Annotated in this window: 103 protein-coding genes and 2 tRNA genes (2 of these 105 cut by a window edge); 50 read left to right on the forward strand and 55 right to left on the reverse strand. The window is 54.2% G+C overall.

The features are described 5' to 3' along the window. Positions 1 to 677, reverse strand: the 5' portion of a protein-coding gene (locus tag EI42_RS01340; protein WP_111318011.1) for a hypothetical protein. 121 nt of this gene lie to the left of the window's left edge; 677 of the gene's 798 nt are visible here — the first part of the coding sequence; it begins with the start codon at positions 675 to 677; its stop codon lies beyond the left edge, outside the window. Positions 678 to 1,149: 472 nt separating this feature from the next. Between EI42_RS01340 and EI42_RS01345 the strand changes: the two genes are divergently transcribed. Genes EI42_RS01345 through EI42_RS01360 form a run of 4 tightly spaced genes read left to right on the forward strand, consistent with a single transcriptional unit; the run spans position 1,150 to position 4,568 of the window. After that, entirely contained in the window at positions 1,150 to 1,578 is a 429-nt protein-coding gene (locus tag EI42_RS01345; protein WP_170142270.1) for a helix-turn-helix domain-containing protein, read from the forward strand. Positions 1,579 to 1,611: 33 nt separating this feature from the next. Beyond that, positions 1,612 to 2,952 (forward strand): MFS transporter, encoded by a 1,341-nt coding sequence (locus EI42_RS01350; RefSeq protein ID WP_111318017.1) that lies wholly within the window; start codon positions 1,612 to 1,614, stop codon positions 2,950 to 2,952. Then, entirely contained in the window at positions 2,924 to 3,703 is a 780-nt protein-coding gene (locus EI42_RS01355; RefSeq protein WP_170142271.1) for a lipoate--protein ligase family protein, read from the forward strand. Before EI42_RS01350 ends, EI42_RS01355 begins: the two co-directional genes overlap by 29 nt. Positions 3,704 to 3,737: 34 nt before the next feature. Then, positions 3,738 to 4,568, forward strand: a complete 831-nt coding sequence (locus EI42_RS01360) for a PIG-L deacetylase family protein (protein WP_111318022.1) — start codon at positions 3,738 to 3,740, stop codon at positions 4,566 to 4,568. A 33-nt stretch (positions 4,569 to 4,601) separates the two neighbouring features. Here the strand turns inward: EI42_RS01360 and EI42_RS01365 are convergent, their stop codons facing one another. Beyond that, a complete protein-coding gene (locus EI42_RS01365; protein WP_111318025.1) occupies positions 4,602 to 5,528 on the reverse strand; it encodes a C39 family peptidase in 927 nt (308 codons plus the stop codon). Between EI42_RS01365 and EI42_RS33035 the strand changes: the two genes are divergently transcribed. From EI42_RS33035 to EI42_RS01375, 3 genes are all read left to right on the forward strand, one after another. Further along, positions 5,509 to 5,751: a hypothetical protein gene (locus EI42_RS33035; protein ID WP_146505328.1), complete on the forward strand. Its 243-nt coding sequence runs from the start codon at positions 5,509 to 5,511 to the stop codon at positions 5,749 to 5,751. The two genes, EI42_RS01365 and EI42_RS33035, sit on opposite strands and share 20 nt — an antisense overlap. A gap of 39 nt (positions 5,752 to 5,790) precedes the next feature. Next, entirely contained in the window at positions 5,791 to 7,335 is a 1,545-nt protein-coding gene (locus EI42_RS01370; RefSeq protein WP_111318028.1) for an asparagine synthase-related protein, read from the forward strand. A 190-nt stretch (positions 7,336 to 7,525) separates the two neighbouring features. Then, complete coding sequence (locus EI42_RS01375) at positions 7,526 to 8,239, forward strand: metal-dependent hydrolase (protein WP_111318031.1); 714 nt, start codon at positions 7,526 to 7,528, stop codon at positions 8,237 to 8,239. A 47-nt stretch (positions 8,240 to 8,286) separates the two neighbouring features. Here the strand turns inward: EI42_RS01375 and EI42_RS01380 are convergent, their stop codons facing one another. The 3 genes from EI42_RS01380 to folP form a co-directional block, all read right to left on the reverse strand. Further along, complete coding sequence (locus EI42_RS01380; RefSeq protein ID WP_111318034.1) at positions 8,287 to 9,909, reverse strand: long-chain fatty acid--CoA ligase; 1,623 nt, start codon at positions 9,907 to 9,909, stop codon at positions 8,287 to 8,289. A 111-nt stretch (positions 9,910 to 10,020) separates the two neighbouring features. Beyond that, positions 10,021 to 11,442, reverse strand: a complete 1,422-nt coding sequence (locus tag EI42_RS01385; RefSeq protein ID WP_170142272.1) for a bifunctional folylpolyglutamate synthase/dihydrofolate synthase — start codon at positions 11,440 to 11,442, stop codon at positions 10,021 to 10,023. Between the two features lie 50 nt (positions 11,443 to 11,492). After that, positions 11,493 to 12,368 (reverse strand): dihydropteroate synthase, encoded by an 876-nt coding sequence (folP, locus tag EI42_RS01390; RefSeq protein ID WP_170142273.1) that lies wholly within the window; start codon positions 12,366 to 12,368, stop codon positions 11,493 to 11,495. Positions 12,369 to 12,701: 333 nt separating this feature from the next. Between folP and EI42_RS01395 the strand changes: the two genes are divergently transcribed. The 9 genes from EI42_RS01395 to EI42_RS01435 all read left to right on the forward strand — a co-directional run bounded on the left by EI42_RS01395 (position 12,702) and on the right by EI42_RS01435 (position 24,875). Continuing rightward, on the forward strand, positions 12,702 to 13,205 hold the full coding sequence (locus EI42_RS01395) for a B-box zinc finger protein (protein WP_111318040.1): 504 nt from the start codon (positions 12,702 to 12,704) through the stop codon (positions 13,203 to 13,205). Positions 13,206 to 13,343: 138 nt separating this feature from the next. Next, positions 13,344 to 14,459, forward strand: a complete 1,116-nt coding sequence (locus EI42_RS01400) for a polyprenyl synthetase family protein (RefSeq protein ID WP_111318043.1) — start codon at positions 13,344 to 13,346, stop codon at positions 14,457 to 14,459. A gap of 430 nt (positions 14,460 to 14,889) precedes the next feature. Beyond that, complete coding sequence (locus EI42_RS01405; RefSeq protein WP_111318046.1) at positions 14,890 to 16,539, forward strand: putative manganese-dependent inorganic diphosphatase; 1,650 nt, start codon at positions 14,890 to 14,892, stop codon at positions 16,537 to 16,539. Positions 16,540 to 17,121: 582 nt separating this feature from the next. Then, positions 17,122 to 19,380 carry a sodium-translocating pyrophosphatase gene (locus tag EI42_RS01410; protein ID WP_246046300.1) on the forward strand — a complete coding sequence of 753 codons (2,259 nt, stop codon included), beginning with the start codon at positions 17,122 to 17,124 and terminating at the stop codon, positions 19,378 to 19,380. A 268-nt stretch (positions 19,381 to 19,648) separates the two neighbouring features. Then, positions 19,649 to 20,716 (forward strand): phospholipase D-like domain-containing protein, encoded by a 1,068-nt coding sequence (locus EI42_RS01415; protein WP_111318051.1) that lies wholly within the window; start codon positions 19,649 to 19,651, stop codon positions 20,714 to 20,716. Between the two features lie 153 nt (positions 20,717 to 20,869). Further along, a complete protein-coding gene (locus EI42_RS01420; RefSeq protein ID WP_111318054.1) occupies positions 20,870 to 21,157 on the forward strand; it encodes a putative quinol monooxygenase in 288 nt (95 codons plus the stop codon). A gap of 47 nt (positions 21,158 to 21,204) precedes the next feature. Continuing rightward, entirely contained in the window at positions 21,205 to 23,295 is a 2,091-nt protein-coding gene (gene ligA, locus EI42_RS01425) for an NAD-dependent DNA ligase LigA (RefSeq protein WP_111318057.1), read from the forward strand. 1 nt (position 23,296) lies between these two features. After that, positions 23,297 to 24,307, forward strand: a complete 1,011-nt coding sequence (locus EI42_RS01430; protein WP_170142274.1) for a phosphotransferase family protein — start codon at positions 23,297 to 23,299, stop codon at positions 24,305 to 24,307. Next, positions 24,291 to 24,875 (forward strand): GNAT family N-acetyltransferase, encoded by a 585-nt coding sequence (locus EI42_RS01435; RefSeq protein WP_111318062.1) that lies wholly within the window; start codon positions 24,291 to 24,293, stop codon positions 24,873 to 24,875. The genes EI42_RS01430 and EI42_RS01435 overlap by 17 nt, the downstream gene beginning before the upstream one ends. Before the next feature lie 39 nt (positions 24,876 to 24,914). Here the strand turns inward: EI42_RS01435 and EI42_RS01440 are convergent, their stop codons facing one another. After that, positions 24,915 to 26,210, reverse strand: coding sequence for a serine hydroxymethyltransferase (locus tag EI42_RS01440; RefSeq protein ID WP_111318065.1), 1,296 nt, complete (start codon positions 26,208 to 26,210; stop codon positions 24,915 to 24,917). 319 nt (positions 26,211 to 26,529) lie between these two features. Between EI42_RS01440 and fusA the strand changes: the two genes are divergently transcribed. Then, on the forward strand, positions 26,530 to 28,581 hold the full coding sequence (gene fusA, locus EI42_RS01445; protein ID WP_111318068.1) for an elongation factor G: 2,052 nt from the start codon (positions 26,530 to 26,532) through the stop codon (positions 28,579 to 28,581). 70 nt (positions 28,582 to 28,651) lie between these two features. Here the strand turns inward: fusA and EI42_RS01450 are convergent, their stop codons facing one another. The 8 genes from EI42_RS01450 to EI42_RS01485 all read right to left on the reverse strand — a co-directional run bounded on the left by EI42_RS01450 (position 28,652) and on the right by EI42_RS01485 (position 36,368). Continuing rightward, a complete protein-coding gene (locus EI42_RS01450) occupies positions 28,652 to 29,869 on the reverse strand; it encodes an MFS transporter (RefSeq protein ID WP_174843900.1) in 1,218 nt (405 codons plus the stop codon). 224 nt (positions 29,870 to 30,093) lie between these two features. Next, positions 30,094 to 30,747: an LON peptidase substrate-binding domain-containing protein gene (locus tag EI42_RS01455; RefSeq protein WP_111318071.1), complete on the reverse strand. Its 654-nt coding sequence runs from the start codon at positions 30,745 to 30,747 to the stop codon at positions 30,094 to 30,096. Positions 30,748 to 30,937: 190 nt separating this feature from the next. Continuing rightward, entirely contained in the window at positions 30,938 to 31,741 is an 804-nt protein-coding gene (locus EI42_RS01460) for an ABC transporter permease (RefSeq protein ID WP_111318074.1), read from the reverse strand. After that, positions 31,725 to 32,564: an ABC transporter ATP-binding protein gene (locus tag EI42_RS01465; RefSeq protein WP_111318076.1), complete on the reverse strand. Its 840-nt coding sequence runs from the start codon at positions 32,562 to 32,564 to the stop codon at positions 31,725 to 31,727. The genes EI42_RS01460 and EI42_RS01465 overlap by 17 nt, the downstream gene beginning before the upstream one ends. 24 nt (positions 32,565 to 32,588) lie before the next feature. After that, positions 32,589 to 33,620, reverse strand: coding sequence for an ABC transporter substrate-binding protein (locus EI42_RS01470; protein WP_111318079.1), 1,032 nt, complete (start codon positions 33,618 to 33,620; stop codon positions 32,589 to 32,591). Positions 33,621 to 33,667: 47 nt separating this feature from the next. After that, positions 33,668 to 34,834: a sulfate adenylyltransferase gene (sat, locus tag EI42_RS01475; RefSeq protein ID WP_111318083.1), complete on the reverse strand. Its 1,167-nt coding sequence runs from the start codon at positions 34,832 to 34,834 to the stop codon at positions 33,668 to 33,670. Positions 34,835 to 34,851: 17 nt separating this feature from the next. Next, complete coding sequence (gene cysC / locus EI42_RS01480) at positions 34,852 to 35,421, reverse strand: adenylyl-sulfate kinase (protein ID WP_111318086.1); 570 nt, start codon at positions 35,419 to 35,421, stop codon at positions 34,852 to 34,854. 473 nt (positions 35,422 to 35,894) lie between these two features. Next, positions 35,895 to 36,368, reverse strand: a complete 474-nt coding sequence (locus EI42_RS01485; protein ID WP_111318089.1) for a GatB/YqeY domain-containing protein — start codon at positions 36,366 to 36,368, stop codon at positions 35,895 to 35,897. Between the two features lie 407 nt (positions 36,369 to 36,775). On the opposite strand from EI42_RS01485, the gene EI42_RS01490 reads away from it, so the two are divergent. Then, positions 36,776 to 37,186 carry a DUF4383 domain-containing protein gene (locus EI42_RS01490; protein ID WP_111318092.1) on the forward strand — a complete coding sequence of 137 codons (411 nt, stop codon included), beginning with the start codon at positions 36,776 to 36,778 and terminating at the stop codon, positions 37,184 to 37,186. Between the two features lie 81 nt (positions 37,187 to 37,267). Here EI42_RS01490 and EI42_RS01495 read toward each other — a convergent pair whose 3' ends face one another. Continuing rightward, the gene (locus EI42_RS01495) at positions 37,268 to 38,059 is read right to left on the reverse strand and encodes a carbon-nitrogen hydrolase family protein (RefSeq protein ID WP_111318095.1); all 792 of its coding nucleotides are present in this window, start codon (positions 38,057 to 38,059) and stop codon (positions 37,268 to 37,270) included. 94 nt (positions 38,060 to 38,153) lie between these two features. Here EI42_RS01495 and EI42_RS01500 point away from each other — a divergent pair, with 94 nt between their 5' ends. The 7 genes from EI42_RS01500 to EI42_RS32245 all read left to right on the forward strand — a co-directional run bounded on the left by EI42_RS01500 (position 38,154) and on the right by EI42_RS32245 (position 45,226). Beyond that, the gene (locus tag EI42_RS01500; RefSeq protein ID WP_111318098.1) at positions 38,154 to 38,855 is read left to right on the forward strand and encodes a nucleotidyltransferase domain-containing protein; all 702 of its coding nucleotides are present in this window, start codon (positions 38,154 to 38,156) and stop codon (positions 38,853 to 38,855) included. 198 nt (positions 38,856 to 39,053) lie between these two features. After that, the gene (locus EI42_RS01505; protein WP_211325986.1) at positions 39,054 to 40,385 is read left to right on the forward strand and encodes an NHL domain-containing thioredoxin family protein; all 1,332 of its coding nucleotides are present in this window, start codon (positions 39,054 to 39,056) and stop codon (positions 40,383 to 40,385) included. Positions 40,386 to 40,446: 61 nt separating this feature from the next. After that, a complete protein-coding gene (locus EI42_RS01510; RefSeq protein WP_111318101.1) occupies positions 40,447 to 40,911 on the forward strand; it encodes an NUDIX domain-containing protein in 465 nt (154 codons plus the stop codon). 131 nt (positions 40,912 to 41,042) lie between these two features. Further along, the gene (gene pruA, locus EI42_RS01515; protein WP_111318104.1) at positions 41,043 to 42,623 is read left to right on the forward strand and encodes an L-glutamate gamma-semialdehyde dehydrogenase; all 1,581 of its coding nucleotides are present in this window, start codon (positions 41,043 to 41,045) and stop codon (positions 42,621 to 42,623) included. Between the two features lie 13 nt (positions 42,624 to 42,636). Further along, a complete protein-coding gene (locus EI42_RS01520; RefSeq protein WP_170142276.1) occupies positions 42,637 to 43,569 on the forward strand; it encodes an MBL fold metallo-hydrolase in 933 nt (310 codons plus the stop codon). Positions 43,570 to 43,590: 21 nt separating this feature from the next. Beyond that, the gene (locus EI42_RS01525) at positions 43,591 to 44,832 is read left to right on the forward strand and encodes an NAD(P)/FAD-dependent oxidoreductase (protein ID WP_111318110.1); all 1,242 of its coding nucleotides are present in this window, start codon (positions 43,591 to 43,593) and stop codon (positions 44,830 to 44,832) included. Positions 44,833 to 45,076: 244 nt separating this feature from the next. After that, positions 45,077 to 45,226: a hypothetical protein gene (locus tag EI42_RS32245; RefSeq protein WP_170142277.1), complete on the forward strand. Its 150-nt coding sequence runs from the start codon at positions 45,077 to 45,079 to the stop codon at positions 45,224 to 45,226. Positions 45,227 to 45,290: 64 nt separating this feature from the next. Here EI42_RS32245 and EI42_RS01530 read toward each other — a convergent pair whose 3' ends face one another. The 8 genes from EI42_RS01530 to EI42_RS01565 form a co-directional block, all read right to left on the reverse strand. Next, entirely contained in the window at positions 45,291 to 45,914 is a 624-nt protein-coding gene (locus EI42_RS01530; protein WP_137686088.1) for a DUF4388 domain-containing protein, read from the reverse strand. A 143-nt stretch (positions 45,915 to 46,057) separates the two neighbouring features. Next, positions 46,058 to 46,852, reverse strand: a complete 795-nt coding sequence (locus EI42_RS01535) for a DUF4388 domain-containing protein (protein WP_137686089.1) — start codon at positions 46,850 to 46,852, stop codon at positions 46,058 to 46,060. Positions 46,853 to 47,006: 154 nt separating this feature from the next. Then, a complete protein-coding gene (locus EI42_RS34205) occupies positions 47,007 to 47,591 on the reverse strand; it encodes an acyltransferase (protein ID WP_111318119.1) in 585 nt (194 codons plus the stop codon). A gap of 6 nt (positions 47,592 to 47,597) precedes the next feature. After that, positions 47,598 to 48,638: a polysaccharide deacetylase family protein gene (locus EI42_RS01545; protein ID WP_111318122.1), complete on the reverse strand. Its 1,041-nt coding sequence runs from the start codon at positions 48,636 to 48,638 to the stop codon at positions 47,598 to 47,600. Positions 48,639 to 48,701: 63 nt separating this feature from the next. After that, the gene (locus EI42_RS01550; RefSeq protein ID WP_170142278.1) at positions 48,702 to 49,928 is read right to left on the reverse strand and encodes an NAD(P)-binding domain-containing protein; all 1,227 of its coding nucleotides are present in this window, start codon (positions 49,926 to 49,928) and stop codon (positions 48,702 to 48,704) included. Continuing rightward, positions 49,925 to 51,208 (reverse strand): carboxylate--amine ligase, encoded by a 1,284-nt coding sequence (locus EI42_RS01555; RefSeq protein WP_111318128.1) that lies wholly within the window; start codon positions 51,206 to 51,208, stop codon positions 49,925 to 49,927. Before EI42_RS01555 ends, EI42_RS01550 begins: the two co-directional genes overlap by 4 nt. Beyond that, the gene (locus EI42_RS01560; protein WP_170142279.1) at positions 51,189 to 52,220 is read right to left on the reverse strand and encodes a polysaccharide deacetylase family protein; all 1,032 of its coding nucleotides are present in this window, start codon (positions 52,218 to 52,220) and stop codon (positions 51,189 to 51,191) included. Before EI42_RS01560 ends, EI42_RS01555 begins: the two co-directional genes overlap by 20 nt. 21 nt (positions 52,221 to 52,241) lie before the next feature. Then, complete coding sequence (locus tag EI42_RS01565) at positions 52,242 to 53,867, reverse strand: N,N-dimethylformamidase beta subunit family domain-containing protein (protein ID WP_137686090.1); 1,626 nt, start codon at positions 53,865 to 53,867, stop codon at positions 52,242 to 52,244. Positions 53,868 to 54,387: 520 nt separating this feature from the next. Between EI42_RS01565 and EI42_RS01570 the strand changes: the two genes are divergently transcribed. From EI42_RS01570 to EI42_RS01605, 8 genes are all read left to right on the forward strand, one after another. Continuing rightward, positions 54,388 to 55,992 (forward strand): tyrosine-protein kinase domain-containing protein, encoded by a 1,605-nt coding sequence (locus EI42_RS01570; RefSeq protein ID WP_111318137.1) that lies wholly within the window; start codon positions 54,388 to 54,390, stop codon positions 55,990 to 55,992. A 218-nt stretch (positions 55,993 to 56,210) separates the two neighbouring features. Next, on the forward strand, positions 56,211 to 59,093 hold the full coding sequence (locus EI42_RS01575) for a lipid II flippase MurJ (RefSeq protein WP_111318140.1): 2,883 nt from the start codon (positions 56,211 to 56,213) through the stop codon (positions 59,091 to 59,093). Next, on the forward strand, positions 59,086 to 60,390 hold the full coding sequence (locus EI42_RS01580) for a glycosyltransferase family 4 protein (protein WP_111318143.1): 1,305 nt from the start codon (positions 59,086 to 59,088) through the stop codon (positions 60,388 to 60,390). Before EI42_RS01575 ends, EI42_RS01580 begins: the two co-directional genes overlap by 8 nt. Before the next feature lie 2 nt (positions 60,391 to 60,392). Then, positions 60,393 to 61,652 carry a glycosyltransferase family 4 protein gene (locus tag EI42_RS01585; RefSeq protein ID WP_111318146.1) on the forward strand — a complete coding sequence of 420 codons (1,260 nt, stop codon included), beginning with the start codon at positions 60,393 to 60,395 and terminating at the stop codon, positions 61,650 to 61,652. A 43-nt stretch (positions 61,653 to 61,695) separates the two neighbouring features. After that, complete coding sequence (gene asnB / locus EI42_RS01590; protein ID WP_111318149.1) at positions 61,696 to 63,639, forward strand: asparagine synthase (glutamine-hydrolyzing); 1,944 nt, start codon at positions 61,696 to 61,698, stop codon at positions 63,637 to 63,639. Between the two features lie 24 nt (positions 63,640 to 63,663). Continuing rightward, complete coding sequence (locus EI42_RS01595; protein WP_111318152.1) at positions 63,664 to 64,728, forward strand: glycosyltransferase; 1,065 nt, start codon at positions 63,664 to 63,666, stop codon at positions 64,726 to 64,728. Further along, positions 64,725 to 65,963 carry a glycosyltransferase family 4 protein gene (locus tag EI42_RS01600; RefSeq protein ID WP_111318155.1) on the forward strand — a complete coding sequence of 413 codons (1,239 nt, stop codon included), beginning with the start codon at positions 64,725 to 64,727 and terminating at the stop codon, positions 65,961 to 65,963. Before EI42_RS01595 ends, EI42_RS01600 begins: the two co-directional genes overlap by 4 nt. Before the next feature lie 245 nt (positions 65,964 to 66,208). After that, complete coding sequence (locus EI42_RS01605) at positions 66,209 to 67,168, forward strand: SDR family oxidoreductase (protein WP_111318158.1); 960 nt, start codon at positions 66,209 to 66,211, stop codon at positions 67,166 to 67,168. A 64-nt stretch (positions 67,169 to 67,232) separates the two neighbouring features. Here EI42_RS01605 and EI42_RS01610 read toward each other — a convergent pair whose 3' ends face one another. Then, on the reverse strand, positions 67,233 to 68,234 hold the full coding sequence (locus EI42_RS01610; RefSeq protein WP_111319525.1) for a Gfo/Idh/MocA family protein: 1,002 nt from the start codon (positions 68,232 to 68,234) through the stop codon (positions 67,233 to 67,235). A 538-nt stretch (positions 68,235 to 68,772) separates the two neighbouring features. After that, on the reverse strand, positions 68,773 to 69,900 hold the full coding sequence (locus EI42_RS01620; protein WP_211325987.1) for a DegT/DnrJ/EryC1/StrS family aminotransferase: 1,128 nt from the start codon (positions 69,898 to 69,900) through the stop codon (positions 68,773 to 68,775). 441 nt (positions 69,901 to 70,341) lie between these two features. Here EI42_RS01620 and EI42_RS01630 point away from each other — a divergent pair, with 441 nt between their 5' ends. Further along, complete coding sequence (locus EI42_RS01630; RefSeq protein WP_111318165.1) at positions 70,342 to 71,019, forward strand: sugar transferase; 678 nt, start codon at positions 70,342 to 70,344, stop codon at positions 71,017 to 71,019. A 14-nt stretch (positions 71,020 to 71,033) separates the two neighbouring features. Here the strand turns inward: EI42_RS01630 and EI42_RS01635 are convergent, their stop codons facing one another. The 11 genes from EI42_RS01635 to EI42_RS01685 all read right to left on the reverse strand — a co-directional run bounded on the left by EI42_RS01635 (position 71,034) and on the right by EI42_RS01685 (position 82,423). Further along, the gene (locus EI42_RS01635; RefSeq protein ID WP_111318167.1) at positions 71,034 to 71,429 is read right to left on the reverse strand and encodes a hypothetical protein; all 396 of its coding nucleotides are present in this window, start codon (positions 71,427 to 71,429) and stop codon (positions 71,034 to 71,036) included. A gap of 488 nt (positions 71,430 to 71,917) precedes the next feature. After that, positions 71,918 to 72,661: a response regulator transcription factor gene (locus EI42_RS01640; protein ID WP_111318169.1), complete on the reverse strand. Its 744-nt coding sequence runs from the start codon at positions 72,659 to 72,661 to the stop codon at positions 71,918 to 71,920. 576 nt (positions 72,662 to 73,237) lie between these two features. Then, on the reverse strand, positions 73,238 to 73,681 hold the full coding sequence (locus tag EI42_RS01645; protein ID WP_111318171.1) for a divergent PAP2 family protein: 444 nt from the start codon (positions 73,679 to 73,681) through the stop codon (positions 73,238 to 73,240). A 30-nt stretch (positions 73,682 to 73,711) separates the two neighbouring features. Beyond that, entirely contained in the window at positions 73,712 to 73,945 is a 234-nt protein-coding gene (gene xseB, locus EI42_RS01650; protein ID WP_111318173.1) for an exodeoxyribonuclease VII small subunit, read from the reverse strand. 48 nt (positions 73,946 to 73,993) lie between these two features. Beyond that, positions 73,994 to 75,247: an exodeoxyribonuclease VII large subunit gene (gene xseA / locus EI42_RS01655; protein WP_111318175.1), complete on the reverse strand. Its 1,254-nt coding sequence runs from the start codon at positions 75,245 to 75,247 to the stop codon at positions 73,994 to 73,996. 6 nt (positions 75,248 to 75,253) lie between these two features. Beyond that, positions 75,254 to 75,748 (reverse strand): acetyl-CoA carboxylase biotin carboxyl carrier protein, encoded by a 495-nt coding sequence (locus tag EI42_RS01660; RefSeq protein WP_170142280.1) that lies wholly within the window; start codon positions 75,746 to 75,748, stop codon positions 75,254 to 75,256. A gap of 58 nt (positions 75,749 to 75,806) precedes the next feature. Then, positions 75,807 to 76,364: an elongation factor P gene (efp, locus tag EI42_RS01665; RefSeq protein WP_111318179.1), complete on the reverse strand. Its 558-nt coding sequence runs from the start codon at positions 76,362 to 76,364 to the stop codon at positions 75,807 to 75,809. A 12-nt stretch (positions 76,365 to 76,376) separates the two neighbouring features. Further along, the gene (locus tag EI42_RS01670) at positions 76,377 to 77,480 is read right to left on the reverse strand and encodes a M24 family metallopeptidase (protein WP_111318181.1); all 1,104 of its coding nucleotides are present in this window, start codon (positions 77,478 to 77,480) and stop codon (positions 76,377 to 76,379) included. A 207-nt stretch (positions 77,481 to 77,687) separates the two neighbouring features. Further along, positions 77,688 to 78,143: a type II 3-dehydroquinate dehydratase gene (gene aroQ / locus EI42_RS01675; protein WP_111318183.1), complete on the reverse strand. Its 456-nt coding sequence runs from the start codon at positions 78,141 to 78,143 to the stop codon at positions 77,688 to 77,690. Then, the gene (gene aroB / locus EI42_RS01680; RefSeq protein WP_170142281.1) at positions 78,140 to 79,816 is read right to left on the reverse strand and encodes a 3-dehydroquinate synthase; all 1,677 of its coding nucleotides are present in this window, start codon (positions 79,814 to 79,816) and stop codon (positions 78,140 to 78,142) included. Before aroB ends, aroQ begins: the two co-directional genes overlap by 4 nt. A gap of 114 nt (positions 79,817 to 79,930) precedes the next feature. Beyond that, positions 79,931 to 82,423 (reverse strand): CHAP domain-containing protein, encoded by a 2,493-nt coding sequence (locus tag EI42_RS01685; protein WP_111318187.1) that lies wholly within the window; start codon positions 82,421 to 82,423, stop codon positions 79,931 to 79,933. 252 nt (positions 82,424 to 82,675) lie between these two features. On the opposite strand from EI42_RS01685, the gene EI42_RS01690 reads away from it, so the two are divergent. The 5 genes from EI42_RS01690 to EI42_RS01715 all read left to right on the forward strand — a co-directional run bounded on the left by EI42_RS01690 (position 82,676) and on the right by EI42_RS01715 (position 84,786). Further along, positions 82,676 to 82,752 (forward strand) — tRNA-Val (locus EI42_RS01690). A gap of 34 nt (positions 82,753 to 82,786) precedes the next feature. After that, positions 82,787 to 82,860: transfer RNA gene (locus EI42_RS01695), tRNA-Val, on the forward strand. Positions 82,861 to 83,278: 418 nt separating this feature from the next. Further along, positions 83,279 to 83,830 (forward strand): hypothetical protein, encoded by a 552-nt coding sequence (locus tag EI42_RS01700; RefSeq protein WP_111318189.1) that lies wholly within the window; start codon positions 83,279 to 83,281, stop codon positions 83,828 to 83,830. Between the two features lie 312 nt (positions 83,831 to 84,142). Continuing rightward, positions 84,143 to 84,400: a hypothetical protein gene (locus tag EI42_RS33040; protein WP_111318193.1), complete on the forward strand. Its 258-nt coding sequence runs from the start codon at positions 84,143 to 84,145 to the stop codon at positions 84,398 to 84,400. Continuing rightward, positions 84,394 to 84,786 carry a hypothetical protein gene (locus EI42_RS01715; protein WP_111318195.1) on the forward strand — a complete coding sequence of 131 codons (393 nt, stop codon included), beginning with the start codon at positions 84,394 to 84,396 and terminating at the stop codon, positions 84,784 to 84,786. The genes EI42_RS33040 and EI42_RS01715 overlap by 7 nt, the downstream gene beginning before the upstream one ends. A gap of 39 nt (positions 84,787 to 84,825) precedes the next feature. Here EI42_RS01715 and ispG read toward each other — a convergent pair whose 3' ends face one another. The 9 genes from ispG to rpsB form a co-directional block, all read right to left on the reverse strand. Beyond that, on the reverse strand, positions 84,826 to 86,064 hold the full coding sequence (ispG, locus tag EI42_RS01720) for a flavodoxin-dependent (E)-4-hydroxy-3-methylbut-2-enyl-diphosphate synthase (RefSeq protein WP_111318197.1): 1,239 nt from the start codon (positions 86,062 to 86,064) through the stop codon (positions 84,826 to 84,828). Positions 86,065 to 86,081: 17 nt separating this feature from the next. Then, positions 86,082 to 87,275 carry a M50 family metallopeptidase gene (locus tag EI42_RS01725; RefSeq protein ID WP_111318199.1) on the reverse strand — a complete coding sequence of 398 codons (1,194 nt, stop codon included), beginning with the start codon at positions 87,273 to 87,275 and terminating at the stop codon, positions 86,082 to 86,084. A 71-nt stretch (positions 87,276 to 87,346) separates the two neighbouring features. Continuing rightward, the gene (locus EI42_RS01730; protein WP_111318201.1) at positions 87,347 to 88,525 is read right to left on the reverse strand and encodes a 1-deoxy-D-xylulose-5-phosphate reductoisomerase; all 1,179 of its coding nucleotides are present in this window, start codon (positions 88,523 to 88,525) and stop codon (positions 87,347 to 87,349) included. Positions 88,526 to 88,701: 176 nt separating this feature from the next. Next, positions 88,702 to 89,580, reverse strand: coding sequence for a phosphatidate cytidylyltransferase (locus EI42_RS01735; protein WP_170142282.1), 879 nt, complete (start codon positions 89,578 to 89,580; stop codon positions 88,702 to 88,704). Positions 89,581 to 89,735: 155 nt separating this feature from the next. After that, positions 89,736 to 90,512, reverse strand: coding sequence for a polyprenyl diphosphate synthase (uppS, locus tag EI42_RS01740; protein ID WP_170142364.1), 777 nt, complete (start codon positions 90,510 to 90,512; stop codon positions 89,736 to 89,738). Between the two features lie 11 nt (positions 90,513 to 90,523). Beyond that, positions 90,524 to 91,081: a ribosome recycling factor gene (frr, locus tag EI42_RS01745; protein ID WP_111318207.1), complete on the reverse strand. Its 558-nt coding sequence runs from the start codon at positions 91,079 to 91,081 to the stop codon at positions 90,524 to 90,526. Positions 91,082 to 91,155: 74 nt separating this feature from the next. Then, positions 91,156 to 91,890 carry a UMP kinase gene (gene pyrH, locus EI42_RS01750; RefSeq protein WP_111318209.1) on the reverse strand — a complete coding sequence of 245 codons (735 nt, stop codon included), beginning with the start codon at positions 91,888 to 91,890 and terminating at the stop codon, positions 91,156 to 91,158. 14 nt (positions 91,891 to 91,904) lie between these two features. Beyond that, entirely contained in the window at positions 91,905 to 92,501 is a 597-nt protein-coding gene (tsf, locus tag EI42_RS01755; protein ID WP_111318211.1) for an elongation factor Ts, read from the reverse strand. 297 nt (positions 92,502 to 92,798) lie between these two features. After that, complete coding sequence (gene rpsB, locus EI42_RS01760) at positions 92,799 to 93,635, reverse strand: 30S ribosomal protein S2 (RefSeq protein WP_111318213.1); 837 nt, start codon at positions 93,633 to 93,635, stop codon at positions 92,799 to 92,801. 672 nt (positions 93,636 to 94,307) lie between these two features. Here rpsB and EI42_RS01765 point away from each other — a divergent pair. After that, on the forward strand, positions 94,308 to 95,048 hold the full coding sequence (locus EI42_RS01765) for a response regulator (protein WP_111318215.1): 741 nt from the start codon (positions 94,308 to 94,310) through the stop codon (positions 95,046 to 95,048). Between the two features lie 74 nt (positions 95,049 to 95,122). Here EI42_RS01765 and dxs read toward each other — a convergent pair whose 3' ends face one another. After that, positions 95,123 to 97,066, reverse strand: coding sequence for a 1-deoxy-D-xylulose-5-phosphate synthase (dxs, locus tag EI42_RS01770; protein WP_246046303.1), 1,944 nt, complete (start codon positions 97,064 to 97,066; stop codon positions 95,123 to 95,125). Between the two features lie 390 nt (positions 97,067 to 97,456). Here dxs and EI42_RS31825 point away from each other — a divergent pair, with 390 nt between their 5' ends. Further along, positions 97,457 to 97,786, forward strand: a complete 330-nt coding sequence (locus EI42_RS31825) for a hypothetical protein (RefSeq protein WP_146505330.1) — start codon at positions 97,457 to 97,459, stop codon at positions 97,784 to 97,786. 218 nt (positions 97,787 to 98,004) lie between these two features. Beyond that, positions 98,005 to 98,445 (forward strand): hypothetical protein, encoded by a 441-nt coding sequence (locus EI42_RS01775; protein WP_111318217.1) that lies wholly within the window; start codon positions 98,005 to 98,007, stop codon positions 98,443 to 98,445. A 195-nt stretch (positions 98,446 to 98,640) separates the two neighbouring features. On the opposite strand, the gene EI42_RS01780 is transcribed toward EI42_RS01775, so the two are convergent. Next, positions 98,641 to 99,909 carry a Glu/Leu/Phe/Val family dehydrogenase gene (locus EI42_RS01780; RefSeq protein ID WP_111318219.1) on the reverse strand — a complete coding sequence of 423 codons (1,269 nt, stop codon included), beginning with the start codon at positions 99,907 to 99,909 and terminating at the stop codon, positions 98,641 to 98,643. An 18-nt stretch (positions 99,910 to 99,927) separates the two neighbouring features. Next, positions 99,928 to 101,427, reverse strand: coding sequence for an Asp-tRNA(Asn)/Glu-tRNA(Gln) amidotransferase subunit GatB (gene gatB, locus EI42_RS01785; RefSeq protein WP_111318221.1), 1,500 nt, complete (start codon positions 101,425 to 101,427; stop codon positions 99,928 to 99,930). Positions 101,428 to 101,898: 471 nt separating this feature from the next. Here gatB and EI42_RS01790 point away from each other — a divergent pair, with 471 nt between their 5' ends. Together EI42_RS01790 and EI42_RS01795 are read left to right on the forward strand one after the other, a co-directional pair. Then, complete coding sequence (locus EI42_RS01790) at positions 101,899 to 102,483, forward strand: GTP-binding protein (protein WP_111318223.1); 585 nt, start codon at positions 101,899 to 101,901, stop codon at positions 102,481 to 102,483. Positions 102,484 to 102,824: 341 nt separating this feature from the next. Next, positions 102,825 to 103,520, forward strand: coding sequence for a LuxR C-terminal-related transcriptional regulator (locus tag EI42_RS01795; RefSeq protein ID WP_111318225.1), 696 nt, complete (start codon positions 102,825 to 102,827; stop codon positions 103,518 to 103,520). A 99-nt stretch (positions 103,521 to 103,619) separates the two neighbouring features. Here the strand turns inward: EI42_RS01795 and EI42_RS01800 are convergent, their stop codons facing one another. Then, a complete protein-coding gene (locus EI42_RS01800; protein WP_211325989.1) occupies positions 103,620 to 104,072 on the reverse strand; it encodes a hypothetical protein in 453 nt (150 codons plus the stop codon). Between the two features lie 321 nt (positions 104,073 to 104,393). On the opposite strand from EI42_RS01800, the gene glgP reads away from it, so the two are divergent. Further along, positions 104,394 to 106,949: an alpha-glucan family phosphorylase gene (gene glgP / locus EI42_RS01810; protein WP_111318231.1), complete on the forward strand. Its 2,556-nt coding sequence runs from the start codon at positions 104,394 to 104,396 to the stop codon at positions 106,947 to 106,949. A 52-nt stretch (positions 106,950 to 107,001) separates the two neighbouring features. On the opposite strand, the gene EI42_RS01815 is transcribed toward glgP, so the two are convergent. Beyond that, complete coding sequence (locus EI42_RS01815) at positions 107,002 to 107,526, reverse strand: zinc ribbon domain-containing protein (RefSeq protein WP_211325990.1); 525 nt, start codon at positions 107,524 to 107,526, stop codon at positions 107,002 to 107,004. Between the two features lie 57 nt (positions 107,527 to 107,583). Then, entirely contained in the window at positions 107,584 to 107,958 is a 375-nt protein-coding gene (locus EI42_RS01820; RefSeq protein WP_111318235.1) for a YraN family protein, read from the reverse strand. Positions 107,959 to 108,109: 151 nt separating this feature from the next. Here EI42_RS01820 and EI42_RS01825 point away from each other — a divergent pair, with 151 nt between their 5' ends. The 4 genes from EI42_RS01825 (at position 108,110) to ruvA (ending at position 110,987) form a co-directional block, all read left to right on the forward strand. Continuing rightward, on the forward strand, positions 108,110 to 108,811 hold the full coding sequence (locus tag EI42_RS01825) for an alpha/beta fold hydrolase (RefSeq protein ID WP_170142283.1): 702 nt from the start codon (positions 108,110 to 108,112) through the stop codon (positions 108,809 to 108,811). A 200-nt stretch (positions 108,812 to 109,011) separates the two neighbouring features. Further along, positions 109,012 to 109,776 (forward strand): YebC/PmpR family DNA-binding transcriptional regulator, encoded by a 765-nt coding sequence (locus EI42_RS01830; protein WP_111318239.1) that lies wholly within the window; start codon positions 109,012 to 109,014, stop codon positions 109,774 to 109,776. 38 nt (positions 109,777 to 109,814) lie between these two features. After that, positions 109,815 to 110,348, forward strand: a complete 534-nt coding sequence (gene ruvC / locus EI42_RS01835; RefSeq protein ID WP_111318241.1) for a crossover junction endodeoxyribonuclease RuvC — start codon at positions 109,815 to 109,817, stop codon at positions 110,346 to 110,348. A gap of 45 nt (positions 110,349 to 110,393) precedes the next feature. Continuing rightward, on the forward strand, positions 110,394 to 110,987 hold the full coding sequence (gene ruvA / locus EI42_RS01840; protein ID WP_111318243.1) for a Holliday junction branch migration protein RuvA: 594 nt from the start codon (positions 110,394 to 110,396) through the stop codon (positions 110,985 to 110,987). Positions 110,988 to 110,990: 3 nt separating this feature from the next. Here the strand turns inward: ruvA and thiL are convergent, their stop codons facing one another. Together thiL and EI42_RS01850 are read right to left on the reverse strand one after the other, a co-directional pair. After that, positions 110,991 to 111,998 (reverse strand): thiamine-phosphate kinase, encoded by a 1,008-nt coding sequence (thiL, locus tag EI42_RS01845; RefSeq protein WP_111318245.1) that lies wholly within the window; start codon positions 111,996 to 111,998, stop codon positions 110,991 to 110,993. A 7-nt stretch (positions 111,999 to 112,005) separates the two neighbouring features. Continuing rightward, the gene (locus EI42_RS01850) at positions 112,006 to 112,938 is read right to left on the reverse strand and encodes a GNAT family N-acetyltransferase (protein ID WP_170142284.1); all 933 of its coding nucleotides are present in this window, start codon (positions 112,936 to 112,938) and stop codon (positions 112,006 to 112,008) included. Between the two features lie 183 nt (positions 112,939 to 113,121). Here EI42_RS01850 and EI42_RS01855 point away from each other — a divergent pair, with 183 nt between their 5' ends. Then, a complete protein-coding gene (locus tag EI42_RS01855) occupies positions 113,122 to 113,763 on the forward strand; it encodes an antibiotic biosynthesis monooxygenase (RefSeq protein ID WP_111318249.1) in 642 nt (213 codons plus the stop codon). Positions 113,764 to 113,836: 73 nt separating this feature from the next. Here EI42_RS01855 and EI42_RS01860 read toward each other — a convergent pair whose 3' ends face one another. After that, a complete protein-coding gene (locus tag EI42_RS01860) occupies positions 113,837 to 114,244 on the reverse strand; it encodes a hypothetical protein (RefSeq protein WP_111318251.1) in 408 nt (135 codons plus the stop codon). A gap of 80 nt (positions 114,245 to 114,324) precedes the next feature. After that, positions 114,325 to 115,343, reverse strand: partial view of a GGDEF domain-containing response regulator gene (locus EI42_RS01865; protein WP_111318253.1) — the 3' portion only. The gene runs 25 nt beyond the window's last position; 1,019 of the gene's 1,044 nt are visible here — the last part of the coding sequence; its start codon lies beyond the right edge, outside the window; the stop codon is at positions 114,325 to 114,327.

The following is a 115,343-nucleotide window of genomic DNA, read 5'->3' on the forward strand; positions in this document are numbered from 1 at the left end:
ATCAGGGCAAAGCCATCAGCCGGGGCAGCCGCCGTCACCACACTGAGCGTATAGGCAAGTGAGCGCCGCAAGGTCCGGAATTCCTCCTGCTTGCGCTCGCCCTCGGGAACCTGTCGCACACGCTCAAGCACGGTACGCTGCATTTGAAGGGCACCCGGCACAATGTCCAGCGATTTCAACAAAATGGGCTCGGCAACGGCAGCAATGGCAGCACGCTGCTGTAACCAGTTCCCGGTTTCGGCCAGACTCTGTAAATGCGCAAGCGTCTGCGTGGTGTCTGCCTGCAAGAGGTGCTGAAACGCGATGGCGACCCCCTCGCGCACCCGCCAGCAAGGGCTACAGGCATAATGATCGAGTGTCATAAAGGTTTCTTCCCGCCAGTCAGGCTGCACGGAAGCACAGACCCCTAACCCGATAATACCGCAGAGCATGAGGAACTCAGAGGGTGAATTGCTGGTAACCATCTTCCGTTCACCATTGACGAAATAGTGCAAAAGAGAACGGACATTATCTGGACACCTGGAAACAAAAGAGGCCAGCAGGTTGCTTACATCATCCGCTAACTCCAGATTTGCACGTGGGCCTGGTAAACGGCTGTTATCGCGCAGGTAGAACTCCAGGGGACGGTGATTACCAGTTAAAGCCCTCTCTACCAAGGCAGCCAGAGTATCATGCATATGGCACTTCCTTGTTTTTCCAACTAGGTTGACGGAGTTCGTCAGGCGGTAAACGCTATGACTATTGTACCACAGGGTTAGGGAATCTTGACCGCTTTTGCTTCTTCTCTCCCCCGATATTCTTCCTTTTCAGCAGCATGCAGGCACCTATCAAGCCAGTCAGACGCCTGCCTCCAACTCGCCTCGTACACTGCTTCTGCATAGTCACATCCTCGGCGCGTATTGCTTTGACGTTTACGTGAAGGTTATGCTATACTAAGGATGTACTTATACATATATGTGCAACCACACGGGAACCCTTTACCCACTTCAGTGGTCTTTCGCCACCTCAACGCCGCAGGAGAATCCGCGAAACGAGCCTTTGTCTGCTTTGGCCTCGACCCTGTTTCCCGTGTTCCAGCAATATATTTTGATATGCGCATATGCACACCGATTGAGACTTATCTGTTTTAGAAGCGCACAGCAATGCATTATGTATAGAGATCTCAGCACCGACAAAAACAGTTATAGTATAGAGGATGTCGCCCGGATCACGGGTTTGACCAAACGTACGCTCCGTTACTACGAAGAAGTAGGCCTGCTGCCACCGACCGACCGCACCGAAAGCAACTATCGCCTCTATAGCTCACACGACATCACCAGATTAGAGCAGATTAAAAAACTCCGTGATTTGCTCGGCTTCTCACTTGCCGAGATTCGTGAGCTCTTGCAGGAAGCAGACGGGCAGGTCAGGACAGCTCATCCTTCCAATGGCGAAACACATATCTGCAATGATGCAGCCTATTACCGGGTAATCCGGCTGATTGAGCAGCGCATCAGCGAACTGGAACATATGCGTTCAACGCTGCTCACCCGGCTGAAAAGCCAGGAATATCTACAAGGGGGTAATACACCATATTAGGTATCTGTTTTGTAATATTAGAAGGGAAGTGGCATGACAACAATCTCCACAAAAGAGGAGGAACTACAAGAACAGGATTTAGCCAGGATTGAGGCAAAGGTTGAGAAAGCGACAAAAGGGTTTCTTCGCACCTTCGCAGCCCTCAAGCATCGCAACTATCGCCTCTTCTTTACCGGGCAAATGATCTCACAAATCGGAACCTGGATGCAAACAACCGGCCAGGCGTGGCTGGTCCTGACATTGACCCATAGTGCCTGGGCCCTGGGCGTCATCGGGGCGCTTCAGTTCCTGCCCGTTATGATTTTCTCCCTCTTTGGCGGCGTCCTGGCAGATAAGCTACCCAAGCGCACCGTGCTTGTTTTTACCCAGACCGCTGCAATGCTTCAGGCCGCACTCCTCTGGACGCTGGTCATCACCGGAACCGTTCAGCTCTGGCACCTCTTCATTTTTGCTACCCTGTTAGGTCTGACGAACTCACTTGATATGCCGACGCGTCAGGCATTTGTTGCCGAGATGGTTGGTCGCGAGGATCTTCCGAACGCGGTCGCCCTTAACTCGTCACTGGTGAATATGGCGCGTGTCGTGGGACCTGGCATCGGGGGGCTTTTAATCGCCTGGCTCGGCAATGCGCCACTCTTTCTGTTGAATGCGATTAGCTTTATCCCGGTGATTCTCGGTTTGCTGTTGATTGACGCGCGCAAGCTACATACGCATAACCTGTCCAATCATCCGAAATACGGGCGCAAGGTCAGCACCTTCCAGAGCCTTGCAGAGGGCTTTCGGTATATTGGCAAAACACCAATTATCTTGCTGGTCATCCTGGTACTTGGCAGTATCTCACTCTTTGGTATCAACTTTAATATTCTCATTCCCATCTTCGCGACCGATGTACTGCGGGGCGGTCCGGAAAGCTATGGTTTCCTGAGCGCAGCGTATGGGATCGGCTCGCTGATAGGCGCTCTTCTGCTTGCCTCGCGGAGCACTCGTTCACCGGTGGCGCAATGGTTGCTGCTCGGGATGGGTTTTAGCACGCTAGAAATCATGTTCGCATTCTCACACTGGTACTGGCTCTCGCTCATACTGATCGCGTTTGTGGGCCTGACACAGGTCTCCTTTACCGCGACAGCCAACACCACACTTCAGACAGTGTCACCCGATCATCTGCGTGGTAGAATAATGAGCGTCTACATGTTAGTATTTGCCGGGAGCACTCCTCTTGGTAACCTGCTTATGGGCGGTCTGGCAAATACCATCGGCGCCTCTCTGGGGCTGGCCGTTGGTGCGGTCCTCTGCCTCATTTCCGCCTTTATCGGCTGGGCCCTGCGTGCGCCCGCGGAGAAAAACATTGAACAGGTTTTGTACGCAAAACGCTAACTGGAACATTATCCCGCTGACCATTACCGATCAGCAACAACATATCGACCGCTATGAAACGCTCTTTGATAGCATTCGGCCCGGCGACCAGCCTATTCTGTACTGGTCGCTGGCCGAACGCCCCGGTCTGGTACTGGGCTTCTCACAGAAACAGGAGCATCTGAACCAGAGCGCCCTGGCCGAGCTTCAGATCCCCGTCTATCGCAGGCGTTCAGGCGGCACAACCGTCCTTGTGGGCCCCCAACTTCTCTGTCTGGATGTCATCCTGCCCCCCGATCACCCGCTGATTCAACATGATATCGTTGAATCCTACCGCTGGTTCGGGGAGGCCTGGGTTGCGGCACTACACCGCCTGGACATCGACACGGAAGTTATTTCACCGGAGGCGGCGCACGCGCAACGCGCCCTGCTCAAGCAGCCCGAAACGCAGGCATATGAGCGCCTGATGAACCGGGCCTGCTATGGCACGCTCTCACCCTATGAGGTTGTCACCGGACTGCGCAAAGTGGTCGGGCTCTGCATGGTACGCCGCCGCAGTGGAAGCCTGCTTCAAGCAGGGGTAGTGATGCACTGGGAGAGCGAGCTACTGGCCCAAACGCTCGGAACCACACCGGAAGAACAGGCTCTTCTCCGTGAAGGTCTCCCCAAAAGAGTTGCAGGACTGGATGAACTTGCAGGTCGAGAGGTCGGAATAAATGAGGTAATCAGAGCGTTTGAAGAAGTAGTCACGCCCGTACCCGAGGGCGCCTGACATCCTTCAATACTTTAGTGTGAGGTTCATTTTTATGGGAGATCGAAATGCTCCGGGAGCAGTACAGGTAGTCACCACTCCCGATTATGAGGCAATGGTCATCGGCGCTCATCCAGATGACGCGGACTTTGGCACAGCCGCTACAAGCGCTCTGTGGGCCAAGCAGGGCAAAAAGGTTGTCTGGGTTGTAATGACCGATGGTACAGAGGGTGGAGAGGTTCCCAGTATCCCCGATACCGAGTTTATGCTGATGCGAGAGCAAGAACAGAGGATGGCAGCGGAGGTGCTTGGCGTCAAACAGGTTGAATTCCTGCGCTTCCCCGATGGGCATCTGACCAATAGCGAGGCCGCACGCAAGGCAATCGTCAAGCTGATTCGCAAATATCGTCCCCGTGTTGTATTTACGCATGATCCTTCACAGCATATTCTTGCGCCTGACCCCAACACCGAACCCAACGCGACCGCCTATCTCAATCACCCGGACCACCGCGCAACCGGGAATATCGTCCTTGACGCCATTTTCCCGGCAGTCGGAAATCCTCGCGCCTATCGAGAATTACTGACAGAAGGATTAGAGCCCTATCGCGTTCATGAGCTCTATCTTTTCTTCAGCGCACAGATCAATACCTACGTTGATGTAACCGAGACGATTGATCTCAAGGGGAAAGCGCTTGAGTGCCATGTCACCCAGTTTGGCCCTGATGCTGATATGCACACGTCGATCAAAACTCGGGCGGCTGAGATCGCACGAGAGGCGAAAGAGAAGATGGGGCTGGATATGCAGTATGCAGAGGCATTCCGCCGGATCAAATTACACGTTCCACCTGCCGAGCCGCAGGAAGAGGCACCGACAGAAATGGCCTGATCAGGAGCAGGGACTACGAAGTCCCTGCTTTCTTTATTTTGGACTGGCAACAACTGCGAAGCCGACCCAGTACTTCAAGAAGGTCTTATAATCCATCACCTGCATGTTCAGGCTGGATGAGTCGGCCAGAAACACCTGTTGCTTATTGGTATCTCCACCACGCACCACCAGCAAATGACCACCAGCCCAACGCTCAGGCGGAAAACCGATAATGATCGGATGGCCGCTGTTCGCGATCTTCACCAGATCAGCGGGAGAGGCCTTATTGAGCCATGTGGTCTTGAAGTTGAAGCGAGCAACTGTTCGGTCAATCCCCTGTGGTTCCAGCAAGCCCAGTTCAGGCGTGATGGCATGCACCGCGATCTCTTCCTTGAGGATGTCAGTAACGCGATACTGCTTATTTGCGCCATTCGCCTTGTTATACGAGTTGATTACCATCGTCATCGAGGCAGCGGAACAGGCCGAATATCCCCACGTCTCAAATTCCTGTTGCGAGCTGTATTGATTCGGGTCAAGCTGACTCAACCGCGTCAGGAACTTCGAGGCAGGTCTTGCAGGGGGCATAATCGGTGAGGTGCTCGCGGAAGTTGGCGGTGTCTGCGAAACTGCTGCATCCGGCCACTGCATTGGCGTAATGCCCACATTGCCGGGCAGGACGACCTTATAGACCCAGAGGCCTGCAACCGAGAATGCCAGCAACAACAGAATCAGGCTCACGACCGTACGCGGCTTATGTAAGCCCAGAACCTCAGCCGCAGGAAACACAGAGGCGCTCGGTCCCGCTCGATAACCAGTTGTTGAGAGTGCGGCCCGAGGAGCCCGCACCAGCGCCGTCGAGCGACGCTGTACATTCCTGACTGTGTAGCGAGGAACGGAACTATGAAAGCGAGGGGAGAGCCAGAGGCCAAGTGCAACGATGACCAATGAGATGATGAGGAGTATGACGACGAGGCTAATCATCTTTCTCCTTCCCTGTAGAAAGCATGCCGGATGGGCTTACCATGCGCGTTCTCCTTATACCCCGGAAGTAGCCTGGAAGCGCTACGGGTATCCATTTTCTTTTAATCAAACTATACCATTACTTGCCAATATCGATCAATGGGCCGCTTCTGCTCCCCCCAATGGTCCCCTCTCCGCTGCCAAAAAGGGACAAACGTGCTATATGATGATGGTAGCAAGGTGAGGAGTCGCCCTGTAGAAAAGATGGTGAAGAGGTTCATTTATGGTACGACTGGCAGGCTGGATTACTGGCGAACAGGTTCCTGAAGATATTATTCGTGAGGCTCTGGAAGCAATGGGGACAGTGCTTGGTAGACATGGGACAGAGCCAACCTATAGCATTACTCCCGGCGCAGGACTGTTGACCTGTGTCGATCCTGCATATGCAGCACCCCAACGACACGAACCGCCTCTCCTCGACTGGGTGCCCGAACATCGCACGCTTACCTATCGCCGCCCCCTGAACGGTCAGCATGTGCTCTATTTTCTGCAAGATTGGCCCGCACAGGGGAATCTGGTCTTTGCCAGCGAGATCAAGGCGCTGCTGGCGCTCAACCCGCCACGTCGGCTCAACCTTGCAGCCCTGGCAGCGCTGCAACACTACGGCTTTCTGCCCGCCCCTTTGACCGCCTTTCGAGATATTCAGGTTGTGCCCGCAGGTGCGCTCCTTCGCTGGCAGCGTGGTAAAGTAGTCCTCAATCGAACAAGCGATCTCCTTCCAAAGGAGCTGGCCGAGGTCCCACTTGAAGAGCTCTATGACCAGCTTCAGCAGGCTACGACCGAGTATCTTTCCCCCGAACTGTTGCCCGTGGGTCTGGGAAGCGGAGGAAGCGCCTCAACCCTGGCGATTGCTCTCGCTGCCCATCTGCGCCCCTTTACCGTCGCCTCAATCGGCTGGAAGAAGCATGGTCCAGAATGGCAAATTGCCGAGCAGGTTGCAGAAGCCTGTGGCCTGCCCTGGCTGGCAGTTGGCAGAGTCGATCACCCGGACTACTGGGCCGCCACTATCGCCAGCCTGGAAAGCCCCTGTGTTGATGATACGGCGCTCACGCTCCATCAACTCCTGCATACGGCTGCCGTCGAGACACAGGCCCGTATCGCGCTTTCCGGGCTTGGTGCACGCCTGCTGCTTGGCGAACCAAAGCGCCCCACGAAAAGCAACGGCACACACTCTGAAAACCTTTTTTCGTACTATAAGAAGCAGCTCGGCATGACCACCGGCTCACTCTGGACGCAAGATGCCACTCGCATGCTTGAGGCTGAAACTGCCTGGGAAAAGACGTTATACGCTCGCAAGCTGGAACGTGCTGCCGGAAAGCTGGATGATCCGACCGCCTACCTTGAGTTGCACATGCGCCTTCCCGACCAGGTGGTGACACCGGCTCAACATCTGGCCTCACAGGAACAAATGGCTCTGCGCTCTCCTTATCTGCATCCGCATGTCATGCCACTACTGGTTCAGCTCTCACAAAAAACTCAAGCCTATACACGGCGCGATCACCCCATTGCCCATCTGGTCAGAAAGCACGTCGCCAAAGGATTAGAAGCCAGATCCTCGCTCTCGCTTCATGGGCCCGTGACAACGCCGGAGAACCTGGAGCTGGTATATGATCTGATCGGGCCTGCGGCACTCCGTCAGACCGGTCTCTTTGATCCTGAAGCGCTCAAGGCCATACTCAAGCGACCTCAGACGGAAGAACATCGGAGAAAGCTGCTGCTCGTGTTTACCACACAGCTCTTTCTGCGTATCTTTCACGTGAGTATCTAGCAGGCAATAAAACGATAGCCCCATGCAAAACGGCGAAGGCCCCAGGGACGTGAAAGCAAGAGAGCATGCAACAGGGAGCAAATCCACGCTTATTGGACAGTTAGTGCAGTGGAGAGTATGATAAAAGGGGAGGCCTTCCTGTAGCGGCACTCTCAGAAAATCAATGACTGCAACCGACGAAAGGAGCGTTATGACACTACAATTGCAAGGGGCAAAAATTACCTGGCTTGGTCATGCCACATTCAAAATCACAACCCCATCAAACAAGGTTATTTTGATCGATCCCTGGCTAGAGCATAACCCCGCCTGCCCGGCAGAGGCGCGCAAGTTTGAGCACCTCGACCTGATACTTGCCACCCATGGGCATTCCGACCATATCGGGGATGCTGTGGCAACCGCAAAGCAGTATAAGCCGCAGGTCATCGCTATCGTTGAGCTTGCGAACTGGCTTTCCAGCAAGGGCGTCGAAAACACGATCGGGATCAATAAAGGCGGTAGTGTGGTCATCGACAATATCACGATCAGCATGACTCACGCGCTACACACCTCCGGGCTTGAGGATGGCTCTTATGGAGGCGAACCAGCAGGCTATGTGATAGAGCTTGAGAATGGTCTGAAGATCTACCATGCAGGCGACACCATGCCATTCACTGATATGCAGATTATTCGCGAACTCTATGCACCTGATATCGCGATGCTACCTATCGGCGATTTCTTCACGATGGGCCCCCGCGGGGCAGCGCTGGCAACCCGGCTGCTCGGCGTCAAGCATGTGATTCCGATGCACTATGCCACCTTCCCGGTTCTGCGCGGCACCCCTGCCGAGCTACGCGAGGAACTGGGTAAACTCGGTCTGGATCAGGTTGAAGTCATCGAAATGAAGCCCGGCCAGACCATCAGCTAGAGTTCATACAAACACCTCCAGGGGCTTTCCCTGGAGGTGCGGACTGCTTAATCCAGCGGATAGGTTTCAAAGCGCTGGCGCAGCACCTTCTTATCGAACTTGCCTACACTGGTCTTCGGAATCGCTTCCACAAAAATGATCGCATCGGGGAGCGCCCATTTCGCCACCTTCGGGCGAAGATGCTCAAAGAGCTCCTCCGTAGTAATCTGGTCCGCGTATTCTGGCTTTGGCACGACACAGGCAAGCGGGCGCTCCCCCCACTTTGGATGAGGCACACCGATCACACAGGCCTCAAGCACCTTCGGATGGCCCATAATCAGGCCCTCAAGCTCGACAGACGAGATCCACTCACCGCCCGACTTGACCAGATCTTTCGTGCGGTCGACAAGCTGTAACATCCCGTTCTCATCGACCACAGCCACATCTCCCGTACGCAACCAGCCATCCGCGAACCTGGCAGCGGACCCGGTATCTTTGTAGTAGGCACGGGCTACCCAGGGCCCTCGCACCTGCAACTCTCCATAGCTCCGCCCATCCCAGGGCACTTGCTGACCGGTCTCCATATCCACAACGCGAAAATCCACACAGGCCGAGATGGTTCCCTGCGTGGCCTTGACCCGAAAGAGCTCGTCCAGCGACTGTTCAGCCTGTAAGCGCCGCGGACGGGCCATACTGGCCAGCGGAGAGGTTTCGGTCATTCCCCAGGCATGCAACAGATTGATCCCTTTGCGCGCCAGTCCCTCAATCAGACTCCGGGGCGCCGCTGACCCACCACAATAAATGGCGCGCAAGGCCGAGAGGTCATACTGCTCTCTTTCCAGCAGATGCAACAGCCCGATCCAGATAGTGGGAACTCCGGCGCTGATCGTTACATGCTGGCTCTCCATCAGCCGGGCCAGCCGTGCAGGGTCCAGAAAGCGCCCCGGAAACACAAGGCTGGTCCCGGTGAAGGCTGCGGCATGCGGGATTCCCCAGGCGTTGGCGTGAAACATCGGCACAACTGGCAACGCCACATCCTGCTCACAAAGCCCCATGCCATCAGCCAGGCAAACACCAAGCGAGTGCAGGAAAATCGAGCGGTGACTGTAGACAACGCCCTTCGGGTTCCCGGTCGTTCCCGAGGTATAGCACATCGCGGCGGCGGTATCTTCCTCAAGCTGCGGCCATTCGTACACAGCAGGTTGCCCGGCCAGGAACGCTTCATAATCAACAGCCGGCTGTAGGGCCCCGGTACCATATGGCGCTTCTCCCATAATGACATAGAGTTGGACAGAGGGAAGCTGTGGAGCCAGTTTTTCCAGGAGGGGAACAAGGTCGCCATCGACGAAAATAAACTTATCTTCGGCCTCATTGATAATATACAGCAATTGGTCGACAAAAAGGCGAATATTGAGGGTATGCAGGACCGCCCCCATGCAGGGAACCGCGTAGTAGAGCTCAAAATGACGATACGTGTTCCAGCCAAAAGTAGCCACTCGATCACCCTGCTGCACGCCCGCCTGTCGCAGTGCGTTCGCCAGTTGCATCACCCGCTCACCCCACTCTTTGTAGGTGTAGCAGTGGGGCTCTCCCTCGGTCTGGGTGACAATCGTATTCCGCGAAAAAATGGTCGTTGCACGCGTAAAGGCATGTTGCAGAGTGAGAGGGTAATTCATCATTAACCCTTGCATGTTTTCCTCCTCGCCTGGTAAACAGCCAGAATATGCGACGATCTACACGCAAGATTATATCATTACCCTCTCAAAATATCGATTGCTACAGCATATTCACATACAGCAATCTTATGGATGGTCTATCCCCTCTATTTCACCCTTCGATCGTTTATCCCCATGTGCAGCCGCCCACCGGAGCGCCTCACCGGTCAGGTACACCGAACCCGTCACGCAGACCAGCGCATCGGTTCCGGCCTGACGCACTGCGAGATCAATGGCTGCGCTACTTGGCTCCGCGCGAAACAGCTTCACCCGGGGAGCGTACTCCTGAAAGAGCGCTTCCAGTTCCGCGACAGGAGTGGCACGCGGATTCTGGACCGCCGTCAGTACAACCGTATCCACATCGGCCAGCGCGCGCACCATGCCGGACTGATCCTTATCGCGCAACGTCCCGAGGACCATCACCAGCCGCCGCGGTTCAAAGGAAGTATGAATTGCCTGAAGCAGCTTTTGCAGCGAATCGGTATTGTGGGCCGCATCCACCACAATCGTCGGATGCTGTCCGACAACCTGAATGCGTCCTGGCCAATGCACCGAGCGCAGGCCCTCGCGAAGCGCGGCCTCATCCCAGACAATTCCTTTCTGGCGCAACTGTTCCAACGTTGCCAGCGCCGCCGTCGCATTCTCAAGCTGATGCTCACCCGCCAGCGCCAGTTCAAGATCAGAATAGACATGCTCAGGCGTCCAGACCGTAAAGATCTGATGCTCGCCTCGCCTCTCCTGAAGCCGATAGCGATAGTGAAGCGGAGGCAGAGCGCCGCTTTCAACCTCGGCCTGCGCCGGGTCAACCTCCGCATGTCCTGCACGAATCAGCCGAGCCTGACGCAGGGCCGCAATGCGCGCAATCGCCAACAACGCCTCAGGAGCCTGAGCCGATGTGACCACCAGCCCATCTGGTTTGATAATGCCAGCCTTCTCGGTCGCGATCTTCTCAAGCGTGTCTCCAAGCACAGCCATATGATCATAGCTGATCGAGGTAATCACCGACACCAGCGGATGCGTGATATTGGTGGCATCGAGCCGCCCACCAAGCCCGACTTCAACCACGGCATGTTGTACCTGCTGACGCGAGAAGTAGAGGAAGGCCAGCGCAGTACCAATCTCATAGGTGATAAACGGGCCAAACTCCTGCCGGGCCCGTACGGCCTCCACAGCCTGTTGAATCGTCGGGATCAGGGACGCAACCTCATCTTCACTGATCAAGCGCCCGTTGACGCGCATGCGTTCCCGGAAAGTATGCAAATCGGGTTGCGTATACAGGCCAGTGCGTACAGCAGCCGCCCGCAGCACGCTCTCAATGATTGCAGCGGTCGAGCCTTTGCCCTTTGTGCCCGCAATCAGAGTATTGGTATAGTCCTGGTGGGGATTGCCAAGAGCCTCAAGCAGGGCCGCAATGCGCGGCAGATTCTCCCCACGGTCACGCGTATACTTGCCACTGCGCTCATAGTCGCTAAAGCCGTAGATATACGCAAGTGCATCCTGGTAGTTCACGAGTTCCACTGATTCCTTACTAGCAAGTTTCTGGTTTGCAAGATCCCGCGTTACTCAAGGGCAAATGAGCCACGCACCACAGCATCGCTCATCCTGGCAACGCGTAGCATTTCACGTACATCATGCACGCGCACAATATCGGCACCCTGCGCGATGCCAAGTGCGACCGTCGCGGCAGTCCCTTCCAGGCGCTCGGAGGCAGGCAAGCCGCCAAGAATACGCCCGATATGCGACTTACGCGAGGTGCCAAGCAGGATGGGGCGCCCAAGCGAACGAAGCTCCCCGAGCCGTCGCAGCACCGTAACATCCTCTTCAGGCGTCATTCCGAAGCCGATTCCGGGATCAATAATAATGCGCTCCCACTCCACGCCGGCGGCCAGAGCCTTATCAATGCTCGTCGAGAGAAAGCGCAAGATATCACTGATAATGTCACGTTTCTTGGGGATGCCACGCATATTCGCCATCAGCACCACAGGTACACCCTGTTCTGCCGCTACGACCGCCATATCAGGATCATACTGAAAGCCCCAGATATCATTGATAAGATTTGCTCCCGCAGCGATCGCCTGTTCCGCCACAATCGCTTTATAGGTATCAATCGAGATGATCGTCTCCGGGGGAAGCTCTTGCCGCATAGCGCGAATCACCGGAATCACGCGGGCCAATTCCTCCTCAGCCGAGACCCTGAGAGCATGGGGACGCGTTGACTCGCCACCGACATCGATAAACGTCGCGCCCTCCCCGGCAAAGTGTTGCGCCTGGGAGACTGCTTGTTTGACCACCTCCTCAACGGTTAGATCAGCCTGCTTGAGACCATCACCTGAAAAAGAATCGGGGGTCGCATTGACGATTCCCATGATATAGGTCCGAGTTCCCCACTCCAACTGGTAGGGGCCCCAGGTTGTAGGTGCTAGTGATTGGGACATGGACATATCCTCACTTACAACAGCTTCAAAAAGAAACAAGGATACAATAATACCATCCTTTATCATAACCTGTGGGCAAAACGAAGGCAAACAAAAGCTGCTGCTTCTTCCTGCTTTCACCCCCTCTTACCTCTCTTCAGCCAGAAAACAGGAGGGCCAGAGAACAGAGCAGAAGGCAAGCTATATGCCGATATGCCCATTCTTCTCTTTTCCCAATAAGCAACATGCTATAATAGCAGAGAGAAACCTTTCCATACGGCCTCTACGTAAGAGAAGAGAGCGCCACTAGAGCGCTCTGCCTGAAGATACAAAGTAAAGAAAAGAGAGAAGCATATGCCGAAGGTGAATCGCACAATACGCGAGGGCAGACAGCTCCATAAGGTCGTTGCCTCACGCCGCTGCCGGGAATGCGAAGAGGAAGCCCTGGGGCGTTGTCCCGACTGCAATCTGAGCTTCTGTCAGGAACACTTTCCGAAACAGCATCATTCCCCCTGCGCGGAACGCCAGATGAGGCTCGCACAGGAACAGATCTGTTATGTGTGTGGCATTCAGGTCTACCCCGATCAGTGGTCAATCTCCCATACCTCACACTTTGTCGATAACTTTTTCTGTCGCGGCTGCGGACGGCATATCTGTGACGAGCTGCATACCCAGCGCAAGTCAGAGGATGTCACGATTATTCGCGACGGGATGCGAGGCCACCGTTACCAGTATGTGAACCGATATTGTGACCTCTGTTCACCCCTGCACTTTGTTGGCGGCCTCAAAGGGCTGGCTCGAACCCTCGTTGCTCTAGGAACTGTTGCTGCCGCTGTCTTCTTCTACTTCCATCCCTAAAAAACTGCTATAATCTAATAGAGAAGTCACGGGAGAAAAATACCCCCTTCCTCTTTCCAACACAAAAGCAGAGAAGCAAGCAAGGAGAGAGGAAGGGCCGTTCTTCATTATTCAAAAACAGGGAAGAATTCTGTTAGCATGACCTTATCACCAACTCTCTACGCGACATTAACGCGCTATCAACAGCGCATCAGTGACGCTCTCAAGGCCAGCTTTGAGCGCATCGCGGCAGATCCCGCCACCGTCCAGAGCGCGAACGACCTCGCCCCCTATTACGGGCAGATGCGTTACCATCTCGGTTGGGTTGATGCCAGCTTCACGCCGACCAGCAGCAATCCGGGCAAGCTCCTGCGCCCGACCCTGTTGCTCCTCGCCTACGAAGCTGCCGGGGCCTGGGGACTGTCCAACGAGCAGGATTATCTTGAACGGGCGCTCCCGGCTGCCGCCTCAGTCGAGCTGACCCATAATTTCACGTTGATTCACGATGATATCGTTGATGGCGATAAAGAACGACGCCACCGCCGCACTCTCTGGAGCATCTGGGGAGCCTCACACGGCATTAACAGCGGAGATGGCATGTTTGCCCTCTCACGGCTTGCCCTCTGGGATGTGCTGGAAAAAGGCGTTGAGGGCGAGATTGCAGCGCGGCTCGGGCGTGTCCTCGACCGAAGCTGCCTGACCCTTGCCGAAGGCCAATATCTGGACATGAGCTTCGAGGATCAGACCGAGGTCTCGACAGCCATGTACATCGATATGATACAACGCAAGACCGCAGCGCTCATGGCCTGTGCAGCCGAGATGGGCGCGATGCTTGGCACCCGGGATCAGGCCACTATTGAGAGCCTGCGAACCTTCGGCGAAGCAATCGGTCTGGCCTTTCAGGTACGCGATGATCTGCTTGGCGTCTGGGCAACGACTGCCGAACTGGGCAAGACTGAAGCAGGCGACATCTATCGACGCAAGAAAAGCCTGCCCATCCTTCATGCGCTCGAACAGGCCAGCGCCGAGGATCGAGCAAGGCTTCAGCAGATCTACCAGCAGCAGGAGCCACTGAGCACCGAGCAGGTTCGTACCGTGCTGGAATGCATGGAGCGCACAGGCACCCGGGCGTATTGCCGTACTTTCCTGAGTCAGTATTGTCAGCGGGCATACAAGGCCCTTGCACAGGTTCCCAGACAGAACAATCCGGTCGCTCAACGCGCACTGGATGATATGGAGGTCATGGTGCGCTTCGTCGAAGAGGCGGCACACTAAAACCAGACTCGATGAGGCCTCTCCTGTCGGGGAGGTCTTTTTCGCTTGTTTGTGTGACAGAACAGGCCAGCGAATGGAAGCAGGCATTTCACCGTCTTTCTACCACTCTTTATACTAAAAATGGAGGGGGTAAGATGCGGACAGCAGAGGGGCCTGATCCATGTGCTGGCGTGCTCTTTCAGCAAAGAAGCAAGAAAGCGGCATACTGAAAAGCATCTTTCGACACAAATCGGCTTGTAAAGAGGCTTCATCTATCAGCAAATGGCTGTGGTAAAATGGGGCAGATCTACGTAAGAAATCAACTCACGCGTCAGATACAGCTAAGATAAGCTTGACGGCATGCCGCATTCAAGAGATAATTCGAGAGTCACCAATTCCCTACATCAAAAGTGACTAGAAAAGACCCCAAAATTTCGGAGTGAGTAACCAAATGGCACAGCCAATATACGTAATTGGACATAAAAGCTCAGATATGGATTCGGTGGCCTCAGCATATGCCTATGCTCGGCTTCTACAGATGCAGGGAAACGAGAACGCCATTCCCGCCCGCAATGGAAAATTGAAGCCGGAAATTCGCTTTGTGCTCGACCGCTATAACGTTACGCCTCCTGAAGCTCTCGACGATGTCTACCTGCAAGTCAGAGATGTCATGCGCCGTGGCGTTATTTCTGCTCATATCGATCAGCCCTTACTTGAAGCAGGCCAGCTCCTTCAGGAGCATGAGCGCCGCTCAATGCCCGTCATCGATGCAGACAACAAGGTCCATGGTATTATCACCAACGAGGACTTCGCCAAGCTCTTCTTCAATGATCTTGATCCACAGTCCGTTAACCGGATTCCCCTGCATAAAGAGAATCTGGTCAAGGTGCTGCGTGGTCGCGTGCTGGTTGAGGGACGCAAGCCATTAGGCAACCGCATCCTTGTTGGCGCGATGGAAGCCGAGACCATGACCGAGTACATTGAGCCGGGATGCCTCGTCGTGGTTGGCGATCGCGAAGACGCACAGCTCACCGCCATCGAAAATGGTGCCGCCGCCCTGGTCATTACCGGTGATCTGCTCGTCTCAGAAAAGACCCTCTCTGCCGCCCGGCAGCATGGAGTTATGGTCATCAGCACAGGGCATCACACCTTTACCGCCGTTCGCCTGATCAATCTGAGTATTCAGGTTCAGGATATTATGAACCGCGACTTTGAGTTCTGCCACCCGGAGGATCTGCTTAGCGAGATCAAGGGATCCATCATGCGACACCGCTCGCTGCCCGTCGTCGACGCTGACAACCGGCTGGTTGGCTACGTGTCCCGCACAGACCTGATCAAGCCGCGTCCGAAGCGGGTGGTTCTGGTTGACCATAACGAGCGCTCGCAGGCCGTTGATGGCATCGACGAAGCCGAACTCCTCGGCATTATCGACCATCACCGCATTGCCGATGTCTACACCAGCAAGCCGATCATGTTCCGCGCTGAACCGGTAGGCTGCACCGGCACAATCATCACCAAACTCTATCATGAAGCGGGGATCGCCATTCCGCGCGAGGTTGCCGGACTCCTGCTCGCTGGTCTACTCTATGACACGCTGATCCTGCGCTCTCCCACCTGCACCCCGACCGATGAGCAGGTAGCAGCCGAGCTGGCCGCCATCGCCGGAGAAGATATCGAGGAATATGGACAGGCCATTTTTGCCGCCGCCGCCAGCGAGCTCAACGAGAAGGACGCCGAGGAACTGCTGACCTCCGATTTCAAGGAGTTCAATGTGCGCTCCGGTAAGTTCGCTGTAGGCACCGTCGAGACCGCCAGCCCGGCCACTGTCGAGAAGCGCCTACCTGAACTGCTCGATACGATGAAACGGCTCTCCAAAGAGCGCAACTACACCGCCTTCATGTTCATGATCGTTGACATTCTGAACATGCGCTGCCGCCTGCTGCTCCACAACTGCGAGGCCGCTGCCTCCGAGGTCTTCAATGCGCCATTGGAGAAAGATGGTCACTCTATCGTGGTTGAGGGTCTCGTCTCGCGCAAGAAGCAGGTTGTACCGGCCCTGCCACGGATCGAGGCCGCGATGAACACCAAAGACGAGAAATAATGTCTGCTTCGTCTGCCACTCGCCTGAGTCGCGGGTGGCATAGCCTTTTTTTGGAAGCGTTTTTCATTTGAGTGAGAATAGAAAAGCGCTTCCATTTTCCACTACTATGAATTGAAATATCAATATACTGTCCCCTTGCCGGCCCTGCCCTTCTCAACACGATTCATGCCTATTTCTCTTTCTTCTAAGCAAGGAACACACTCTTCTTCTATTTTCTCAGAAAAGCACATCTATACAAATTTTTCCCTTTATACTCGACAAATATACACGTATTTCCGGCATTGCCTGTATAATCAAGCGAGCAGAAAGCGCCCGATCGACAGGAAATTTACCAGAATAGATTCATTACAAAAACCATATATGTGTAAATAGGATAAAATTCTCTTGTCACAGAATACGCGCATATGTTACACTATCTTTCGATTCTCCCTCTCTACCAGAGAGAGGGAAGCTGCATCACCTTTTTTTACAATGATTGTAGGAGGGACGTTCAGTCATCGTAAGACACAAGCCGAATGCGTGAGTGTCAGCGCTCACGCGGCTTCGCTTCGAGTCAGGCTTCGTGAAAGGAGGCTGTCTATCGTGACCAACTACATCTGGGTTCCCATAGGCATAGGGCTACTGGCAATTCTTTTCGCGGCCTTCCTTGCCAACTATGTTTTACGTAAGGATACCGGCACCCCGGCCATGCAAAAAGTGGCAGACGCTATCTTTAAAGGGGCAATGGCATTCTTGCACAGGCAATATCGCACCATCGCCGTACTCTCCATCTTTGCCGCAATCCTCGTAGCAGGCGTACTGTATCTCTTGAGTCAGGGGAGTCTGGCCCAGAAATGGGATCTGGCCTGGCACACCGCGGTTGCCTTCCTGATCGGCGCTCTCTGCTCTGGTATCTCTGGCTACATCGGCATGTACGTAGCGGTCAAATCCAACATCCGTACAGCCAGCGCGGCCCGGCGGAGCCTGGGAGAAGCGTTAACTGTGGCCGTACGAGGCGGAGCGGTCTCCGGCTTTCTGGTTGTTGCCCTCTCCTTGCTTGGTGTCTCCCTGCTTTTTACTGCCTACGGAGGCCTGACCAACCCGCAGCTTGCCCCCTCCCTGATTGTCGGGTTCGGTTTTGGCGCGAGCTTTGTTGCCCTCTTCGCCCAGCTCGGCGGCGGCATCTACACCAAAGCGGCTGATGTTGGCGCTGATCTGGTCGGCAAAGTGGAAGCCAACATCCCCGAAGACGACCCACGCAACCCGGCCGTGATTGCTGATCTGGTCGGCGATAACGTGGGAGACTGTGCGGGCCGTGGCGCCGACCTCTTTGAGTCAACCGCCGCCGAAAACATTGGCGCGATGATTCTGGGCGTCAATCTCTATCTGGCGACACATAATATTGGCTGGATTCTCTTTCCGCTGGTCGTTCGCGCCTTCGGGCTGATCGCCTCGGGCATCGGCATTATGTGGCTTCGCCCCTCAATTGTGACCGAGCCGGACAAGGCAGCAGGTCGCGACCCCGGCGAAATCGCCATGAAGCAGCTCAACGTCGGCTACTGGATTACCTGCATCCTCTCGGCCATCGGCGTTGTAGCTGGCAGTTATCTCTTGCTGCAAGGGACGGGCGTCACCGGCAACTACAACATTCCCGGCTGGCTCTGGTTCGGTTTCTCGGGTATCGTGGGCATTTTGCTGAGCGTTGCCTTTGTCTACATCACCCAGTACTACACCGCCGGTACCTGGCGTCCCGTGCGCGAAATCGCCGCCTCCACGCTGACCGGGCCGGCCACGACAATTATTACAGGCATCGCCATCGGCTTTGAGTGCACCGCCCTGCCAGTGCTGGCGATCAGTGGCGCACTGGGCCTCTCCTTCTTTTTAGGGAGTCAGGTCACGATGCCAGCGGTCGCGGGCGTGCCGATGGTCATCAGCCCGGGTGGCATTTTTGGCACTGCCGTCGCCACAATGGGCATGCTGATGAGCTGCGCGTACATTCTGGCAATGGATACCTTCGGGCCTATCACCGATAACGCGGGCGGCATTACCGAAATGGGCGGACAGGCCGAAGCAGTGCGTGACATTACCGACGCACTCGATGGCGTGGGTAATACCACCAAAGCCCTGACCAAAGGGTACGGCATCGGGTCCGCGGCACTAGCAGCCTTTCTGCTCTTTACCGCCTACCTGGACGAGCTCTTCCGCCACAACCCGACGCCTGATGTCTATCGGGTCGATCTGGCTGATATCTCGGTCTTTATTGCCTCGCTCATCGGGCTGACATTGATCTTCTTCTTTAGCTCGTTAGCGATTCAGGCCGTGGGCAAGGCAGCAAAAGCAATGATTGAAGAGGTGCGGCGTCAGTTTCGCGATAACCCCAAGATTATGGCCGAAAATGTGGCCGATCGAGCCGACCCCGACTATGCCCGTTGTGTTGATATCAGCACGAAGGGCGCGTTGCGGGCAATGGTCCTGCCCGGACTGGTGGCCGTACTGACACCAATCGCAGTAGGGGTAATTCTCGGTCCTCATGCCGAAGCAGGCCTGCTGATGGTCGGGACAATGGGCGGCATCGTGCTTGCACTCTTCCTGAATAATGGCGGCGGCGCCTGGGATAATGCCAAGAAATACATTGAGGCGGGATATCTCCGTGTCAATGCTCAGGGCGAGATGGTCGACCGTGCCGAAGCCGGGGCGCTGGTTCTGGGCAAAAAGAGCGAGCCCCATAAGGCCGGTGTGGTCGGTGACACCGTTGGTGATCCCTTCAAGGATACCGCCGGTCCCTCGCTGCATGTGCTGATCAAGCTACTGAGCACGATCACACTTGTGCTTGCTCCTTTGTTTATCGCCCTCCATCCGTAAGATGGTGCAAGGGGAAAGCTCGTTCGGGCTTTCCCCACCTGATTCGTGCCGACAAAGCCCTGTCGACATGATATGATGTGACTGCACCATCTGAAAGATCCGCCACTCTTTCAGCAAAAAGGATATCCATTTCCGGTTTTCTTTCATTAAGAACATATACCTGTTTCGTGAACAGGAGTAGGGATGCACAGCGCGTAAGCGTTGTCAAGAACGGGATAGAAAGGAGTGCCTGTCGGGCACAAAAAGCGTAGACAGGTATCAAAAACACATGACACAGAACCACTCCCGGAAAAAGTCAGTAATTGCCAGCACCTTTCTGGCATTACTGCTGCTCTGTCTGATTCTGGCCAGTTGCACAGGAAATCCAACGACAAGCGGACAAAACCAGCAGAGCGAAGACAACACACCAACCTCGTCAAATGGCGCAAACGATGTTGATGTGTTTGTTGAGCCAGACGCGGGCTATCAGGTCATCACCGATGCGATCAGCAGCGCGAAAAAGTCAGTCTGGGTTCAGGTCTATCTCCTGACCGAGCCAAACGTGATAAGCGCACTGCAATCGGCGGCGAAAAAAGGCAAAGACGTGCGGGTAATGCTGGAAGATAACCCCTATGGCGGTGGTGGTGCAGCCAAACCACAGGAGACAATGGACAAGCTCAAGGCGGCGGGAGCACAGGCAAAAGCGACCAACCCCAAATATCGCCTGACCCACTCCAAGCTCATGATTCTTGACGGCACAACAGCCTACATTATGACGGCCAATCTGACCAAGTCAGCGCTTGGCGGCAGCAGCAGCGCAGCGAACCGCGAATATGGCATCATTGACAAAAACCCTCAAGACGTGAAGGTCCTCATCGACATGTTCAACGCCGACTGGGATCGCAAGGATTTCTCGTTTGATAATCCAAACCTTGTGCTCAGTCCGTTGAACTCACGCAGCCACTTCCTGTCAATCATCAACAATAGCAAAAAGACCTTGCTGGTCGAGGCAGAAGAGATGCAGGATGATGAGGTTGAAAACGCTCTCATTGCAGCCGCCAAGCGAGGCGTTCAGGTACAGGTCATTGTGCCAAAGCCACGTTCAATGGACAACAATGACGAAGGTATCAAGCATATCAAGAAAGGCGGCGTCAAGGTGAAGTTTGCGGGCAAGCTCATCATGCACGCCAAGATATTCGTTGCCGATGGACAGCTTGGCTTTGTCGGCTCCGAGAACATCTCTACCTCGTCGCTGGACAAGAACCGGGAGGTTGGTATTCTCGTTACTGACCCCGATGTCCTCTCCACGTTGCAAAAAACCTTCTCGACAGATTGGGATACAGGCAAAGCAGCCTGAGCCACAGAGCGAGAGCAGGGGCTTCTGCTCTCGCTCTGCTTTTCTCTCACACCCTATACCAGACAGGCAATTCATGATAGGATATCAAGAGGCTGAAGCAGTGCGGTCTTCTCTCGCCAATTGGAACGTCTTAGTATCAAGGGAGGATGAAACATGGTAACAGAGATTGCCCTTTTTACCGCTATCCCGGGCAAAGAAGAGGAACTAGGACAGGCAATTATCAAAGGACTGGATACGATCCGGGAGCACCCTGACTGTATTTCGGCTCACGCAACCCGCTGTATTGAGCATCCCGGACGCTACATGGTTACAAACGTCTGGACATCCCTTGAGGCACATACCGTTGATTTTCGGGGTGGTCCCCTCTTTACACAATGGCGCAAGACAATCGAGGGCCTGTATGAAGGACAGCCAGACGTTTTCCACTATCAGGCCTTCTAAAAAGAAGAGAAGATCAGGCATAAAAAAATCAGGAGCAAAGAGAGAGAATGCAGAACGAGACGCCTGAAGGACAGAAGCAAGCGGCAGGCACTCAGGGGACACTCTGGGAACAGCAACCACCAAAGGATGAAAATCAGCTCGCCGCTCATGTGGAGAAGCTGCGGCATCAGATCGAGGAGGCCAACTATCAATACTATATCGAGGACAACCCGACCCTGACTGATGCCGAATATGACCAGCTCATGCGGGAACTGCAACAGATCGAGCAGGAACACCCCGAGCTGGTCTCACCAGAATCGCCCACACAGCGAGTCGGCAGCACACCAACACAGGAAGTTCCCCAGCATCGGCATCCGGTCCCGATGTTAAGCCTCGCCAATGCACGCAACGAAAAAGAGCTGCGCGAATGGTACAAACGCGCAAAAAACATTCTTCCCGACGCGACCTTTTCTTACGTCTGCGAACTCAAAATTGATGGTCTGGCAATGGCTCTGACCTATGAAAAAGGAAAGCTGACAATTGGTGCGTCCCGTGGTGATGGTATGGTCGGTGAGGACTGGACCCCCAACGTGCGCACCATTCGCACCATCCCGCAACGCCTGCGCGGCGACAGAATCCCAGATCGAGTCGAGGTGCGCGGCGAAATCTATATGTCTATCGATAGCTTTGAGAAGCTCAACGCCGAGATCACCGGTGGCAAGCTCTTTGCCAATCCACGGAACGCCGCTGCCGGCTCGCTGCGCCAGAAGGACCCGCGTATTACCGCGAGCCGTAATCTGAACTTCTTTGGGTATCAGATCGGCTATATTGACGGAATGCAGGTTCACTCGCAGTGGGAGACACTACAACTGCTCAAAGAATGGGGCTTCCCTGTCAACCCGAATATTCAGCTTGCGCACTCGCTGGATGAGGTGCTTGAGTACTGCAACAAATGGGAAAATGAGCGCTTCAACCTGCCCTATGAGATTGATGGCGTGGTTATCAAAATTAATGATCTGGCACAGCAGGAAGAGCTGGGGGTTGTTGCACGTGATCCTCGCTGGGCGATTGCTTTCAAATATCCACCAACACAGGTAGCAACCAGGCTCCTGGATATTCGCGTCAATGTAGGACGCACCGGCTCGCTGAACCCGTGGGCCATGCTTGAGCCGATCAACATTCGTGGCGTGACCGTCTCGCGGGCTGCCCTGCACAATGAAGAAGATATTCAGAGGAAAGACCTGCGCATTGGTGACTGGGTACTGGTGCAGCGCGCCGGTGAAGTGATTCCCCAGGTCGTCAAGCCCGTCATCGAGCGCCGAACCGGTCAAGAAGAGGTGTACCATCTACCGGAAAACTGCCCGCGCTGTGGCACGAAGATTGTGCGTATTCCAGATCAGGCAATGGCTTATTGCCCGAATCCGCACTGTCCGGGACGCAACTTCGAGAGCATCACACACTTTGTCTCGAAGCCTGCAATGGACATCGATACTATCGGCGAAAAGACCTGCGAGCAACTTGTTGATGCGGGCCTGATCCAGACCGTCTCTGACTTCTACAACCTGACAAAAGACCAACTCCTGCAGCTTGAGGGCGTCAAAGAGAAGAGCGCAAACAACATGATTGGCGCGATCGAGGCCAGTAAGAGTCGCCCGTTCTCGCGGTTGCTCTTCGCTCTGGGCATTCGCTACGTCGGTGAGAAGACCGCGCAGATTCTGGCAAACACCTTCGGCGACATCGACCAGCTAATGAATGCCTCTGAGGAGCAGATCAACGCCATTCCGGGCATCGGTCCGAAGATCGGCCATAGCGTCTATACATGGTTCCAACAGCCCGCGAATCGGGACCTGATTCAGCGCCTGCGCGCGGCTGGCGTGAATATGAAGGAAGAGCGTCACGGTCAGGATGGCCCGCTTGCCGGTCAGACCTTCCTGCTTACCGGTCGCCTATCCAGCATGTCACGCCCGAAGGCAGAGGAAGCAATCAAGCAGCTCGGCGGCACCATCGCAACGGGTGTTAGCAAATCGCTCAATCATCTGATCGTCGGAGAAGATGCCGGTTCCAAGCTGGCAAAAGCACAAAAAGCCGGCGTCCCCGTCCATGACGAGCAGTGGCTACTCGATCTGCTTGCCCAATATCAGCAGAAAGCCGAGGCATAGCGTGGAAGAAACCTGGGGAAGACTGCACGCCTTTGTCCGGCTTGAACCCGAGACGCTTCAGGAGCTGTTGCAACCAGTCTTCCCCGGGAAGCGCCCTGCCAGCATCGAGCTGCTGACAGAGGGACATTGCAATACAAACTATAAGATCACCTTCCCAGACTCCACAGAGGCCGTTGTCCTGCGGATCTATATGCGCGATCAGGGAGCCTGCCGGAAGAATCTCAACCTCTTCCGCCTGCTCTATCCGCATGTTCCGATACCGGAGGTGCTCTATGCGGACCCCGACATGCAGCGCTTTGACAAACCCTACGCAGTGCTGCGCTGGATTGAAGGTCCACTGTTGAGCAAGATACAGAAGCACGGCACCGAGGCAGAGCTTGCGATCTGTGCCTATGCCGTCGGCCAAACGCTGGCCCAAATCGGAAGCTATCGCTTTCCAGAGGCGGGTATTCTTGGCCCCGAGCTGACGGTGATAGAGCCATTCCAGCGGCCTGACACCTTTCTCACACTACTTGAGGAGATCTGGACGGATAGTCCGGCTGTAGAGCGCCTCGGCTCAAGAGAAACCACGTGGCTGCTGAACTTTGTGCAACGCAATAGTTATCTGCTTGTGTCTGGCTCCGACGCTATCCCACGGCTGACGCACGGAGACTACAAGGGAATCAACATCCTGGTACGGCCACAGAACGGAAGCTGGCAGACAGCCGCCGTGCTGGACTGGGAATTCGCCTTCGCGGATACACCACTCTTCGATATTGGCAACATGCTCCGCTACGCGCATCGGCTGCCGCATAGCTTTGAGCAAGCCTTTATTCGCGGCTATCGTGAATATGGGGGCTTTCTTCCGCCAGCCTGGCGTATCATCGCGAAACTGCTGGATCTGCTCAGCCTGTCGCAATTTTTACAGCGGCCCACCGCCAGCGCCGGCATGATCGCCGAGGTCAGAGAGTTGATCCTGCATACACTGCACACATTCGATAGAAAAGAAGAGATGTATGGTACAGATTCGTGATCTCTCCCTCCAGGATGAGGCCGCTGTGGAAGCGGTGGCGCGTATCCTGATCGCCGGTTTCGCAGCCTCGTCTCCTACGTCCTGGCCCGATCGAGACAGCGCCCTGGAAGAGATTCGTGAAAACACCGGGGATGGCTTTATCAGCCGCATCGCCATCGATGAGCAGAACAGCGTGCTTGGCTGGATCGCCGGAAGCAGCGCCTATCACGGCAGAGTCTGGGAGCTGCACCCGCTGGTCGTTGATCCTGTCTGCCAGGGGCGCGGTGTCGGGGCGGCGCTGGTCCGTGACTTTGAGGAGCAGGTGCGCCAGCGCGGCGGCCTGACCATCACCCTGGGCAGCGATGACGAGACCGGAAGAACTTCGCTAGCCGGAATCAACCTCTTTCCGAATATCTGGGAGCATGTGGCGCGCATCAAAAACCTGAAGCGCCATCCCTATGAGTTCTACCAGAAGCTCGGCTATCGCATTATCGGCGTTATTCCCGATGCCAACGGCCCCGGCAAACCAGATATTTTGCTCGGGAAATCGCTCTACTGGCCGGAGCAGGAATACAATAAAAAAGGGTAACGAGCAGAGCACCCGTTACCCTCGCTTCCCTTCAACATGCTAGACATATTTCATGTCAAGGAAGCGGCTTCGCAGCCTGTGGACCTCTTCTTTCACATCCTTCCCGCGAATGGCATCATGCATTAACTGCGCCAGTTCGCCCATCGCCTTCTCATCCATGCCGAAGCGGGTCATCTCTGACGTGCCGATACGCAAGCCAGAGGGGTTCCGAGGATCGCTATCGCCGGGCAACATGTTGTAGTTCAGAATAATATCGTTCTCCTCAAGGCGTTTGGCAACCTCGACGCCGCCACCCCACTCGGCGACATTGACCGCGATGATATGGCTCTGTGTGTACCCGAACTCACGTGCTTCGACTGGCGTTCCCAGTTCGTCCAGCGCACGTCCGAGAGCCTGCGCATTGCGAATAATCTGCTGTGCATACTCGCGACCATACTGCTTCATCTCGCGAGTGGCGACAACCAACCCGGCCAACGAGTGCAGATGGTGGTTACTGGAAGAGCCGGGGAACACCCCGCGATCAGCCACCGCCCAGTACTTCTTCTCGGCCTCGGGACTCTCAAGATTGCTCAGAATCACGCCACGCTGCGGGCCGGGGAAGGTCTTATGTGTGCTGCCCGTCATCCAGGTCGCGCCCTCACGCAGCGGATCTTGAAACTGGCCGCCCGCGATCAGGCCAAGCACATGGGCCGCATCATACAACACAGGGATCTTCTTTGTTTGACAGAACGCCGCCACCTCAGAGAGCGGCTCGGGGAAGAGGAACAGGCTTTTCCCCATAATCACCAGTTGCGGAGAGACCGTATCGATCAATTCGATCGCTTTCTGCGCGTCCACGTGATAGCGATCCTCGGTCAGGGGCAAATAATGAAGGTGGACGGACTTCTCCGAACCAAGCTTGAGAAGCTGCCCGCGGTTCTGAATACGACGTCCGATCACCCCGACCGGTCCGTGACTGATATGGCCGCCTGCATCCGTTGAGTTCGCGACAACAGCATCACCACCACGCAAATAGCCAAGCGCGATCGCCGTATTGGCCGCGTTTCCACTAATCGGGCGCACATCTGCCTGTTTCGCGCCGAAAAGCTCGCATATTTCACGGGTCACCATTGACTCGATCTCATCAATATACTTTGTGCCCTGGTAGTAACGAAGCACTTTCCCGGGCTCATTGGGGTGGCCTTCCGCATAGCGTCCCATAAAATCGGAGTTCTGCACACGACGTACAGCGGGGCTCTGTGCGTTCTCACTGGCAATCAGGTTGATGGTCTGCTTCTGCCGCCACTCCTCCTGACGCGCCAGAATGGCTTCAAGGTCATGTATATCTACGGTCATGTATTCAACTCTCCCGTACGCTAAAAAAAGAACTGGTAGAAGGTCCGATTCAAGTATAGCAGGGAAAGGACAGTGAAACAATAGACAGTACGATGCCCCCTGACAAGCACTGAGGCATAGGATACCCTGTTGAATAAACTGCACATAGCTGATATACTAATCCTACTACACAGGATATGTATAGCAGAAAACGTTCCTGTACCAGCTAACAAACCGGCCGAAGAACAATGTCACGCGTTGCAAAAGGTGGTCTATGGTCAGACCCCGATGCGGCCTGACAGACCGCCTCTTGCTAGAAAGACAGGAGGATTTCGGGCTTATGAAGGTATATAGTGCGGAACAAATTCGCAACGTAGCGTTAATTTCCCACGTTGGAGCCGGAAAAACGTCGGTTATCGATGCAGCGCTGTATGATAGCGGTGCGGTGACTCGTCAGGGCAAAGTCGATGACGGCACCTCGATTCCCGACCACGACCCCGAGGAACTCAAGCGCCGGATGTCCTTAAACACGAAGGTGATCCCCGTCGAATGGCATGACCACAAACTCAACTTCATTGACACCCCCGGTTATATGGACTTTGTCGGCGAAGTCAAAGCAGGCTTGCGCGTCGCAGATGCAGCCCTGGTTGTTGTGACTGCGGAAAAAGGGGTAGAAGTTGGTACCGAACTGGCATGGCAATATGCGAACGAACGCAAGCTCCCCCGCATGGTCCTTGTGAATAAGCTCGATCGTGAGAATACATCGTTTGAACGCGCCCTTGAATCGCTTCGAGCCCAATTCGGACATTCAGTGGTTCCGCTGCAAATCCCGCTCGGCGAACAATCCAGCTTCCACGGTGTGGTGGATCTGATTTGCAGGAAAGCCTACACCTTTGAAGGCGGCAACGCCGTGCAAGAGGTATCCATCCCCGCCGATTTGCAGGATACCATCAATACCTATCGTGAGCAGCTCATTGAATCGGCTGTCGAGAACGATGACACCTTGATGGAAAAGTTCCTCGAAGGCGAAGAACTCTCCGATGATGAATTGCTCTCGCTCGTTCGACAGGGAACCCACGCGGGCCAACTGATCCCCGTACTTTGCGGCTCAGCGACAAAAAATATCGGCATTCAGACGCTGCTTGATGCCCTTATCGATTATCTTCCAAGCGCGGCAGAGGCCGTTCCAGAGGATGCAAAACGCTTCGGGGACGAGATGTCGGCGCTTGTCTTCAAGACATCAGTGCAGCAGGTTGGCACAATTACAACCTTCCGTGTGTATACCGGCAGCCTCAAGCCCGATACGCTCTTCTACAATATTCAGACCCAAACGCCCGAGCGTATTGGACAGATGACCGTTCCGCGTGGCAGATTACAGGCAGAGCCCACAAACGAGATCCCGGCTGGCGATTTTGGTGCAGTAACCAAACTAACCAACACCCATACAGGCGATACCCTGACCAGCAATAAAGCGGTTACAACCCCGCTGGGCCCGATCGACTTCCCGCAGCCCTGCTTCACACTTCGCGTGACACCAAAGAGTCAAAGCGATCTGGATAAGATGGGACAGGCTCTTTCTCGTATCGTTGAGGAGGATCGCACACTCCGCGTGGCCCGCGACCCGGAGACGGCAGAGACTCTGATCTCCGGTATGGGCGAGACGCACCTTCAGATCGCGGTCGAGAACATCAAGCGCAAGTTCGGCGTTGACCTGCAAACCGCAGAGCCACATATCCATTACCGTGAGACGATCCGCAAGAAGGCAAAAGCCAACGGTCGCCATAAGCGCCAGACAGGCGGTCACGGCCAGTTCGGTGATGTCTGGCTGGAGATTGAGCCACTTCCACGCGATAGCGAACAGACCTTCATCTTTGAAGATCGCATCGTGGGCGGTGTTGTGCCGAACCAGTTTATCCCGGGCGTTGAGAAAGGCGTGCGCGAATCGCTCAAGCGCGGCTTTGTGGCAGGCTATCCGATGGTCTATGTCAAGGTCGCGCTCTATGACGGCAAGTATCACCCGGTTGACTCCTCGATTCAGGCCTTTGAGGTCGCAGCCTCACTCGCCATGCAAGAGGCGGTCCCCCACGCGAACCCCGTGATCCTTGAGCCGATCATGGATGTGTCCATTGTGGTTCCTGAAAACAATATGGGCGACGTCATGAGCGACATCAACACCAAGCGCGGGCGCGTGATGGGCATGGAGCCACTGGAAAACGGGATGCAGAAGATTACCGCTCAAGTGCCACAGGCCGAGATGCTGCGCTATGCGACCGACCTGCGCTCGATCACTCAGGGCCGAGGCTCCTTCACGATGGAGTTCGCCCATTATGAAGAGGTGCCAGGCAACGTTCAGCAAGCCCTGGTCGCAGAACATCAGAAGGCTGCCAGCTAGACATCTGAAACCTCCCAGAAAAGAATGCGTCCTCCCCGTTGGGGAGGGCGCATTTCTTGTTTTCGCTGAATTACATCTTGCGGCGCAGGCTGTTGACTCCGTAGAGCAGCAACGCCAGCACCAACAGAATACAGGCAATCAGGCAGACACCATTCCACTTCGCAAAGCTCCACCCAAACGCTCCAAGCGCTGAACCAATCGAGCCACCGACAAAATAGAACACCATATAGACCGTGTTCAATCGATTGCGCGCAGCCGGGTTCAAACTGTAGATTCGCGCCTGATTCGAGACCTGATTCGCCTGTGAGCCCAGATCCAGCAGGATCACGCCAATAATCAGCCCCCAGAGGAACTGGCCGGTCAGCCAGAAGATCACAAACGAGACCAGCACAATACCAAGCGCAAAGCCAACCGTCAGGCGCGGATTATGTCTATCCGCAATCCGGCCCACAAGCGAGGCAGCAAGCGCTCCAACAACGCCAACCAGCCCGAAAGTTCCTGCAACATCGCTGCCATAGTGGTATGGCGGCGTCTCCAGGAAGAACGAGAGTGTTGCCCAGAACGCACTAAACGCACCAAACACCAGCGCACCGATACAGCTTGCCTCGCGCAACACCGGCTCGGTGCGAAACAGGCCCCAGAGCGATTTAAGCAGTTGCGGGTAGCTCATATTCGCCTGCGGGTACTCTTCGGGTAGCAGGAAATGCAGCGCTACCGCCAGCAAGATCATCATGGCTGCCGCGATCCAATAGACGACTCGCCAGCCGAGCTGTGCACTTATAAAACCGCTGAACGTTCGCGCAAGCAGAATACCAATCAGCAGCCCGGTCATCACCACACCAATCACGCGCCCGCGCTCCTGAGGATGCGCCATTCCCGCCGCCATCGGGATAATCAATTGTGGCACAATCGTGGTTGCACCAACGGCAAAGCTTGCAAGAGACAAGATCAGAAGCGATGGAGAGATCGCAACGGCGACCAACGCCAGCGCAACCAGCACCAGCATCAGACAGATCAGCAAACGCCGTCGATAACGATCCCCAAGCGGGATAATAAAGAGCAAGCCAGCGGCGTAACCAAACTGTGTCAAGGTCGCCACAAAGCCGATTTGCCCTGCTGTTACCGAGAATGTTCGCCCCATATCAGGCAAAACCGGTTGAATATAGTACAGGTTCGCGACCGAAACGGCACAGGCAAAAGCCAGCAACCACGCGAGCTTGCGCGGCATCCGTGTTTCTTTTGCCTGTGCGGTCTCAGCCGCCGCTGTCGGGGCTATCACATCAGACATGGAACTATCGACCTCCTTCGATCTATCCCGAATACAACGCCGAAAAGAAAAGAGGAAAAAAGACAAAAAAGAATCAGAACGGCGAGCGCCGCCTGATTTTCAGTAGACCCCACTACATTTTTGCACCATCTGGCTCCACACTGAGGCAAAGATGATGCAAGCAAACGATGTGATACACGTTATATCACCCGACCTCGACAGACGTCAACCGGAAAAAACGTCAGCTAATTCAACATGCAACGTTCCTCTGATATTTCTTTCGAGAGTATTTGCCGCATAAAGGGAACCTCACGCCGCAAGATTTCAATCTCCTCTTGCAGTCGCTGGCGGGTGGATGTCAGCTCCAGCAGGTGTTGCTTGACCTCATTCTGAATCTCAAGGAAGTACGCAATAAAGTATGAAAGATCCTCGGGCAATTCAGGGAGCGCAACGGTGTTCCCTTCTTCGTTCATGCACTCAAGGACCATATTCAGATAGCGAAGAAAGAGCGAGTTCGCTTGCGTCATAGGTGGATACAGCATCTCATCCGGCTCTGCGTCGTCATATAACAGCTCAACAACACCTGATAGGTAGGGGGTTGTCCGATGCAACTCGACGATCCGAAAACGCTGTGTGCCAACCGCCATCAGCGTATAGCGATCATCGGGCAGTCGTTCCAGATTATGAATCACAGCCATCGTGCCTACCGAAAACGGTTCCTCCTCCAGATAGACACTTTCCGGCTTCGCCAGTACCACCCCGAACGGCATATGATCCCGCTGACAATCCGTAATCAGCGAGCGATAACGCGCTTCAAAGATATGCAGCGGCAAAGCCGTTCCGGGGAAAAGGACGACATCGAGCGGGAACAGCGGTATCTCAATATCCGACATCGACATCAGGTCAGCGCTCCTCTCAAGCAAGCCTTATCTCATTCGCCACATGCATCAATCACCGCATCACGAACAGACCCGCGAGTTTGTCGTATTGCTCTATTGACGCGAAACGATTCAAAATCCACAGACATTATACCATGTTGTAGAGAGTCGTCTTGCTTGAGCCCCTGCGCCCTCCGCCTGAGCCATGTGCTTAGCGCTGTAACCCCCATCGTTCTCGCAATCGCCGTTCCAGCGTCGCAAACAGCAGCGAATCGATAATCACACCAATAGCGATAATCACCAGCATCACTGCCAACACCTTCGCGGCATCATTCAGGTCGCGACCCGCCTGAAGCTGGTTTCCCAGACTCAGCGAGGCGAAAAGCAGTTCACCGGCCATCAACGAGCGCCACGCGAAGCCCCATCCCTGCTTAAAACCATTCAAAATCGCGGGCATAGCAGCAGGCAGAATCACCTGAGTCGCCAGTGCGATTCCCCGAGCTCCAAGCGTTCGAGCGGCGTTCAGGTAGATGGGCGGCGTGTTCTTGATGCCGTTCACCACACCAAGCGTGATCGAGAAGAGCGCACCCATCACGACCACAAAGATGATAGCCTGCTCGCTCAAACCAAACCAGAGCACAGCCAGCGGCAACCAACACACGCTTGGCAGCGCCTGTAACCCCATAACCAGCGTCCCAAGAGTCTCTTCAGCGACACGTACCCGCCCGATCAAGATGCCAAGCAGCACCCCGATCACCATTGAGATCGCGTAGCCAATAAGCATGCGTTGCAGGCTTACCAGGCTTGCCAGCACAAACAGCCCCGACTGAAGACCGAGAATCAGTGCATTTAACACTTCCAACGGCCCGGGTAGGGCATATTCCGGCCAGATGTGCAGCGACACAATGCCCTGCCAGAACAACACTACAGCAATATAGAAGACAATCCGTCGCACCCATGTGCCGACCGACAGACGCCGCTCCGCCGGTGCCGCTACCTTAATCGCTTTCGCCATGCTTCACCTCACCCATTGCCTCTTTCAGGACCGCCAGAATCTCGCTGGCCTGTTCCATCAATTGATAGTTCTCAAGGGAGCGCGGACGCGGCAATGTAATGCGGAACTCGCGCACAATACGCCCCGGACGCGGCGCGAAGACCAGCACCCGATCACCCAGAGCAACAGCTTCCCGCACGTTATGGGTCACGAAGAGGATCGTCTTGCGCGTCGATGACCAGATCTCTTCCAGTTCGGCCTGCAAGCGGTCGCGCGTCAGTGCATCCAGCGCGCCAAAGGGCTCATCCATGAGCAGGATCGCCGGGTTGAGCGCCAGAGCCCGCGCAATCGCGACACGCTGCCTCATGCCGCCCGAGAGCTGATGCACATAGCTCTTCTCAAATCCATGCAAATGCACCAACTCAAGGAAATGTCGGGCCTGCTCGGTGCGCTCTTTCGGCGGAACCCCTGCCTGACGCAAGCCAAACTCAACGTTACGCAATACGTCGAGCCAGGGGAACAGGGCCGCATCCTGAAACAACAGGACCCGGTCCGTACCCGGGCCCTGAATCAACTTGCCATTTGCCCGGACCTGCCCGCTACTCGGGAGCTCTAACCCCGCGATAATACTGAGAAGTGTCGATTTACCGCATCCGCTCGGGCCAAGCAGACAGACAAATTCGCCGGGCTTCACATCCAGATCAACCGGCAAAAGCGCCTGAACAGCTCCCGTTCTTCCATGATAGAGCTTTGATACCCCTTCCACCTGCAATGAGATGCCGCCCGCAGGCTCATGCTTCGATTCGATATCATGTTTCTCTTTGACCAGTTGTCGCTGAAACATCGCCCATTTCTCTCCTGTGCGCTTTTACGCTGCTATCTCTTCCAACCCCTTTGAACGCAGTACGGTGTTTAACTCCTGAAGCTGAAAGATCCCCTCAAGCTTTGGCTTCTCCTGCCCGAGAAAGCCCAGCGTATACGCCCGCTCCGCAGACTGCACGATCGTCTGCGCCAGTGGATCATAGGTTACATCAAGGCGTGCATAGGCAGGATCAAGGATCTGCGCCGGGAATGGCTTTCCGGTAACACGCTTGATCTCCTCATTGACAAGCCGTTTCGCCAGGGAAGGATCTTTCTGTATCGCGAGCACGGTTTCAACATGCGCCTGTAAAAATTGCCGGACCAGGTCGGGATGCTTCGTCAGGAACTGCTTGCGTACAACAACAATGGTGGTCGCGAACTTGCCGCCCGGCCAGAGCTGACGTTCATCCACAAGAATACGCCCTTTCCCCTCAACGATCAGGCGACTGGCCCAGGGTTCAGGAACCCACGCGCCATCAAGTTCCCCTCGCTTGAACAACGACAGGATATTCGGGTTCTCGGTCGGGACAACCTGCACATTTCCACCTTTATCGGTGGTTTGCAGACCATTCTGTTGCAGGTAATAGCGTAGCGCCACGTCCTGCGTACCGCCAACCTGAGGAGAGGCAATCTTTTTATTCGCCAGATCTTTCGCCGTCTGAATATGCGCATCTGGACGAACAACCAGCAACGCCCCACCGCTGGAAGCTCCGGCAATAATTGCCAGCGCATCGCCATGACTCTTGATATACCCGTTAACCGCGGGATTCGGTCCCACATAGCCAATATCAATATCACCCGCAAATAAGGCCTCAATCAAAGATGGACCAGCATTAAACGCTGTCGTCTTCAGTTTCAGCTTCTCCCCGATAGCCTTTTGATACGAGCCCTGAGCGATTCCCACGATCGCAACCGCATGCGTGAGGTTCGGGAAATAGCCCAGGCGCACTTCAGAGGGATTGTCACCGCTGGCCGCGGTTTGCCCTCCACAGCCAGCGATAACAACCAACATCAAGGGAAGAAAGGAGCTGAGAAACATGAATCTTTTCTGTCTTTTGTACACAGCTCTACCTCTTCTCTCACCGGTCAGGCGACATATTCGCGCATTGCTTCAATCAGAATGCGAGCCACTTCAGGACGTGAGAATTCACGTGGAGGCATCTGCCCATCACGCAACAGCTGGCGAACCTTCGTTCCACTCAAGATCACATGCTGTTCCGCCGAATGCGGGCAAGTCTTCGCCGAGGCCATCCCCTCGCAGGCCCGGCAATAGAAGGTATGGTCAAAGAAGAGAGGCGTTATACCAAGCGCATTCGCGTCAAACTCGCTAAAAATACGCTGTGCATCATAGGTTCCGTAGTAGTTGCCGACGCCCGCATGATCGCGCCCCACGATAAAGTGCGAGCAGCCATAATTCTTGCGCAGCAGCGCGTGGAAGATCGCCTCACGAGGTCCAGCATAACGCATTGCAGCGGGCAGCACCCCCAGAATCACCCGATCAGCGGGGTAATAGTGTTCCAGCAGGACCTCATAGCAGCGCATTCTCACCGTTGCCGGGATATCGTCGCTCTTGGTCTCGCCGACCAGTGGATGCAGGAAGAGCCCATCAACCGTCTCTAAGGCGCATTTCTGGATATACTCATGTGCTCGATGCACCGGATTACGTGTCTGAAAGCCAACCACGCGCCGCCAGCCTCGTTCTGCGAAAAGCTGCCGACTCTGTTCAGGGGTAAAGCGATAGTGGGAAAACTGCTGTTGTTGCAGCGCCACGACCTTTACCGGTCCACCAAGCAGCACATCACCCTGCTGATAGAGCGCCCGAACGCCTGGATGCGCTTCCTCATCGGTGCGATAGACCTTCAAGGCCTCGTGCTTTTTGTTGTACGGATACTTCTCGTGCAGGGTCAGGACCGCCTGAAGCGTTCCAGCCGCATCGACCAGCGCGACCTCACTCCCCTCATGCAAGGCCGTTGCCTCTTCTACAGACACCGACAGTGTGATCGGAATCGACCAGGGAAGCCCGTTGGGTAAATGGAGCTCATTGACGACGCTCAGATACTCGTCACGAGTCAGAAAGCCGGTCAGCGGACTATAGGCCCCATTGGCCAGCAATTCCAGATCGGCAAGCTGTCGTGCACCGACGACAAGCCGAGGTAACGATGCAGCCCGTTCCAGCAAGGCGGCTCGCTCATCCTCTGCAGCCAGATTGCGAACCAGGGTTCCCCCATGTGGAGCAATCAAGTGTTCTGCCATATTCCCCTTTCCCCTCTCTATGCAGATTGTGCAGCGACCCCGGCGGCCACCTCTTCTGGCACAAGATACCCGAGCTCAACCAGGCGAGCAAAGATACGCGCAACACTTTCTTCCAGCGTCTCTTTATCTGTCTCAACGATCAATTCGGGATTTTCGGGAGGCTCATAGGGATCATCGACTCCGGTGAAGTGGCGAATCTTGCCCTCATCCACCAGCTTATAGAGCCCCTTGACATCACGTTCCCGGCAGACATCGAGCGGGCACTTCACATATACCTCCACAAACTCGCCAATCTGCTCACGGGCCCACGCTCGGGCCTCGCGATAGGGAGAAATAGCAGCCGAAATCGCGATCACTCCATTGCGCGAGAGCAAGTCACACACAAAGGCAATGCGTTTGATATTGGTATCGCGATCCTCACGGCTGAAGCCCAGGCCCTTACTCAAATGGGTGCGCACCACATCGCCATCAAGGATCTCAACCTTGCGCTCCAACGTACGAAGGCGCCTGGCAACCGCTTCCGCCAGCGTGCTTTTTCCGGCACCCGAGAGCCCTGTAAACCAGAGAGTAAAACCTTTCTGAGACATCTGCTTCACAACTCCTTTGACCTTTGGTATCGGTACCTACACCGATGGCTTCTCCCCATATACTGTAATCAGCAGGATCGATCATCAGTATCTATTTACGTGCTTGCAAGAACAGCCGTTGTTCCGCCTTGGTCAGCACCCCATTGTTGACTTAGTTTATCAACTTACACAACTTTCTGACCTAATGAGAATATACAGTACGCCTGAGGATATTGTCAACCTTTTTTCTGCCTTCGTGGTAAACTCCTGCAAATGCACACCGCTGATGCAGCCAATATACCCGAAAGAACGGAGCCGAAAGAGAAGGGGCATGATTCGAGGAACGAATGAAGAGCAAGCTGCTGAGGGATATTACCGTCAGAGGAGCAAAAGACCAGAAGCAAGCGTGTTTAGACGAGGAAGAGAACGGCTAGAAAGGGCCGCGCCTGCCTGAAACGCCAGCCCTTTCCGGATTTGTGCCTTTTGAAACGGTTTTAAGCGGTCAGTTCACGCACGATGCGGTTCACGCGAGCGCCATCAGCTTTCCCCTTCAGTTCCTTCGCGGCAAGGGGCATCACCTTACGGAACTCTTTTCCATGCTCGGCGATCAGGCGGTTCACTACCTCACGAACCTCGTCATCACTCAACTGAGCGGCGCTGATATAGTGTTCCAGAATCTCCATCTCGCGCTGCTCCTTCTCCACCAGATCAGTGCGTCCACCTTGCTGATAGAGAGGAATTGCCTGCTTGCGTTTCTTGACTTCCTGTTCCAGCACGCGATAGCAGTCGGCCTCGGTCATCGGTTGACCATACTCGGGATTTTTGCGGTCAGTACGTGCAACTTCAAGGTTATGAATGGCGCTGATTGCCATCCGGATCGTATCGAGCCTGACCTGATCGCGAGCCCGCTGAGCATCTTGCATGTCCTTTCGCAATTGCTGTTCTATCGGAAATTCTTGCCGAGCCATAACAAAAACATCTCCTAACCTTTAAAACTAGTGCTTTGTGCGCCTCACCAGTATACTATGTCCGTCAAAAAAAATCAGCAGGAAACAGGCGGTTTTTTCGGGAGGCAGCATACGCAAGCAGAAGCTACCGAACCGAATATAGTATCACGCGAACACGTTCGACTTTTCCAGAAAAAGACCCAACAGCGAAGCACAGCATTACTGGAATGCTTCTCATATATGTGTCACTTTTCCTATAAGAGACACGTATCTATAGTTAAGAATAGAGAAATCCAATGAAAAGCAAGCAACAAATCAAGGAGGTGTGTCGTCGCTCAATAAAACCCGGTCCTGTCCAGGGAAGACCCTCTATTGATCCAGGTACGCACTGTATTCCACTTGTTTCACCGTAGAAAGGGAGAGCGTATATGATCTGGACGGCAAACCGAATTCTTTCCCTGATCCTGGGCATTGTGTTCACGATCATTGGTATAGTCGGTTTCTTCTTTTCATCAACGATGCGTGTGGCAAATATGGGTGGGTTCGATGTCGATGTTGTACACAACATTGTTCACCTCGTTACAGGAATAATCGCCCTCATTGCCACATTCATGCCCTGGTCAAGACTCTTTAACCAGATCTTTGGCGTTGTTTACACGCTACTGGGCCTGGCAGGGCTTGTGTACCCGGCATTCTACTTTGACCATAGACTGCTCGGGATCATGCATGTCAACGCTGTAGATCATGTACTCCACCTCGTTGCAGGTATCATCGCTCTGGCAGTGGGCTTCTTCGTTACCGGCACCGAGATCAGGCGTACACCAACCCCTACATCTTAATCTGTAAAGACAACAACTCTACACTCAGAGAGCAAACAGGCAGGAGAGGAATCGCGCACCGCTCCTGCCTTCCTTTTTGCTTTAGAGTGCCTGCCCTTTGTAGGAGAGCGAGACCACATCGGTGCGGCACTGACCGAGGTACCAGCGAGCATTCTGTGACAGATCCAACGTTGCCCGAAGCGTCTCTGGCTGCTCCTTTGTTCGCGCCTCCTGAAGCACTGCCCCACTGGGAGCAACAATCATTGTCGGGCAATGCTGGTGCGGATGTGCCACATTGGAGCTCACCACAAAACGTTGATTCTCAGCGGCCCGACTGATGAGATGCGCGCGCCAGACCCCATCAACCTCCTGCGGGTTTGCGGCATTGGTCAGATAGAGAAAAAGGTCAGCACCGCGATGCGCGAGATATTGCCACTGCTCGGGGAAACGCAGTTCGCGACAGAGCTGAAACGCCACACGGACCTCTCCCCCTGCGAAGCACATTGTGAACAGCGGGAGTTCGTCCCCTGCCTGAAAGATCGGACGCTCTGCATATGCCAGGTTGACCTTGCGATAGATAGCCCGTTCTCCCCGAGGCGAGAAATACAGTGCAGCATTGTACCAGCAGTCCCCTTCAGGCAGACAGGAACCGGCCACCAGGTGCACGCCACGCCGCTGTGCAGCCTGCGTCAGGGTCTCGAAGGCAGCAGGCAGGGCTTCCCGCTCAAGGTGCAGCATCGGCTCCAGTGCATCGATATAGCCAGAGATCGCCCCCTCATGAAAAACAAGCAGTTCATCGGGTGTAGCTTCTTCCACAACCGAAAGCATTGATTGAAGGTTCTGCGCAATAACAAAAGAATTTGGGAATTGACATAAATGAATATTTATATACATAAGACCTCATTTCTTCTTTTTTCTCTGTCGCCAATATGATACGATACCATTCCAAATCTTCTTCATCTGCTTCTATAGGGGAGTTTACACAACGATGCAATCACTCTACCAGCGGCTTCTTGAGCGCCTACAGCAGGAATTTGGCGACGATCTGGAAGGTGTCCTGCTTACCGGCTCCCGGATCCATAGTACACCCGGCCCGAACAGCGATCTCGATGTGCATGTTGTCATCCGACAGCCACGCCGCAAACGCCACAACTTCTTGCTTGATGGGCACGAAATAGAGATGTTTATTAATCCAGCGAACCAGTTGCAACGTGAGATTCATAATGGCAGTCCTGTCAATCCACATATGTTCGCATTCGGGCACATTCTCTATGATCCACAGGGTGTGCTTGCAGAACTCCAGGAGGAAGCACGGCAGGTCTGGGAAGCAGGGCCACCAGAGCTACAGCATCTCTGGTCTATTCGCTACGCAGTTGCCGATACCCTGCGTGATATCGAGGATGTGGCGGATGATGAGGCTACCGCCACGCTTCTGATCAGTTCTCTCTGCCAGTGGCTGATACAGGTTCATTTTCAGCTCCAGCATCGCTGGTGGGATAAACCGAAGCGGCTGTTACAGGAGCTTGCCCGATGGGATGAGACCGCAGCCCGAGAGGCCAGAACCGCCCTCACAAGTGGTCCCCTCCTGGAGCGCGTAGCGGCCCTGCGCCGACTTGCAGAGTATATCCTGAAGCCGGTTGGCGGGCCTATGCCACTGGAATGGGAAATTGACTGGTCAGACGTGTCATAATAGAAACATCCGTTGTTGTTAGCAGCCTGGATGAAAGAGAGGTGACTTTTGGGACGTTACCGAGGAGAAGTGAGAGCACCAGAGTTCCCTGCAGGTCTGGATTGGATCAACAGCGACCATCCTTTGCGTTTGCAGGAACTTCGTGGACATATCGTTATTCTTCACTTCTGGACATTTTGTTGAATCAACTGTGTCCATATGCTTTCGCAGTTGCGAGAGCTCGAAACCGCCTTCCCAGATACGCTGACGGTTATCAGCATTCACTCCCCCAAATTTCCACGGGAGCAATTCACTGAAAGCGTACGCGAAGCCGTGCTACGCTATGGGATCACCCATCCCGTTGTCAACGACCGCCAGATGAACCTCTGGCAACAGTACGCAGTGCGGGCATGGCCCACGCTGATGTTTCTGGACCCTGAGAACCGGGTTATCGGCAAGCACGAGGGCGAGATTGCGCCAGAACAGGGCAAACAACTGATACAGCGCATGATCGACGATTTCGATGCCGAAGGCTTACTGACCCATCAGCCGTTGCGTTTTGCCCGCGAAACAGCACCGGAATCGTTTCTTGCCTTCCCGGGCAAAGTGGCCGTTGATGGACAACGCATCGTTATCAGTGATACCGCACATCACCGGCTGATCGAGGCTGATCTAAAAGGTACTGTTCGCCAGATTATCGGGACAGGCAAAGAGGGCAGAGCCGACGGGCCGGCAGAGCAGGCAGAATTCAACCGTCCACAAGGGATGACCCTCACAGGCCACACACTCTACGTCGCCGATACCGAGAACCACCTGATTCGGCGGGTAAACCTGGAAACACAACGGGTTGAAACCATTGCCGGAACAGGACAGCAATACGGCATCGCCAGAACGGCAACCTCGGGAGAGCCGCTACAGGTCGCGCTCAGCTCGCCCTGGGATCTTGCCTACCAGAATGAGCGGCTCTATATCGCTATGGCCGGCGTCCATGCGCTTTACATGGTGCATCTACAATACAACGAGATTCGCATTTTCGCCGGAGCTGGACCGGAAGGCCTGCGCGATGGCAGTTATGACGAGGCCTGGTTCGCGCAACCCTACGGGCTCTCGATCGAGAACAACATCCTCTATGTCGCGGATAGCGAAACCAGCGCCGTGCGTGCAGTCGAGCTCGATGGCAAGCGCCGCGTCACCACGCTGGTCGGGACGGGGCTGTTTGATTTCGGCGACGTCGATGGTACAGGTGATAATGCACAATTACAGCATGTGCAGGCTGTCTGTGCCTCTCAAGGCCGCGTCTATCTGGCCGATACCTATAATAATAAGATAAAAGTGCTTGATCCGCTCACCCGTGAGGTCAAAACGCTGGCCGGAGATGGTCAGGCCGGGTACCGCGATGGCAGCTTTGATGAGGCCCAGTTCAACGAGCCCGCAGGACTGGCCGCATATGGGCAAAAGCTCTATGTCGCTGATACCAACAACCATGCTATTCGGGTACTCGATCTGGAAGCTCGAACCGTCGAGACCCTGAAGCTTCTCCGACCGGCATAAACAGGCAGGGATGGGCAGCGCCCCATCTCTGCAACCCCATCAACAAAAGGATCGTGTATCTATGAAAGTGGTCTATGGAGAACGCATCGGCCAAACGGCCCGACTCTCCGTCAGTTGCTCGGCTGTAATCTTCGATGAGGACCGACAAAAGCTTCTCCTGATGCGTCGGGATGACAACGGGCGCTGGAGCCTACCCGGTGGACACATGGATGCCGGAGAAAGCGTGACAGAGGCATGTGCCCGTGAGGTGCTGGAAGAAACCGGGCTGCATGTTCAGGTCGGTAAGCTCATAGGCGTCTATTCCAGCCCGGACATGATTTTGCAGTATGCCGACGGGAATCGCTATCAGACAGTGCACTTCTGCTTTGAGGCCCGCCCTCTTGCAGGCACACTGACAAGCGGCACTGAAACACTCGAACTGGCCTATTTCAGCCGAGAAGAGCTTGCTCACCTCGATATTATGGAACACCACCTACAGCGGATCGAGGACGCCTGGGCAGGAAATCTGCTACCGTTCATGCGTTAAACAGGGTTCTTTTCTCTTGTACTTCAACATCTCAAGGACAAGCAGTCCTACCAATTGCCCACCATTTTGAGATACAATAAAGCTGTCCAATCATTCAAACACGATGAAGTGTTTCATAAGGAGATATCTACATGTCACAGGTAATGGAAGACGTACAGACTCGTGCTCAAACCCCTTTTAAGAATGAGCCACTTACCGATTTCAGTAAAGAAGAGAATCGCCGCGCCCAGGAAGCCGCTCTCGCGCAGGTGAAGAGCGAACTGGGGCAGAAATATCCGCTTATCATTGGCAACAAAAAAATCACCGAAGGCGAAACCTTCGCTTCAATTAACCCTGCAAACCCGGATCAGGTCCTCGGCTATTTTATCAAGGGTACCGCTGAACAGGCAAAGGAAGCCGTAGGAGTCGCAGCCGAAGCCTTCAAAACGTGGAAGAAAGTGCCTGCCACGGAACGCGCAGCCTATCTCTTCAAAGCAGCCGACATCATCCGCGAGCGCAAGTTCTACTTTAACGCCTGGATGATCTACGAGGTCAGCAAGACCTGGGTTGAGGCCGATGCCGACACCGCCGAGGCGATCGACTTCCTCGAATACTATGCCCGCCAGATGCTCAAACTGGCCGCCCCCCAGGATCTTCCAACCACACCCGGAGAGGACAACGAGCTTGTCTATATTCCGCTCGGCGTTGGCGCAGTGATTCCACCCTGGAACTTCCCGTGTGCAATCGCTCTCGGTATGACCTCCGCCGCGATCGTTGCAGGCAACACGGTTGTACTGAAGCCAGCCAGCACCGCCCCGGCGATCGCCTACCAGTTCGTCCGTGTGTTTGAAGAAATCGGCCTACCAGCAGGCGTGATCAACTACCTGACCGGCTCGGGTGCAGCCATTGGCGACACGCTGGTTGATGATCCACGCACCCGTTTCGTGTCCTTCACTGGCTCCCGCGAGGTTGGCGAGCGCATCTATGAGCGCGCCGCAAAAGTGGCACAGGGCCAGATCTGGCTTAAGCGCAGTGTGCTGGAAATGGGCGGTAAAGATGCGGTTGTCGTCGATGAGACCGCCGATCTTGATGCCGCCGCGGATGGCATTGTCTCTTCCGCGTTTGGCTTCCAGGGGCAGAAGTGCTCCGCCGGTTCCCGCGCCATCGTCGTCGAGCAGGTCTACGATCAGGTACTTGAGAAAGTGCTTGAGCGCGCCAAAAAGCTCACCGTGGGCGATGTCACGCAGGATCCGACCGTCAATCTGGGTGCCGTCATCGACGAGAAAGCCAAGAAGAAGATTCTCGAATACATCGAGATTGGCAAGAAAGAAGGGCGCCTTGTTCTCGGTGGCGGAGAGAAGGGCCCTGGCTACTTCATCGAGCCAACCATCATCGCCGATGTTGACCGCAACGCACGCATCGCACAGGAAGAGATCTTCGGCCCCGTCCTTGCCTTCATTAAAGCGAAAGATTTCGCTGATGCGATCGATATCGCCAACAGCACCGAGTATGGCCTGACCGGCTCGCTCTACACTCAGGATCAAGAGCGCATTGAGCAGGCGAAGGAAGAGTTCCACGTTGGGAACCTCTACTTCAACCGCAAGTGTACCGGAGCACTGGTCGGCGTCCATCCGTTCGGCGGCTTCAATATGTCCGGTACCGACTCCAAAGCGGGCGGCCCGGATTACCTGTTACTCTTCACACAAGCGAAGGCCATTTCAACCAAAAAGTAAGAAAGAGGAGTCCGTGACGACGGTTACCCAACTCAGCCATAAGCTCTGGCACATCTCTCTTCCGTTCCAGGGTGAACATGGCGTGCTGGGTTGTTATGTGTTTGCCGGGTCAGATCAGCTCGTCCTGATCGACCCCGGCCCACAAACAACCGCGGCAGCCCTGATAGAGGGACTCGAAGAGCTTGGCTTCCAGGCAAAGGATGTCACCCACATCCTTGCAACACATATCCATCTGGATCATGCGGGCGGAGCAGGAACGCTGCTTCAGCAAATGCCTCATGCGACGGTCCTGACCCACAGCAAAGGAGCGCCCCATCTGGTTGATCCCGCTAAACTGCTTACCAGCGCGACTCGCATCTATGGCGACCGAATGAACGAGCTCTGGGGCACGGTTGAACCGGTGCCAGAGGATCAGGTTCAGGCAATTGACCACGGCGATGTGCTGACGCTTGCTGATCGCAGGCTTGAAGTCCATTATGCACCAGGGCATGCCTCACACCATGTCATCTTTTTCGATGTGCATTCAGGCGAGATGTTTACTGGTGACGCCGCTGGCGTGCGTTTGCCGGGCATCAATTATAATCGGCCACCGACGCCCCCACCGGACCTTGACCTCGAAATCTGGACTCACACCATTACCATGATGAAACAGCTCCACCCCGATGTGCTCTATCTTGCTCACTTCGGACCAAGCAAGGAGCCAGTCGCCCATCTCGATCAACTACGCGAGAGGCTATATAGCTGGGGCGAGCTCGTTCTACAGGCAATGCGCGAGGGGAAGGATGAGGCCCAGATCACCGAGTACCTGATTGCCAGTACACAACCAGAACTGGAGCGGCTGACCGATGATCCCACAATGGTACGACGCTATGATCTGGCAATCAACTATCCAATGACAGTTCAGGGATATATGCGCTACTGGCGAAAGCAGGGAAAAGCGTCATAGAATGCAAGGAGACGGGAAAGAGTGCAAAAGGAACCTGAAAGGAGCTCTGTTTCCTACTGGCAAAGCACACTTGCCGCCTATCCATTAGAGACGACACCGCCCACAATCGCAGATGTCGTCGTTGTCGGCGGGGGAGTCCTGGGATGCTCCGCCGCCTACTGGCTTGCAAGAGCAGGCTTACATCCAGTCCTCCTTGAACAAAGCGCCGTCGCCTATGGAGCCACTGGACGCAACGGCGGCTTTATTTCATATCACTCAGCCCTCGGTTTCCTGGCAGAAAACGAACTACTCGGGCACCAGACTGCGCTTGCTATCCTCCACCTGACGCGGGAGAATCAGCGCTTGCTGCGTCAAATCCTTGAAGAGGAGCAATTGGACTGCCAGTATCGCGAGCCCGGAATCATCTCACTGGCGCTGAACGAGAGTCAGAGAGAGCATATGGCCCGCAACGTTGCCGCACTTCAGGCCGAGGGCATGAGGATTCACCTGCTGGACCGCCAGGGCTTGCAGGAATATATCGCGACGGAACTTGGCCCGGAGATCGTCGGCGGCGAGCTCTATGCTGAGGCCGGGCTGATCCACTCGGGACGACTGGTCCAGGGGCTCGCTCAGGCAGCACAACGCCACGGCGCTCGGCTCTATCAGGCCACAGTCAGGCAGGTGCAAACAAGCGGGAATACCGTTCGTCTCGATACTGAGCATGGCACTCTTGAGGCCAGAGCTGCCATTATCGCCACCAATGCATGGACAGCGAATTTGCTGCCCGCCTTGCGTGGGCTGGTCGTGCCAGTACGGGGCCAGGCACTTTCTTACGCACCGAGAGAGCCTGTCTTCCATACCGGTCTGGGAGCAGGGGTCACCGCAACCGGCGAGTACTGGCAACAGACAATCGATGGTTCTCTTCTGCTTGGCGGATGCCGCGAGGTCGCACCAGAGCAGGATAAAGGTGTCACCATTCAACAGCCAACAGCGGAAGTACAACAGGCGCTTGAGCAGGTCTTCCCGCGTCTCTTCCCGCGGCTACAAGGGCTTCAGGTACAGCGTCGTTGGGCCGGACTGATGGCGTTCACACCAGATTACCTGCCGATTATCGATCAGGCTCCCGAGATGTCCACTGTCTGGGCAGGCTGTGGTTTTTGCGGGCATGGCATGCCTTTCGGGATTCGCGTCGGGCAGTTACTGGCACAAGCAGTACAGCATGGAAGCACTCTGGAAGAGCTTGCACCCTTCTCGCTTCGGCGCCCCTCATTGAAGCGATCATAACACTATTTCCTACAAACTCCCTGTATTGATCGATAGCTATTCGACAATACAGGGAATTTTTGAGCTCTTTTGATTCCCTCTCATTCCTCTTCTAAAGCTGTATCAACCCTATTTCCTGTTTCATAAGAGCAACTTTTCTTTTTCAATTTCTCTTTTGAATCACGTCTTTACTTGTATGAATAACAGTAAAACAAGATACATTATCCGGAAAACATTTGAACAGGCAGAGAGGAGCAAGAACGGTATGAGCGCAGTCACTATCTTTCTGATGGGATTACTTATCGGTATGCTTTTATGCTGGGCAGCAACGCAACGCCAGCGTCAATTGCTGCGGCGCTACCGCCAGCAAGCTCGAATACTCTCCAAGTGGAGCAGACCAATCATCGAAGAATAACAACATGTGTTCCTCCACTGGTCTCGAAGGTGAGGAGAGCAGGCGTCCGGCTCTCCTCGCTTTTTTATTCCGGGCGATCTTTAAAGCGCTCCTGTAGCAATTTCTCGGTGCGGATAACGGCCAGTCGAGCCGTCTCCTGAGCAAACTCTGTCGCCCGTCGGAATGCCTGCTGCAACGGTAGAAATGGAAGGGCCGGGGACGTGTCCTGGAGCTGAGGGAGCGCCCGAAGCCGTTCTGTTTCGCGTTCTCGGGCGTGTACTGGAAGATCAATCGGTCGCCTCGGGAGCACAATAAGGAGGTGCATCAATATCCTGTGCACAGCATGACGTGGCATACCCTGAACAACGGCCCGCATTTCCAGCAGCGCTAACCAGTGCGCGAACACTTCCGCCTGCTGCCACGAAACATCATCACACTCACAGATAACGGCGCTATCAAAGCGCACTGAGCCCTTCTTCCAGCAAAGAAGGTCCTGCAATACCTCTACCGAAGCACGTTTGTCACCTGTGACATGCACAAGGCGAGCCTCCTTAAAGTAGAGATGAGCCACGCCAAACCGCTCACCATTGCGCAACGCCAGGCGTCCCGATGCACGACGACTCTGGATATAGCCCAGAGCCAGCACCACATCAGCGAAAAAGTTTGTAGTCAGAATTGTAGCGAGTGACCTATCTGGAGAAATGTTCATATCAGCCAACCTTACCACGTCTTTTACAAGCCACTGTTTTCTCTTTTTGATTATACTTCCTGCAAAAGCATGTTTCAATATATATATACCTTTAAGAGGCAAAATTCATACATCCATATACGCAATTCCATATATACGACAGGTTATCCCTGAGAGAGGAGCGGACGTTCTATGCGCAACACCCCAAGCCCGCTGAGCGCTGGAGCGAGCTCGTGCAGGGCCTGCATGGTCAATGTATGCGCCTCCCGTTCACCAACCAGCGGGGCACAAAAATAAAAGCAGGTCTCAATCAAAGCGGAGAAGCCTTCTAGCAGCTCATTACGCGGGTAGCGATCCAGCAATGTCTGATCGGCGAGCTGAAGATAACCGGCAGAAGAGAACTGCAAATGAGCAAAGAGAGGAAAAGCAGTAGAAAGATCGTCAAGAATATCGCGGAGTACCGCCAGTGCCTCTTGAGAGCCGACCAGACGCGCAATGACAAGAGCAGCGCGCCGTGTCCCTTCGATCAATATGCGCCACTCAAGCGGTGTAAGCAGCGCTTGCGTCTCGCTGACCGTCACCGCGGTGCCCTCCACCACACAAGGTACGGTCGGCATCTGGATAACGCCGCTACGGTGAAGGCGCTGTAGTGTCTCTTCAAACAGGCGCTCATGTGTCTCGTTCAGCGTCACATCTCGGGTAATCGCGCCGCGTTCAAAGCGCACCATCCCCTGCGTCCACGCCTGTAACTCTTGCAGCGTCGAACGAATGTCGCCACGATTACCGATGCAATGCACCAGTTTTCCGGCCCGGAAATAGAGATGAGAGATACTCAGGCGCTCTGTATTGCGAATTGTGAGCCGACCAAATGCCCGAACCCGCCTGACCTGATAGACGATCAGCGCAAGATCACGCAAAGGTCCCTGCCACAAGGAGCCTGGAAGACCAGATTGCGGCACAACACCATCCACTTTCTATGCACCAACGCGCAAAAACACGCATATAAACTTCTTCTTGTGGAACTATGATACCGAGAAGCAAGAAGAGTGTCAAGAATTTCTGGGTTCTACACGACTTTTAGCGTATCGTGTATCCTGCAATCTGGTCGTTTCCTTAAAAAGTGATATCACCACAGCGCTCACAGTGCCCGATGCGCCCCGCCTCACTCTCGCGGATCTCGCGTAAAGGCCGCGCACAGCGACAAACGTAGCCACGAGGCCGCGCAGGGTTCCCCAGAACCAGCGTATGCGGCGGCACATCACGCGTCACAACAGAGCCCGCACCGATCAACGCGAATTCCCCGATGGTCACGCCACACACGATCACTGCGCCCGCGCCAATCGAAGCCCCATACTTCACTAATGTTGGAGTCACCTCCCAATCCTCTGCCCCCTTCAGACGCCCATCCGGCGTAATCGCACGAGGATACATATCATTGGTAAAGCAGACGTGCGGTCCGATAAAGACGCCATCCTCGATAGAGACGCCCTCAAATAGTGAAGCATTGTTCTGGATTTTGACGCGTGAGCCGATACGCACATGCGTCTCCACATACACGCCCTTGCCGATATTACATTCCGCGCCAATCGACGCATACGAGCGGATATGAGCATGCCGCCAGATCCGCGTTTTGTCACCGATCTGTACATGCTCTTCTACCTCGGCCAGCGGATGCACAAAAAAGCTCGATTCGGTCATTGGCGCTTACCTCGAATTTGTAAAGCGATTGCGGATAAACGGGATCCAGCGCAGGCGTGAGAAGAAGCCCCAGAGCCCGGCGACCTCAGCCGCAACGACCAGCCAATGCTGATCAATATCAGCCTCCACCCGATGAAGCAGCAGCGGATCAGCCTCCGGTGTGTTGTCGCCATAACGTGTTGTCAGGGCCCAGGAATAGCCCGCCTCACGTACTGCCTCCACCACCTCAGGACTGATATGCTGCATCTGCCCGATAGGATAGGCAAACGAGCGGACCGGGTGCCCGAGGCGCTCTTCCAGCACACGCTTACAATCGACAATCTCACGTCGCACTTCTGCGGGGTCAGTCAGCGCGCTCAACACCGGATGATGCAAGGTATGTGCTCCGAAAGAGACAAGCTGACTTGCATCCATCTCCCGAACCTCATCCCAGGTGAGCGGCATTCCCGGTTCTTCCGCCGGAAGCACCGCAGATGGTGCCTGCAAAGCTTCACGCACCATTGTCAGAAAGCGTTCTCGCTCTGCCACCGACGGTGCAAAGCGCAGCCGCTGATCAATCAGGTGCGACAGCTCATCCACCTCCTGCGACTCGCTGAGGCGATAGACCTTCCCCTCAAGCTGCACCTTCGACACACGAGCCCGCTGTACCAGCCGTTTTCCCTCGTCCCACCAGAAATAATCACCACTGTCGATATAGTCAGGAATCAGATAAATCGTGAACGGGACACGCAATTGAGAGGCCAGCGGGAAAGCATAGGTATAATTATCGCGGTAGCCATCATCAAAAGTGACTACAACCGGAGAACGTGGATCTCCGTTCGATTGCGCATCGGGCGCATACACCTCATCCAGCGCCTCTTCAAGTGGCACGATCCGATAATGACGCTGAAGATAGAGCCAGTGACGGCGCAAATGACCGCCACTGGCACGATGATAATTCAGCACCACGACACGCTTTTTGTCCCGTCTCTTCAGCGAACGGGCCAGCGCAACCAGACCACTATAGTACATACAAGCTGCGATAAAAACGAGAATACGTCGGCGCATAGCGTTTCTATTCCTTTAGCAATTGTTCTGGCGTGAGCACATCATCCATTGAAGCGCCCTTGACTACAAGGCACGAACATAACGCGGAACTGCAACAGCAAGACGACGAGCCGCAGCGTCAGCACCCAGGACGAAGCGATAAAGCGGCCCGAAGCTTCTTACCGATGAAAAGCCGATAAAGTACAGCCCGGTCACACCGCTCTCGAACCAGGGATTGAGCACAGGAGCCCCCTGATACGTATGGATCTCTTGTAGCAGCTCAGGAGCCAGCATTGTCAGACGCTTGAGATTGGTTTTGTATCCGGTTCCCAGTAAAATATGATCTGCCTCAAGCTGCCGGCCACTGGCAAGCTGCACGCGAACCGTCTCGCCAAGTGGCTCAACCGCATCGACATATTGATGCTCAAGCATCTCCACTTTTCCCAGAATGCGGGGCTTCAGCCAGGGAGCCCCCTTCGGGCCATGCTTGGTATCAACAATATAATCGACAATATCGCGAGGGAAACGCTGCAAGCTATAGGGCAACTTCTCCAGAAAGACATTGAGCCAACCACCACCAAGCGCGGAATCTGGTGCGCGCAATTGACGCAGCACAGGTGGCAAGCTGCCGTGACCGGTACCAGAGATCCAGTGTACTGATCGGCGTGCCAGCAACTGGACCGTTGCCCCATTCTCGTTTAATAAGGCAGCCGTTTCCAGCGCCCCCTGACCACGCCCCACAACAATGACCCTCTTCCCTTTGAACTCAGCCATATCATGGTGATCAGCACTGTGCGAGACCAGAGACGCCGGCAAACCCTGATACTCTTTTGGATAATAGACAAAGTACTGAAGTCCGGGAGCCATCACGACTGCCCGAGCAAAGAGCACGCGCCCATCCTCAAGCTGCACCTTGAAGAGGCTCCCCACCTTTGAGATCCGCTGAATCAGCGTCTCATCAACATCTGGCACGACGTTCTGCTGAAACCAGAGCGAGTAATCCACGAAATCTTGAATAGGCAGGATCTCCGGCTCTCGCTTCCCCTTGAGCAGGAAATAGTCTTTGAGTTGATAGCGACCTTCCGGGTCTGAGAGATTGGTTGCCCACCAATACGAGCGAAGCTGCATCCCCTTTGGCATATGCTCACGCCAGAAACCGATAGGCTTGCCAAAGACAGCGACATTCAGCCCTCGCGCACGCATATGTGCGGTAGCAGAAAGGCCATATGGGCCAGCACCGAGGACAACGACATCATAAGAAGCCAGGGCAGTTCTCCCCTGAACAGTATTCACATCCAAAGACACATTCACTGCATATTCCTCCTGGAAGATGGGCCCCTTATCACTCGCTGGACGCCACGGTGCAGAAAATCACGCGTTGCAGTCCAGAGAGGACGTATATCATCCTTATCTAGATAATCATAGGCAGCGGGTGTAAAGAAGGCCGCAATGAAGTCCAGTAGAGATTGCGCCGGAGGGGCCACACCCGGTCGTCCTCTTTGTGCAAGCGCCTGCACCGTCGTCAAAATATCGCCTTCAAGGAAGCGCATCCAGCCCCCCGTTTGATAGGACGTCACCCGCTCAAGCTTCTCCCCACGAGCCCACTGATAGAGCAGATAGGGGAAATCAACGCCCGCACGGACCGCGACTTCAATAGAGGCTGACAACCGAGGATTGATTTCCATTAAATAGGGACGACCTGCACTGTCACGCCTGAACTCAACCTCACTATAGCCTTCCAGTTCTATTGCACGCACCAGCCGCTCCGCTTGCCCGGTAATATCCTCGGGTAGCGCGATGCTCTGGCGATAGACCGAGGTTCCCCCCAGGGGCGGTTGGGTTCGTTTGGCCCACTGAGCGAAACGTGCGTACATCGTACCATCAGCGTAGAACAGGCTGATGGCTTCTCGTCTTCCATCCAAAAATTGTTGAAAGAGGGTACTGCCTCCATATTGTGTCAGCTTTTCGACAGCCTCCCGTGCCTCATCATGTGTTGTGACCAATTGGCTGATGACCCGCACACCACGCCCCTTGCCCCAGAGCCAGGATTCCACCGGCTTCACCACTGCAGGCAGGCCAACCGTACGCACCGCCTCAGGAACCTCATCTACATGCTGAACAGATACCCCCCGGGGAATTCCGATGCCGAGTCGGGATGCTATATCCAGCGTTTTTTCTTTATCGGTCGCAACGGCCAGAGCCTCTTCTTTCGCCAGGGCAAGCTGTGCCCTCCACGCTACCGTCTCGCGATGCGCCCGTAACACTTCAAGCGTTCCATCGGCGGACGGGATCACGACCTGAGCGCCGGTATGGTCCAGAATGTGCAGCAGATAGTCAAGGAAGGCGTCGGTCTGTTGCAGATAGGAGGGCGCAACATAAGCCCGCCGACACCAGCGAGAGGCAAAGGCTGGCACATGCTTTGACTGTTGTAGCACATCGGCGACCTCCAACGCGGCAACCGTCAAGCCACGGCTTCCCAGGGAGCGCATCGTCACCAGTGATTGGCGCAATTTCGCATCCAGAACCAGCGCATCATAGAAAGTGGTACGCCGCGCTTCTGGCTTTAGCAGATTATCGAGATGTGTTCCCATGTTTCAATCTTTTCTTGATACGTGATACTATGCCCAGTAAGCCAACCAGCTCAGCGGCCAGAATCAGCCAGGGCTGTTCCAGATCTCCCGGCAAGCGAGCAAGGAGCAGAGGATCACTGTTCGGCGTGTTGACCTCTTCTACGGTCGTAACTGCCCACGAGAATCCGGCCTTCCTGACCGCCTTCACGCCCGCCTCACCAAAGTGTTCATCCTTTCCGATTGGATAGGCAAAAGTTCGTACCGGATGCCCGAGTTTCTCTTCAAGCACCCGGCGCGACTCCGTCACCTCATATTGAAGCTCTGCTGGATCGCTCAGGCGGCTCAGAACGGGGTGCCACATCGTATGAGCCCCAAAGGAAACCAGCCCGGTGCGCTCCATTTCGCGTGCCTCATCCCAGGTAATGGGTAACGCTGGCTCGGTTGTGCCCTCACGCGAACGCTCCGGTAAGCGTACCTCAAGCTCCTGCTGGATCTGCTTCAAGAAGGTTTCACGTTCCGCCACCGAGGTAGCCTCACGCACTTGCTGATCAATGGCCCGTGCAAGGGCGGCTCGCTCCCCGGCTTGCGCCAGTTGATACGTTTTCCCGCCCAGAGTCACCTTCTCGACCTTCGTATGACGTGCCAGATAGTCACCGGCGAGCCACCAGAAATAACGCCCGCTCTCGGTATAGCCAGGGATCAGAAAGACCGTGATGGGGATCTGGAACTGCCGGGCAAGCTTCAAGGCGCAGGTATAATTATCCAGATAGCCATCATCAAATGTCAGCACAATGGGCGGACGCCGATCAGTCACGGGTTTATGTGTGTATAACTCTTCCAGCGCCTCCTCAAGATGGAGCACGCGATAATGGCGGCTCAGATAGCGCATCTGGTGCCGCAGGTTCTTACCGGCAGCCCGATGATAGTTCAGGATGATCAACTGCCGCCGCTTTCGGGAACGAGCCAGCGCGATCAACCCGCTATAATAGAGACCACCCGCCACCAGAAGCCGCGCACGTTCACGCAAAGACATATTGTGCTCCTTCCTATCCATTTACAGCGCATTCGGCGAGTGGCGCTCTACCAGCTCATGAAACACATTTGCCAGTAATGCCTGCATCTCCGGTGACTCCGTGTCGCCGCACTCCCAGTTTCGGTCTGGCAGGTACGTCGGGCGGTAGTTGTCGAGCGCATAGGTCCAGTAGGTGGAACCGGTTGCGAAGACCATCGCCCCCGACTGGGAAATATAGTAGGTTGTATTGCTGACATCCTCTTTATTGTTTTCGTTATGGACATTTGATGTCGCAAGCACTTTCAGGTTAGCCGGTGAAGAATCCCGATACACCCGGTCCCAGAGATAGCCTACATAGCTACATCCGTAGCCTTTGCCGGGCTGAATGCCGGTGTTCTTCAGCAAAGTCTGGTCCGCGTCCTTGTTCACCTTCCATGCAAAATCAACCTGCCCACGCGACATATCGGAGTACATCACGCCAATCAGAGTACTTTCAGGCTGGTGGAGCACAGGATCTCGCCATTGGGCCGTCACACGTGTGTGATCAGTCGCATACATCGGGTCTCTACTCAACGTGTTTTCCTCTGAGGAGACCTTGTAGCAAATAACCGTGCGATCAGGGGTTCCTGTGCTGCTCGCCTCAAAGCGCATCTGCCAGACCCCGTCGGCGGCTCCCAGAAAGGCCAGACCGACGCCCTTATCCCGCGCCGCTTCATAGCCCTGCCGCATCTCAAGCGTCCAATAGGCATCATGACCGATAGAAATAGTGGCTTTGTGGCGCTGAAGCTGTTGCGGCTGCCGATGCAGATCGACATTGCTGATATAAGAAAGATCATAGCCCTGCCGTTCCATCCAGCGAATGGCGTTCAGTTCCAGCGACACGACCTGGCTGGCTCCGGCATAGTACAAATAGGGACGATCAAAGGATACTTTTGCGGCAGTCGGAGCAAAACTATTCTCGCTAAAGAAGCCGCTTCCCATATCATACAGGCTCTTGCCTCCCCACTCGTTAGAAGCAGCCATTGTGGTATCTGGCGTCACCACAACATAGCGAGAATTGGGGTTTCCATGCACGACAAAAGGAGCGTAGGTTTGCCAGCCACTCGCATCGGTAAACTTTGCCAGATAGACACCACTTGTCCAGTCCTGCGGCACCTCAAGCGTATATGAGGGCTTCCAACGAGCCTCAATCAGCCCATCCGTTCCCTGGTAACAGGTAGAGCAGGCGACCAGCTTGCGCGTGCGCTCTTCATAGTATCCCTGCGCCTCCCCTTCCTGATTCTGGACCAGTTTCAGTAAGCGACCGCCAAAGCCTGAGTACCAGCCCAGCCGAAAGATTTGGATGGAGTAGGGAGTTCCGGCCTTCTGGGTGCTCACATAAAATTGCAATGATTGTCCTGGATCTACCGATACAGCCCCTGCGTAGGCCTGAATCTGAGTTGTGGCCTCTTTCCCGGCAGGAATACGCCACTCATTTGAGCCGGGCTGAGCGTTTTCCTTCACAATCGGGTTTGCGTCCGCGGGAACTGAGGTCGGCGCAACCGGGGGACTGCCCGAACCAGATGATTGAAAGGCCTTCATCATCATAGCTGGATCACCCAGGAAGATAGCCAGCACCAGACTCACGATAATGAAGAGCACTATAGCACCTGCGATGCGAAACTTCATGCAGGGGATACCTCCCGTTTGCTTGCGTACTTGTTTATCTACTGCTTGTTCGTTGGCATGTTTTTCAGACTGTAGCAACCATATAGATTGCGGCACGCCACATCCCTCCTGTGGGATGTGAGAGAAAATGCAGGCGTGTGCACTTCTGCACTAGAACGATAGCATACGCCTGTGGTAAAGCGATGCACATTCGGGTGGAGAATTAGTAGAACTCTGGAACAGGGTGTAGAGAAATCCATGTTCTCTGTGGCCGAAAAAAGGGCAGAAAGACGCGAAAAAGAAGAGTAGGGATGTGCACCAGTCCCTCGCATTTTCCACGCCATCTCAACACCTGTAACAACCCGAATCCAATAGATAGGATAGTATCTTTTTAATGCGTTTCCCTCAAAGGTGGGGGTAACCCATTACAAAAAGCCTATATCAGATACAAATTTCAATTTTTATTGTAAAAAACATAATGGAGGCGACTCGTTTTTCTCATACACGATTCCGATTTTAACGAGGTAAGGACGGTATATACATGCGAATATCTCTCAGTCGCTACATACTGCTTGCCAAAAAATGGGTATGGCTGGTAGTTGTAGGGGTCGTTATTTGTGGTGTGGGCACCTTTGCCGTATCGAAGTTGTTTATTAAACCAACCTACAAAGCATCTGCAAGTATCGTGGTCACGTTGCAGACATCATCATCTCCATCGGACAACGCCACGGCAGCCCTCACGCTGCTCCCAACCTATATCGAGCTGGTCACCAACCCGACAGTGTTGCAGCCTGTAGTGAGCAAGTATCACATGCAATCGGCCAACGAGCTCGCCAGCAAGATTTCAGTCAAGCAGATAGGTGGCACCCAGGTGATTGAAGTTACCGTCAGCGATGAAGACCCGAAGATGGCAACCAACATCACCAATGATGTAGCCCAGAACTTCGCTCAGTACCAGAACACGCAGCTTGGTGGCGTCTCTCAGTTGCGCGTGGTACCGGCGATCGAACCCACTCGCCCGAGCAAGCCTCAGCCAACACAGGACGCTATTGTTGGTGCCCTGGTAGGGTTTGGTCTGGCAATCGCCTTGATAGTTGTTTTTGAATGGCTCGATGATCGCGTCCCCAATCCAGAAGAGATGCAGAAGCTGCTGGAGGCCGACGCGTTGACTATCATTCCCGAGCTCTCGAAGAATCAACAGGGCAAGAACGCGGAGGACACACCCGAACTGGCGGAAGGCTGCCGTGTGCTCTGTTCCAATATTGCGACCGCTCAGACTCAGCAGCCATTTAAGCTGATTATGCTAACCAGCGCCCTCGCCGGTGAAGGAAAAAGCACCATTGCGGCCAATCTCGCGACCTTTCTGGCGATGTCAGGCAAACGGGTGCTGCTGGTTGATGCCGATCTGCGCAACCCCGTGCTAGACAAGCATTTCCATATCAACAATCAGAACGGTCTGGCACAGATCCTTATGGGTGTCTGGGGAAACAACGAAATGGCGCTTGATGGCATCCCGACAGAGATCCCTACCCTGAGGCTAATGCCTGCTGGCACACGCCCGCAGAATCCCGCGGAATTGCTGATCTCGGACACGGCGCGTCGCCTCTTCAAGCACTATCAGGATACGAACCGCTTTGACTACGTTATTTTTGATACGCCGCCCTTGCTCCCGGTTGCTGATGCCCAGATTGTGGCCTCTTATGCTGAGGTCTCGGTACTGGTTGTAGCGGCCTCTCGTTCGCCGCGTCGTTTGTTGAATAGAGCCATGCAAATTTTACGCCGCACGGGAACCCGCGTTCTGGGATTGGCGATCAACCGCAGCCAATGGCCTGAATATGGCGATATTCATGACTATCGCGGCTCGGTCCAGACACAAGGTGCACCGCTACTTAAGGCTGCTCCGGCAGCACAACAGCGTGTGCCCCAGCAGGCCAGTCCGGTAGCGAACCAGCCACAGATGCAGCCTGCCCAGATGCAACCTATGCAGCAGATGCAGCCCGGTCACCAGATGGCACCCAATTCACCGTCAATGATGCCCAATGCCCCTTCAATGGCTCCGGGCTCGGCACCAATGATGCCGCCACTGAACGGATCAAGAGGGCTGCTCTCGCAACAGCAACCACAACAGAACAACCAGCGCCGCTAAACGCTTTCAGCTTGAGCCAAACGGGGGCTCGAAGCTCCCGCAACGCTCAAGCGGCTGCTCGCTGCTTACCAGTGAGCATTATACCGTCTCTCGTTTCGCCAGCCCACGAGGAAACAATAGCAAACAAGGTACAGTGTATTGCCAAAAGGCGCTTCTACAGTCAACAATATTCAAGCTGAACTATGAAAAATTACGTATAAGAGAATGGTCGGAAAACAATGTCCCAACCGCCAAACCTTACACAGAGTGGTCACGCTGTAGCAATCGACAGCCAGAGTACAGGAACAACAAGTGCACGCCTGGTGGCGGTACGGCTTAAATCGGCCAATAGAAATATCTTTCGCGCCCTGCTCAGTCTGGCCTCGGCAAATCTTTTATCGCGCATGATGGGTATGGTACTGCTGCTGGTCGTGACAACAATCTACGGCCAGGGAGCAGAACTGGATGCCTACTATGTCGCCTCGGTTGTCGCATTGCTGCTTCCTGACCTGCTATCAGGCTCAATCGAATCGTCCATTATCCCGGTCTACACAAAAGCGCGGCTGAAAGGGAAAGAATACGCATCCCGGCTGATCAGCACGGTGTTTTTTCTCTTCATTATCGGGCTGATTGTCTGTACCGGCATCATGCTCTTGCTGCGGCAACCGTTGATCTTCCTCTGGGGTCCGGGTCTGAAAGAGACGACCTCGCAGCTAGCGGTCAGCCTGGCCCCCTGGATTTTCCCGGTGATTATCACCTCGACCTTGAGCGGTTATATTGAGTGTCTGGTCAATGCCGAGGGGCAGTTTGGCTGGGCTGCCTATTCACGCCTGCTCGTGCCAATTACTACCGCCCTGTTTATCGTTATTGGCAACAAGCAATATGGCATTGTGATGTACTGTGTCGGCTATCTAACAGGCACCACCTTCCAGCTTGTCATCACAATGATCCGACTTTTTCAGACGAAAATCCGTCTGATCCCGGTCATTGATCTACGCATGCAGGAGCTGCCCGAGATCTGGCAGACGGCCTGGCCCGCGCTGGTTGGGGCCCTGATCAGTCAGGCTGCCCCCTACTTCGATATGCTCTTCTCGTCCTTTATCCCGCATGAGGGAAGCGTTGCCGCGCTCAAAAACGCTGAAAAGCTGGTCGGCGTCTTCACCGGTGTGATCTTTACCTCGGTCGGCCGGGCGGCTCTACCATACCTGTCGCGACAGGCAGCGATCAAGGATATGAAGGCATTCAAAGAGACGCTGCGTCTCTACCTCTGGGGTCTGGGCATCGCGGTTACAGTGCTCTCGCTCATCATGATCGTACTGGCAACCCCTATCGTGCAGTTGCTCTTCCAGCGAGGCCGCTTCCATACCGAGGATACCGCGCTCACGGCGAACATCCTGATAGGCTTTGCGATCGGCTTAACCCCGATGGCCTTTGGCTTTACCGTCTCACGGGCCTTCAGCGCTCTGCAAAAAACACGCGTCCTGTTGATGATGACCACTATCAATATCATCTTGAACGCGCTGTTTGACGCGGTCTTCAGCTTTTTCTGGCAGAGCTTCGGTATTGCCCTTGCGACCTCGGCCTATTATTTCGTCTCGATGTTCATCCTGCTTATCACGCTGCGCCGCATGATCGGGCCGCTGCACCTTTTCCAGCCGCCGAAACAGATTCTGACGGTGCTGCTCAAGCTCGGGCTTGGTCCCTATTACGATCTCTGGCGTGAGTGGCGTGAAGAGAACGGCATGGGCCGTTCACAATTGCTCAGGCAGGTGTTCAAGATCGGGGCCGCAATTGTCGCCTTTGGAGCCGGCATTGTCGGTACCGTGACAAATAGCAAGCTGGCAATTAGCGCCGCATTTGGCTCGATTGTGCTGATGTTCCTGATGCAGTCCCCCTATATCCTGCTTCTCAGTTGGGTGGGATTGGATGCACTGATTGGCTCAACCATTCAGATCTTTAACGGGCATAACCTGCTCTCGGGACTGACTTTCCCAACACTGGCTTTGATGCTGGTTACGCCAATCAAGCCCGCGTTCCGCTGGATGCCGCCACTGGCAATCCTGACAGCCTATGTGCTCTGGATGCTTCCCGGGCTTCCCTTTATCCGTGTGAGCATCTCTGAGTTTATGACGATGTGGCTGGTTCATCTGGCCTGTATCGCAGTCCCGATCCTGATGATGCATCATATCAACACCCGCAAACGCATGCTGCTGCTGGTTGATGGCATTCTGGCGATGACCGTCTTTATCTCGCTCTACGGCATCTATGGCTACTTTACTCATACTGACGGCCACTATGATAACGAGATCGCGGGACTCTTCCGCGCGGGCTCAATCTTTGCTGCGCCCCCGACCCTGGCGCTTTTTGAGGCGCTCACCATTCCACTGGCGATCTACCGTTTGTTCACGCTCAAGACGTGGCCTACGCGCCTGCTTGGTGGTATTGTGCTCGGCCTGATGCTGGCCGGTCTGGGCGTCACGTTCACCCGCACCACGCTGGGGAGTGTGGCGGTCAGCATTTTCCTGATGCTGATGCTGCTTCCCTACAAGAAGCTACGTGTGTGGCTGCTTGGCGGCGCCGTTGTCCTGTTCATCCTGGCGCTCATTGTGACCTCTGCCCTGAACATTCCGGTCTTTGAGCGGTTCTTCAGCAACGACATCTTTACCCTGAATGGGCGTACCTATCTGTGGCAGGCAGTGCTTGAGCACTTTAACCCGGCAGCTATTTTCGGCGAAGGCCTCTATAGCTCAAATATTCTGCTGATTGAGCAACCAGTCTCAATTGGAGCGGGTATCGTGGATAACGCGCCGCACAATGTGTTTCTGGAATCGATGTACGATCATGGCTTTATCGGGCTAACAATCCTGCTGCTCCTGATGATCTCCCTGCCCTGGACAATGATCCGGCGCATGCGCGATGCCTCACCGGAGCACCGGCTTGTGCTGGCAATGGGGGTAGCCGTTTTCTTCAATGTCTTTGTCCATGCGTTTGTAATCACGGTGATGTGGAGCCAGCAAGTCAGCATCTATATCTGGATGATCCTTGCGCTTCCCTTCCTGCCTTACTGGAACCAAATCTCGCGCCCCCAAAGCGTGGAGGCAATGGAGGTAACTCATGCCTGAACAACCAACCCCCGGCAAACGCCTGCGTATCTGTGTCTTTTCGTTTATGTTTCACCCATTTGTTGGCGGCTCGGAGGCACAGGCCGAAAAACACGCGCAACAACTTCGCGCCCTCGGGCATGACGTGACGGTGATGACACTGCGGCACTATAAGCACTGGGATAAACGCTCCATACATAACGGTCTGCCGATTCTGCGCATCGGCGGCCTCTACTATCCTGACGGGCGGCTCCGCATCGGGCGTACCGGGCATCTTCCCTATGAGCTGATGACCTTCATCAAGCTCTGGCGCATGCGCCACCATTTCGATGTGATCCATATGATGCAGGTTGGCACGCTTGGCGCAATCGCCGCGTTTATCACCCGTTTCACCGGGACGCCGCTGCTCATCAGCGTGCAGAGCGCAGGACCAACACAGGAACAATTGACACGCATTCGTCAGCAGGGTGCAATGCTGATGGCCGACACGCTGAAAGGGAAGCTCCCGCCCGAGCTCCTGCGCGTTCCCGATGGCGATTGGACCGCTGGCGATCTGGACGATATGAAGCGCTCTATTTACTGGGGTGGGCTCTTTCAGCGTTATCTAAAGCGCTCTCATGCCCGCTATCAGGTGCTCAGCCATCGCAGCGCGGCCTATCTGATAGCAAACGGGATCGCGCAGGAGAAGATTTTCCGCATTCCTAACGGCATCGATACCGAACAGGTCAGGCCAATCGAGCGGCGCCCCACCCCTGAGCAGCGAGAGCGCATTATTACCTGCGTCGCCCGCATGGAATATCCTAAAGGGGTTGATGTGCTACTTCACGCCTGGGCCCGCATGATGCGGGAATGGCATTCCGATATACAACCCCGCCTGCGACTCGTCGGGGAAGGAGCTTTTCGCCCACAGATAGAGCGGATCGCAAGCGAGCTCGGCATTCTGGACAGCGTTGAGTTTCTGGGACTTCGGCGTGATGTCATGGACCTGCTTCATCAGTCATGGGGGTTCGTGCTCCCCTCGCGCTGGGAAGGCATGCCAAACGCGCTGCTTGAGGCGATGGCGTGCGGGCTCCCCTGCGTGGCAACCCGCGTCAGCGGCAGCGAAGATCTGATTGTCGATCAGGAGAACGGACTGCTTGTACCGCCAGAAGATCCCGTGGCGATGGCACAAGCACTGCGACACCTCATCGAAGATCATGAACACGCTGAACGCATGGGACAGGCCGCACGAACAACCGTCGAGCGCGACTATAATCTGAAAGCAATCGTTCACCGTACCGTTGAACTGTATTATTCACTGCTGACTGAGAAAAAATAAAGATGTCTCAAAAGAAACGTATTTATCTGGTTATCGCGACATTTCACCCATATGTGGGTGGTGCTGAAACACAAGCGCTGCTTCAGGCCCGGATCTTGAGGGACCTCGGGCATGAAGCAACCGTTGTGACGTTCCAACACAAGAAGGAATGGGCCTCGCGTGAGATTGTCAAAGGCGTTCCGGTCATTCGTGTTGGTCGCTCGGTGCTTGTGGGAAGAGAAAGGCTGCCGCGCCTTCTTCAGCGCCTGATGTATTTCCTGGCTCTCATTATGCTTGGCTGGACACTCTGGAAGCATCGAAGCCGTTATGATCTCCTGCATGTCTACCAACTCAGCACGTTGACGCTTCCAAATGCACTTGTAGCTCTTTTTGCTAGAAAACCAATGCTGATCCTTGTTTGCAGCACGGGCGGCGATAAGCGCAATGGACCCGTAAAGCTCCTTGCCGGCCCACTGCCTCCCGAAACCCCTTGTCTGCATCTGGATAACCAGAACTGGATCAACGGGGATCTCGAAGGCCTGGTACGTTTGGGGCGGCCCTTTGTCCTTTTGGCCTATCAATTGCTGAAAACGGTCAATGCCAGAGTTATTATTACCAGTTCACGTATGTGGAACTATCTCAAAGAGAATCATTTCGCCCTGCCCAATACGCACCTTATTCCGAGCGGCGTCGATATACAACGCTTCCATCCGGCAGAAAAAGAGCTGCCTGAAAAGTCCCGAACAGTTGTCTGTGTCGCCCAAATGCGGTATGAAAAAGGTATTGATGTCTTGCTTCAGGCGTGGAAGCTGGTGCAGGCGCAGCGCCCCGACACCCGGCTGATCGTCTTCGGCGATGGTCCACTGCACCGGCAGCTCACCGAGCTGGCCCGGGCCCTTAAGGTGCAGGAGAGCGTCGAGTTCGCCGGGGCACGGAGCGATATACCGCAACAGCTCCATCGTGGAGCCCTTTCCATTCTCCCCTCACGCTGGGAGGGAATGCCAAACGCAGTGCTTGAAGCAATGGCCTCGGGCCTACCCTGCATCGCAACGCGTGTCAGTGGCAGTGAGGACATCATTCAGGATGAGATCAATGGTCGCCTGATCCCGGTCGACGATTATCATGCCCTTGCTGAGGCTATTCTTGATCTGCTTCAAGACCCCGAGAAACTCAAGCGCTACGGTCAGGCGGCCAGGAAACGAATTGAACAGCACTATTCCCTGGATCTTATCACCCATACCTATTTAAAAATGTATGACGAAATGATATCGGCGAAACGGTAGAAAGCAACAGGCCCCATCCAGGGCTTATGAGGAGAGCGAAATTATGTGCGGAATTTGTGGATACTACAACGGAAGCAGCGGTGAACCGGCCTCACAAGCAATCATAGAGCATATGACACAGCTTATTCACCACCGGGGCCCCGATGACACCGGCTATCACCTGGATGGGCCCCTCGGGCTCGGTTTTGCCCGCCTCAGCATTATTGACCTTGAGGGCGGCCACCAACCAATGTGCAACGAGACGGGAGAGATCTGGCTTGTCTTCAATGGCGAGATCTGGAACTATCAGGAGCTCCGCAAAGAGCTCATCGAGAAAGGACATCGCTTCAGCACCAGCAGCGATTCAGAAACAATCATTCATGCCTATGAGGAATATGGACTCGATTGCTTCACCCGGCTACATGGCATGTTCGGGCTCGTGCTCTGGGATGCTCCCCGCAAGCGGCTGCTGCTGGCGCGTGATCGGGCAGGAAAAAAGCCGCTGTACTATACGCATGTCAACGGGACACTTGTCTTTGGCTCGGAGATCAAGGCGCTGCTGGCACATCCTGGCGTCAAACGCGAGCCCGATATACAGGCAATGGCAGATTTTCTCAGCGTGCGCTATGTGCCAGGCCCGGAGACGCTCTTCGCCAATATCTATAAGGTGCAACCCGGGCACTGGCTGCTGTATGAGCACGATACCCTTCAGGAAAACTGCTACTGGGATTATCAGTTCGGCAAGATCGAACAGCAGGCCGAGGAAGACTATATTCAGGGCATCCGTGCCCATATCTGGCGTGCCGTCGAAGAGCGGATGATGGCGGATGTGCCGGTAGGCGCGATGCTCAGCGGTGGCGTCGATTCAAGCATTATCACCGGCATTATGAGCAAGCTAACCAACCAGAAGGTGAAAACCTTTGCCGTTGGCTTCGATCACCCCGACTATAGCGAGCTTCCCTATGCGCGGCTGGTCGCCCGTCACTTTGGTACCGACCATCATGAGCTGGTGGTGAAATCCTCTGATATGACGCAATACTGGCCCCTGCTCACCTGGCACCGAGACGAGCCGGTCAGCGAGCCCTCTGATCTGGGCGTCTATCTTATCTCCAGATTGGCACGCCAGTACGTCAAGGTCGTGCTTTCAGGCGAGGGAGGGGACGAGCTCTTCGCGGGCTATCCCAAATATGTCGTTGACTGGATCGCCCAGTATTACCATATCCTGCCACGGGTCGTACGCGATAACGTCATCCAGCAGCTTCTTGACAGGCTCCCCTATAGCATGCGCAAGCTGAAAAACACGGCTCGCACCCTTTCACAGCCTGCTCCACAACGCTGGATGTCCTGGTTCGGAATCTTTAACGGGCCCATGAAAAATGAGCTGCTCAGCAAGCACGTCCTGAGTTCCATCAATATGGATGCAGCGAGGGCCTTCCAGCGCTGGTTGAGCAAGAACCCGCAACGCGATGACCTGTCGGCAATGCTCTATCTCGATACCAGGATCTGGCTCCCGGACAACCTGCTGATGAAGGGCGACAAGATGACAATGGCAGCCTCGCTAGAGTCACGGATTCCCCTGCTGGACTATCACCTGATGGAATATGCCGCCAGCATCCCTTCACATAACAAAATCAAGCCGTTCCGCGCCAAATATCTGTTGAAAAAGGCCTTTACCGATTTCCTGCCGCATCCCATCCTGACCCGAAAGAAAATGGGGTTCAATGTGCCCACCGGCATCTGGTTCCGGGGTGGCCAGCGCAACCTGATTACACAGTTGCTGCTCTCCGATCGCCTGTGCAGCCGAGGTTATTTCAATGAGGAGTTCATTGCCAGAATGCTCCGCGAGCACCTTGAAGGGCGCACCAACTATCAGGCACAACTGTTCACGCTTGCCAGCCTGGAACTCTGGTTCCGCATCTTTATCGATAGCCCGAAGCTGGAAAAGCCCGAACTCTCGGTCGAGGAGTTGCTTGCTGAAGATCAGAAGGTCGCTGTCAGTCTCTCTTAATGTCAATTGAAGGGGTAGTAATTCGTGTCTGCACTCAACGCATCGCCTTATCGCATTCTTATGGTCACTGGCATCTACCCGACCCCCGCACGGCCCCATAAAGGCACCTTTATCAAGGCCTGGGTAGATGCATTGGAGGCGCTTGGCCATCAGGTTGATATCATTCACCCTGACCCCGCCCTGCCAACGCCGATACGCTATATTTCGACCGCGCTCCAGGTCTTTTTGAAGACGCTGACAGGTCGCTACGATATCATCAATGGTCACTACGGTCTCTGGTGTCTGCTGGCTCGTTTACAGTGGACCACGCCCGTTGTTGCCGCATATCTGGGCGACGATCTGCTTGGCACCGTCACCCCACAGGGAGGCCATAGCAAGAAGAGCCTGTTTGTTGTCGCCGTCAGCCGCTGGCTCTGCAAGCACGTCGATGCGGTCACCGTGAAGACAGAGGAGATGAAACGCGCCTCTCGCTTTGCCGACGCGGTCGTGATTCCTGATGGGATCAACTTCGAGCTCTTTCAACCGATTCCGCGTGAAGAGGCACGCCGGGCCCTGGGATGGGATCCTGACCGTTTCTATGTTGTCTTCGCCAATAACCCTGAGATCCCCGTCAAGAATTACGCACTGGCGCAACAGGCCATCAAACGCTTGCGCGAGAAGACCGGGCTTGAAGCAGAACTGGTCGTCGCGAATGGGCTGCCGCAAACAGAGGTGACGCGCTATATCAACGCCAGTAACGCGCTGATTCTGCCCTCGGTGCAGGAAGGATCACCCAATGTTGTCAAGGAAGCGATGGCCTGCAATGTCCCGGTTGTTGCAACCCGCGTGGGGGATGTGGCCGAGGTGATCGGTCGGACTGCGGGCTGTAGCGTCTGTGAGCATAATGCAGAGTCGCTGGCTGATGGACTGGCAAAGGCTCTGCGCCACCCTGAGCGCACCAGCGGACGCGAAGATATCTGTCATCTCAATCACATGACCATTGCCAAAGATGTGCTTGCGCTCTATACCCGAGCCATTCGTCACAAGGAGCAAAAGCGAGCGCAGAGGCTCCGGGTACGCTTTTTCAGCGTTGAGGGAGGCAAGCGATGAGACAGCTTCCCAAAGTGCTGATGCTGGTAGAAAACCTCTCAGTTCCCTCTGATCCCCGCGTCTGGCGCGAGGCGAAGACGCTCCAGCAACATGGCTTTCTGGTCAGCGTGATCTGCCCGAAAGGCAGGACACGTGATCAGGCCAGCTATGAGTGCATAGACAACATTCACATCTATCGCTATGCCCAACCCCAGCAGGAAACAGCGCTCGGCTTCATAATGGAGTATCTGGTCTCGATGCTGCTGACCTTCTGGCTGAGTCTGGTTGTCTGGCGCAAGCATGGCTTTGATGTCATCCACGCCGCCAACCCACCCGATACCTTTTTCGCAATCGGTCTGTTCTACAAGCTCTTCGGCAAGAAATATATTTTCGATCAGCATGATCTGGCGCCGGAAATGTTTCGAGTCAAGTTCGGTGGGCGCATGAAGTTCCTGTATCATATCCTGTTGCAACTGGAAAAGTGGTCCTATCGCACTGCCGATCTCGTGTTGACAACGAATGAGTCACAGAAGCGGCAGGCAATCAGGCGCGGAGCCTGCGCACCGCAGAAGGTGATTGTGGTGCGCAATGGCCCAGAGCTTGCCCACTATACTGATATTCCGTGTGAGCCCGCCCGAAAGCAGGGACAGCGCTTTCTGCTCTCATATGTAGGAGTGATGGGGTCTCAAGATGGAGTCGAATATGTGCTCCATGCGCTCCACACACTGGTGCATCGCTATCAACGGCGCGATCTCCTGCTTGTCCTGATGGGAGAAGGTGAACAGCTTCCCCGACTCAAACACCTGATGCATGAGCTTCAGCTAGAAGCCTTCGTTCACTTTACCGGCTGGCTGCCCCGGCCTGAGATGTTGCGCTATCTTGCCGTGACAGATATTGGCCTTTCTCCCGATCCGAGCAACCAACTGAACGACCAGAGCACCATGCTGAAAACAATGGAATATATGGCAATGGGGGTACCCGTGGTGGCATTTGATCTCCCGGAAACCCGCTTTTCCGCTCAGGAAGCGGCTCTCTATGCCACACCGAACCGCGTTGAAGAGTTCGCCGCCTGTATCGAACACCTGCTTGAAGATGCAGCTTTGCGCGAGGCACTGGGAGCCTATGGCCGCCAGCGGATTCGCCAGCAGCTTTGTTGGGAGAAAACCCGAGAACCATTGCTTCACGGCTATCGCCAGCTCTTCAACATAGAAGCATTGAGCGATGCCGCTCCAGAAAAAGATATGGTGACAGTCTAGCCTATCAAAAAAACTGAATACATAAACTCAACAAAGCCGGTCACAATCCCCTCTCAGTTATCCTCTTATTGACCGATATATATATACACGCACGAAAAAATCTGTTACAGTAATAGACAAATGAGCGTGATAGAGACACGCCATAATGCGTAGATACCGAATTACCGGTATGCATCTACGGCAATTTCGAGGTATCCACTAGAAAGGGGGAGGCGCACCTTGAACAAGTGTGCGGCCATATTTTCATGACCAGATATCTGATTACCGGTGGAGCTGGCTTTATTGGTTCACATATTGCGGAAACGCTGCTCGAACGAGGTGAAGCAGTCAGGATCTTTGACAGCCTCGATGTTGGCAAGGCCGAGAATCTCACCTTGTTGCGGCAGCGCTTCGACGATGTGGAATTCATTCAGGGAGACATACGTGATCTCGATGCACTCAAAAAAGCAACGGAGGGCATCGAGATTATTTTTCATCAGGCAGCATTGGCCTCGGTACCACGCTCTGTCATCGCCCCAACTGCCTCCCTGGAAATCAATGTCAATGGCACCCAGAACGTCTTGATTGCCGCCCGAGATTCTGGTGTCAGGCGTGTTGTCTACGCAAGCTCATCATCGATCTATGGCAACGCGCCACAGCTCCCCAAACAGGAGCATATGCGCCCTGAGCCAATCTCGCCTTATGCAGCACACAAACTGGCAGGCGAGACGCTCTGCCATGTGTTTACACGTATCTATGGGCTGGAAACCGTATCTTTACGCTACTTCAATGTATTTGGCCCCCGGCAAGATCCCTATGCGGAATATGCTGCCGTGGTCCCGCGTTTTCTAGCCTCAATTCTGACAGGCAGGCGGCCTGTTATTTTCGGCGATGGGGAACAAACACGCGATTTTACCTATATTGAGAACGTTGTTCAGGCGAACCTGCAAGCCGCGATAGCGCCCCGTGCAGTAGGAGAAGTGCTGAACATCGGTCTTGGAGAGAGTATCTCACTGAATACGATGCTCTGCATTGCCGGAAAGCTGCTGAATCGAGAGATAGAAGCAGAGTATCGTCCGGCTCGCCCGGGAGATGTGCGTAACAGTCTGGCAGATATCAGCAAAGCCAGAGAGCTCATCAACTATCACCCGAGTGTGCGCTTTGAGGACGGACTAGCACGCACTCTTGCCTCAATGCAGTCACCAGCAAGCCTGCTGGCAGGATAAGCATCTTTCCGAGGTACCTCCTGAGAGCACCGAGGCTTTCAGGAGGTTTCATGAAATTCGGCGATCAGGAAACACTGACGCTCATCGAGGCTGCTTGTTGTCGTAACGCCTCCTGCGCTGCCTCAAGTACCCGCACAACCGCAACCCCTACTTCACCACTCGCCCGTGGGGATGTCCCCTTCAGAATCGAGTTCACAAAGTCTTCGCACTCCAATCGCAGCGGCTCAATCCAGTCAATATGGGGAATCGTAATCGCGCCATAGCGATAGGAGACGACCGGGTCCGCATGGACATCGGCCCCTTTGTTGTAGACCTTAATCATCTCAGCAGGGTTGGTATCATCATAGACAACCATACGAGCGTCACCGATAATAGTCACGCGCCGCACCTTGCAAGGATGTAACCAACTGACATGAATGTGAGAGGTCATTCCATCGGCGAACCCAAGATCGATATGCGCAATATCATGAATATTTGCCTGAAGGTGAGCGTGCGCCTGTACCTTGACCTGCTCTGGAAGCTGCCCGAAGAGGTACAATAGAATTGAAACATCGTGCGGTGCCAGATCCCAGATCACATTGATATCATTGCGGAATAGCCCCAGATTCAGCCGTTCGGTTTCCACACAGTAAATGCGTCCGAGCTCTCCGGCCTGCACCAGTTTGCGTAACTCATTCACGGCAGGGCTATACTCAAACGTATGCCCGACCATCAGCACACAGTTCATCTCCTTTGCCAGAGCAACAAGCTCTTCAGCCTCGGCCACACTGGCCGTAAGAGGTTTCTCTACAAGGACATGCTTGCCACACAATAAAGCCTCTTTAGCCAGCCGATAATGTGTTTTTACCGGGGTGGCAACCACCACAGCATCAACATCGGAATGCAATAACTCCTCGACATCTGTCGTTGTATGTATCCAGGGCTGATGAGCATGTATGGGGGCAAGACGGCGCTCATCCAGATCAGCAACCATCGCCACAGAGGCCTGTGGCAAGCTGTCCAGATTACGCGCAATTTTTGGCCCCCAGTAGCCCCAACCAATGACACCAAAGCGCAACTTCGCCATCTCACACATAATCCTTCTTTTGTGTGTGTTGTAAACGTTCCTCAGAAATGCAGTCAAGTATGGGTATTCACTGTCACTTTTCGCTTTTCATCCTTCTCCCAATATGAATAGACATATTGTGAAAGCACCATTTCAAGAGAAGATTGCTTACCCGGTTCCGTCACAAACGGTTTGGCAGGTAAAAACAGGACTATATGCAGAGCCATGAGTCTCGCCTGCTTTCACATAGTTCCTGCGGCCTTCATATCAGAGAGGAGAAGGATGTGCAGTTCACCCCCATGCCTTTCTACGTAGAGGCATACATGAGCCTTGCTCGCATTTCTCAATACTGTGTCCGTTTGTTTCTGTATGTGTCTGTGCTACAATCCTCAGCAGACTGTTACAAGCCTCTCCTTGACGAGAGCAAGAAGGACTTCACCTCTTTTCATGGTCGCGTCTCCGCGAGCGGTTGTTCCATGAACGCGCATGAAAGCTCCTTCCACATGTTCCCCGTCCAGTTCCCCACAAACCTGTTCATCTGTACGAGAGAGGGGCGTGTTTATGCTTGAGCGGCCAACAAAGAGACATTTCGCTTCACAGCATCAATAACCATTTGCCTCTGTTCCGGGGTCAGTTCCGGGTACATCGGTAAAGAGACAATGCGCTCAGCAGCGGCTTCCGTCACCGGCAACGACCCACGCTGATAACCATAGCGGGCACAACATGGCTGGAGATGAATCGGGATGGGATAATGAATATTCGTGCCGATTCCTTCCTGCTCCAACGCCTCACGGAAGCGATCACGCTGCGGAACCTGAACGACATAGTAGCAAAACACATGCGTTCCCCACGGTCGCTCTACCGGGACTGCTTCCACCACATCACGCAACTGTTCGGTATAGGCACGAGCATGGACCTGGCGCGCTTCGTTCCAGCGCTCAAGGTGAGGGAGCTTGACCAGCAGCGCAGCCGCCTGTAGTTCATCCATGCGCCAGTTTCCCCCGATCAGATCATGATGATACTTCACCCGCGAGCCATGATCGCGCAACATCCGCATTTTCGCCGCCAGCTCAGCATCATTGGTCGTGCAGATACCCGCCTCACCAAAGGCACCGATATTCTTACTGAAATACAGACTGAAACAGGCTATATCACCAAAGCTGCCCACGCGCTGCCCCTGATAGGTGGCACCATGCGCCTGTGAGGCATCTTCGATCACACGTAAGTTATGGGAACGGGCAAACTCCATAACGGGTCCCATTTCCACCGCGTGCCCATAAAGATGCACGGGTAGAAGTGCCCGCGTGCGCGGCGTTACCACCCGCTCCAATTGACGCCAGTCCATTAAATAGGTTTCTGGATCAACATCCACAAAAACTGGCGTAGCTCCCACCTGTGCGATGGCCTCAACGGTTGCGATAAAGGTGTTGGAAACGGTGATGACTTCATCACCCGGGCCAATATCGCAAGCACGAAGCGCCAGGGCCAGAGCCTCGGTACCGGACGAGTTGCCGACACCATAGCGACAGCCACAGAATGCCGCAAACTGTTCCTCAAAGGCCTGTGTCCTGGGCCCAAGAAAGAGCTGCATGCTATCCAGAACCTCTTCAAACGCACGCAAAATCTCACCTTTGAGCGTCATATACTGTGCGCGTAAATCAACAAGAGGCACTTTCAGAGAAGGCACTTACCTTTCACTCCTTTAGCTAGTTCAACAGGGTTGATTTGTTTCTATCGCAACTGTAGCACACGAGAGTAGCAGAGAGATGCTCAAACAGGTAGAAGATAGGTAAATCTACCCAATCAGAGTTGAGAAGACTTGACACTGATCGCTGCGTTCTCCATTTCCGTCTGCACGCTTCCAACCTATCCAACAGGAAAGGACAGAATGCGCCATTCTCCCCATAAAAGCAAACCGGAAGAAAAGAGATGCCTGCTGTCTGAGCCGCTCCCCGCTATTCAGCATGAGAAAGAACTTCCGGCCAGGCCCCATATCGACGTATTTCCACCAAAGCCCCTACTTTTTACCATATCTCCATACATTTTCTCACCAGTTATACACCGAGGCGCGGTAAGATGACATAAGGAACCCGGATCTCATGATGCCACCGAGGGAGGAACGAACCGTATGGCTGTATTGCAGCAAGAACAGGCCAGTATTATCACATTTAATCCTACGTATCTCAAAGTAAAGCGGCTTCTGGATATTGTGATTACATTGCTTGCAGCCCCTCTTCTCCTGTTCGTCGTCATTTTGATCGCCATCTGCATCAAGCTTGACTCAGAAGGACCGGTCTTTTTCCGACAAAAACGCATCGGACAGGATGGCCGTGTCTTCGAGATGCTCAAATTCCGATCTATGTATGTAAACAGTGACCAGAACATCCACAAAGAGAAGATCAAACTCTTTATGAACGGTGGCAAACTCGACACCTCCGGTGATCCCTCTCTCGCTTACAAGTTCCGTAATGATCCACGCGTAACCCGCGTCGGGCGCATTATCCGCAAGACGAGCCTCGATGAACTGCCACAGTTCTGGAACGTACTACGCGGTGAAATGTCGCTGGTTGGCCCACGGCCTCCCCTGCCCTATGAGGTCGAGATGTACACCGAACGAGAATGGCTCCGCCTCTGTGGCAAACCGGGTTGTACTGGCACCTGGCAGGTCTACGGACGTTCTCGTGTCTCCTTTCAAGACATGATTGAAATGGATATCGAATACCTTCAAATGCAGTCAATCTGGCAGGATCTGAAGCTGATCATCCTGACGATCCCGGTGATGATCCTGGGACGCGGAGGCGCGTAAGATCAGCTCTTCTCCTATTTTGAGAGATGGCAGGGAAGCAGGGAGAAGAGCGGACGCACACGAAGCGGATGATAGGGAGAATAGGGGTCGACCAGTCGCGTGCGTTGCCGCTCAAAGCGTTCAACCCGTTGGAGCAAAAGATGCATACGGAACGGATCAATCAGCACAAAGAATGGCGCACAGCCCGTTAACCGATAGATAAATCCATATAAATCAACCTTTGGCTGAGCTACCACCGCAACCGTCAATAGCTTCCCCTCTTTTCCAATCACTGCACATTGATATTTCTGCATCACCTGTAGAGGCAATAACCGCCGATAGCGATGAGGTATATGGCGTAAATCACGCAGGCCAGGAATAACAGCGGGACGTGTGATAGGCTTCGGGAGAGCCTTCGATTTTACTCGCATGTGTACCATTTTCCGACTTTGCTTACCTCCTGACCAGAAATACACAAACAAGGAAGAGCGCCTCTTTGCACCGTCTGGCATGCAAACAGCCCTCGGTTGCTGTCTCCACGGTAGCAGACAGCGGACATCCAGTCATTACAGGATTCAACAGGGCTTTTCTGCTCGCCTTTCGCGCGATGCGCTTGATTGCATCCCTTCGCAACCCTTGTGAACGCACGACCGCCGTCCGAACAGTGCCAGATGACACCTGCTCTTTTACCGGAAGCGAGCTCAACGCTATGAGCCCAAGAGCTCAACCTTTCGCATCCCGGTTTCATTCACAAAACCGCCTCGCCACTCTCACTACCAACCTTACCTTATCGATGTGCAGAGGCGATAGAGAAAGGTGAGAAAAAATGGTGATATGCAACACGGGCATGTTGAGAGTTTGCAACTTGGCATAAAAAAAGAAGAGCTTATACCACGCTCTTCTTTTCACACGCCTTTTGTTACAGCGCCGCTACACGCAAAGAGCAGGCGTCAGAAACGCTCTCCTGGTCGAGATCCTCATTGCGCCGGATCAAAGTATATCCCACGCCAGGCACGGTCAAAATATAGCGAGGATTCCCGGGGTTGGGTTCGATCTTCTGGCGCAAATGACGAATATGCGCCTTAATTAAACAGGTATCTCCATCCCCATCATAGCCCCATACATGGGTTACAATCTGTCCAGCAGTACACACATCATTAGCATTGATTGCTAGCAGATGCAGCAGCTTACTCTCGGTGGGAGTCAAGCGGGCGGTTTTACCATGAATCGTCACTTCATTATGCAGGGAGTCAACACAAAGAGGGCCAACCTTGATAATGGAGGAGGGGCGGCGTTCCAGCGTTGCGCGTGAGCGACGGCTGATAGCGCGAATTCGGGCCAGCAACTGCGAGGGGAAAAACGGCTTACGCAGATAGTCGTCGGCCCCGGATTCCAGACAACGTACCTCGTCCTGTACATCTTTCCCATCGGTCAAAATCAGGAGGAGGGCGTCATGCTTGGTGCGCATTTCACGATACAATTCCAGAATGTCAGCGTCACGCATCGCAGGATCAGCAATCACCAGATCAGGGCGACGTTCTTGCCATTCGATTCTCGCCTTCTCTTCGGTAAAAGCTCGATACACCTCATGTCCCAATGTCTTCAACCAGCTTGTTAGCATTTCGACAAGATCGCGATCACTATCAATAATTAATAATTTCATCGCATTTACTCCCCTTATATAAGACAATCACTCTCATCCAATAAGAGCGTAAGTAGTAGCAGGGTATAAAGGGCAAACATCTATTGTGCTTTTCAGGAATGCATGCAATGACATCAAGCAGATATGCGGCCTCGCATTGCATCAAACGAAGCATAAGACAGGATCAGACAACCGGTAGAGTGCCTATATATAATCGTACTATCCCTTGCTCGCTCTATCTCGGTAGTCCCGATACTCTAGAGGTAACTATAGCCGATCCATTTGCACTTTTCAATAATGGACATGAGGTGCATAGAACTATTTTACCACCCATGAAAAGTGCAACGTCCGCACAATCAAAGAGATGAATCAGGAGCAGCAGAGCCCCCTGCAAAAGATCACCAACCAGAGAAGCGAGACCAGAACCAAGAGGGCTTCAAACAGCCACAGAAGCTGCTTCACTTACAATATGATAGGGGGTTTGGCAGACAGTAAAGTAGATAAGACTGCTTATCAGTTTTCGTCGCAGGAGAGACTCCGAAAACGACGAAAACAGGAAGCGTATGACTACTCAAAAGTACTAATGGAGGACAAGAATCAGACCGTCATAAGAAGGCCGATGCATACTCCAAGCAGGCCGCCCACAAACACCTGAAATGGTGTGTGGCCGATCAGCTCACGCAGGCGTTTTTCAGCAAACGGTCGTCCTTGAAATGCCTCATCTATCATCTGGTTCAGAATTCGTGCTTGAATACTGACCGCCCGCCGGACACCAGCCGCATCGTACATCACAATCCCGGCCAGAACCGCGGCAATGGCAAACTCCGGAGAACCAATGCCAACAATACGAGCGGTTGCAGTTGCCAGGCCCGTGACCAGCGCCGAATGAGAACTTGGCATGCCGCCAGAGGAGACCAGACGCCCGAGCAGCAATCTCCGTTCGCGAATCACCTCATAGATAGTCTTACTGATCTGGGCAATTGCCCATGCAAGAACCGCGGCCCATAAAACTCGGTTATCAAACAAAGAGTTATTCACCATCTGTCAGTAAGGAATCTCTCCTCATTCCTTTTATTCGTTCAATCCATCCAGCGAGTGCACGACCGGCGAGCCGCTGTCGTCAACAGAGAGCTGTTGCACCGTGAGCTCGGCCTGCTGGAGCATCTCATTACAATACTGAGCCAGAGCCATTCCCTGCTGATACGTGCTGAGGGCCCGTTCCAGGGGAAGTTTGCCATCTTGCAACGCTGCAACCGCCTCTTCGAGACGTGCAAACGCTTCTTCAAATGAAAGCTGCTCTTCCATTATTTCACCTCATGTGTTTTTGCCCGGCAGAGCGCCTGACAAGCACCTTTACCCGGTAGACTGGATGTGCTCAGCGAGAACCTGTACAGGAATAGTGCCATCTTGAACCTGAATCGTCAAGTTTTCACCCGCCTGGACCTGCTGAGTACTAGTCACCGGTTGCTGATCCCGGGCGCGCCGCACCACGGCATAGCCGCGAGCAATCGTCAGCAGAGGACTCAAAGAATGAAGCTGAAGCGCCAGACCGTGCAAACGTTCCTGATATAACGAAATATGATGCCGCATCGAGATTTGCAAACTGGCGGTCAGACTATCAATTCGCTGCTGATAAGCGTCGATCATATTTAACGGGCTGACACGCTCAAGCTCCCGCTGCACGCTCTCAACCTCGTCTGTGAGCTCTTTCAGGCGCTCAAGCATAGCATCCACGAGTTGACGCTGAAGCACTGTAAGCTGCGCCTGCCAATCGGCGATATCGGGGACGGCCACTGTGGCCGCTGCCGTTGGTGTGGGCGCCCGATAATCGGCCACCAGATCCGCAATGGTAAAGTCTGTTTCATGGCCGACAGCGCTAATCACAGGGATACGAGAACGCGCAATAGCCCGGGCGACTACCTCTTCATTAAAGGCCCAGAGTTCCTCAATGGACCCCCCGCCCCGACCCACAATGATGACCTCGGCCTCATCATGCTCGTTTAGCAGATCCAGCGCCGCCGCGATGGAAGCCGGGGCGTCTTCTCCCTGCACCAGAGCAGGCGCCAGAATCACCCGCGCCAGCGGATATCGGGTTCGGAGCATATAGAGCATATCGCGCAACGCAGCCGCCTGAAGCGAGGTCACGATACCGATCACCTCGGGCTGCGCTGGCAGCGGTCGCTTGCGTTCCGGAGCAAATAGTCCTTCCGCTTCCAGCAGTTCCTTCAAACGCTGAAAACGCTCAAACAGCACTCCCGGCCCCTCATGTGGCGTAACATTCTCAACATAAAGCTGTAGCTTGCCATCGCGATCATAAAATGAAATCCGTCCCTCTGCGGATAAGGCCATGCCATTCCGTAGAGTAGGGGCCTCAGAGCGCAACCTTGCCTGTTTGAAGAAGACGCAGTTGAGCTGCGCGTCCTGATCCTTCAGTGTAAAATAACAATGACCGGAGGGATACGTCTTACAGTTGGAGACTTCGCCATGCACCCGAACGTATCGCACAACATCATCCGTCTCCAAAAGCTCTTTCAGGTAACGGGAGAGAGCCGAAACGCTCCATTCATCGGCAAAGCCCGGCAGATACCCGGGATGCATGGCAGACATAGCTTCCTACGCCTCCTCAGCGATATCAAGAGTCACCAGTGGCTGGCCATATTCAACCGGCTGCCCATCTTGAACCAGCACTTCCAGCACTCGGCCAGCAACCGATGTCTCAACCTCATTCAAGACATTCAGGGATTGAATCGTACCGATCAACTGCCCGGCTTTGACCTTATCGCCAACAGAGACCAGCGCCTTTCCCTTTGGTTTGGCCCAGGGGTGGAAAATGCCAACAAGCGGAGCGGTCACGGTAAACTTCTTCTCAACCTCGGGGGCTTCTTCGCTCTCCTCTACAACCTCTACGATATCCTTTGTGCCACTCTCTGCGAGTTTGGCCTTCCGCAGGACGAGACGAGTTCCCGCCGCACTCTGCTTCACCTCTATCTCAGATACATCGCTTTTGTCCATCATCTGGACAAGGCGCTTCAATTGCTCTACCTTAATATATTCTTCCTGTGAAACGCGGTAATCCCCGTTCGAGGAAGCCAGTGTACCGCTATCCATAATGCCTTTAGACTCCATATACTAGATTTTTTGTCAGAGGGAGGAGGGGAAGAATCCCCTACACTCGCTCTACATACTGCCCGGTAGACGTATTGACGCGGATCGAATCTCCGATATTTACGAACAGCGGAACCTGAACAACAAAACCGGTCTCAGTTGTTGCTGGCTTGGAGCCACCGGTAGCAGTATCACCCTTGAAGCCGGGCTCAGTATATGTCACCTTGAGAACGACTTTTTCAGGAAGCTCAACCGAAATTGGCTCGTCGTTGTAGCGAACGATATCCAGTTCCATGTTATCAATGAGATAGTTCTTCGCGTCGCCAAGCTGCTCTTCGGTCAGGGCGATATCCTCATAGGTGCTGTTGTCCATGAAGTGATAGAACTGGCCATCATTGTACTGATAGATAACATTCGAGCGATCCAGATACAGTCTCTTGAAGCGCTCACCAGCATCATAGGAGCGATCTGTAATCGCGCCAGTGCGCAGGTTGCGGGTCTTCAAGCGCACAATTGCACCACCACGGCCCATCTTAATATGCTGCCAGTCAAGAATCTGGCAGGGCTGCCCCTCAACCTCAATTGTTAAACCCTTCTTCAGGTCGCCTGTCGTAATCATGCATTACTCCTTCTATTTCGGAAGTACCATCACGCATGGTGACTTCGTTAAAATCTCGATTCCATTTTCGGTTATCAGCGCAGAATCTTCAAGGCGGACGCCACCCTTGCCGGGAATGTAGACTCCGGGCTCAATAGTCACGACCGAGCCAGCGGGAAGCTCGACATCCTGCGGAGCGCGTTGTGAGAGGCTGGGAGCCTCGTGAATCTGTAAGCCCACGCCATGTCCGGTGCTATGCACATAGTATTGTGCCAGATTCTTCATCTCCAACGCGTTCCGGGCAAGCGCATCCGCCGCCACACCATTGACTCCGGCACGCAAACCGGCCTCACATTCCTTCATCGCGAAATGGACAGCCTCCCAGACCTCGCGCATCTGGGGATCGGTCGGCTCACCAAGCGAGAAAGTACGAGTCATATCGGCATGATAGCCCTTATAGCGAGCTCCCATATCAATCGTGATGAACTCGCCACGCTGAATCTGGCGCTCAGATGGCTGCGCATGCGGCATAGAGCCATTAGGGCCAGAAGCAACAATTCCCCACAGGCCGGCAGAATCGCCGCCAAGCTCAACGATTTTGGTGTAGATCTCCCAGAGGACTTGCTTCTCGGTCATCCCCGGCTGAATCCACTCACAAATATGGGCGAATGCGGCATCGGTAATCTCAAAAGCCTTGCGGAGCAGATCAAGCTCATGCGGCTGCTTGACCACGCGGCTGGCTTCAATGCTGCTGCTCTCATAGGGGTGAAGCGTGTAGACACTTTCACCAAGAGACCGTAACTGCTCATACACAGCAAAGCTGAGCGCATGCGACTCAAAGCCAATCTTCTTCCAGCCATGCTTCTGCGCATGGGTCACGACTGCCGCCGCGTATTGGCGCGCCTCAGGAAGTACAACTGTCCAGCCTGCCGCCTCTTTTTCGGCCTCTTCCGCGTACAGGTGATTAGTCAAAATATACTGTTGCTCCGGCCCGACCAGCAACCAACCCGCACTCTCGGTATCTTCGTTATACCAGCCGCTCAGGTATGAGCGATTCATTGCATCGGAGACCAGGAAGGCATCAAGTTCCTGTTCAGCCAACCATGTACGTAGCTCGGCGAGACTCTTCTGACTCATAATACCTTCTCTTCTTTTTCTTTTTTCTTTCAACCCTCAGCAACCGTTCAGGCGCTGCAAGCCTTCATCTCGATATGCGAAAGGGATACATACTGTCGTATCAGGGGGCGCAGGCAACGACTCGCTGTTCCTGGAACATCAGCGGGGTCGCCTTTCAAACCTCCTGTTTCGTTCCCGCAACGGGAATCTTTCTTCAATATGCCCTCATTATACCGCCCGCTCAACCCGGGATTGAAGCTGATCAACCAGTGCTTCCAGAGCCAGGACATAGCCACGCCAGCCAAGCCCGGCAATATGTCCCTGACAGACCGCCGCGATGACGGAGTGATGTCTGAACGGCTCGCGCGCATAGATATTGCTGATATGCACCTCAATCGTCGGAAATGGCAGCGCGGCAATCGCATCACGGAGAGCAATGGAATAATGGGTCAGAGCCCCTGGATTGATAATCATGCCATCCGCCTGTTCAGCATGCTGCTGCATATAATCAATCAGGGCTCCCTCATGATTGGACTGAAAACATTGGACTGAAACCGAGAGCTCCCTACCACGCGCACAGATCAACTCCTGTATCCGCTCCAGAGTCATCGAGCCATAAATGGCAGGCTCACGCTTTCCCAGCGTATTGAGGTTTGGTCCATTCAGCACAAGAATAGACTTCATTCGCCTTGCGATCCCTTCTTCTGCCCAAAGAAAGCTGTCACCACACGAGTTACCAGTTCGTCGGGCATCTCGGTAATCTCTACCTCTCCGATACGGCGGGGCATAATCCAGCGCACACGCTTTCCCACGACCTTTTTGTCAAGCTGTATTTTTGCCAGAATATCTTCTGCCCGAACATCTCCCCGATATTCGGTCGGCAGCCCGAGTGCAGCCAGCAGCGCGTTTTGACGCGCCATCTCTTCGGCAGAGAACATCCCGGCCTCATAAGCAATGGCAGCAGCCGCGACCATGCCAAGCGAGACAGCCTCACCATGCAGCCACTCACCATATCCGGCCACGCTTTCCAGCGCATGCCCGATGGTATGACCATAGTTCAGAATCGCACGCAGCCCCTGCTCTCGTTCATCGCTCTCGATCACGCTCGCCTTGAGATCAATACTACGAGCAATAATCTGTGAAAGCAACGCAACAGGCGGAGGAGAGAATTCCCGCAACGAGTCCTGGTGTGCCTCCAACAGCGAAAATAACTCGGCGTCCACAATCATACCATATTTAACGATTTCTGCCCATCCCTCCGTTCGAGGGCGCACAGGCAGCGTAAGCAGCACTGCGGGATCAGCGAGAACCAGACGCGGATGATAAAACGCGCCAATCAGATTCTTGCCCCGGGGATGGTTGATCCCTGTTTTGCCGCCAATTGCCGAGTCCACCTGGGCAAGCAGCGAGGTTGGCACCTGCACCAGAGGAACGCCGCGCAAATACGACGCCGCCACAAAGCCGATCAGATCCCCGATGACGCCGCCCCCAAAAGCGATCAGCGTTTCGCGCCGCTCAGCTCGCTGCTCGACCAGCCAATCATAGATAGCGCCAAGCTGTGCCATGGATTTGCTTTCTTCACCGGCAGGAACCACATAGAGGTGCGGTTCAAAACCCGCGCCAGTAAGATTCTGTAGCAGCGTGTCGGCATAGAGCGGCGCAAGATGGCTATCGGTAAACAGAAAGACGCGAGATGATGCTTGTACCTGCTTGAGATACTGTGGTAAACGACCCAAGCCACCCCATTCAACAATAGCATCGTATCCAGAGCCAGCCTGTATATGACGCACAAGCGGCTCAGCCCCTTCCAGAGCACCCGAACTCACGAGCATGGCTATAATCTCCGATGTAATCTGTTCAACAGATTTTCCCTGAACGTGGCAGGTATGTTCGGCCTCCGCATACCACTGATGGCGCAATGCGAGCAGGTTTTGAAGCCGCGCCAGTGGATCAGAACCCTCAAGCAAGGGGCGTGTTTCTGGTTGCTCTCCTCGCTCTATCGCGGTCCTGTGCTGAGCGAGCAAGCGTTGCAAAGCTACTTCCGGCTCAACATACAAGAAGACCCTCACTCCATGCTCGCTCATAAGGGCACGGTTGGCAGCCTCGCTCACGATCCCACCGCCGGTCGCAATGACTGCTCCTGCCTGCTGCTGCACCGCCTCGGCCAGAACAACACGCTCACATTCGCGGAAATAGCGCTCGCCGTGTTGCGCAAAAATGGCGGGGATGCTCATACCTGCCTTTTGCTCGATCAACAGATCAAGGTCGAATAGCGGACGCTGTAGCCGCTGCGCAAGGAGACGAGCAATCGTACTCTTGCCACTACCTGACAGTCCGATCAAAAATACATTTCGCATGTACGCTATTGTATCACGAGGCATCCTCCGGAGCGAGACTCTTTCTGATCTTTCTGTACCCTTTCAGATCAGCATATCCGTCGGAGGATGCCTTTCCAGAGCTCTTACGGTTCTCTAGTAGAGTTCCTCATCTTTGATCGAGGTCTGGATGGTTGAGATCAAGTCAAAGGTTGTTGTATCCTTCGTTTCAATGTACTGCTCCGAGGCAATACCATGCCGCTCAAAGGCTCGCACGCGGTTGTCAAACACTTTGACCTTGCGGCCAAAAGAGAAGACATAGTACTGCATCTTGCCCGTTTCCCGGTTCAACACGAGAATCGCGTCCTGCTGCAAGCACTCTTTCTCGGTTTGTTTGGTACAGTGCGAGCGATCAACAAACGCCCCGATCAAAATCTGATAGCGTTCATCCCAGCTCTTCGTGACATACATCTGCTTCACCTGAAGCGAAGCATCGAACGTCATAAAGGTGCTGCGCCCCTCCTGCGGATCATAGAGCATGACGCCAAGAGCGGGTGTACCGAAATGACCAACATAGAGCACAAGATGCGAGTCCCAGTCGGTAAAAGTCTTTGTTTTCTCAAGCGTCAGTTTGGGATTAAAGCCCAGTATGCGCGCGTGCCCGTTCTCGGGATCATAGAGCAGCAATTGCGCACGCCCGGTATTGAGAAAGTCGCCACTGTAAACCATCCAGTTGCCTTTGATATCCTTGACGTTCTTGGCATAGCGTAACCCCAGTTGATCGTTAAAGCCGATCATGCGCCCCTTGCCAGAAATACGATCATACAGGAAGACGCCGTCCTGCTCGTGACTCAAGAAGCGTCCTGTATAGACCTCCCAACTGGAATGCCAGAGCGTATACACCTGTCGGTGCTGCACCTTCAGATCCTTATCGAAGTCGAGCAGTATCACGTTTGGTTGTCTTCCCTGCTTCTCCCATTCCTGAAGCTTGCTTTCGCTCAGCTCACCCTCGGTCGTTGCATTGGTGGGCTGTAGAGGCAAAGTCGCATTGAGGGCAGAGAGAGCCACAGGAGAACCCTGTATGCTCGATAGGGTTGGTGACACCGTCGGTGTGGGTATCGCAGGCACCGTTGGATCTAACGGAACAGTGATCGATGGCGTCGCCTTCAGGCCGGGTACCGTCGTTGGTGTCGGCGTAACGGTAGCTGTTGGCTTTACCGAGGGCGTAGGTGATGGCTTCGCCGTTGGTGTTGGAGATGGTTTCACAGTCGGTGACGGAGATGGTTTCGTCGTTGGTGTTGGCGAAGGAGCCTGCGTCGGCGAAGGAGTTGGCGTCTGGGTTGGCTTCACCGAAGGCGTAGCCGTTGGCTGTTTGGTTGGTGATGGCGTCGGCGAAGGGATCTTCGTTGGCGAAGCTGTAGGTGTCTGGGTTGGCGTCACCGAGGGCGTGGGCTGCGTCTCCGTCGGGCCGGGCTGATACGCCGAAGGATTCGCCAGACGATGATACATGAAGAGGGCACTCCGTTTCCCATCGAATTTCCCGGCATACACTTCCCAGCCCGGGCCCTCACCATTAAGCACCGCATGCTGCTTGATTTTCAGCTCGCGCGTAAGAGCCAGGAGATGTATTTTTCCGGTATTGCGTTCATACAGCAGAATATCGGTTGTCCCTGAACCGTCAAAGTCTCCGAGATGCACATCCAGCATCGGGCCCCATTTTCCAGCAGGCGTGATTGAATCACCCAGCTCCACCACCTTCAACTTGTCTTTCTTCTCTTTCGCAAGATGCAGGACCTTGAGCGTTCCCTGTTTGCGATTATACAACAAGAGATCGCTGGTCCCCGTCCCGGTAAAATCAGCATTATATTCCTGATCGGACGAGGCAGGAGAAAGGCCAAGCGCGACCTTATTCTGCATATTTTTTGATGTGTCTGCCTGCTGTGCCTGCATCAATTGCTGATTGGCTTGTGCAATCGACTCGGCGGGATTACCATTGATGCCGGGCAGATGCGCAAAAAGCGTCAGGTCGATCTCACGCGGGAAATAAATAAAGCGCAGGCGGCCATTCTGATACTGTGGTTGATTGATATAAGCAGCATTGTACCGCCTTCCGACATACATAGGTGTTGGATCACCATAATTTTGATAGGTGACATCGAAGGTCTGCCCATCGGGATAGACGTTCGTCACAAAGGCTACATGCCCGGGGAGACCATACGCCCATACACCATCGGCACGCGGAAAAACGGCAATAGCGCCAACACGAGGCGTCGTCCCCATTGGCAGTCCGCTTCGCTGCGCATCGACCACCCAATCAGCCGCATTTCCCCAGTTTCGTGGGAGATCGTAACCGAGTAAATGCCACTGCTCCCAGGCCCACCAGACACAATTTCCACCAACAGGATAGGGGCCGGGGCAAATAGGAAATGGGTTCCCGCTCGGAGAAAACCCGACACGGCTGCAATTCTCATCTCCCGTCTTCACGGTATGAGAGTCAATACGTATCGGCGAAGCCTGCACAGGCAGGACCGGTAACAGCGAGGCAAGCAGCAACAACACTACTCCGGAAATATGAAGCGCCGATATTCGATGTCCTACAGTTGCTTTTCTACACCACGCTACCAGTTTACAAGCTACGACGAGCAGCATAAAACCAGCCTTCCTTAGCCGAATTGAGAATGAGCGCCAGACAGACTTCAGTTCAGAATTCCGTTACTAACAATGTCATTTGCGCTACCATTGTAAAAATGCGAACGCAACAAATAGTACATTTTTCAATTATAGCATTCTCTCCCGATATTCCCAAATCAGTAGGAGGAAGTTGCAGGCATTCGTCCCGGAGAAACCTGTACAAAATCTATTGACAACCGAATCTACCCATGCTATCATAATAGCCACCGAGGGCGATTAGCTCAGTTGGTTAGAGCGCCACGTTGACATCGTGGAGGTCACAGATTCGAGTTCTGTATCGCCCACCAGACAGTGATGAACTGTCCCGAACAAGCTATACCCGGGCGGTTAGCTCAGTTGGTTAGAGCGCCACGTTGACATCGTGGAGGTCACAGATTCGAGTTCTGTACCGCCCACCCAGACCTGACAGTTTCAATGTCAGGTTTTTTCTTTTTTGGCTGCGAGCATTCTTCCTTCTTTTACAGCTCTCACCTATTTCTAATCTTCGCAGTAGAACTCTTCCCTTTTGCCGCCCGTATTTCATTACAGATAGGTATTTCAGAATTGAGAAAAATTTTCCTCTTTTACCTGTGATATGTCTATACAGCAGAGGTGAGATGCAATGGGAACAATGACCCGACCAGAAAATACATCTATTCAAGATCCGGCGATAAAGCGTCTCAGCCGCGAGCGTCTCTTCCCCATTTTTACTTGTTTTTTGCTCTGTGCTACATCGCACTGACCATCTCTATCATGGTTACATTTCAAACCCGTAGTGTTACTTTTGCACTGCCAGGTCTGCTCATGCTGGCAGGAAGCATCAGCAGTTGTGTCATGCAAATCAGCAAGGAACGCTTCTGGAAGCGCATCGCACAACGGCGGGCCCTCGCGCTACATGACGCGCAATCCTTTATTGCTGCCAGTCAGCCGTGGCCTATTGAATCAGCACAACTTCCCCAGACCATCCGCGTCAAGACGAACTTCAAACTGCTTCTGTATGGTGCATTGATTCTGCTTGCAGTAGTCACTATATTCGTTGTCCTGCTGTCATTGAGCACCCTTAAATTGGAAAGTATCCTTATAGTCCTATCCAGCATACTGCTCCCATGTGCTCTCCTTATCATTCTCTTTCCGCTGATCTATGGACGGATCTACTTTCAGAGCATCGAGGTCACAGAAGAGGGAGTCACTACCCATTACCTGGGAGAAACACAGCATATCCGTTGGGAAGATGCACGCCTCTTTGCTCGCTACGACGCCATCAATACCCAGGGCCGCAACCCGATCTTCCAGACGTATGAGCTGACAGATGACCAGACCGTTGTGCGCTGGAACAATGTTGCAATCAACCTGCCACTTATGAGAATCGAGAGCAATCAGGGGTAACAAGAAGCGCATAAACTGTTTCGCCTGGTCACGGGCATTGTCAAAGCGCGAACACAGCCACCACTGCTCGATTTCAATGATAAACAGCCGCTCCGGGATCCTTCCCCGCTGATCGGCATCATGATCCTCAGGAAGTCACCTTCTCAAGCCTCTCAAAGGCACTCTGGTCATTCGTGTTTCTGGGCATAATGGGCCTCTTTTTCCTGGCAACAGGCATATACCAGTTCAGCTTTACCAGACCATCTGAAACCTTCTCTCTGACCTTGATTCTGATAGGAGCATTCTTGCTGCTGTGCTCACTTCTCCTGCTCATTGTTCCCCGGAGCCCGACACTACTATCAGCGCCTCCGCAAGGCGCGCGTACGAGCATTTGAGCAGCAAGAACAGTTCGCGGCAGAAGAGCAGCCAATTGCGGTTCAGGAACTCCCTCAACCAGAGACGATTGTGCAGCGAACCAGCTTCCGAGCAACCCTCGTCTCAATGCTTATTGCAACTCTTGTCCTCTGGTTGCCGCTCTCGTTTATTCTGTACCCCAAAAAACCGCTCATAGGGCCGCTTTCAGTGTGCTGATTCTGGGAATCTTTCTGAGCATCACCACCTGGCTCATAAAGCGCAAGCAGGTCGTCCAGGATATTGACGAGCAGGGAATCAGGGTCCATTTTCAAGCAAAAACCAACGAACTGCGCAGGAACGAGGCCCGGCTGTTCTCTGTCTATCGTTCTCCGGCTCTCTCATTCTCACGGAAGAAAGGGCCGTATTACGAACTGGCAAGCAAGGAGACAGTCGTACGCTGGCAAAAGACCTTCAGCCACTTCTGGGAGCCAGACCTAGACCCAAAGATGAGCCTTGACGACTATCACCGCTGGCAGGATCAACTCAATGGCTTTATTGTCGCTCGCACGAAGCTTCCGCTGGTCGATCTTGATAAGGCTATCATCAAACAGGCAAAAAAGTGAGCCTCTCTTGTAATCCGAGAGGCTCTTTTTTCGTTTGCTTCAGTTTCTGGCAGCAAGCGGGAGGTTCATGCCCTCATCGCGCGTGCGGTGAGTATACGTAATATCCTGAATGCCACCCTCTGGATAGACCAGCCTGGCCTCGTGCTCGGGCAGCAGAGATGCCACCTCTTTAAGCACTGCGTCAAGGAACTGATCCTCGGGCACTGTGCGAACGACCTTCCCCTTGCGGAAAATGACACCCTTTCCTTTTCCGCCTGCCAGACCCACATCTGCATCACGCGACTCGCCCGGGCCGTTCACCACACAGCCCATAACCGCGACATGAATCGGAGTCGAAACCTTCGAGAGGCGCTTTTCAACCTCATTTGCCACACCGATCACATCAATCTCAACACGGCCACAGGACGGGCACGACACAAAAGTAACGCCGCGGTTCCGCAGCTCCAGCGCCTTCAAGATCTCATAGGCAACCGGGATCTCTTCCTCGGGCTCGGCGCTCAGGCTAACGCGCAATGTATCACCAATCCCATCAGCAAGCAGCATCGTCATACCGACCGCAGACTTCACCGCGCCTGTCACCAGAGTTCCCGCCTCGGTAATACCAAGATGCAACGGATAGTCAGAGCGCTCCGCAAAACGCCGATACGCCTCGACAGCGGTCAACACAGTGGAGGACTTCAGCGAAACGATCACATTATGGTAGTCCAGTTCCTCGCACCAGCCAATATATTCAAGTGCCTTGTTGACCATCCGCTCGGCGAGTCGCTCACGCTCAATGCGACGGGCCTCGGCAGGATCAGTCTTTTCAAGCGTGCCATCGGCGCGGAGACGAACCTGAATACGCTGCATCTGTGCCTGTTTGTCCAGCGCATCAATAGAACCGGAGTTCACACCGATACGCATAGCAATATCGCGCTCCTTCGCCGCACGCACGATTCGTTCAAAAGAGGTGCGTCCCTCAAGCAGGTTGCCCGGGTTAATGCGAACCTTATCAACGCCCTGGCGAATGGCTTCCATTGCCAGCTCAGGGTTATAGTGAATATCGGCAACCAGAGGAATGCGGATCTGCTTCTTGATCTCGCCCAGGACAACGGCATCTTCCATCTCAGGAACGGCGACACGCACAATTTCGCAGCCGACGTCTTGCAGGCGATGAATCTGCTCCACCGTTGACTTGACATCACGAGTATACGTCGTTGTCATCGACTGCACCACAACAGGAGCATCGCCACCAACCAGAACATTACCGATACGAATTTGACGGGTCTTTCTTCGCATGATTGTTATAACTCCATTTAATGGCTCAAGCGGAGGATATCACTGACGGTAACCACAGCCATAAGAGCCAGTAAAATTGCCATTCCAATAAGATTAATCAACATTTCGCGTTCTGGCTTCAGACGTTTACCACCTCGCACAATCTCGATCAGGACCAGCAGCACACGACCGCCATCCAGAGCCGGGAAAGGCAGAATGTTCACGATAGCCAGATTCAAGCTTAACATAGCAGTAAGATTCAGGATATACCACCAGCCGACCACGGGCACCGTTTCGGCCACCTGTCCGGTAAAATGTACGATCCCGACAGGGCCCATCAGATCGGGCTTAATCGCGCCAATCACCATCTTGCCAAGCGTGGAGATAAAGAGGCCGGTCGTATTGAATGTCGCCACAAATCCTTTTATCGGCGCTTCCCAGAGGGGCACCGTTGCATAAGCTGTTTTCGCCACAACACCAAGCCGCCCCTGGTTCTCTGGTGGATTCACCCGCGCCTGAATCGTGATAGATATCGGCTGAGGTGAGCCCGGACGTTCAATCTGAAGTTGAACAGGAAGCGTCTCTTTCCCCTTTGCTGCCGCGGCGGCTTTATCCACGATATCCTTCAGCTCTGCATAGGTCGTGATCTTCCGCCCATTGACGCTCAACACCTTATCTTCAGGATGCACTCCCGCTACCTCCGCAGGAGAACCCGCCGCCACCTGGCCGATCACTGCGGGAGATTGCGTCGTGGGTAGAGGCTCACCCTGTCCATAGGCAATGGTAAAGAGTACCAGCGCGAGCAGGACATTCATCAACACGCCCGCCACAAGCACCACAATACGCTTAAAAGCCGGTTTTGCCGCAAAACTATTGGCATCGTAATTTCCCTGCTCATCGTACATCGAGCCATCTTCACCGAGCATACGTACAAATCCACCGATAGGCAGCAAATTTAAAGAGTAGAGCGTATGATGGTGAGCAGCCGCCGATTGCTCCCCCGATGCAAGAGGAGAAGTTTCCTCCGATTCTGCATAGCGCAAAGCTCCGAACCAGACGATTTTCCAGCGTCCCCGGGCATTGCGGCGGAACCCGATCAACCGGGGAGGAAAGCCCAGTCCAAATTCTTCGACGCGGATGCCCGCCCACCTGGCAGCGAGAAAATGCCCCAGTTCATGAACCAGCACCAGAACGCATAAAACCGGAATCGCAGCTAGCAAGTACCAATTCATTCACAAATCCTTCTTCAATCGTGTCTTGCAATGCTCCCTCAAAGAGCTCCTGTTCACCGCCGCCTGCTTGCTTACACAAGCTTTTGAGTGCAGAGATCGAGTGCCATCTTTCGAGCCCAATCACAGACCTCAAGGGTAGTTGCCACATCGGGCTGTGCGATAGGATCATGCCGCTCCAACACCTGCTCAATTACACGTGCGATCCCCGGAAAATCTATCCGGCCCTCCAGAAAGAGCGCGACAGCCTCTTCATCCGCGCCGACCAGGGCTGCGGGATAGGAACCACCACGGCGCCCGGCCTCGACAGCGAGGCAGAAGCACGGGAAACGTTCAAGTGCCAGTTCCTCAAAATGAAGTTGGGCCACCTGCGGCCAACTCAGCTCGCGGATCAAGCCTTTGTCGGCGGTATTCGGTCGCAGCGGATACGAGAGCGCATGGAGAATGGGGAGATGCATCGTAGGTAAACTGGCCTGCATCTTGATCGAGCCATCCTGAAACTCGACCATCGAATGAACAATGCTTTCGGGCTGAATCACCACCTCGATCTGTTCATATGGTATATCAAAGAGCCAGTGAGCTTCAATTACTTCCAGAGCTTTATTCATCAGCGTTGCGCTATCAATGGTGATCTTCTGTCCCATCCGCCAGGTCGGGTGTGCAAGCGCCTGCTCGACCGTCACCGCCTGAATCTCCTCAAGTGAGGCCGTGCGGAATGGACCGCCAGAGGCAGTCAGAATCAATTTCCGAATGTCCTCGGTCCGTTCACCATGCAGACACTGCCAGAGCGCGCTATGCTCACTATCAACAGGGACAATGGAGACATTGTTCTGCCGCGCGGCCTCCATCACAATATGACCGGCCATCACCAGCGTTTCTTTATTCGCCAGCGCGATCGACTTGCCAGCATTAATAGCCGCCAGCGTCGGGCGCAGCCCCATCAGGCCAGAGGTTGCCGTGACCAGCACATCGGCCTCTGCCAGCGTTGCTACCGCCAGCAACCCCTGCTCACCCAGAACGACGCCTGGCAAGAGTTCACATGCCTGCCGTTCTACCTCGGGCGTATCGGCCAGGCAAGCAACCAGCGAAGGGCGAAACTCCTGTACCTGCTCGGCAAGCAACTGCACATTACTGCGGGCTGCCAGAGCGACGACCTCAAAGAGATCAGGGAAACTGCGCACAATATCAAGCGTCTGCCGACCAATCGAACCTGTACTACCCAGTAAAGCAATACGTTTTGGAAATTGAACCATAAAATCAACCTGCGATCTTTACACACAAATTTTCTTCCGGCTTGCCCTCAAAAGCGCAGCAACTGACGAGACTCTCTCACTCAGATTATAGTGTATAAATTGAACCCTCAGCAGCCACAAAGGACGGCTGCTCTTCACGAGCGCTCTCTTTCCGGCATCCTGTCACAGGTACAGCGCTAGAGTCTGACAACCGAAGCAAACAGGTATACCACGATCACCGCAAACAGCAAGCTGTCCGTCCGATCCAGGAGCCCCCCATGACCGGGCATAATCTGCCCACTATCTTTGACATGCGTTTGACGCTTGATCAAAGATTCGGCCAGATCACCCACTGTTGCCGCCACGCCGATCAGCAGCCCGAGCAGGACCGCCAGATACCAGGGAAGCCCAAGGGGGCCAACGGTACACAGGAGCGCGGCCAGCACTGAGAAGATCAGGCCACCGGCAACCCCTTCCCAGGTCTTTGCCGGACTGATCCGGGGAGCCATCTTATGTCTTCCAAAGAGGCGACCCGCAAAGAAAGCAGCAGAATCAAAACCCCAGACGCCAAGTAACAGCGCCAGCGTCCACCAGATGCCAGAGGGAAGTGAGAGCTGAAGGCCATTCCCCAGATGCACCTGAGGGATCTCATTTCCTCGCAGCAAAATAAAATAGCTCGAAGGCCAACCAAGATAGAGAGCGATAGCCAGTGTCAGCGCCCAATCAACCATAGCCCCTTCTAACCGTTCACGGAAGAAGAGCCAGAGAAAAGAGAGCACCAGCACCCCACCCAGACCGAGTTCGAGAAGAAATAAACGGTGCGAGGGAAACATAGCCGCAAGAAGGAAGAGGAGGCCCAGGGCCAGACTCACCCAGATCAAGGGGCGATAGCCAGCATGATGAAGCATATTGTAGAGCTCAAAAGAGCCAACCAGAACCACGAGAGCGGACGCAGCAAAGACAGCCCACCCTCCAAACCAGCCGCAGAGCAACACAACAGGCATAAGAACAAATGCGGTCAGCAACCGCTGACCAAGAGCTGCCTTTTTTTTGTTGTTCTCCGGGGAAGTAGGCATCTCAGCGCTACCCGAATCCTTATTTCTACTAGCCCTGCGCAAACAAAGGCCCTTTCCCTTAAACTGACAAAGACAGATCCAAAAAGAGAACGCACATACGGAAGTAGGACGGCACATGGCACCGCCCTACAACAATTGTACTCTCTGTTCTCTATCTACTGAGAGGCAGAAGGAACACGCCCGAACTTGCGCTTACGCTGATAGTAGCTCTCGATCGCTTTCCGCAGATCCTCTTCGCTAAAATCCGGCCAGAGGGTGGGTGTTGAATAATACTCGCTATAGGCGCATTGCCAGAGCAAGAAGTTACTGACCCGCATCTCTCCGGCAGTACGGATTAATAGATCAGGGTCTGGCAGATTGCTTGTATAGAGATGAGAAGCAATCAGCTCTTCAGTGATGGCATCGGGCTGATAGCCTTTGGCGATAATCTGGCGCACAGCATCGACCAGTTCAGCCCGACCTCCATAGTTAAAGCACACATTCAGGCAGATACGCGTATTGTCTTTGGTAAGTTCCTCAGAATCGCGTACCGCTTTTTGTAACTCAGGAGAAAGATCATACAGACGACCAAGATGGCGCAAGCGCACACCTTCGCGATGCAACTTCTCAACATCAGAGCGAATCGTCTCCCAGAGGAGGCGCATCAAACCATCCACCTCAGCGCGGGGACGCTCCCAGTTCTCCGTTGAGAAGGCATAGACACTGAGCATCTCAACATTCAGATCAGCCGCGCATGCGAGCACACGGCGTAGAGCACTCACGCCCGCCTTATGTCCGGCCAGACGTGGTAGATGCCGCTGAGTTGCCCACCGACCATTACCATCCATAATAATCGCGATATGGCGGCAAGGATGAGCGTGCTCAGGGGCGACAGACTGTGGCTGCGTCGAAACCTTCTCTTTCCTCTTATTTGAGGACAAGAGATTGTACATCCTGGTCAAAGTTAGACCTCCAATATCTCCTGTTCCTTCGTCTTCCCGACCTTATCCATCTCAGCGATGTAGCGGTCGGTGAGCTTCTGTAGCTTGTCCGTGCTACGTTTCAGCTCGTCCTCGGAAACTTCCTTTTTCTTCTCTCGATCACGAAGCTTTTCCTGGACATCCCGCCGAACATTGCGAATCGCCACTTTATGCTCATCGAGCTTCTTATGCAGCGTCTTGACCATCTCTTTGCGGCGTTCCTCACTCATAGGAGGAATGTTCAGGCGAATCACCTGACCATCATTCGTCGGGTTAATCCCCAGGTCCGACTTCTGAATAGCCTTTTCAATATCAGGGATCATCTTCTTATCCCAGGGCTGAATCACCAGCAGGCGCGCCTCAGGGACAGTGATAGTTGCGACCTGATTGACAGGCGTCGGGGTGCCATAGTAATCAACGGTAATGCGTTCAACGAGGGCTGAACTTGCACGGCCAGTGCGGATTGAACCAAGATCATGCTTGAGAGCCTCAATGGCTTTCTTCATGCGTCTTTCCGCATCCTCAAATAAGTCAGCAGTCATAAAGTATTACCCCTTTTTCAATGGATGCTGTTTTTCACCCCGGAGTAGACAAGCGCCACAGGAGCATGACCCGTCTACACGGGTTCCTCTACATCACTAGTGACGAGTGTACCACACTTTTCGCCACGAATAATGGCTTCAAGCGCACCGGGCTGGTGCAAATTGAAGACAATAATCGGAAGACGATTATCTTTACAGAGAGAAAGCGCGGTACTATCCATGACCTTCAACCCCATAGTGAGCGCCTGCATATAGGAAAGCTCATCGAACTTACGAGCGCTCCTATTGCGCATGGGATCATCATCATAGACGCCATCTACTTTGGTAGCTTTCAGCAATACCTGCGCATTGAGTTCCACAGCTCGCAGGGCAGCGGCAGTATCCGTCGTAAAGAAAGGATTTCCACTTCCTGCCGCCAGGATCACCACTCGGCCCCGTTCGAGATGCCGCACCGCCCGACGGCGAATAAACGGCTCAGCAACGGGAGGCATTTCGATAGCGGTCTGAACTCTGGTGACCATGTCAAGCTTCTCCATCGCGTCCTGCATCACCAGCGAGTTCATCACCGTCGCCAGCATCCCGACATAGTCGGCGGTGGCTCGATCAATTCCGGTAGCAGCAGCGTCAGCGCCACGCCACATGTTACCGCCACCGACAACTATCGCTATTTCTACTCCCAGGCTGTGAATGCGCTTGACTTCACTCGCGATGCGGCGAACGGTTTCGGCATCAATACCGAAACCCTTCGGGCCAAGCGCCTCACCGCTCAACTTCAGGAGTATACGCTGATACTTGAGATCGGATGCCATAAAGAGTCCTCGCCTTACTCGCCCAGTTTGAAGCGGCTGAAGCGGCGCACCACGATATTTTCGCCAGTGTCAGCGATAGCCTTGCGCACCAGATCGCCAATGGTCACGGCCTCATCCTTGACCCAGGGCTGAAGCATCAGTACCTCGGTCGCGAGCGCCTTATTCAGCTTACCGGTGACAACAGTCTCGCGCTTTGCCTCGGGGACGCGCTCCATCGAGGGATCTTGCAGGATCTCCTGCTTCTTCGCCTCGATCACCTCCGCGGGGACATCATCCACTGTGATATATTTGGGCGCTACACCTGCGATTTGCAGAGTCAGCTCATTTGCCAGATTGCGGAAGGTCTCGCTGCGTGCAACGAAGTCGGTGCTACAATTGAGTTCCAGCAGAACGCCGACGCTATTGTTGTGATGGACATATGCGAAAACGCCACCCTCGCTGGTCTCGCGGCCAGCTCCGGTCACTTTCTCTGCCTTGCGGCTGCTGCGGGCCTCAAGATACTTGACAGCCTCTTCCCAGCTCTTCGACTCGGTCAAAGCGGTCTTACAATCGGCAAAGGTTGCACCGGTCTCTTCACGCAACTTCTTCACATCCGCTACCGTGTAGTTCATTGTTTTCACTCCTCGAAATCTTGATGTATCATACTCAGGCTGCGCTTCAGTCGCAATGCCTGCTGTTCATTGTTTTTGGGCTCTGAGTGCTTGACAAAATCGGATTCGGCTTTTGACGCCCAAAGCGACCCTTTTTTGTGGGGTAGACAGGCATCCGTCTCACCTGAAATGGCTAGTCTTTTCCAGGCCGCATGGAGCCGATCTGCAAGCAGAAAGAAATCTTTTTATACAGGAAAAAACGGGCGGCAGGAGGCATCAGCCCCTGACCCCCCGCTTGACGGTTTCTGTGAAAAAATGCTATTCCTTCGTCACCAACTCAGGCTGTGTGGAATCGCTCTTCTTCTCTTCGCTGGCTTCAGCCGTGGCGGCAGGCGCTTCTTCAGCCTTCACCTCGGGCTTCTCCTCGCTGGCGGCTGGTGCCTCAGCGATCTCCGCGCCCTCGGTCTCGTCCTTCATCATCGCTTCACGCTGGCGACGGCCCTCAACGGCGGCATCCGCAATCTTCGAGCAGAGCAGGCGCACGGCGCGAATCGCGTCATCGTTTGCCGGGATTGGATAATCCATCTCGTCGGGATCACAGTTGGTGTCAGCAAGCGCAATGATGGGGATCTCAAGGCGGCGTGCTTCCAGCACAGCGGTGCGCTCTTTACGCGTATCAATAATAAAGAGGGCGCTGGGGAGCGACTTCATATCTTTAATGCCGCCAAGCACACGCTCAAGGCGCTCGATATCTTCCTGCAACTTCAGGGCTTCCTTCTTGGGCAGGCGCTCAAACTCGCCGTTATCGCGGCGGCGCTCAAGGTCGCGCAGATAGCGGATACGAGCCTGAATGGTCTGGAAGTTGGTCAGCATACCGCCGAGCCAGCGATGATTAACGTAGTACATGCCACAGCGCTTGGCCTCTTCCGCAACAGCTTCCTGTGCCTGCTTCTTGGTGCCGACGAACAGGATAGTGCCACCATCAGCAACAAGCTGCTCAACGAACTTGTACGCCTCGTTCAGGCGGCCGACGGTCTGCTGCAAGTCAATGATATGGATCCCGTTGCGGTCCATGAAAATGAACTGCTGCATCTTCGGGTTCCAACGGCGGGTCTGGTGACCAAAATGGACACCGGCCTCAAGGAGCTGTTTCATCGAAATGATGTTAGCCAAAAACGGACCTCCCTTGTTCCTCCGCTCTCCAGATGTCAAATATCAAGGCCCCAGGTATGCCTGCTTCCACATAGCGCGGTATAAACGGACCCCAGGGGGTGACGGCTTGGAGAGCGTGTGTACTTGATTATGTTTTTGTACTGATAAACTGAAGCGGAAAAAAAGTTTTCCCGCCGATTGTGAAGTATAGCACAGAGGGTTTGCATACGCAAGAAAAAAACTACTACCAGACGTCAAAGAAGACAGTAGAAAAGGGGACTAGCCTCATTGGTTCTATGTACTCCCCAAAAAGGACAAAGTAAGGTATACTGAAAGTTGAACGGAAAAAGGTGTAGTGGGTGGAGGAAGATCGTGCGGGGGAGGACACGTATTTCCCGGATACGCTTGGTAGCTTATGAGTTTACCGTCAATACTTCATGGCATTGTATCCGGCGAGCTCCAAGTCCGATCCCGACTCCTGCTCCTTTTCTGATACCGTTCAGGCGGAGGCTTTCGTTGCAAAAGCTTCACCTGATCCCGGTACAGGCGTCACAATCGTACTTTTCTAAAACACCGTTTGTTTCTTGAAGAGGTGCGTATAGTGTACTGTGTATTACGCATTTCTCACATCCACAAATTCAGGGGTAGTCGAAGTAGAAAGGGTTTGAACTCACTATGGTAAACATTATCATTGCAGATGACCACTCGTTAATGCGTCGCGCCGTGCGCGAAGTTCTTGAGAAAGAAGGAGGTTTTAGCGTCGTCGCGGAGGCTTCTACCGGCCAGGAAGCAGCAGAAAAGGCAGAGGAACTCAAGCCCGATGTTGTCCTGATGGATATGGATATGCCCGATTGTGACGGCTTTGAGGCGACCAGCCTGGTTCTGGATAAATCGCCACATTCGCGTGTGGTGATCTTTACCGCCGTCCATGAGGATCAATACGTTTTCCGCGCCTTGCAGAAAGGCGCAATGGGCTACATTACCAAAGATATCGACTCCGAGGGACTGCTTCACGCCATTCAGTGCGCGGCCCGCAATGAGCTCTGTATTCCCGGTCCTCTGGCTTCACAGGTACTGGCACAGCTACGCCGCATGCATGAGCCCTTTTATCCCTCGCGCCTCGCTGCCAGTGCAACCGCCTATCGCACTCGCCGCTCCGCACGTACCAGCGTGGATAACGAGAATGATGCCACCTCGCTGACAAGCGCGCCAACACCATCTGCACGCCCATTGACCGGCAGAGAACAGGAGATTCTTGACCTGATGCGTAAAGGACGGAAAAACCGTGAGATTGCCGGAGAACTCTGCATCGCAGAATCAACGGTACATAAACACGTGCAAAATATTTTCGAGAAGTTGCATGCTCGCAACCGAACCGAAGCCATCTACTTTACCAGTCAGGGTCTTCAACTGTAACGCCTCTCCGGGCACACAGGAAGCCATGCCGAACCTGAGTCGGGCTATGGCTTCCCTGTGATCTCCTGACATCTTCAGTCGGTGGAGACCGGATCACAAGGCTGCACTTTTAGCAGCTCGCGGATGACTTCTTTCAGGTGGGCAGAAGAGAGGCCATACAGTTCTTTCAGGATTGTTGGTGCACCGTGCTCAACATAGGTATCGGGCAGCGCAATACAGCGCGTCTCTACTTCGTGCAGCATGCCCTGCTGCTCCAACAATTCAAGGACGGCGCTGCCAAAGCCACCCGCCAGCACGTGATCTTCGATCGTGACCAGATGCCGCGTGCCACGCGCAAGGCGGAGAATCATATCCTGATCCAGCGGTTTCGCCCAGCGCGCATTAACAACCGCGACCTGTATGCCCTCTTCAGCCAGCTCCCGGGCGGCAATCTCGGCCTGTTGCACCATTGAGCCATAGGCAAGGATCGCACAGGAGCGCTGTTCTGCCTCATCCAGCGTGGCCGGGCTCAACAGCTCAGCTTTGCCCACTTCCAGCATCTTGAGATCGTCGGTCAGGGGCACACCAAGCGCCTTCCCGCGGGGATAACGCAAACAGACCGGCCCATCCATCTGGATCGCTGTATAGAGCATATGGCGCAGCTCCTCTTCATCCTTTGGAGCCATGACCTTCATATTCGGCAGCATGCGCATAAAGCCGATATCGAAGACGCCATGCTGTGTCTGTCCATCCTCACCGACAATGCCCGCACGGTCCATCGCGAAAACAACATGCAGGTTCTGGACACAGATATCATGCATGACCTGATCGAAGGCACGCTGCATAAAGGTCGAGTAAATGGCTACCACCGGTGTGAGCCCCTCACAGGCCATACCACCGGCAAAGGTCACAGCGTGTTGCTCGGCAATACCAACGTCAAAGTAGCGCTGCGGATAGTATTCGCGCATCTTCTTCAAGCCGGTTCCCTCTGCCATTGCGGCCGTAATCCCCACAACATTCTGCTGTTGACCTGCAATCGCGACCAGAGTATTGGCAAAGACCTCAGTATAGGTGGGCGGATCGTTCGGATTCTTTTTAATCTCGCCAGTCTTGTAATCGTAGGCGCCGGGACCATGCCATTTCGTCGAATCGTTCTCGGCGATGTGCCAGCCCTTTCCCTTACGCGTCACCACCTGAACCATAACCGGCCCCTCAATATGTTTCACGTTCTCAAATACATCGATCATTAAAGGAATATCATGCCCATCGAATGGGCCAAAGAACTTGATCCCGAGCTCTTCAAAAACCGCGCCACTCTTACTTGGCAACACAATTTGTTTCAGGCTGTTCTCAGCCCTGCCAGCGGCCTCACGCGCCTTATCACCGATAACCGGCAGCAGCTCAATAGACTCTTTCGCGACATTGCGCAAGCGTTGATAGCTTGGAGAAGTGCGCAGGCGGCGCAACTGCCCGAGGTAGTGATGAAGTGCGCCAACATTGTCGGAAATAGATTTGTCGTTATCGTTGAGGACAATCAGGAGATTCTTTTTCAAGCTACCAGCATTATTCAGTGCTTCCAGGGCCATGCCGCCGGTCAGTGCTCCATCGCCGATAATCGCCACAACCTTGAAATCTTTGCCCTGCAAGTCACGAGCGGCAGCAATCCCGAGCGCCGCGGAAATGGAGGTACTCGCATGGCTGGCGCCAAATACATCGTAGGGGCTCTCATCGCGGCGCAGATAGCCGGAAAGCCCGCCAAACTGCCGAATAGTGTGGAAACGATCACGCCGCCCGGTCAGCAACTTATGCACATACGCCTGATGCCCGATATCCCAGACAAGCTGGTCCTCAGGTGTATTGAACACATAGTGCAGAGCCATAGTGAGTTCAACGACGCCCAGATTCGGAGCCAGATGTCCACCCCTCACAGAAACCTTTTCAATAATTTCCTGACGAATCTCTTTCGCCAATTGCTCCATCTGTGGAACACTGAGTTCACGTAATTGTGCGGGACTATCAATCCTATCAAGTATTCTCAAAAGATTGCCTCCAGATAGTATCTTTCGTGTCGCAGCACGAGGGAGACAAAGGGACGGGCATCACCAGGGGTTGTCTTCCTCATGGTTCTTTCATTCGTACAAATAAGGACACTTTCACGGGAAAAAGATGTTATTTCTATTACAACTTTCTCGTATTATAAAAGTGATCGATCCAACAAGCAAACACCCCGGCCCAAAAAATTGATACACTTAGGGTCTTGACAAGCGTCGAAAAAGCCTGAGAGGCTCGGGGAAAGAACCGACTGTAGACCTTGACAGGCGGTAGGTTTCTTTTTATTATGGCACGGGATATCTATTGAAACGCACAATAGATATTTCATAATAGCTTATCACGAGGCATCCCAGAACGTTTCAGGCGACGGATTGCGATTGTCAACGATCAGCGCACAAAACCAAAGGCATGGAGTTCCTGACGCCTTTGGGCAGCAGCTTGTAAAGAGCAAGCGCACACCTGACCGGTCTCAGCCAGCACCTGAAAAGGTGATCGGGCTCCGTCAGGGACGAATATCCGGGTACACCAAGGTCCCGTCTGCTCCGGTTCATGTTGAAAGCGGGCGATGGGTGCGCAGTGTACAGGGAAAACCGTCTCCTGACCTTGACGAGGCTGCCATTACTCGCGCAAGCGGAGTTGTGAGGAGAAGGGCGGTATTGTCTCTTCCCTCTCCCCGGCGTCAGGCCGTGGGTCTCTACAAGCGATGAAATTGATAATAATGCAAAGCCGTTGAAAAAAGAGGGCTTAACCTGAGAACCACTTTCCTGCCCCTCTTTCGTAGGGGCAGAGTTCCTTCATGGCGCGGAAGATCTTCTTCCCGCATCATGCAAGGAGGGCGGGTCTCCATGCAGCTCATATAATGAAAGGAGGCGCGGTTCTTTCCCGTATCCATGCATACATCATTTATCGGGGAACCGCATAGCTCATGAACAAAAAAGACACTGAGAAAGATTCAGAGAGACCACATTACTACTCTCAGTTCTGGCTCGATGTTGCAGCCGGTCGCAGAGAAATTGGGCAGAAGGACCAGGAAGAAACAGAGGGCGAGGAGGCTGAGGAGGCCGAAACGCCGTCCAGACGCAAGGGCGCACGCGAACAGAGCACCGAGAGCGAGGATATTGTTCACCCCGTTGTTGAGGATGAGCAAGAGGAAGCGCCTCCCGAGAACGAAGCAGTCTCCGATAGCGATATCCCTGACGTCGATTTTGGCGCAGGCGAGGACGAAGGCGAGGGGACCGAGCTTGAAGAGGGTGAGGACTTCTACGACGAGGATGATCTGGAATGGAGCGAACGCGAGCGCAAGAAGAAAAGCACCCGCGCCGCCAAGCCAGTCAAAAAACCTCGCCGCGAGCGCAAAACGTTCTAGCGTCGCAGCTTCACCCTGTTGCGTCTAGCTCGTCGCACCTATAGAACGCTCAGCCTTTCGGCTCTGACAACTCACGAGCAATGGCGCTAACTCAGAGCCGACCGCGGATGAAAAAATACATAGCAAAGGGACAGATACACAAAAAACGGGCAACCCGGTGCAAGGGTTGCCCTCTTTTTTCTGCTCTGGTGCAACTTATGGATAAATGCCGCGAATCTTTGTGGCCTCGGCGACACGCGAAATGGCAAGCATACTGGCAGCGAGCCTGAAATCACAATGGTAGCGCTCTGCCTGTAGGGCAACCGCATCAAACGCCCGGTTCATAATCATTTCAAGCTTGTGCGTGATTTCCTCAACCCCCCAGAAGAAGCTTTGAATATCCTGAACCCATTCAAAGTAGCTGACCGTTACCCCGCCAGCATTTGCCAGAATATCGGGAATAACCGTGGTCCCCTTCTGGTACAGAATCGCATCGGCTTCGGGCGTCGTAGGACCATTGGCAGCTTCAACAATAAGCCGCGCCTGCACACGATCAGCATTGTGAGCCGTGATGCTTCCCTCGGTTGCAGCCGGAATCAGGACATCACAGGGAACCTCCAGCAATTCCTGCTCACTGATTGGCTGCGCCTGCGGAAAACCAACAACGGTGCTATGTTCCTGTTTGTAGCGAACGACTGCCGCGGGATCAAGGCCGCTCTCGTTATAGATGCCGCCCTGACTGTCGCATACCGCCACAACTTTACAGCCCTCATGATGGAAGAGTCGAGCAGCAATACTACCAGCATTACCAAAACCCTGAATACACACACGCGCACCCTGCAACGGCATACCAATATATCTGGCAGCGCGGCGGGTCACAAAGAGAACGCCGGTCGCTGTTGCCTCATTCCGCCCCTCACTCCCGCCGATGGAAAGCGGCTTTCCTGTCACCACAGCCGGGATTGAGAAGCCCTCATGCATCGAATAGGTATCCATAATCCAGGCCATCACCTGGGGATTGGTGTTCACATCAGGAGCAGGAATATCGCTATGAGGGCCAATAATAATCGATATTTCCGTTGCATAGCGGCGCGTCAAGCGTTCCAGCTCCGCAGGCGTCATCTCCTTCGGATTGCAGATAACGCCACCTTTGGCACCACCATAGGGAATACCGACAACCGCGCATTTCCAGGTCATCCACATCGCGAGAGCCTTCACCTCATCCAGTGTCACTTCTGGACTATAGCGAATACCGCCCTTCGCCGGCCCCCGGTTCACATTATGCTGTACCCGATAGCCCGTAAATGTTTTGATTCGCCCGTTATCCAGACGAACGGGAAAGTTCACACAGAGCTCACGTTTGGGCTTGCGTAAAATCTCCCGCATATCTTCCGAAAGAGAGAGTTTATCGGCGGCCAACTCAAACTGTTGGACCGCCATCTCATAAGGATTAAAAGCGCCAGACTTCCTCACATCATCGTGCATTGTCCGCGTCTCCTTTTTTTATTGGGGATTCTGAGGCTCGCCAAGCTTCTGCTTCAGCAATGACAGGACCATATCGGCGCGAGCCTGCCCACGCGTCAGCTTCATCACCTGTCCCATCAGAGCCTGAATAGCGTTGGTTTTTCCTTTCAGGTAATCTCCAACAATCTTCTGATTTTTGGCAATGACCTCCTGCACATACGGCTCAAGGGCGGCCATATCGGTAATAGGAGGCTTGATGCCCTTCTTCTCAACGATCTTCTCCGGCATCTCGCCTGAAGCAAAGGCCTCGTCAATAATCTCCTTCGCCTGCTTTCCGGTGATCCGCTGCTTGTCAAGGAGATCAATCAGGTTGGCGACTGCCGCAGGAGCGAGCGGGTTTTCCTCTATAGAGACAGCGTTTGCTTTGAGCAGACGGACCACCTCGCTCAGCACCCAGTTACAGGCCAGCTTGGCCCGCGCCTTATAGTCTTTGATCTGAGAGGCAGCAACCACTTTCTCAAAGTAATCTCCTAGAGGCTTATCTTCCGTCATAACATTTATATCCTGCTCACTCAAGCCGTACTGTTCGGCAAAGCGAGCGCGACGGGCGTCAGGCAATTCAGGCAATGAAGAGCGAATCTCTTCCACGCGTGCCGGGCTGATGACCAGAGGAGGCAAATCGGGCTCAGGGAAGTAGCGGTAGTCATTGGCCTGCTCCTTCGTGCGCTGAGCGACCGTCACGCCGCGGCTCTCATCCCAACCGCGCGTCTCCTGAACGATTATGCCCCCCTCTTTTAAAATGGCGATCTGGCGCCTCGCCTCATACTCAAGCGCCCGCTCAACAGCCCGGAAGCTGTTCATATTTTTGACCTCGGTCTTGGTGCCAAGTTTCTGCTCGCCGCGAGGACGCACCGAAATATTGGCGTCGCAGCGCAGGCTTCCCTCTTCCATACGTCCAGATGACACCCCTAAATAAACGAGGATCTCACGTAATTTTTGCATATAGAGCCGCGCTTCGAGCGGGCTGCGCATATCGGGCTCGCTAACAATCTCCATCAGCGGAGTGCCTGCCCGGTTCACATCAATCAGGGTATAGCCCCCCAGATGGCTCGACTTGGCGGTATCCTCTTCAAGATGAACGCGGGTAACGCCGATATTCTTGGACTGGCCATCCACCTGAATGGTGAGATAGCCATTGCGGCTCAAGGGCATATCATACTGAGAGATCTGATAGCCCTTCATCAGATCGGGATACGGATAGCTCTTACGGTCAAACTTGGAATACTCGGGGATGGAACAATTCAGGGCAAGAGCTGTCATGATAGTATATTTGACAGCCTCGTCATTGATTACCGGCAAGACACCCGGCATACCCATACAGATCGGGCAGACATGGGTATTTGGGGCTTCATTGGCATAGCCGGTCGGGCAGGGACAAAACATTTTGCTTTTGGTGAGGAGCTGTGAGTGCACTTCCAGGCCAATCACAACTTCAAAATCGGTATCAATCGGTGTATGTGTCGTAGCAGTTGTTGTCATGCTTGAAAAACCTAACCTTCTCTTAAATCACGACCCAACCAGAAAAAGGAAAAGCTACTCGCAGTTTTGTTGTAAGTCTAGACCTTTCTCCCGCATTCGTCAACAGCCAGAAAAAGCAGGTGTAGCGGGCAGAAATGCCGGGCTGCGGCGTCACCTTGCCTGCCTACGTTGCAAACTCAGAAAAAATAGCGTAAAATCTTGCTGACTCACAGTTCAATTAGATAGAGTGGTTTTCACACACCGAGGACGCAGAACAAGAAATAGTCGATTATAAGACCGCTACTTGCATGCATAAGACCGCAAAACAGGAAGGGAAGTCAATGGCGCTCTCTTCCCTGAATGTCTCACGTCGTTGGCATTTGGCACAAAATACGGTATACTGTCCCAGACAAAGTAGTAGCACGTTTGGCTACCTGGGCTGTAGTGCATCGGGTAGTGAGCCAAATAGAGCGGGCAGGAGAGCTAACAAATATGTCCCTGATTAACATGGCAAAACGAGAAATCAACTGTAAGATCGTTTACTATGGAATCGGTCTAAGCGGCAAGACAACCAATCTTCACTATATCCACCAGGTCGTTCGTCCCCAGGATGTTGGAGAGATGGTCTCGATCGATACGGAGACCGAGCGAACGCTATATTTTGACCTACTCCCGCTTGAATTAGGCGTGGTGCGCGGCTTCCGCATTCGTTTCCAGTTATACACAGTTCCCGGCCAGGTGCTGTATCAGCAAACCCGTATTTCCGTTTTAAAAGGAGCCGATTGCGTTATTTTTGTGGCGGATTCCCAGGCAAGCAAGCTCCAGGAAAACATTGAATGCTGGCAAGAGCTGCAAGACCAATTGCGCCGTATGAAAAAGAACATCGCTGAATTTCCGCTGGTGATGCAGTGGAACAAGCGGGACCTGCAAGACGTTCTCCCTGTGTCAGTGCTGGAAAAATATCTCAATCCCTATCGTTTCCCGGCCTATGAAGCGGTCGCCGTCACCGGGACCGGCGTGCTGGAAAGCCTGAAAAAAGGGATTAACACCACTATCGAACGCCTCGACCGTATTTAATATTTTTAAAACCATTTTGCTACTACCCGAAACAGGAAGGAGTTGCGTTCTGCCTGATTCTGAGAATGTCGGAAGCGCAGCTCCTTACGTTTCTTACCGCATCAGTTCCCTTCTCTCCGCAAAAATCTTCACAGAAAGAAATAAGAATTTCCTCACTCTACCAATTGTTCACAACGCGTTTTGTGTGTATAATGATGCACAACCATTGGTGGGACTTTTCCCCTGAGAAGATTAGGGGGTTAGGATTAGAACAGTCGTTTTGGAGTTTGCACAAACTAGTAAAGGGCAGGCAGTGTAGCGGAGGCTCTTCCTCGCTGTCTCCTCTTCTACGAAGGGATTACATGGAAACGATACGCGTCATCATTATTGATGAACAGCCCTTATTTCGTGAGGGTATTCGAGCAACTCTGCAACGCATGGGGAACGTCGAGATTGTAGGCGAATCAACCGACCCTATGGAAATTCTCGACCTGATTAAAACCAGTGAGGCCGAGGTTGCACTTATTGATGCCGGTCTGACAACGACCGATCCACTTGAAATAGCCAGGCTTGCACGGCAACATGCCCCCCGGATGGCAATCATTATTCTGACGCCCTCAGAGGATGAAGAGCGCCTCTTCCAGTCTATCAAAGTCGGGGCTGCTGCCTACTATACCCGCAACATCTCTCCTGACGAGTTAATGGAAGCCGTGCAAAAGGTGAGTCAGGGCGAGTACCTCATCAAAGATGACGTTCTGGCCCGTCCACAGGTCGCCAGCCGAGTTCTCAAGTCATTCCGCGAAATGACTGTAGAGGAAGAAGAACCGGAACCAAAGGAAACCTATTCACCCCTCTCCAGCCGCGAAGTGGAGATTCTCGACTATATCGCTCGCGGGAACAGCAACAAAGAGATTGCCAAGTCGCTCAAGATTAGCGACCAGACCGTGAAGAATCATATTACTTCTATCTTGAAAAAGCTCTCGGTCAGCGATCGTACAGCGGCAGTGGTACATGCGTTGCAGCACGGCTGGATTAAAATCAAGATGCCGGATAGCTAATTCCAGACCCTAAAATAGAGCACAGGATTGCACTCATGCTGGAGGTATCCCCCCCGATTGCGCCTCGGGGCAATCAGGATTCCCCCACTCCTGTCTGCTCTATTTTTTACCGTCCCACACGCTCAGGAGATGAACGCCATATCGTGCATCAAGAAAGACGAAAACGTCATATACCCGCAGTGATGGCGTGTCTGTTACCGGGTCAGGGGACGGAAGCGGCACCTGTTGATACCAGACCATCCAGGCTGGAACCATGTTTCCCTTTGCATAGGTCAAACTCCCATAGACAACGCCTGTTCTTTTTGCCTTCGAGGCGGCTTCAGGGGCAAACTGGGCGGCCAGATAGAGCGCCTGCGTTTGCATGATAGGGGGCTCCTCTCCGTTATACGTCAGCGCGATCCCTTTTTCGGCCAGAATCGGGAGCACTGGCAGCGCGGTCTGAGAGACTTCCTGCTGATCTATCACGGAGAGCACTGGCACGCGCCGCGTCTCATCCCACCACCACAAACCAGCGCCCAACAGCACCAGCAGCAATACGATTCCGCCAGACAACAGGGCTCTGTTTCGTCTGCTTTGCCACATAGATACCACCCTCCCGGCGCACCATACCACATCGCATAGGAGGGTGTAAAGATGGGCGCTCGTTCGCTTTTTGAGCCGTTGACCGTATTTTCATCAGCAAGATATACTGAAAGTGAATGTCTAGGCCAGTCTTGCCCCGGATGTTGTCTGCTGTCAAGGGACCCGGCAGACAACAGGCGTTCTGCAAGGAAGGAACAGGCTGTCTCCTTTCACACCCGCTATCTCGTATTGAGAATGGAGCTGATCTGTTTGTGCAGTAAGAAGGGCTGAGAAGAAAGGAAGTCCAATTTCATGAAAGTTTATGGACGTATTACTGTTTTTCCCGATATGCCACCGCGTATCAATCGCTTATACGAACTGGCATACAATCTGTGGTGGAGTTGGCACCCCGAAGCCCGCGCTCTCTACAGTACCCTTGACCCGGAGCTCTGGGAGACCGTGGGACATAACCCGGTACGCTTTCTGAGCGAAGTAAGCCCGGTCATACTGGAAAAAGCGGCCTCGAACCCTGAATATCTTCGACAATTTGATACTGTGCTCAACGATTTCGACCGCTATATGCATCCCGGTCCAGAGGGAACATGGTTCTCGCGCACCTATCCTTCGCTGACCGATAAAACCATTGCCTACTTCTCGGCGGAGTTTGGCCTGCACGAAGCGCTTCCGATCTACTCCGGTGGTCTGGGTATTCTTTCGGGCGATCATTGTAAAGAGGCCAGTGATCTTGGCCTGCCGTTCGTCGGAGTCGGCTTCCTCTATCCACAGGGGTATTTCTCGCAGCAGATCACGCGGGAAGGCCGACAGGAAGCGATTTATGAGAAGCTGCACTTTTCACAGGCTCCAGTCGTTCCGGCAGTAGGTCCCGATGGACACGAAGTGATGATCAGCGTAGACCTGCCCGGACGGCGCATCTACGCGAAAGTCTGGCGGCTGATGGTGGGACGCATTCCCCTCTACCTGATGGATACCGATGTTGAGCCCAATGCACCCGCAGACCGCGAGCTCTCGGCCCGCCTGTATGCCGGAGATCGTGAAATGCGCATCTCTCAAGAGATTATGCTTGGTATCGGTGGCGTCAGGGCCCTGCGTGCGCTCGGTATTGAGCCCGCTGTCTGGCACCTGAACGAGGGACATGCGGCGTTTCTTAGCCTTGAACGCTGCCGCGAGCTGGTAGCTCAAGGGATGACCTTTGATGAGGCCCGCGAAGTTGTTACCGCGAACTCGCTCTTCACCACACATACGCCTGTCCCTGCCGGAAATGATACCTTTAATTATGACCTGATCGATAAGTATTTCGGCGCTTACTGGGGACAGCTCGGGCTTACCCGCGATCAGTTCCTTGAAGTGGCCCGCGAGGATCATGGTTGGGGCGCAACCTATGGAATGACGGTACTCGCGTTGCGACTTACCGGACAGCATAACGGCGTCAGTGCGCTGCATGGAGCGGTCTCGCGGAAAATGTGGCAGTTCCTCTGGCCGGGGCTCGATGTCGATGATGTGCCGATTGGCTCCATTACAAATGGCGTCCATACCTTTTCCTGGATCGCTCCGGAAATCAACGCCCTGTTTCAGCGCTACCTTGCGCCCGATTGGGGGGAGCATATCGACGATGCCGCCTTCTGGGATAACAGGATCCAGAATATTCCAGATGACGCCCTCTGGCACACGCACCTTCAGCGCAAGAAACAACTGATCGAGTACGCCCGCAGAAGCCTGCGCGAACAGCATCTTCGGCTTGGTGAGGGCTCGTTTCAGATCGCCGAGTTTGAGCAGATGCTGAAACCCGAGGCGCTAATTATCGGTTTCGCCCGCCGCTTCGCGACCTATAAACGGGCAACGCTGCTCTTCCGCGATATAGAACGGCTCAAGCGTATTCTCAACGATCCCGAGCGCCCGGTGCAGATCATCTTTGCCGGAAAAGCGCACCCCGCCGACGAGCCCGGGAAAGCTCTGATTGAGCAGATCTATCACCACTCACGCAGCCCGGAGTTTAAAGGAAAGATCATTTTACTGGAAAATTATGATATTGACATGGCCCGCTATCTGGTCTCTGGCGCTGATCTCTGGCTCAATAATCCCATTCGCCCATATGAGGCCAGCGGCACCAGTGGACAGAAAGCTGCCCTCAACGGCCTGCCCAATTTCAGTATTCTAGATGGGTGGTGGGCTGAGGGGTACAACGGATCCAATGGCTGGTCTATTGGCGAAGAACGCGAATATCACGATCAGGAAGTACAGGCGGATGCTGATAGCGCTTCGCTCTATGACACACTGGAAAACGAGATTATTCCGACGTTCTTCAACTATGACGAGCGCGGCATTCCTACCCGCTGGATCGCATATATGAAAGAGGCGATTCGGACCTGTACCCCGCAATTTAGTATGCGGCGCATGGTCAAGGAATACACCACCCGCTACTATGTCCCTGAAATTGAGCAGGGAACCGCGATTCAGCAGAACAACTATGAGCGTGTACGCACACTGGCCCGCTGGAAAAAGCGCGTACAGCAACACTGGCCCAGCCTGCAACTGTATGTGAACGGTCAACGCGAGGGACAATTAAGCCTGGGAGAAAGCATCGAGGTCCATGCATGGGTGCGCGTGAATGAGCTGACACCCGAAGAACTATTGGTTGAGCTGGTCTACGGCGACCTCTATGAAGAGCATGCCCGACCACAGTACGCGGTTCCAATGCGCTATGTACAACGCGAACAGGACGGCGCCTACCGCTTTGATGCCGTACTTCAGCCAGAGGCCAGCGGCAGTATCGCATACAACGTACGTGTTGTCCCGTCACACCCGCTGCTTACCGAGAAGTATGAAATGGGATTGATTCGCTGGGGCTAGCAGCACGTGCCCTCTCTTCTGTTTGTTGAGAGGGCATGCTATCTCCCGATACCTAGCGCAGTTTTCCACCACAGTTCCGGCAATAGAGGGCGCCAGGACGGACAGGCTGGTTACAGTGGGGACAGAGTGTTTGTCCCTGCTGTGCATCACCTGTCGGCGAATAATACGCGCCAGCAGGCGGGGTATTTGGTGTATCCTGCGTATGCTGCGATGAACTGCCCGGCGCAGTATAGTTCGGCGTTGGCCCGGGGGCAAACTGTTCCGCCGGATACGCTTCCTTCTTGATCTCCTCAATCTGCTCTTCACGTTTACGGATATCGTTATCCAGTTCAATAATGCTGGCGCAGAGACGTGAGAGTTGCGCATCTGTCAGGCTGCCCTGCTGATACAGGTTCATAGCGGTCAGAGAAAGATCATTCAAAAGTTGCATGCGCTGCTCAAGCAGTTTATCGAGTTCGCCCTGTTTTCCTCGCAAGCGTAGCTGTTTCTGTGCTTCCCAGCTCGTACGGCTGACCGCCGAGTTAAAAAAGCTTTTCGCAGATTCCAGAAAATCGCCCATTGTCTGCCTCCAGGTCATATCTCAGGTGAGATCACCCACCCGTCATCAATTCTATCGTATCTGGCGTCTGGCTGTCTATTCCGTGACAGCGTATCGATACACTCGAATTTCCTCAAGAACACCGGAGCGGCTGAGCTGAACAGCAACAACATCAATCCGCCACGAGCATTCCGTCAGTTCATGCGTCCCAAGATAGTAGAGCGCGATCCGAATGAGTCGCTGCTGTTTTCGCGCATCTACCGCCTCTTCAGGGAGTCCATAGGCCGTACTGCGTCGGGTCTTTACCTCAACAAACACCAGCTCCGACCCCTCACGGGCGATCAGATCCATCTCACCGTACTCGCAACGAAAATTTCGTGCAAGAATCTGATAGCCGTCACGCGTAAGCCGCTCAGCAGCCAGACGCTCACCAAGCCGTCCAAGCTTAGTATTGCCCTTGCTCCATGCCACCAGACACCTTCCTTCCAATACTTACGCACAACTTCACAGAATGTTGTGATTGGCTGCCCATAGTCTACCACAGAATCACAAAAAACAGGCGATGCAGGAGAAAACACATGGTATGATAAGAGAAAACGCCGACGTGAAAGGAGTGGACGCAATGACGCGACCCATCATTTTTCTCCACGGGTCAGGAGATACCGCCGCGATCTGGAAGCCGCTGCTTGAGCAGCTTGCAGCCTATCCGACCTACGCCATTGATCTGCCCGGGCATGGCAAACGTCCCGATACGCTCCCCGCGACTGCAACCGTTGAGGAGTATGCAGAAGCGGTTGCGAGAATCATTGCCGAGGAAATAGGGACAGAGCGTCCGATTATCGCAGGGCACTCCCTGGGTGGCGCGATCGCCTTGATGCTGGCCCTGACGCATGGCGAAGCGCTCAGCGGTCTGATCCTCTGTGGCACGGGGGGGCGCCTGCGCGTGCATCCTTCGCTCCTTGAGGCCGCACACGAGAATCCCGAAGCATGCAAGCTTCAGCTTACCCGGCTGGCGGTTGCGCCACAGCATGAGGAGCAGCTCGTTCCGCGCCTGCTGCAAGAAAGCGACCCTGGAAGCGTGCGTATGCTCTACCGCGATCTGCTGGCCTGCGATCACTTTGATGTGATGTCGCGCCTGGCCGAAATTCGTCTGCCCACGCTGATTCTCACCGGGCAGGAAGACCGTCTGACTCCCCCGAAATACGCACAATACATGCAGCAACAGATTCCGGACTCGTCTCTCCACCTGCTTTCAGAGGCGGGACACTACCTGATGCGAGAGCAGACCGCCGCCTGTCGGCAGGCTATTGAGGCATGGCTATGAGGATCGGCGGACAGCACGCCTGTGGAGTCGGCCCACATCTCAAAGAGCAGCAAGCGACCGGGGATTTCACCCTCTCGACGCTCTCCATAGGTTCGTGTTACAATATGCCAACAGCACACTTTAGCAGCAGCGTATACATATGCTAGAGGCATATTTCCATTAGATGCTGATACGAAAAGAAATGAGAGGGGAGCTACATTATGGCAGGACATTCAAAATGGGCGCAGATTCGTCGCTCAAAAGGTGTTAATGATGCCCGCCGCGGTCAGCTTTTCACTCGTCTGGGACGCGAGATTGCGGTTGCCGTCCGTGAGGGGGGAAGCGGCGACCCGGCCGCGAACTTCCGCCTGCGTATGGCAATACAGCGTGCACGCGATGCAAACATGCCGATGGAAAACATCGAGCGCACAATCAAGCGCGTGCTTGGCGGTCACGAGGGCGCGAACCTCGAAGAGATCGTTTACGAGGGCTATGGGCCCGGTGGCACCGCCGTGCTGGTTCAAACCCTGACCGAGAACCGGAACCGCACCGTTGCCGAAGTGCGAAACGCCTTCAACCGCAATGGTGGGAACATGGGTGAGAACGGAAGCGTCTCCTGGCTCTTCGAGAATAAAGGTGTTCTTGAAGTCGAGCTGGATGGACGTGACCCCGACGAACTATCTGTCGAGGTTCTGGACATGGGCGCAGACGACGTTGAAACAGCAAACGACGGCGATAGCACGCTAACCGTCTATACCGACCCTTCCAATGTGGAAGAGGTGCGCAAGGAGATGGAGAAGCGTCAGCTCAAAGTCGTGAAATCTGAAGCGACCCTGGTGCCCAAAACCAGAGTTGATGTCAGCGATGAGAAGACAGCTCACCAGTTGCTTCGCTTGCTCGAACGGCTGGAAGACCTGGACGATGTACAGAACGTGTACACGAACGCAGACTTCCCGGAGGAGTTTGCGAGCTCGTACCAGTCCTGAGCGCCTGAATACAACACAACGTAAGGAAAGCGTTTGAGATGGACAGTGTAGCCAGAGTTCACCCATCTCTCCGCCCGCGCATCGCCCTGGGGATCGACCCCGGGACCGCGATTGTTGGCTATGCGGTAGTGATGGCAAGAGGCAGTGAATTACGTATGCTTGCATGCGATGTCATCACTACCCCGGCCAAAATGCCCCTTGCGCAACGTCTTCAGATTATTTATGAAGGGTTGAGCAACGTCATCGAGGCATATAAACCGAATGAAGCCGCTATGGAAGAGCTGTTCTTCTCCAAGAACGTTCGTACTGCCATGTCAGTCGGGCATGCACGCGGTGTCGCCATGCTGGCCCTGGCCAATAGCGGCCTTTCGGTCACGGAGTACACCCCCAAGCAAGTAAAGCAGGCAGTGACCGGCTATGGTGGGGCAAAAAAGGAACAGGTAGGGGAAATGGTCCGTATCTTGCTGAAGCTGTCATCAATCCCAAAACCTGATGACGCCGCAGATGCTGCCGCAGTCGCTATCTGTCACCTGAACGCCTTTCCTTCCAGCCTCGCTGGCTACACCCGGTAAAACGGGCATGCATTTTCTAGTCAAGGAGAAGGAACAACAGGGGCAATGATTACCAGTATTCACGGCATACTCGAAGCATGTCGCGCCGATAGTGCAATTATTCGTGTTGGCGGCTTTGGGATTCAGGTGTTTGCTCCGGCGACAACCCTGAGCCACCTGACCGAGCCGGGAACAGAAGTGCATCTCCATACCCATTTTCACATGCGCGAAGATGGTATCACGCTCTATGGCTTCGATACCGAGGCCGATCGGGACGCCTTCACCCAGCTCATCACCGTGAATGGGGTCGGGCCACGCGTCGCGCTGGCGATTCTCTCGGTGATGGACGCCGCGACCCTGTACAAGGCCATTGCCGATGAAGATGTACAGCGCCTCGGGCTGGCTCGCGGCGTGGGCAAACGGCTTGCCAGTCAGCTTATTCTGGCCTTAAAGGGCAAACTTCCAACGCTGCCGGCAGCCGAAGGCACCGCCGCCGGACCTACAGCCAACCGGGTGCAAGCCGAAGTGCTCGAAGCGTTGATCGGGCTTGGCTTCTCCAATGCAGAGGCACAGGCGGCCATTGCCCGCATTCCCCAGGACCAGCCCATGACGCTCGAAGAGCAGGTCACCTATGCCCTGCGCACCTTCTCCAGACAATAAAGCTCAGTGGAGATGGTCCCAGCTCCGCACCTGTAGCGGCTGCTCGGTTCCAGAGGGGGCGATCAGGCACATACCGGACGGGATAATCTCCCCGATGCGAGTGATGCGTGTGCCCGTTTGTGCCTGCACCGCCTCGATGACCTCTCGGGCCTTTTCCGGTCTGAGCGTAAAGAGCAGTTCATAGTCCTCGCCTCCATGCAACGCCCAATCAAGCGGATCTTTCCCAACGCGAGCTGCGATCGCCTGCATTTCCTCCGTCAAAGGCAGGTGCTCCGCAAAAACCCGCGCGCCGACTCCACTGCGCTCACAGAGGTGCTGAAGATCCCCACTCAACCCATCGCTGATGTCCAGCATAGCAGTCACCACAGCGGGGCCAAATGCGCTCAGAACACGCCCTTCCGCCACACGTGGGACAGGAGTGCGATGCCGTGCTTGCACAAAGGTCAGAGCATTCTCTGCGCCCGTTCCGTCGGGATGTAACAGGGTGAAGAGGCCCGCAGCCGAGTCACCAAGCGAACCAGTCACACAGAGCACGTCTCCAATCTGTGCGCCTCCCCGGGTGATAGCCTGTCCACGCCTGACCGTCCCCAGAAGCGTAATATCCAGCATCAACTGCTTGCCCTGTCCAGCCCCCGCAATGTTTCCTCCAACAATCGCCACCTGATGGCGCTCTGCCTCTTGACGCAGCCCACGATAGATGCCTTCAAGCGCCTCCTGAGAGAAGCGCGGCGGGATCACCAACGAGATCAGGGCGAAACGCGGCACTCCTCCCATCGCGGCAATATCGCTCAGGTTCACCGCCAGCGCCTTGCGCCCGATCTGTTCAGGTGTAGAGGTGCGTAAGGTAAAATGTACGCCCTCCACCTGGCTATCACAGGTTGCCAACAGCTGGGAATCACTGCCGATATCGAGCAAGGCGCAATCATCGCCCACACCAAGCGCCACATCAGGGCGTGTCGTCAGGCCATGGGTCAAACGCGCAATCAACTCAAATTCGTTATATATCTGCATAGATCTTTTATTTCACCAGATGTCGTTCAGCTTCAATATAGGTTGGCCCTGCCTCAACAAAGCCCAGTTGATGGTAGAGATGCACCGCTGGAATATCAAGCGTCACATGTAACAGTAAAGAAGCATAGCCAAGCTCACGCAGCCGCCGCATGGCCTTCACCGCCAGAAAACGGCCCAACCCCACATGACGAAACGAAGGCGCTACCACCATATGCCTGATACGTGGCATCCCTCGTTCCAGATGAACCAGAATCACCCCGACCAGATTAAACCGATCCAGACTATGTTCAACCACAAAGCAACTCTCTGGAATAAACGGACCAAAAGCGCCCTCCAACGTCGACCGGACCTCCCAACGCCAGCCTGCGACATCGGCATGCAGGTTATCGGGGCCCGCCTCATAGGCACGCTGTAGCAGAATGCCGACCTGATCCAGATCATGCGAGGCAATCTCACGCACCCGCAACGAGGCAGGCAGCGGGAACAGCGGCATCGCGAGATCAGTCGGAGCAATCATAATCGTGCGCCGTCGCAACTCCTGAAAGCCAGACGAGGCAAACGAGGCCAGATAGGCGGCAGGATAGGTCGCATGAAGGTAGCGGGCCCCACCCGCCGCTGCTCGCACCAGCGCCTCAGCCACAACCTGCGCGGCCACACGCCCCCCGGCCTCCGGCAACAGAACCAGTCCATGCAAAAAAGCAGTATCTTTATACGCGGAAAAGCGCAGGCGGCCTATCGGCTCGGACCCACGCCAGAGCAAAAAACGTTCAGCCTGCCGCTCAGGGCTCTCCTCATCGTAACGCGCAAGCTGAGCCTCTTCCGGTTCAAAATGTAACTGATCGGCGCTGCGTCGGGTTACCGACACCCAGATAGCGGCGTCCTCGGGCCCGGCCTGTCGCCACTCAATGGGGTCACGGGGTACCATACCAGGGTCACGCATCGAAAAACCTCCAGCGAGAGCTATGACGATCCCACACAAGCAGTATACAACCTGTATTATGCCAGGCGTAAGAGCGTAGCCGTTCTGCCAGCAAAAAGCCACATTTTGCAGCATTCTGCTTGCTCCTGGCTACAGAGCTATGCTATCCTAACATACGCAAGAACTAAGAATGGAAGATATTCAATGGAACTACTGGTTGTCACAATGGCATATGTAGCCTCTGGAACTGAGGCGGAAAGCGAGATGCGGCTGCGCCTTGTGAACGAGACCATTCGCAACGCGCCCGGCCTGCTGACGCTTCAGAGCTACTATGGGCAGGGGCGTGGAAACGAGAAGGGCTCTATTTATGTGCTGTTGACAAGTTGGGATGATGAGGAAAGCTGGTTCGACCTACAGGAGCGCTACAACCCGAAAAAAGCCCTGCAAACGACTGTCGGCGAGCTTCTGAAAGCGCCGCCTTATCAATGGTTGATGTACTATCAATGGGGCTACAGTCGCTCAACAGCCCAGATCAAGACCGCAGCACTGCATCTGATTCAGGCACGGGCAGAGTACGGACAGAGCCTGCAACAGGAGGCGATCAGCGCCTTGCAAAATGAGGAGCTCCAAATGTTGCTGGCCTTTGCCTTTCTGGCGCGAGGGATTCCAGAGGAGAACCGAACGGAGAAAACGATTGCACAGGGAGCAGTGCATCTTCATTTTTTGAGTTGGGGCAGCGAAAGCGAGCGCGAGCATTTCCTTGCCACTCCGCGCTATCAGCAAATGCATGCACACATCAACAGACGAGGGGCAGCATACTTATTGCCACTGACGCCACTCACATGACGGAAGCAGGCAATAAGCGCAAGGCCCTCGTTTCCCTTTTTATACCGCCATTCTTCCTTCTACTGCTTCGGACTTAATCGGCTGTGGTTTCAGCAACAGGACGGTCGTAGTAGCGCTTGACTTCCGACTGTAAGAAAGCGCGATCAGACCACATCTCACGCGTCAGCGTATGATACTCGCCATCACACTGAGGCGCGGGATGCGCGCATTTGAGATGAGGTCGCAAGCGGAAACGAATCGAGTTCTCTACCACCTCAATCCAGATATGGCGAGCCGTATAGCCGGTGCCCCATTTGAAGAGCACCATCGTGTCATACTCTTCAAAGCGCCCGCGCCCTTTCAGCACGTTCTTATTCAGCGCTTGCAGAATATCACCGAGGCCACTTTCACGGAACACTCTTTTCGCGTTCTCGCGTAACGCCGCGCGACGAGCCTGGTCTTCAGACTCCTGTTGTTGCAGAATATCGTTCTCTGTAAACATTACACCTCTCAGAAAAACAAGGGATCATCATAGTGAAAGCATAGCACAAAATGACAAAATAGCGGAGACCCGGAAAAATATTATGTCTGTTTCACCAGAGACCCATCTAGCTGTATAAAGCTCCTGAGTTTTTGTTCCATCGTGCCAGATTGGGCAAAGGCCAGAACGGAGCTTCTGGCTGAGGAGCAGGAGCAATGGTCGAGGGAATACTTTTCCCGGGGGGAAATCTCGAAGACACTATCAGAAGAGCGCTTTGCACCACACTTCGCGGCAGCGGTCAGCGATCCTATCTCATCGATGCCAGCAGAGCGCTGATCCCGTACAACGCCGATAGAGAGTGTAACCAGAGGAAACTCACAGGGTTTTCCATTGCGATCAATCCCGCTGATCTTCCCGCGTTCAAGATCTTCCTGGCGATAGAGACTCTGGCTTTCGTCCTGATAGAGGCGCAGAATCTCCTTGCACAATTTCTCGTCACGATCAGGAGTGGTCACAATGAGAAAATCATCACCTCCAATATGCCCGACAAAATCGTCACTATTGCCATATTGATAGACAACACTCTGACAGATCCGGCTCAGGAGCTGGATCATATCGTTCCCGATCAAGAAGCCATACACATCGTTGAAGGCTTTAAAATTGTCAAGATCGAGGTAGAGAATACTCCAGGGCTGCATGCTCCTCAGTTTATCATCAATGGCCTGTTCCAGTTGCAAGCCTCCGGGCAACTGCGTGAGGGGAGAGAGCGAGGCCTGTTGAACCCGGCGAAGCTGACGCCGAACCAGCGCCAGTAGCTCAAGCTCGGCATAGGGATGTACAAGGTAGCAATCCACCCCAACCTCATAGGCTCGCACCTTCGCGTCCAGATCATCCTCATCGCTAATGGCAATGACCGGTATATGCATACATTTGGGGAGATCTCGCAATTCTTCGACCAGCGCATAGCCATCAATACCCGGAGAGGCAAAATCAATGATAATGAGAGAAGGAATTTCACGCAAGGCAAACTCTACAGCAGCACTGCCATTGAGGAGCATAGTCACCTGACACCCGCCTAGTCCTGGCTTCTCCATAAGCAAACTAGTGATTGTTTTCTCAT

The sequence above is a fragment of the Thermosporothrix hazakensis genome, assembly GCF_003253565.1.
Classification (GTDB): Bacteria; Chloroflexota; Ktedonobacteria; order Ktedonobacterales; family Ktedonobacteraceae; genus Thermosporothrix; species Thermosporothrix hazakensis.

Bases quoted from the DNA above. Each gene is read 5' to 3' on its own strand.
- EI42_RS01345 (WP_170142270.1), top strand. From the start codon at position 1,150: ATGTATAGAGATCTCAGCACCGACAAAAACAGTTATAGTATAGAGGAT.
- EI42_RS01350 (WP_111318017.1), top strand. From the start codon at position 1,612: ATGACAACAATCTCCACAAAAGAGGAGGAACTACAAGAACAGGATTTA.
- EI42_RS01360 (WP_111318022.1), top strand. From the start codon at position 3,738: ATGGGAGATCGAAATGCTCCGGGAGCAGTACAGGTAGTCACCACTCCC.
- EI42_RS33035 (WP_146505328.1), top strand. From the start codon at position 5,509: ATGACGACGAGGCTAATCATCTTTCTCCTTCCCTGTAGAAAGCATGCC.
- EI42_RS01365 (WP_111318025.1), bottom strand. From the start codon at position 5,528: ATGATTAGCCTCGTCGTCATACTCCTCATCATCTCATTGGTCATCGTT.
- EI42_RS01370 (WP_111318028.1), top strand. From the start codon at position 5,791: ATGGTACGACTGGCAGGCTGGATTACTGGCGAACAGGTTCCTGAAGAT.
- EI42_RS01375 (WP_111318031.1), top strand. From the start codon at position 7,526: ATGACACTACAATTGCAAGGGGCAAAAATTACCTGGCTTGGTCATGCC.
- EI42_RS01380 (WP_111318034.1), bottom strand. From the start codon at position 9,909: ATGCAAGGGTTAATGATGAATTACCCTCTCACTCTGCAACATGCCTTT.
- folP (WP_170142273.1), bottom strand. From the start codon at position 12,368: ATGTCCCAATCACTAGCACCTACAACCTGGGGCCCCTACCAGTTGGAG.
- EI42_RS01395 (WP_111318040.1), top strand. From the start codon at position 12,702: ATGCCGAAGGTGAATCGCACAATACGCGAGGGCAGACAGCTCCATAAG.
- EI42_RS01400 (WP_111318043.1), top strand. From the start codon at position 13,344: ATGACCTTATCACCAACTCTCTACGCGACATTAACGCGCTATCAACAG.
- EI42_RS01405 (WP_111318046.1), top strand. From the start codon at position 14,890: ATGGCACAGCCAATATACGTAATTGGACATAAAAGCTCAGATATGGAT.
- EI42_RS01415 (WP_111318051.1), top strand. From the start codon at position 19,649: ATGACACAGAACCACTCCCGGAAAAAGTCAGTAATTGCCAGCACCTTT.
- EI42_RS01420 (WP_111318054.1), top strand. From the start codon at position 20,870: ATGGTAACAGAGATTGCCCTTTTTACCGCTATCCCGGGCAAAGAAGAG.
- ligA (WP_111318057.1), top strand. From the start codon at position 21,205: ATGCAGAACGAGACGCCTGAAGGACAGAAGCAAGCGGCAGGCACTCAG.
- EI42_RS01435 (WP_111318062.1), top strand. From the start codon at position 24,291: ATGGTACAGATTCGTGATCTCTCCCTCCAGGATGAGGCCGCTGTGGAA.
- EI42_RS01440 (WP_111318065.1), bottom strand. From the start codon at position 26,210: ATGACCGTAGATATACATGACCTTGAAGCCATTCTGGCGCGTCAGGAG.
- fusA (WP_111318068.1), top strand. From the start codon at position 26,530: ATGAAGGTATATAGTGCGGAACAAATTCGCAACGTAGCGTTAATTTCC.
- EI42_RS01450 (WP_174843900.1), bottom strand. From the start codon at position 29,869: ATGTCTGATGTGATAGCCCCGACAGCGGCGGCTGAGACCGCACAGGCA.
- EI42_RS01455 (WP_111318071.1), bottom strand. From the start codon at position 30,747: ATGTCGATGTCGGATATTGAGATACCGCTGTTCCCGCTCGATGTCGTC.
- EI42_RS01460 (WP_111318074.1), bottom strand. From the start codon at position 31,741: ATGGCGAAAGCGATTAAGGTAGCGGCACCGGCGGAGCGGCGTCTGTCG.
- EI42_RS01465 (WP_111318076.1), bottom strand. From the start codon at position 32,564: ATGTTTCAGCGACAACTGGTCAAAGAGAAACATGATATCGAATCGAAG.
- EI42_RS01470 (WP_111318079.1), bottom strand. From the start codon at position 33,620: ATGTTTCTCAGCTCCTTTCTTCCCTTGATGTTGGTTGTTATCGCTGGC.
- sat (WP_111318083.1), bottom strand. From the start codon at position 34,834: ATGGCAGAACACTTGATTGCTCCACATGGGGGAACCCTGGTTCGCAAT.
- cysC (WP_111318086.1), bottom strand. From the start codon at position 35,421: ATGTCTCAGAAAGGTTTTACTCTCTGGTTTACAGGGCTCTCGGGTGCC.
- EI42_RS01485 (WP_111318089.1), bottom strand. From the start codon at position 36,368: ATGGCTCGGCAAGAATTTCCGATAGAACAGCAATTGCGAAAGGACATG.
- EI42_RS01490 (WP_111318092.1), top strand. From the start codon at position 36,776: ATGATCTGGACGGCAAACCGAATTCTTTCCCTGATCCTGGGCATTGTG.
- EI42_RS01495 (WP_111318095.1), bottom strand. From the start codon at position 38,059: ATGTATATAAATATTCATTTATGTCAATTCCCAAATTCTTTTGTTATT.
- EI42_RS01500 (WP_111318098.1), top strand. From the start codon at position 38,154: ATGCAATCACTCTACCAGCGGCTTCTTGAGCGCCTACAGCAGGAATTT.
- EI42_RS01505 (WP_211325986.1), top strand. From the start codon at position 39,054: ATGCTTTCGCAGTTGCGAGAGCTCGAAACCGCCTTCCCAGATACGCTG.
- EI42_RS01510 (WP_111318101.1), top strand. From the start codon at position 40,447: ATGAAAGTGGTCTATGGAGAACGCATCGGCCAAACGGCCCGACTCTCC.
- pruA (WP_111318104.1), top strand. From the start codon at position 41,043: ATGTCACAGGTAATGGAAGACGTACAGACTCGTGCTCAAACCCCTTTT.
- EI42_RS32245 (WP_170142277.1), top strand. From the start codon at position 45,077: ATGAGCGCAGTCACTATCTTTCTGATGGGATTACTTATCGGTATGCTT.
- EI42_RS01530 (WP_137686088.1), bottom strand. From the start codon at position 45,914: ATGAACATTTCTCCAGATAGGTCACTCGCTACAATTCTGACTACAAAC.
- EI42_RS34205 (WP_111318119.1), bottom strand. From the start codon at position 47,591: ATGACCGAATCGAGCTTTTTTGTGCATCCGCTGGCCGAGGTAGAAGAG.
- EI42_RS01545 (WP_111318122.1), bottom strand. From the start codon at position 48,638: ATGCGCCGACGTATTCTCGTTTTTATCGCAGCTTGTATGTACTATAGT.
- EI42_RS01555 (WP_111318128.1), bottom strand. From the start codon at position 51,208: ATGGGAACACATCTCGATAATCTGCTAAAGCCAGAAGCGCGGCGTACC.
- EI42_RS01560 (WP_170142279.1), bottom strand. From the start codon at position 52,220: ATGTCTTTGCGTGAACGTGCGCGGCTTCTGGTGGCGGGTGGTCTCTAT.
- EI42_RS01565 (WP_137686090.1), bottom strand. From the start codon at position 53,867: ATGAAGTTTCGCATCGCAGGTGCTATAGTGCTCTTCATTATCGTGAGT.
- EI42_RS01570 (WP_111318137.1), top strand. From the start codon at position 54,388: ATGCGAATATCTCTCAGTCGCTACATACTGCTTGCCAAAAAATGGGTA.
- EI42_RS01575 (WP_111318140.1), top strand. From the start codon at position 56,211: ATGTCCCAACCGCCAAACCTTACACAGAGTGGTCACGCTGTAGCAATC.
- EI42_RS01580 (WP_111318143.1), top strand. From the start codon at position 59,086: ATGCCTGAACAACCAACCCCCGGCAAACGCCTGCGTATCTGTGTCTTT.
- EI42_RS01585 (WP_111318146.1), top strand. From the start codon at position 60,393: ATGTCTCAAAAGAAACGTATTTATCTGGTTATCGCGACATTTCACCCA.
- asnB (WP_111318149.1), top strand. From the start codon at position 61,696: ATGTGCGGAATTTGTGGATACTACAACGGAAGCAGCGGTGAACCGGCC.
- EI42_RS01600 (WP_111318155.1), top strand. From the start codon at position 64,725: ATGAGACAGCTTCCCAAAGTGCTGATGCTGGTAGAAAACCTCTCAGTT.
- EI42_RS01605 (WP_111318158.1), top strand. From the start codon at position 66,209: ATGACCAGATATCTGATTACCGGTGGAGCTGGCTTTATTGGTTCACAT.
- EI42_RS01610 (WP_111319525.1), bottom strand. From the start codon at position 68,234: ATGGCGAAGTTGCGCTTTGGTGTCATTGGTTGGGGCTACTGGGGGCCA.
- EI42_RS01630 (WP_111318165.1), top strand. From the start codon at position 70,342: ATGGCTGTATTGCAGCAAGAACAGGCCAGTATTATCACATTTAATCCT.
- EI42_RS01635 (WP_111318167.1), bottom strand. From the start codon at position 71,429: ATGCGAGTAAAATCGAAGGCTCTCCCGAAGCCTATCACACGTCCCGCT.
- EI42_RS01640 (WP_111318169.1), bottom strand. From the start codon at position 72,661: ATGAAATTATTAATTATTGATAGTGATCGCGATCTTGTCGAAATGCTA.
- EI42_RS01645 (WP_111318171.1), bottom strand. From the start codon at position 73,681: ATGGTGAATAACTCTTTGTTTGATAACCGAGTTTTATGGGCCGCGGTT.
- xseB (WP_111318173.1), bottom strand. From the start codon at position 73,945: ATGGAAGAGCAGCTTTCATTTGAAGAAGCGTTTGCACGTCTCGAAGAG.
- xseA (WP_111318175.1), bottom strand. From the start codon at position 75,247: ATGTCTGCCATGCATCCCGGGTATCTGCCGGGCTTTGCCGATGAATGG.
- EI42_RS01660 (WP_170142280.1), bottom strand. From the start codon at position 75,748: ATGGATAGCGGTACACTGGCTTCCTCGAACGGGGATTACCGCGTTTCA.
- efp (WP_111318179.1), bottom strand. From the start codon at position 76,364: ATGATTACGACAGGCGACCTGAAGAAGGGTTTAACAATTGAGGTTGAG.
- EI42_RS01670 (WP_111318181.1), bottom strand. From the start codon at position 77,480: ATGAGTCAGAAGAGTCTCGCCGAGCTACGTACATGGTTGGCTGAACAG.
- aroQ (WP_111318183.1), bottom strand. From the start codon at position 78,143: ATGAAGTCTATTCTTGTGCTGAATGGACCAAACCTCAATACGCTGGGA.
- aroB (WP_170142281.1), bottom strand. From the start codon at position 79,816: ATGCGAAATGTATTTTTGATCGGACTGTCAGGTAGTGGCAAGAGTACG.
- EI42_RS01685 (WP_111318187.1), bottom strand. From the start codon at position 82,423: ATGCTGCTCGTCGTAGCTTGTAAACTGGTAGCGTGGTGTAGAAAAGCA.
- EI42_RS01700 (WP_111318189.1), top strand. From the start codon at position 83,279: ATGCAAATCAGCAAGGAACGCTTCTGGAAGCGCATCGCACAACGGCGG.
- ispG (WP_111318197.1), bottom strand. From the start codon at position 86,064: ATGCGAAGAAAGACCCGTCAAATTCGTATCGGTAATGTTCTGGTTGGT.
- EI42_RS01725 (WP_111318199.1), bottom strand. From the start codon at position 87,275: ATGAATTGGTACTTGCTAGCTGCGATTCCGGTTTTATGCGTTCTGGTG.
- EI42_RS01730 (WP_111318201.1), bottom strand. From the start codon at position 88,525: ATGGTTCAATTTCCAAAACGTATTGCTTTACTGGGTAGTACAGGTTCG.
- EI42_RS01735 (WP_170142282.1), bottom strand. From the start codon at position 89,580: ATGCCTACTTCCCCGGAGAACAACAAAAAAAAGGCAGCTCTTGGTCAG.
- uppS (WP_170142364.1), bottom strand. From the start codon at position 90,512: ATGTACAATCTCTTGTCCTCAAATAAGAGGAAAGAGAAGGTTTCGACG.
- frr (WP_111318207.1), bottom strand. From the start codon at position 91,081: ATGACTGCTGACTTATTTGAGGATGCGGAAAGACGCATGAAGAAAGCC.
- pyrH (WP_111318209.1), bottom strand. From the start codon at position 91,890: ATGGCATCCGATCTCAAGTATCAGCGTATACTCCTGAAGTTGAGCGGT.
- tsf (WP_111318211.1), bottom strand. From the start codon at position 92,501: ATGAACTACACGGTAGCGGATGTGAAGAAGTTGCGTGAAGAGACCGGT.
- rpsB (WP_111318213.1), bottom strand. From the start codon at position 93,635: ATGAAACAGCTCCTTGAGGCCGGTGTCCATTTTGGTCACCAGACCCGC.
- EI42_RS01765 (WP_111318215.1), top strand. From the start codon at position 94,308: ATGGTAAACATTATCATTGCAGATGACCACTCGTTAATGCGTCGCGCC.
- EI42_RS01775 (WP_111318217.1), top strand. From the start codon at position 98,005: ATGAACAAAAAAGACACTGAGAAAGATTCAGAGAGACCACATTACTAC.
- EI42_RS01780 (WP_111318219.1), bottom strand. From the start codon at position 99,909: ATGCACGATGATGTGAGGAAGTCTGGCGCTTTTAATCCTTATGAGATG.
- gatB (WP_111318221.1), bottom strand. From the start codon at position 101,427: ATGACAACAACTGCTACGACACATACACCGATTGATACCGATTTTGAA.
- EI42_RS01790 (WP_111318223.1), top strand. From the start codon at position 101,899: ATGTCCCTGATTAACATGGCAAAACGAGAAATCAACTGTAAGATCGTT.
- EI42_RS01795 (WP_111318225.1), top strand. From the start codon at position 102,825: ATGGAAACGATACGCGTCATCATTATTGATGAACAGCCCTTATTTCGT.
- glgP (WP_111318231.1), top strand. From the start codon at position 104,394: ATGAAAGTTTATGGACGTATTACTGTTTTTCCCGATATGCCACCGCGT.
- EI42_RS01815 (WP_211325990.1), bottom strand. From the start codon at position 107,526: ATGACCTGGAGGCAGACAATGGGCGATTTTCTGGAATCTGCGAAAAGC.
- EI42_RS01825 (WP_170142283.1), top strand. From the start codon at position 108,110: ATGACGCGACCCATCATTTTTCTCCACGGGTCAGGAGATACCGCCGCG.
- EI42_RS01830 (WP_111318239.1), top strand. From the start codon at position 109,012: ATGGCAGGACATTCAAAATGGGCGCAGATTCGTCGCTCAAAAGGTGTT.
- ruvC (WP_111318241.1), top strand. From the start codon at position 109,815: ATGGACAGTGTAGCCAGAGTTCACCCATCTCTCCGCCCGCGCATCGCC.
- ruvA (WP_111318243.1), top strand. From the start codon at position 110,394: ATGATTACCAGTATTCACGGCATACTCGAAGCATGTCGCGCCGATAGT.
- thiL (WP_111318245.1), bottom strand. From the start codon at position 111,998: ATGCAGATATATAACGAATTTGAGTTGATTGCGCGTTTGACCCATGGC.
- EI42_RS01850 (WP_170142284.1), bottom strand. From the start codon at position 112,938: ATGCGTGACCCTGGTATGGTACCCCGTGACCCCATTGAGTGGCGACAG.
- EI42_RS01855 (WP_111318249.1), top strand. From the start codon at position 113,122: ATGGAACTACTGGTTGTCACAATGGCATATGTAGCCTCTGGAACTGAG.
- EI42_RS01860 (WP_111318251.1), bottom strand. From the start codon at position 114,244: ATGTTTACAGAGAACGATATTCTGCAACAACAGGAGTCTGAAGACCAG.